Source organism: Cochleicola gelatinilyticus, assembly GCF_001637325.1.
Taxonomy (GTDB): Bacteria; Bacteroidota; Bacteroidia; order Flavobacteriales; family Flavobacteriaceae; genus Cochleicola; species Cochleicola gelatinilyticus.
Genome location: NZ_LRXL01000001.1, coordinates 1 through 115,343 on the forward strand (window position 1 = coordinate 1; position 115,343 = coordinate 115,343).

A 115,343-nucleotide genomic window follows, 5' to 3' on the forward strand; every position below is an offset into this window, starting at 1 on the left:
TCACAACAACAGTTCCGTTAACAGGATCCGTATTGTCCGTTACAGTAATCTCATCTCCATCTGGATCAAAGTCATTTGAAAGTACTGTACCACTCACAGGAATATCAACCAAAGTCGTATTGGTATCCGCATTGGCAATCGGAGCCTGATTATCTGGTCCGTTCAATGGCAATACTTCAATATAAACCGTTGTAGTATCGCATGCTTCTGGAGTACCATCGTCACATATTGTATACTCGAAAGTATCTTCTCCTATATAGCCTGGGTTTGGCGTATAAGTATAATCACCATTTGGCTGAATCGTAACAGTACCATTAGAAGGATTGGTATTACTTGTTACTAATTGGTTATCACCTTCAGCATCCTCATCATTAGTTAATACATTTCCATTTACAGGAGTATCAACATATGTGTTGTTTATATCACTAATTGCATCTGTACAGTTGCTAAGAATTGTAATATCTATTTCTATAGTACAACCCGCAGCATCGGTAGCGATTATTGTATAATCACCTTCAGCCAATCCGGTAAACGTGCCATTTGCTTGAGGTGTACCACCGTCTAAAGCGTATAAATAAGGTTGCGTTCCTCCAGCAGCTTCAACCGTAACAGAACCATCAACATTACAAATATTTTCAGTTTGTTCAATAATACTTATAGAAAGCTCATTATCTGGCTGAATAACTTCAGCAGAATTAGTAGTAGTACAACCATTAGCATCTGTAATTACAACACTATAAGTTCCCGCTGTAAGATTTATAAGATCTTCGGTAGTTTCGCCATTTGGCGACCAAACAAAAGTATAAGGCTGAGTTCCACCTGTAACTGTAAGGTCAAGAGACCCTGTGCTATCTCCAAAACAATTAACGTTCGAAATTGCGATTCCTGAACTTAACACCCCAGGTTCATTAACTGTAGTAGTTGCTTGCGCTGTACATTGTGTAAAAGTATCTGTTACTGTAACTGTATAGGTTCCTCCAGAAAGACCCGTAATACTTTGCGTTGTTTCTCCACCAGGTGCCCAAGAATAAGTAAAAGGTCCTACTCCGCCAGAAATTGTAGCATTAGCAGTACCATCGCTATCCCCATTACAAGTAACAGGAGTAGCAGTTGCTGAAACCGCAAGGTCTCTACAAGTACCTGAGTTCACTGTAGTACTCGCTGTAGCCATACAACCATTTGCATCGGTCACGGTCACTGTGTATGTTCCAGCGCTTAAATTTTCAATTGTTTGTGTTGTTTCACCGTTAGGAGCCCAAACGTATGTATAAGGTGGTGTTCCTCCAGAAACATTTGCGGTTGCGGTACCATCACCTGTTGCTGGCCCACTTTCATCTGTTGAAGAAACACTAACATTTAAGGCATTAGAAGGTTCAGTAATAGTAACACTTTGCTCAACAGGCTGACAAACAGTTCCATCTATAGTAACACTTACTGTGTAAATGCCTGCTGTTAAACCACTAACTGTACTAGATGTAACTCCACTATCAACTTGTTGTGGCGTTGTATTCCACGTAAAGGTAAACGTTGCATTAGGATTTGAAACAGAGCTTGCGCTTGCTGTAGCAGTTCCAGTATCGTCCCCCGTACAAAGTACAGGTATAATTTCATCTATAGCAATAATAGCATCGCATGTATTTGAACAATCTATCACCACGCTCTGTTCAGAAACACAACCATTTTTGTCGGTTACCGTTATAGTATGCGTTCCTGCTGGTAAGTCTGTTGCTGTTGCAGTGGTCTGCCCACCTGCACTTGCACTCCAAACATAGGTATATGGAGGCGTTCCTCCAGTTACAGTAGCTGTTGCTTCTCCATCTGTACAACCTTGCGCTGTAGTAGCATTTTCTTTTGTAATCTGAATACTTAAAGGGTTAGAAGGTTCTCCAACCGTAATAGAAGCTTCTGTAACTGAACATCCGTTAGAATCTGTAACCATTACAGTATATGACCCTGCTGCAATATCAGTTAAATCTTCTGTGGTTTCACCGTTGTTCCAAGAATATGAATAAGACGGCGTTCCACCTGTAACAGTAATATCTATAGCACCCGTTAATTCTCCGTTACACAAGACATCGGTTACAGTATAATCAATTTCTAAACCACTAGAAGGCTGTAACACTTCTGCACTTGCAGTTGTTGTACAACCATTTGCATCTGTAATTAATACACTATATGTACCCGCAACTAAATTAGTAAGGTCTTCTGTGGTTTCGCCATTTGGTGACCAAGCAAAACTATAAGGTTGTGTTCCACCTGTAACTGTTAGATCAAGGGACCCAGTATTTTCTCCGAAACAATTAATATTTGTAACTGCAATTCCAGAACTAAGAACTCCCGGCTCGTTAACCGTTGTTGTAGATTGTGATGTACATTGTGTAAATGTATCTGTAACAGTTACTGTATAAGTTCCGCCAGTAAGACCACTTATAGTTTGAGTTGTTTCTCCTCCTGGTGCCCAAAAATAGGTAAAAGGTCCTACTCCACCATTAACTCCAGCTGTTGCCGTACCATCACTATCACCATTACAAGTCACTGGGGTTGAAGAAGCGATTACATCAAGACCTTGACATGTACCAGCATTTACAGTAGTAGTTGCCATATCTGTACAACCGTTTGCGTCTGTTACAGTAACTGTATAATTACCAGGGGACAACCCAGAAATAGTTTGTGTCGTTGCTCCTCCTGGGCTCCAAGAATATGTATAAGGAGGTGTTCCTCCTGTTGGATTTGCTGTAGCAGTACCATCGTTTGTTGACGGTCCACTTAAATCTGTGGAAGCTGCAGTTACATTCAATGCATTGGTAGGTTCCGAAATTGTTACACTTTGCTCTACCGGAAGACATACAGTTCCATCGATCGTAACACTTACCGTGTAAACTCCAGCTGCTAACCCAGTAATTGTACTAGAGGTAGCACCCACAGTTGTCTGAGGAGGAGTCGTATTCCATACAAATGTAAAAGCTGCACCAGGATTCGCTATTGAAGTTGCACTTACAGTAGCACCCCCTGTTAACTCTCCAGCACACAACACATTAGTTACGTTATCTACACCAATAACTGCATCACAATTATTAATACAGTCTATAACAACCCCTTGTTCAACTTCACAGCCATTAGCATCAGTAACGGTAACCGTATGTGTTCCTGAAGGTAAGTTTGTAGCGGTAGGAGTAGTTTGACTACCCGCACTTGCACTCCACAAATACTCAAAAGGAGGTGTCCCGCCTGTAGCAGCAACAGTAGCTTCTCCATTTTGACATCCTTGAGCCTGAGTTGCATTCACCTTTGTAATTTGAAGGACAATTGCTTCAGGCTCCGTTAGTGTTACTGAAATTGACTCATTGTTACCAACTGAATCTGTTATCGTAACATTATACACTCCAGCAACAAGACCATTGAAAGTTGGGCTATCTTGGGGTGTTCCTCCATTTATAGCATATTGAAACGGCGGAACCCCACCCTCTGCAGAAACAGTAATTGAACCTGTAGCGGCTCCATTACATAAAATGTCATCTTTATTTTCTACAGTAATTTCTATATCTGTAAAACAATCGGCATCAACATTAACTCCTCCAGCAATAATCCATGACTGTCCATTAACTGTTTGACCGTTCTGACCATTTCTAGTATCTACAGTTATAGTCACTTGTGTAACATTTCCTGGCACGTTTTCTAATGTCAACATTGGAATTGCTAAACAACACGTTCCTCCAGGTAAATTTGGATCTGATCCATAAAGAAATTCTTGATCTGTAACTCCACCAGCTTCCGCTTTAAGTAATAAATATCTTCCATCGTTGGTTAATTCTGAAATAGGTGTTTCAATAACAAGATCTCTAGGCCCTGAAAACGCAGGAATATCGATAGTAAAACTTTGAATATCATTTAACCCACTAATATCAGTAAACACACCTGAATTAGAAGAAGCGTCAGGAACATTTCTAAAAGCATACACTACTACAGACTGAAGATTGTTTGTCTGTGAATTATTAGAGTAAGTAACTGTCGAAGTTGAACCAACGATAAGCCCTCTATATACCCAAATATTTGTACTCGTACCAGAAGGTTGTGTTCTTACTAAAGTATGAGGAACACCAGCGTCATCAACTATCTGAATGGTAGGCCCAGGATTTCCTCCTTTATATACCGTTTCTACAACGTATTGATAAATATTCCCTGAATCTGGCAGATTTACAGTTGTTGTTGTATTACCATTTGCATTGTATCCATATTCATCAACAGTTTTGTTATCACCACACTCGAATTCCCATCCAGTAATATCTGGCGGACCATCAACAAAATCATTACCACAAGTAGACGCCAAATTAATTACACGTGTAATTAAATTATCATTATCCCCATCAACATCAGAAACAGAAACATATCCATCAGGATCGTTTTCACGAATCTCATAGGTTACATCTACCAATGCTTCCGGTATAAAGGCAGTAGCCATATAGTGACCTTGATTATCTGTTTGAACTGTTACAGAACTACCGTCAGAGCCCGTAACATCGATTTCTACATTAGCTAAAGGATTTCCGTCATCATCACTCACATTTCCACAAATAACAGGATATGTAATTAGAACAGACTCTGGGTTAGTGTAATTTGCATTATTCATATTTAACGAATAATACCTATCACTATTCCCATCAATCTTACCTACACGATAATTTAAAGAAGATTTATTCTCCCAGTAGTTACTATATGTAAACCTTGGATCGGTAGAGATATCACCACCGGGTGCGGTAAGAATATTTCGTGCCTGTCCCCGAACTGAACTCGCATTTTGCGTAATATCAATTAAAGTATTTGCAGAAAGGAAATAAGCATCCGGCAAGCTTAATTCTGCGTATTCTCGTGTACTTTGGCTATCTCCATCGATATCGAAAGGAGTTCCAAAGAAAGAAATTAAAACCTCATCACCATAGTTTCCTCCTTCTTCAACAAATGTGATGTTAAAAAGAACACTTTGATTGTTATTATTAGTACTATTTATTCTTGGCTGAAACGCTTCAGGGATACCCGTTGAAGTAACGTCCATTTCTAAAAGTGAAGCTCCTCCTGAAAATTCTACAATTTTCACCAAAGCATCTATGTCAGGAAACACATTGGAAAAGCGATAGACCGAATTAACAGCTAAATTTGACCCGGAAATACGTTGTGGATTTCTAAAATTACCATTTTCATAAAATGGAGAACAGGTACAATCACGCGGGGGCGGTGTTGTTAACACATTGATTGTAAGCTTAGCAGTCCCACAAGCAGATGGAGTTCCATCATCACATACCTCATAAACAATTAAATCCTCACCAATAAATCCTGGGTTTGGTGTATAAGTATACGATCCATTTTCGTTAAATACGATACTTCCATTCGAAGGACCTGAAACCGGAGATAAATTAAGCGTTAATTCATCATCTTCTGGATCTATATCATTAAGTAAAACATTTCCTGAAACCGATACTCCTTCAAAAGTACTGTTAATATCATCAGTAGCTCCTGTTCCATTATTTGGACACGTAACATTTTCAGACAACATTAAGTTAAAATCCCCATGTGTATAGTAGCCATTTCCGCTTGTTACATTAAACCAACCTGAACCACCAAAATCTAAACTATTGCTAGTTATATTTGCCCCATGTCCAATTTGAAAGGCTTCCCCTGTTCTCTCAATTGTAAAATTACCTTTAGTGCTAGATTTAAAGGTACCACACATTTCAGTATAATAAACCCAACCTGAAGTGTTAGCGTTAAGACACGTATGGTTCTTAGGACTTCCATTAGGAGGAGTCGTTGTTGCACCAGAAAAATAAATATCAAAAATAAAATTCTCACTACCTCTTCTGGCAGTAGCTTGATAACGAGCAGTTCCCGTAGAAGTACATTCTGTCCAAACTGAAGTTCCCGTAGTTTCTAAATGAATATTGCTTGAACCGTTGTTTAAATAAATCTGATAAACTTCATCACTACTACAGTGATCGGTATCTGACACCTCTCGTGTACAATCACATGGAACATCAATATCACAACCAGTAAGAAAAGAGGCTGTGGTATCAAAATTTTCAGAATAGAATGATTGTTCAGATGAACTAAAATTTCTCTTATCTTCTCCCGAGGTTAACCAATAACTGGAATCGGGTAATTTTGGCCCGATAAACGTGTCGGCTTCTGATAAAAGCTCAAAGTAGAACGTAACATTTTCATTATTATCTGGATAATAATAATTTGAATTGTTAAATCCAAATACGTTTATCAAAGAGAAAAACAACGTAAAAACGCTGAATAAGGTTAATGTTCTCTTGTACAGGGGGGAAAAAGTAATTTTATGCATACCCACTTATTTATGATGATTTTCAAAATTTTAAAACGCACACTTGCGCCTACTTCTCAAAGTATATCCAAATATACGTAGGAAAAAGTGTTAACGATTTACAAAAAAACAACTATTAGTTCAACTGTGAGTTTTACTCGTTGAATTACAACATTATCCCGATTTACAGATTTTTTTTTGTAGGAATTTCCGTAAGTGTTTACACGTATGACCCTGTAAACAGGAATATTATAGCCTTTTTATTTTGTGGGAATTAATTTTGCGAAATATTCAATAGAAACGTTTTTTTTACGAGTAATACAAGGCGTATATTTGCCAAAATTCTCACAAAATGTCATTAAAAAAGGAAATTCAGCGACGACGGACTTTCGGAATAATTTCGCATCCGGATGCTGGTAAAACTACATTAACCGAAAAATTACTTTTATTTGGGGGTGCGATTCAGGAAGCAGGTGCCGTTAAAAGTAATAAAATAAAAAAAGGAGCTACTAGTGATTTCATGGAAATTGAAAGACAACGAGGAATATCTGTCGCAACTTCCGTTTTGGCTTTCGAGTACGAAGGAATTAAAATAAATATTCTCGATACACCAGGACATAAGGATTTTGCCGAAGACACCTTTAGAACTTTAACTGCTGTAGATAGTGTTATTGTTGTAATTGATGTCGCTAAAGGGGTTGAAGAACAAACTGAAAAATTGGTAGAAGTTTGTCGCATGCGGAATATTCCAATGATTGTATTTATAAATAAATTAGATAGGGAAGGAAAAGACGCTTTCGAATTATTAGATGAAATTGAACAGAAATTACAATTAAGAGTAACACCATTAAGTTTTCCAATAGGCATGGGATACGACTTTAAAGGAATTTATAATGTATGGGAAAAAAATGTAAATCTATTTAGTGGAGATAGTAGAAAAAATATAGAAGAAACCATTGAAATTGAAAATCTTGAAAGTCCAGATTTAGATAAACTAATCGGCGATAAAGCGGCTGAAACCCTCCGCGAAGAATTAGAATTAGTATATGAAGTCTACCCTAGTTTTAACAATCAAGAATATTTAGAAGGTACATTACAGCCTGTCTTTTTCGGTTCAGCTTTAAATAATTTTGGAGTACGAGAATTGTTAGATTGCTTTGTTGAAATTGCTCCAAAACCACGACCCAAAAAGAGTGACACACGTCTAGTGGAGCCAAATGAAACTGAATTTTCAGGATTTGTTTTTAAAATACATGCTAACATGGATCCAAAGCATCGTGATCGGCTTGCATTTGTTAAAATTGTATCGGGAACATTTGAAAGAAATACTTCATATCTACATGTACGACAAAATAAAAAACTAAAATTTTCTAGTCCGAATGCATTCTTTGCTGAAAAAAAACAAATTGTAGATATCTCATACCCAGGAGATATCGTGGGATTACACGACACTGGTAACTTTAAGATAGGAGATACCCTAACAGAAGGTGAAGTTATGAATTATAAAGGTATCCCAAGTTTTTCGCCAGAGCATTTTAAATACATTAATAATGCTGACCCTATGAAAAGTAAACAGCTTGAGAAAGGAATCGATCAACTTATGGATGAAGGGGTTGCACAATTATTTACACTAGAATTAAATGGAAGGAAAGTAATTGGAACCGTGGGTGCATTACAATTTGAAGTAATTCAGTATAGATTAGAACATGAATATGGGGCCCAATGTCGTTATGAAAATCTTAATGTACACAAGGCTTGTTGGGTAGAAGCCAAAGATCCCAAAAGTGACGAATTTAAAGATTTCAAAAGAGTAAAAGCAAAATTTTTAGCTAAGGATAAAAGAGATCAATTAGTTTTCTTTGCTGATTCTGCTTTCACCTTACAAATGACACAATCTAAATATCCCAATATAACATTTCATGTAGTTAGTGAATTCGAAAAAACAAAAAAATAAAATGACGTTTTCGCAAAAAGAGAAAAATTTAAAAAATAAATGCATTTTAAAGGCATAATAAGATATAAAAAACAAAAGCCACACCAATGTGTAGCTTTTGTTTTTTTGTTTCTATAAAACCTTTATTTGAAGCCGTAATCTTTGTTTGAATAGTTTTTTATTATCAATACAAACATTACGATTATTATCTTCTATGCTTCTCCCGTCGGCCCGAAATTTATTGGCAGCGTTGGTTGTTTATAATCTTTTATCTCTCCATTCGCTTTTTCGAAGCGACTTACATTATCGTGAAGTGCTTTTAAAAAGCGTTTTGCATGTTGAGGAGTTAGCACAATTCTAGATTTCACTTTACTTTTAGGAACTCCTGGCATTACCGAAACAAAATCTACTACAAATTCAGATTGTGAATGATTAATTATAGCCAAGTTACTATAAATTCCTTGCGCTGTATTTTCATCTAATTCAATATTTATTTGTCCTTGTTGCTTGCCTTTATTATTCTGATCTGCCATTTTACTAGGTATTAAATGTTTCTAAAAAATTATTTATAATCACTAAAATAAAAATCCCGTGAAATTGTGTCACGGGATTTTATATAGCTATGTACTTCTGAAATTAATATCTCATTAGTTATAGTTTACTTCTTGCTTTTCGCGTGTCATTTCTTCCAACTCTTGCTTAGAACCTACAATAATAGTATCGTACGCTCTCATACCTGTTCCAGCCGGAATCTTATGACCTACAATTACATTTTCCTTCAACCCTTCAAGCGTATCTACTTTACCGCTAACAGCCGCTTCGTTTAATACCTTCGTAGTTTCCTGGAAGGAAGCCGCCGAAATAAACGATTTGGTTTGTAACGATGCTCTTGTAATACCTTGTAAGATTGGTGTTGCTGTTGCATTAACTGCATCACGCGCTTCCACCAATGTTTTATCAGCTCTTCTTAATATAGAATTCTCATCACGTAACTCTCTAGGTGTTACGATCTGACCTTCTTTTAAAGTATCACTGTCACCTGCATTTTCAACAACTTTCATTCCGAAAAGCTTATCATTTTCTTCAATAAAGTCATCTTTATGTGCCAATTGGTTTTCTAGGAAGGTAGTGTCTCCACTGTCAACGATTCGAACTTTACGCATCATTTGTCGCACTACTACTTCAAAGTGCTTATCGTTAATCTTCACACCTTGTAAACGATATACTTCTTGAACTTCATTCACTAAGTATTGTTGTACAGCAGAAGGTCCTTCAATACGTAAAATATCTTCAGGAGTAATAGATCCATCAGACAATGGCATACCTGCACGAACATAATCGTTTTCTTGAACAAGAATCTGGTTGCTTAATTTAACCAAATACTTTTTCACTTCGCCTAGCTTAGACTCAACGATAATTTCACGATTACCACGTTTAATTTTTCCGAAGGAAACAACACCATCAATCTCACTAACAACAGCTGGATTTGAAGGATTACGTGCTTCAAATAATTCAGTAACTCTCGGAAGACCCCCTGTAATATCACCTGCTTTTGCAGACTTACGTGGTATCTTCACTAAGACTTTACCGATCTTAATTTTGTCACCATCATCAACCATTAAGTGAGCTCCTACTGGAAGGTTATACGAACGAATTACTTCGTCTTTCTTACCAATAATCTGTAATGTTGGAATTTTCTTTTTATCTCTAGATTCTGAAATTACTTTTTCTTGGAAACCAGTTTGTTCATCGATTTCTACTTGATACGTAACTCCCTGCTCGATATTTTCATATTTGATCTTACCGGCAAATTCAGAAATAATTACACCATTATATGGATCCCATTGACATACCACATCTCCAGCCTTGAGTTTATCTCCATCTTTAATAAATAAAGTAGAACCGTAAGGAATGTTATTAGTACTTAACGTAATCCCTGTTTTCTCATCGATCAGTTTTAACTCAGAAGTACGTGAAATAACAATCTCTTCTTTAGCACCATCGGAGCTTTCACCTTTTACAGTTTTAAGATCTTCAATTTCAGCTCTACCGTTAAATTTAACTGTTAATTTATTTTCTTCGGAAATGTTTCCTGCAATACCACCTACGTGGAAGGTACGAAGCGTTAACTGTGTACCAGGTTCCCCAATAGATTGTGCTGCTACAACTCCTACTGCTTCACCTCGCTGTACCATTTTATTGGTCGCTAAGTTTCTTCCGTAGCATTGTGAACAAATTCCTTTTTTCGCTTCACAAGTTAGTGCTGAACGTACCTCCACACTTTCGATAGGAGAATTCGCAATTACAGTAGCAATATCTTCAAAAATATGCTCTCCTGCTTTTACAATAACTTCTTTTGTTAATGGGTTAATTACGTCATTTAACGAGGTTCGCCCAACGATTCTTGCAAATAATGTTTCAACAACCTCTTCATTCTTTTTAAGTGCAGAAACTTCGATTCCTCGTAATGTTCCACAGTCTTCAGAATTAACAATCACATCTTGAGAAACATCTACCAAACGACGTGTTAAGTAACCCGCATCGGCAGTTTTTAATGCTGTATCTGCAAGTCCTTTACGTGCACCGTGCGTAGAGATAAAGTATTCTAAAATTGAAAGTCCTTCTTTAAAGTTAGAAAGAATTGGGTTTTCAATAATTTCACCTCCACCACTGTTCGATTTTTTAGGTTTTGCCATTAATCCACGCATTCCGGTTAACTGACGGATCTGCTCTTTAGATCCACGTGCTCCAGAATCAAGCATCATATACACAGAGTTAAATCCTTGCTGATCTTCACGAATACGTTTCATAGAAAGTTCCGTAAGCTCTGCGTTGGTCGCTGTCCATATATCAATTACTTGATTATAACGCTCATTGTTGGTTATAAGTCCCATGTTATAGTTTCCTATAATACCATCAACTTGTGTATTTGCTTCGTCGATCATGGTGTATTTTTCTGAAGGGATAATAATATCTCCTAAACTAAAAGACAATCCACCTTCGAAGGCAAATTTATATCCTAACGTTTTAATTTCATCTAAGAAAGCCGCAGTAGCAGGAACACTTGTTTTCGCTAAAATACCACCAATAATATCACGTAATGATTTTTTGGTTAATACTTCATTAATATATCCTGCTGCTTCTGGTACTTGTTGATTAAAGATTACTCTACCTAAAGTAGTAGTAATAATCTGCATCTTCAGTTCTCCATTTTCGTCAAAATCTTTCGTACGAATCTTAATCTCTGCGTTAAGGTCTACTTGCTTCTCATTGTAAGCAATTACAGCCTCTTCAGCAGAATAAAATGTTAACCCTTCTCCTTTTACTTTTACTTCCTCTGTAGACTTTCTTAATTTGGTCATATAATACAGACCCAATACCATATCCTGAGAAGGTACCGCTACTGGAGAACCATTAGCAGGGTTCAAAATATTATGTGAGGCCAACATTAATAACTGGCATTCTAAAATTGCCTCCGGCCCTAAAGGAAGGTGTACCGCCATCTGGTCACCATCAAAATCCGCATTAAATGCAGTACATACCAATGGGTGTAACTGGATTGCTTTTCCTTCAATTAATTTTGGCTGAAAAGCTTGTATTCCCAGTCTGTGTAAGGTAGGAGCACGGTTAAGCATTACAGGATGTCCTTTCAAAACATTTTCAAGGATGTCCCAAACTACTGGCTCTTTTTTATCTATAATTTTCTTAGCAGACTTTACTGTTTTTACAATTCCTCTTTCGATTAGTTTTCTAATCACGAAAGGTTTGTACAGTTCGGCTGCCATGTCCTTAGGAATACCACATTCGAACAATTTCAATTCTGGTCCTACAACAATTACCGAACGTGCAGAATAATCAACACGCTTACCAAGTAAGTTTTGACGGAATCGACCTTGCTTTCCTTTTAGGGAATCTGAAAGTGATTTTAACGGACGGTTACTGTCTGTTTTTACTGCTGAAGATTTACGTGTGTTATCGAATAAAGAATCCACAGACTCCTGAAGCATCCGTTTTTCATTACGTAAAATTACTTCTGGTGCTTTAATCTCCATTAATCGCTTTAGACGATTGTTTCGAATAATAACACGACGGTATAAATCGTTTAAATCTGAGGTTGCAAAACGACCTCCATCTAAAGGCACCAATGGCCTTAGTTCTGGTGGAATTACAGGAACCACTTTCATAATCATCCAAGCCGCTTTATTCTCACGGTTCTTGTTTGAATCACGAAGTGCTTCCACAACTTGAAGACGTTTTAACGCTTCAGTTTTACGTTGTTTTGATGTTTCGTTATTTGCCTTGTGACGTAACTCGAAAGAAAGTTCGTTTAAATCGATTCTGTTTAATAAGTCGATTAAACATTCAGCACCCATTTTGGCGATGAATTTATTTGGATCACTTTCTTCTAGGTATAAATTTTCTTGTGGAAGTGTATCTAAAATTGCAAGATATTCTTCTTCCGTTAGGAAATCTAATTTTTTAACCGGCTCTCCATCTTCGTGCTTTGCAATACCCGGCTGAATTACTACGTAACGCTCGTAGTAAATAATCATGTCTAATTTCTTAGAAGGAAGACCAAGAAGGTATCCTATTTTATTAGGTAAACTACGGAAGTACCAGATATGCGCAACTGGAACCACTAAGTTAATGTGTCCAACACGGTCACGACGTACTTTCTTTTCGGTCACCTCTACACCACAACGGTCACAAACGATCCCTTTGTAGCGAATTCTTTTATATTTACCACAGGCACATTCATAGTCCTTAACAGGACCAAAAATACGCTCACAGAAAAGTCCGTCACGCTCTGGTTTGTGCGTACGGTAGTTGATCGTTTCAGGTTTTAACACCTCTCCACGGGATTCCGCTAAAATGGATTCCGGAGAAGCTAAACCAATAGAAATCTTGTCGAATTTCTGTACTGTGTTTTCTTTATTTCTTGCCATAATGCTGTAAAATAATCTTTGTTGTTTTTGAAAAGAGGTCGATCTAAACAGACCTCGTGAGGGTTATATGAAACCCGCAACCACTCCTATGAAGCAGTTGCGGAAATTTCATTATTCCTCTAATCTAATGTCTAATCCTAATCCCTTTAATTCGTGCATCAACACGTTGAAAGATTCAGGAAGACCTGGTTCTGGCATTGCTTCTCCTTTTACGATACTCTCGTAGGTTTTAGCTCTACCAATAACATCATCAGATTTTACTGTCAGTATTTCACGTAAGGTACTTGACGCTCCGTAGGCCTCTAGTGCCCAAACTTCCATCTCACCAAAACGTTGACCTCCAAACTGAGCTTTACCACCCAATGGTTGCTGTGTAATTAATGAATATGGTCCTATAGAACGTGCGTGCATCTTATCATCTACCATGTGTCCAAGTTTCAACATATAAATCACACCAACTGTTGCTGGTTGATCGAAACGTTGTCCGGTTCCACCATCATACAAATAAGTATGACCAAACCTTGGAATACCAGCCTCATCTGTAAGTTCATTGATTTGATCTAAAGTAGCTCCATCAAAAATTGGTGTCGCATATTTGCGTCCTAATTTCTGACCTGCCCAACCTAATACGGTTTCATAGATCTGACCAATGTTCATACGAGACGGTACACCTAATGGATTCAATACGATGTCTACTGGAGTTCCATCTTCTAGGAAAGGCATATCCTCTTCACGAACGATACGAGCAACAATACCTTTGTTACCGTGACGTCCCGCCATTTTATCTCCTACCTTTAATTTACGTTTCTTAGCGATATAAACTTTTGCAAGCTTTAAGATTCCTGAAGGCAATTCATCTCCTACAGAGATCGTAAATTTCTCGCGACGCAATCCTCCTTGAAGATCGTTCTCTTTAATTTTATAATTGTGCATTAGATCGGCAACCAAGGCGTTTGTCTCGTCATCGGTTGTCCAAGTACCCCCTGTTAAGTGTGTATAATCATCAACAGCATTCAGCATTTTAAGTGTGAATTTCTTTCCTTTAGGGAATACTACTTCCCCAAGATCGTTAGAAACTCCTTGTGCTGTTTTACCACCAACTATAACAAATAACTTCTCTACAAGCACTTCCTGCAAACTATCAAATTTTGCATCGTATTGTGCTTCTAAAGCTGCGATATCTTCTTTATCTTTTGCTCTTTTACGTTTATCTTTAATTGCACGAGCGAATAATTTTTTATCGATAACAACCCCTCGTAATGAAGGAGACGCTTTTAAAGAAGCATCTTTTACATCACCAGCTTTATCACCAAAAATCGCACGAAGTAATTTTTCTTCTGGAGTTGGATCACTTTCCCCTTTTGGAGTGATTTTTCCAATAAGAATATCACCTGGTTTTACTTCTGCACCAATGCGAATCATTCCATGTTCATCAAGATCTTTTGTAGCTTCTTCAGAAACGTTAGGAATATCGTTCGTCAATTCCTCGTTTCCAAGCTTTGTATCTCTAACTTCTAAAGAATATTCATCGATATGAATAGAAGTAAATATATCTTGACGTACTACGTTTTCAGAAATAACGATCGCATCCTCAAAGTTATACCCTTTCCAAGGCATAAAGGCTACTTTCATATTTCGTCCTAGTGCTAATTCACCTTTTTCAGTAGCATAACCTTGACATAATACTTGTCCTCTTTTTACTCTGTCCCCTTTTCGTACGATCGGCTTTAAGTTGATACAACTACTCTGGTTCGTTTTTCTGAATTTTACTAACTGATAGGTTTTTGCATCACCATCGAAGCTAACCATACGTTCTTCATCGGTACGGTCGTATTTAATGGTGATCTCATTCGCATCAACCTGCTCTACGGTACCATCACCTTCTGCATTGATCAATACTCTTGAATCTGAAGCTACCTGCTGTTCTAAACCAGTTCCTACAATTGGAGAATCGGCAATTAATAAAGGTACAGCCTGACGCATCATGTTCGATCCCATCAAGGCACGGTTTGCATCATCATGTTCCAAGAATGGAATTAACGAAGCAGAAATAGAAGCAATTTGGTTTGGCGCTACATCGGCATAGTTCACAGTCGTAGGATCTACCACTGGGAAATCACCTTCCATACGTGCAATTACTTTATCGCTGTCGATAGTTCCGTCTTTTGTAAGAGGAATGTTTGCTTGAGCGATTAACTTCTCTTCTTCTTCTTCAGCAGAAAGATAAATAGGTTCGTTTTTAAAATCTATTTTTCCATCTTCAACCTTACGGTATGGCGTTTCAATAAAACCAAGGTTGTTTACTTTCGCATATACTGAAAGTGAAGAAATTAATCCAATATTCGGTCCTTCAGGAGTTTCAATAGGACATAATCTTCCGTAGTGTGTATAGTGAACATCACGTACTTCAAAACCTGCTCTTTCACGAGAGAGACCTCCTGGCCCTAATGCAGATAAACGACGCTTGTGCGTAATTTCAGCAAGTGGGTTGGTTTGATCCATAAACTGCGATAACTGATTCGTTCCGAAGAAAGAATTAATTACTGAAGATAAGGTCTTCGCATTAATAAGGTCAATTGGTGTAAACACCTCATTGTCGCGAACATTCATACGCTCACGGATGGTTCTCGCCATACGAGCTAAACCAACTCCGAACTGAGAAGACAACTGCTCCCCTACCGTACGAACACGACGGTTCGAAAGGTGATCGATATCATCAATCTCTGCTTTAGAGTTAATTAATTCGATCAAGTATTTTACGATTGTAATGATATCTTCTTTGGTAAGCACTTGCTTATCCATAGCGATATCTAATCCTAATTTTTTATTCATTCGGTAACGACCAACTTCACCTAAGTTATATCTCTGATCTGAGAAAAACAACTTATTGATGATTCCACGAGCGGTTTCCTCATCTGGCGGTTCAGCGTTACGTAGCTGTCTGTAAATATGCTCTACCGCTTCCTTTTCTGAATTGGTAGGGTCTTTTTGCAACGTATTATGGATAATAGCATAATCTGCTTGTAAATTATCCTCTTTATGCAATAAGATCGCTTTTGAACCTGAATCGATAATTTCATCGATGTGTTCTTTTTCAAGAACAGTATCACGGTCTAAAATGATTTCATTCCGTTCGATTGAAACTACTTCACCAGTATCTTCATCAACGAAATCCTCATGCCATGTTTTCAAAACACGGGCAGCCAACTTACGACCTAAATGTTTTTTTAATCCAGTTTTAGACGCCTTTACTTCTTCGGCTAGATCGAAGATTTCAAGAATATCTTTATCTCTTTCAAATCCGATAGCGCGGAAAAGAGTTGTCACTGGTAATTTTTTCTTTCTATCGATATAGGCGTACATTACGCTATTAATATCGGTAGCAAATTCAATCCAAGAACCTTTAAAAGGAATTACTCGGGCAGAATATAGTTTAGTTCCATTCGCATGGAAGGATTGTCCAAAGAATACACCTGGAGATCTATGCAACTGAGATACCACTACACGTTCAGCACCGTTGATACAAAATGTACCCGATGGAGTCATGTAGGGAATAGTTCCCAAATATACATCCTGCACGATCGTTTCGAAATCTTCGTGCTCGGGATCTGTACAATATAATTTTAAACGCGCCTTTAACGGTACGCTGTGTGTAAGACCACGCTCAATACATTCCTGAATGGAATATCTTGGTGGATCCACAAAGTAATCTAAAAATTCTAAAACGAATTGGTTACGTGTATCGGTGATTGGGAAATTCTCTAAAAAGGTCTTGTAAAGTCCTTCTTGGCCTCTTTCTTCTGACTTTGTTTCCAACTGGAAAAAATCCTGAAAGGATTTAATTTGTATATCCAGAAAATCCGGGTAATCCGGTCTGTTTTGTACAGAGGAAAAATTCAATCTTTCAGTTTGCGTTGCTGACATCTATGGACGGAATTTTAATTAAAATTATTGTGAGGTGCGCAGGGATAAAAGTGTTCACCTTTATATACGCAAAATGGTTTAGGCCTTTTCGCGCGATGCGAAAGACCTAAACCTTAAGGTTTGGAACGTGGGGAGCTTACTTAAGCTCAACCTCTGCTCCAGCTTCTTCTAACTGAGCTTTAAGTGCTTCAGCTTCATCTTTAGATACTCCTTCTTTAATTGGAGAAGGTGCATTATCTACTAATGCTTTTGCATCTTTAAGACCAGCTCCTGTTAATTCTTTTACCAGTTTTACAACTGCTAATTTAGAACCACCAGCTGCCGTAAGGATCACGTCAAATTCTGACTTTTCCTCAGCGGCATCAGCACCAGCACCACCACCAGCAGCAACAGCTACAGCTGCAGCAGCAGGCTCAATACCGTACTCATCTTTTAATATAGTAGCTAATTCATTAACTTCTTTTACTGTTAAGTTAACTAATTGTTCTGCGAATTCTTTTAAATCTGCCATTTTCTATCGTTTTAAGTAATTTGAAATATATATAATTTAATTAGTGCTAAATTTTAACCTTCTCTTTCAGAAAGGGTTTTAACAAGTCCTGCAATAGTACTTCCACCAGATTTAAGTGCTGAAATAACATTTTTAGCAGGCGATTGTAACAATCCGATGATGTCTCCAACCAATTCTTCTTTCGATTTGATTTCGACTAAACTGTCTAATTGATCATCACCAATATAGATTGCTTCTTCAATAAACGCTCCTTTTAATAAAGGCTTATCAGATTTTTTTCTGAATTCCTTAATTACTTTTGCAGGCGCATTACCTGTTTCAGAAAGCATTAGTGACGTGTTTCCTTTAAGAACTCCACTTAATTCACCAAAATCTTTATCTGAACTCTCCATTGCCTTAGAAAGCAATGTATTTTTAACTACCGAAAGTTGAACTCCTGCCTTAAAACAAGCACGACGTAAATTTGTAGTCGCTCCAGCATCAAGACCTGAAATATCTGCCAAATAAATAATCGGGCTATCTCCCAACTGCGCAGTTAAATTTTCAATTACTTGTGATTTTTCTTCTCTTGTCATAATTTCTAAATTTTACTGCTCGGTAAATCTTTTCGTATCGATTTGAACACTAGGACTCATCGTACTAGACATATAGATACTCTTGATGTAAACACCTTTTGCCGCTTGTGGCTTAAGTTTTACCAGGGTAGTTAATAATTCTCTTGCGTTTCCAGCAATTTTTTCAGCATCAAAAGATGCTTTTCCAACTGCAGCATGTACAATACCATTCTTTTCAACTTTAAAGTCGATCTTTCCGGCTTTTACATCTGAAACAGCTTTAGCAACGTCCATTGTTACCGTACCCGTCTTTGGGTTAGGCATTAAACCACGTGGTCCTAAAACCCGTCCTAATGGTCCTAATTTCCCCATAACACTCGGCATGGTCACAATTACATCAACATCGGTCCAACCTCCTTTAATTTTATCGAGGTACTCGTCTAATCCAACGTAATCTGCACCGGCTTCTTTAGCTTCAGCTTCCTTATCTGGAGTCACTAATGCTAATACCTTTACATCTTTCCCTGTACCATGTGGTAGGGTTACAACACCTCTAACCATTTGATTTGCTTTACGTGGGTCTACATTAAGACGCACCGCCAAATCGATTGAAGGATCGAAGTTTACATTGGAGATTTCTTTTATTAAAGCAGAAGCTTCAGCTACCGTATAGGTTTTATCCTCTACTTTTAGTACAGCTTCTTTTTGCTTTTTAGTTAATCTTGCCATTTTATAGATTCTTTTTCTTGATTAAAAAGGTGCAGCACCTTTTACTTTCACTCCCATTGATCGTGCCGTACCAGCTACCATTTTCATAGCAGACTCTACGGTAAAAGCATTCAAATCGGGCATTTTGTCTTCTGCAATCGCTCTAACCTGATCCCAGGAAATAGTCGCTACCTTCTTGATGTGCGGCTCACCAGAACCTTTTTTGGTCTTGGCTGCTTCAAGGATTTGTACTGCTGCAGGAGGTGTTTTAATAACAAAGTCGAAAGACTTGTCTTTGTACACCGTAATCTGCACAGGCAATACTTTACCTTGCTTATCTTGGGTTCTAGCGTTAAACTGCTTACAGAACTCCATGATGTTCACACCGGCAGCACCTAAAGCGGGTCCAACTGGTGGCGACGGGTTAGCGGCACCTCCACGAACTTGCAACTTTACTACTTTACCTACTTCTTTTGCCATTTTCTAAATTTTAATTATTCGATCTTTCTAAAGTGGAAGCCTGAGAAAAACCTATTATATAGCGTGTAACAATTAAACTTTTTCAACTTGCATATAACTGAGCTCTAACGGTGTCTTTCTTCCGAAAATCTTAACCATTACTTCCAGCTTACGCTTTTCTTCATTAATTTTTTCAACAGTACCATTAAATCCATTAAATGGCCCATCGATCACTTTGACAGTTTCTCCAATTACGTAAGGAATATTCACTGCATCGTCTTTAACAGACAACTCATCTACTTTTCCTAACATTCTGTTCACTTCAGCCTGTCGTAACGGTACTGGGTCTCCTCCTTTAGTTTCCCCAAGAAAACCGATTACACCGTTGATTGATTTTATAATATGAGGCACTTCACCCGCAAGACTTGCTTGAACCATAATATAACCAGGAAAATAAACACGCTCTTTGTTCACCTTTTTTCCATTACGGATCTGAATTACTTTTTCAGTAGGAACTAAAACTTGCTCAATATAATCTTCAAGATTTAAACGCGTAATCTCAGATTCGATATACGATTTAATCTTGTTTTCCTGTCCACTTACAGAACGGACAACATACCACTTTTTTGTACTTTTTGTTTCAGTCATGTTTGTTAGGCCTTGATCCATTCAAAATATTGACTAATTACCTTACTGAACACAGAATCTACTCCCCAAACCGCTAAAGCAAGGACCACAGAAAATACCGCTACAATAACGGTAAGACGTTGCGCCTCTGCCCAAGTTGGCCAGGTTACATGATTTGTTAACTCGTTGTAAGATTCTTTTATATAATTCAGCATGATTATATGGTATTAATTTCTTCTGAAGAATTCTTATTAGTAATTCATCATTTTGCACGGGTTGAGAGACTCGAACTCACGACACCTGGTTTTGGAGACCAGTGCTCTACCAACTGAGCTAAACCCGTTTATTTGGTTTCTTGCTCATTATTTCAAAAACGTTTGAAACAAGCTAAACCCGTTATAAAAGTCAAGGCGTTCCGCAAAAACGGAACACCTTTACTTTTATTTATTGACTTTTATTAGTCTAAAATTTCAGTCACCTGACCTGCTCCTACTGTTCTACCACCTTCACGGATTGCAAAACGAAGACCAACATTCATCGCGATTGGCTGAATAAGCTCTACGTGAATTGTCAAGTTATCTCCTGGCATTACCATCTCAACTCCATCAGGAAGAGAAATTGTTCCAGTCACATCAGTTGTACGTACGTAGAACTGTGGACGGTAGTTGTTATGGAATGGTGTGTGACGTCCACCTTCTTCTTTTTTAAGAACGTAAACCTCAGCCTTAAATTTAGCGTGTGGTGTTACAGATCCTGGCTTAGTAATTACCATACCTCTAGAGATCTGAGTTTTCTCAATACCTCTTAAAAGAATACCAGCATTATCTCCTGCCTCACCTCTATCAAGGATTTGACGGAACATTTCAATACCAGTAATAGTTGAAGTAAGCTTCTGAGCTCCCATTCCGATAATCTCTACAGGATCTCCAGTATTAGCTACACCAGTCTCAATACGACCTGTTGCTACTGTACCACGACCTGTAATAGAGAATACATCCTCGATAGGCATTAAGAAAGGCTTGTCTATTTCACGAGTTGGCTCCTCGATCCAATTATCAACCGCTTCCATTAATTCTAAAACCGTGTCAACCCATTTTTGCTCACCGTTTAATGCACCAAGTGCAGAACCAGCGATTACAGGTCCATTATCACCATCATATTCGTAGAAAGAAAGAAGATCTCTAATTTCCATTTCTACTAATTCTAGTAATTCCTCATCATCAACCATATCCACTTTATTCATGAATACAACGATACGTGGAATACCAACCTGACGTCCTAATAAGATGTGCTCACGTGTTTGTGGCATAGGCCCATCTGTTGCAGCTACAACAAGAATAGCACCATCCATTTGAGCAGCACCAGTTACCATGTTCTTTACGTAATCGGCGTGACCAGGACAGTCAACGTGTGCGTAGTGACGATTTGCAGTTTGATACTCTACGTGTGAAGAGTTAATTGTAATACCTCTTTCTTTTTCTTCAGGTGCGTTATCGATCTGATCGAATGAGCGTGCTTCAGAAAATCCAGCATCAGCCATACATTTAGTAATAGCCGCTGTTAAAGTTGTTTTACCGTGATCTACGTGTCCAATAGTACCTACATTTAAGTGAGGCTTCGACCGATCGTATGTTGCTTTTGCCATGTTGTATTAATTTAATCTTAGTTTATATATTAGTGTTCAATCGTTTCTGTTAATGAGCCAATGATGAGATTTGAACTCATGACCTCTTCCTTACCAAGGAAACGCTCTACCCCTGAGCTACACCGGCGTAAAGTACTTAATCTTCTCCTTTAAAGAAAAAGAAGAGATCCCTGTCTTCACAGGAATTTTAGAGCAAAGGATATAACTCCCTAACTCTATTTTCATTCTAATCAAAACAGGCTTCTCACCTAAGCATATCTCAAATACAAAAACCGAAATAAGCTTTTTAAACTCAAGAGTCTTGAAAGAACTTAGAGCGGGAGACCGGGTTCGAACCGGCGACATTCAGCTTGGAAGGCTGACGCTCTACCAACTGAGCTACTCCCGCATTTATAATTCTACATAAGGTATTTTCCGAATGCAAAACTAATGGTATTTTCAATATTTCAATCTACTTTCAACCTCTTTTTTTGAGATTTTTTTAAAACATTTTTCACTTCTGTAAAAAATATTGGTGGGGAGAGCAGGATTCGAACCTGCGAAGACGTAGTCAGCAGATTTACAGTCTGCCCTCGTTGGCCGCTTGAGTATCTCCCCGAGCCAATTCTGAATCCCGTTTGAGGTATTCAGAATTTTTAAATTTCACCTTTTCAAAGAGCCGATGGAGGGACTCGAACCCACGACCTGCTGATTACAAATCAGCTGCTCTAGCCAGCTGAGCTACATCGGCTTTTAAACGACTTTAACAGTCATAAAAAAGTCCGCTATTTCTAACGGACTGCAAATGTAGAAGAAATTATTTCTCCTGCAAAACTTTTTGCAAAAAAAAGTACTATAAAAATACTCTTTGTTTTTGTTTTCTTTTTTTCAATTGTCTTTCTAAAGACCGAACACACTCATCTGTAGCCTCTTCGAAAGTTCTCGCCTCTTTTTTAACAATTAAATCTCCTTTCGGAATACTTATTAAAATTTCTACATTTTTATTTTGTTTCTCACTTGTTTTTTGAACTTTAAGAAACACATCTGCAAAAATTATTCGATCATAAAACTGTTCAAGTTTGGCGAGTTTTTTTTCAATAAAATCTACCAATTTCACATCTGCCGCAAAATTTGGAGCTTGCACATTTACTTTCATACGCATAAGTTTTATAAGTTAGAAATTCATTTTTGGTTTCGAGGGTGTGAAGTTTTATATACTTCTTTCAACTTTGTTATACTATTATGTGTATACACTTGCGTAGAAGCTAAACTTGAATGCCCCAACAACTCTTTTACCGCACTTAAATCAGCACCTTGATTTAAAAGGTGGGTAGCAAATGAGTGCCGCAATATATGCGGACTTTTCTTCACCTTCTCGGATGCCTTACTAAAATAAGAATTAATAACCCTATAAACAAGCGTTTCGTAGATTTTAACCCCTTTCGAAGTCACAAACAAGAAATCTTTATCTTTTATATTTTCTAACTTATTGCGTAATGTTAAATAGCTCTCGAGTGTCTCTAATACAGATGGAAGCACAGGAATGATTCGCTCTTTATTTCGTTTCCCTAAAACTTTTATGATTTTTTGAGAGAGTAAGACGTCAGAAATTTTTAACTGCACTAATTCTGCCCTTCGAATTCCAGTTGCGTAAAATAATTCGACCATTAATCTATTTCGAACACTTTCAAAATCACCAGACTGACCTAAGAGCTCTAAAACATCTAAAATTTCATTTTCTGAAAAAGGCACTTGAACTTTCTTAGCTGTTTTTAAAGCTTTGTGTTTTGTTAACGGGTTAATTTCGATCTGTTTTGTTTTCAGAAGAAATTTAAAATACGCTTTTAAGGAAGAAACTTTTCTGTTCACACTTCGGTTCGATATACCTGCATTCACTAACGAAACAATCCAGCTTCGAATCACAGTATAACTAACTTCTTTAGCATTTGTTATTTCAAACTCTTCGGAAACAAAATCAAGAAAAGACTCAATATCCTTTTTATACGCAGCTACAGTATGCACTGAATACTTTTTTTCGTATTCTAAATAATCGATAAATTTTACAAAGGACATACGCTAGGGAAATAAGACAAATTAGTATAACTACTAAACCAAGAATAACTGCCGTGCCTAAAAATACAAATTGTAATTTGCACATGCTACACTATATAAACAAAAAAATCCGTTGGAAAATTCCAACGGATTTAATATATATCTCCACTTTCGTGGTCAATTCACTAAATTTCTTCCTGATCTCTTAAGTTCTGGATGTATTGAGCTTTTTGAATTTCTTTTCTTCTCACAACCGATGGCTTTGAGAATGCTTGACGTGCACGTAACTGACGCATTGTTCCTGTACGATCAAACTTACGCTTAAAACGCTTTAGTGCTCTGTCGATATTTTCTCCGTCTTTAATTGGTATAATTAACATAGTTCTTAACCTCCTCTCTTTAGGTCGGCAAAAATAAGTATTACTTTTAAATAATCGCTAAATGAAAGTGAAATTTTTAAAAAATTTATTGTTTGAATAAAGACGCTCGTTTACTAAGGTCCTGAATAAGCTTCTCTTCTTCTTCACTTTCAAGCAATACATTATAATTTTCCCAAAAAGTCTCGTTATAGGGCTGGGTCACAAAGATATCTTCAGACCAATTTTGCTGTAATGATTCAGAAACGATTTCGGGATCTTGAACAACTTCAGTAAAAACAATTTCCTGAACCGTATTATAGTAAAAATCATTTTTATCTTGGGTAGGCCTTCCTTTTTTATCTAACTGATCTGAAGAACGATCTCCTGCATTTACCAGCTTAGGCGTTTCATAATATATATATTTCGGATACATTTTGTCTTCAAAAGAAATATACGTCATAACAACTTTATGATTTAACAAGGTACCAAACAAACTCTTACTTCTGTTCTTCTGATTTTGAGAAGCAGCAACTAGTTCATACTCCATCTTTTTTATCGCATAGGTATCCCAATCAATATAAAGCCATCCTCTGGGTTCGAAACCTTCATTATATATTCCTGGAGTATTTAAACCTACGAAGTCAGCTCCTTTTTTAATTTCAATCTTATATAGTTTTTTGCCATTTTCCACCAATACGGTATCTAGACGAAATTGATGATGCTCTAAAACATCGTCTCCAAAAAGAGCTTTTGAGGCGTTGGCATTTCTAAAAATATTTAATTTCCCTCTAAAAAGTTTGTCCAAACCATTAACGCGTTCATCGTTCCACTTAATTGCTTCGACTAAAGTTTCAGTTTTTATCGTGTCTCTTCGTAAGTTTTTTGATCGCAATGCCTTATCAGCATTAGTTTTGTTTTTTAGGTACGCCGTATACGCATACAGACTATCAACATCTCGCAAATCGTAACTCTTTCGTGTCTCGTCTACATTTATTTTTAAATTCTTTTTAGCTCCTGAAGCATAGCTGGAATCGTATAAAGTAATCGCACTTTCAATAAGCCATTTATATTCTGTTGTATTCCGTTCTTTGTGCCGTAGAAACCCTTTCTGAAGATACGGTTGTTCGGGAAGATTATCGGGCAATTCCTCGATTGCTCTTAATACGATATCGTTTCCTGTTTTCGGACGAGTTTCAGCAATAAGGATTACTTCGTCTAGCGAAGCCATATCTTCCTCTAAAAATACATCCATAGACACATCAAAATCGGCGACAGCACTTCGGAAACTTTTATACCCGATAGAAGAGATCACCAACGTATCGCTCACGTATCTTTGCGGAACCACTAGCACAAATTTTCCATCAGAATTACTTACCGTTCCAATGGTAGAATTCTCAATGTAAATACTTGCATTTTCGATCGGAGCATACGTTGCAAAATCTACAATCTTACTTTTTAATTCAGTTTGAGCCGTTAGTTGAAGGCTTAAGAACAAAGTCACTAAGACTAGGAATTGCTTAAAGAAATAATTCATTTATGTAGGTTTTAATGAATTTAAATATAGGGCTTTTGTTATTTCTGAAGGCTATGTAGCAGGTTTGTACTCTTTTCCTTCTATTACCATCTTTGAAATAATTTCACGTAAAATCTCTGAGGTTCCTCCACCTATTGGTCCTAATCTACTATCACGCAGAAGTCGCGCCATTGGATAGTCTTCCATATAACCATACCCTCCTAAGAACTGTACACATTCGTACATTACCTCATCTGCAACTTTCGTAGAAATTAACTTAGACATTGTAGCTTCTTTTACCACATATTCACCGTCATTTAATCGTTTTGCAGTTACATAATTAAAGGTTTTACACACCTCTACTTCACTTGTTAATTGCGCTACTTTATGTCGAAGTGCTTGAAATTTAGAAATACTTTTTCCGAAGGCAAACCGATCTTTCATATATTGAATGGCATACTCTAGTGCAAATTCACTTCTCGCATGTGCATTAATACCCATGATTAGACGCTCTAATGCAAAGTGCTGCATTATGTAAGGAAACCCTTTGTTCTCTTCTCCCATTAAATTTGCTGCAGGAATCTCAACATTATCGAAAGCAATCTCTCCAGTGTCACTCGCCCTCCATCCTAGTTTATCTAATTTAGTTGCAGATATACCGGGCGTATTACGATCCATCACAAAAATACTAATCCCTTTATTTCCTAATTCTGGAGCAGTCTTCGCAGCAACCACCAAATAGTCGCTGTATACTCCATTGGTTATAAATGTTTTAGAACCATTAATAATATACGTATCACCCTTTTTAACTGCGGTGCTTCTCATGCCCGAAACATCGCTTCCTCCAAAAGGCTCTGTGATACATAAACATCCAATCATTTTACCTTCGGCGCTTGGAGTTAAATATTTTTCTTTCTGCTCATGATTACCTTCTTTATTTAAATGTGTCATTGCCAAATAGGCATGTGCCCACATTGCTGCTGCAAAACCACCAGAATTTACTTTTTGTAATTCCTCTAAAAAGATCACAGTATAGAACAGGTCTAGATCTAGTCCACCATAGGCCTCTGGCGTTGCTAAACCAAAATAGCCCATTTCTCCAAATTTTTCCCAGACACTGCGATCTATAGTTCCTGTTTTTTCCCATTCATCTATATGCGGAACAACTTCCTTTTGTAAAAAATCTTGTAAACTTTTTCTAAAAAAATTATGCTCTTCTGTGAAATATAAATGCTCCATATAGTTTTCAGTTTTACTAAAATTAAGGCTTTTAATTGCGGTTTTATAAATGAAATGACCTTTTCATTCTTCAATGAACAAATATAATTGAATTAAAATGAACTTCGATTGCGTTAATCCTTCAATTTTCTGAAGCTCAGAAATTGAAGAAATTCCTTCTCTAAGTTTACAAAACTCCCAGATCTCTTTTGCCAATTCGAAACTAATCCCAGGAATGGTTGCAATATCTGAAGCGGATGCAGTATTTACATTAATACGGGACAATTTCTTTGGTGTTTTTACAGTAAACTCCTTTTCTATTCTACCAATAACTTCTGGCGATAGCCCGTATACACTATGCAATTGCGCATCACTGGAAAAACCCCCTAATTTAGCTCTATAGTTAATTATACGAGCACTTAATGCTTCTCCAATTCCATATATTTTTTTTAGCTCTTGAGAAGTCGCTACGTTTAAATCTTGTTTTTTTGAGAATGGTTTTTCTTCGGAAATAAACGCTTTCGCCGTATAGGCGCGTTTTGGTTTTGGATGGGTTATCCAATCAGGAAATTTAAAAAATGGACTAATCTTATTTGAAAGAGAATCTGAAATTTGAGTTACTCGCTTAAAATCTTCGATAGAATTTACCCATTTATCTTCGGCACGAAACGCCTTTAATCGATCGTATTCTCTTGGAGACATTCCTAATGTATAGGCTTTGTAATCTGAAATAAAATTAGGGTTAAATGGATAAATCTTTGGTTGTTTCTCTTCGGAAGCGACCTTTGCCAAAGAATCGTGTTGTTTCTGAAGCTGCATAATTTCCGAGGAAGTACTATCGAAAATCACTTCGGTAGAACTGGTGAAGAAATAATACCAGCCTAATAACAAAAAGTTAATTGTAACCAAAAGTAAGATCCCATTTCGTTGACTTCGATTGAAGACAAAATGGGATCTTGTAGTTTTGCTTAATTTCATACCACCTGTGTTTAGTCACAGGGGAGTCACTATTGCAATAATCTGTTTAATTACGATTACATTTCCTTACGAAGGTCATCTGCACCGTCTTCAAGAGCTTCATGTTTGGTTTTAATCGCCTTCATATATTTATTTAATTCTTTGCGTACTACTGGTGTAAGCATAAGTACACCGATTATATTTGGTACTACCATTGCAAAGATCATCGCATCAGAGAAATCAATTACAGCTCCTAAACTTATAGATGCTCCAATAATTACAAATAATAAGAATAAAAACTTGTAAACTAAATCTGTTACGCGTCCTCTTCCGAAGAGATATTTCCACCCTTGCATACCATAATACGACCAAGAGATCATAGTTGAGAAAGCAAATAAAATTACTGCAATCGTTAAAACAATCGAGAAGTGAGGAATTACACTATCGAAAGCGACAGCTGTTAACTCAACTCCTTCTTTTATTTCGGTTCCATATTCCATAAAGTGACCGTCAAAATTTGTAATAATAATTACTAACGCAGTCATAGTACAAATTACTACCGTATCTACAAAAGGCTCTAATAAGGCAACAATTCCTTCACTCGCAGGATACTTGGTTCGTACCGCCGAGTGGGCAATAGCCGCAGACCCGACACCAGCTTCATTAGAGAACGCTCCTCGTCGAATTCCTTGAATCATTACTCCAATAAGTCCCCCTGCAATTCCAAGTCCAGAAAAAGCTCCGTGATAAATTAAGGCAAAAGCATCATCGATCAATGAGAAATTAGCAAACAAAATAATTACTGCCGCTAATACATATATTCCTGCCATGAACGGTACAATCTTTTCGGTAACAGAAGCGATTCTTTTAATTCCCCCGATAATTACAATAGCAACCAATACTGCCATTCCCATTCCGAAGTACATTCCTGCATTTGCATCTTGAAGATCAAAAAGCTTTACAAATTGCGCCGCTGCTTGATTCGCTTGAAACATATTTCCTCCTCCGAAAGATCCTCCAATTACAAAAATTGCAAAAACTACAGCTAAAATTTTACCAATAAATCCGAAACCCTTTTCTTTTAATCCTTTCGACAGATAATACATAGGACCTCCATACACGGTTCCATCTTCTCCAACATCACGATATTTTACACCTAAAGTACATTCTGCAAACTTAGATGCCATACCTAACAGACCGGCAAGGATCATCCAAAAGGTTGCTCCTGGCCCACCAATAGATAATGCCACTGCTACTCCAGCAATATTTCCTAAACCTACTGTAGCAGATAATGCTGCTGTTAATGCTTGAAAGTGAGAAACCTCTCCGTCGGCACTATCGTCACGCAAAGTTTCAATAATATTCTCTCCTTCATTAGGAGTTTGGTCTCCGTACAATGTATCGGCACCATGCTTTTCGATATCTTCATATTTACCTTGAACTACTTTTATCGCTGTCCAAAACCCAGTAAAGTTTATCAGTTTAAAATAAACTGTAAAATATAATGCTCCACCTATTAACACAATAAGCACCCATGGAATTTGGAATGTTTCAGAAAATGGAATTTCATAAAAGATAGCTTCAACAAACCATCCTGTATAATCACGAAATGTAGCATCGATCTTTTCAGAAGTTGTTGGATCTTGCGCAAAAGCTAATAATGGGGTTAATACTGCAAATAGAGAAAGAAGAAATTTCTTCATATTATAATTTTAAATTATACTTGTTTTTTCAGCAAAGCAAGATGCCTAAAAAAATTGGCGAATTCAAATTTTTACACATTAAATTGTTAACGATTTCTTAAACGTGGTATAATTTTTTCAAACTTTCAATTTGATTTGGGCGACCAATTAATATAATTTTTGAATCTTTCTTAATAATAAGCGATGGTTCGGGGTTCACGATATACTCTCCGTTAGGTGCTTTATATCCTATAATCGAACACCCTGTTTTTTTTCGTACATCGAGATCCTGTATGGCCTTTTCCACCCCATCTGAACATACTTTTTCGAACGGAATCTGTTCTACATTAATACTATCTTCTTCTCCCGAGACCGAAAGATTATCTAAAAACTCTACAAGATCGGGAACTACTACTAAAGATGCCATGTGCTCTCCTCCTATCTTGTCTGGCATGATTACATTATCGGCACCAGCAAGTTTCAGTTTTTTATAACTGGTTTCTTCTGAAGCACGGCTAATAATCTTTAACTCTTTATTAATCTGACGCGCAGATAAAACAATAAATAAGTTATCAGCGTCGCTAGGTAATGCACAAATAAGTGTTGAAGCACGTTCTATTCCAGCTTCTATAAGAATTTCGTCTTCGTTTGCATTTCCATGTATAAAAGGAATTTTTTCTTCCTCGAAACGATCTACCACATGTTCGTCCATTTCAACAACCACAAAATCTTGATTATATGCTTGTAATTTTTGAACTGCTTGTTTTCCATTTCTACCATAGCCACAAACAATTACGTGATGTTTCATCTCGTGTATCATTTTCTCGATTTTTTTTTGACGAAGATTTCCAATATTATTTTTACTTAAAATATGTTCTGTAATGGTCGAAATGGCATACCCCACAATAAAGATACTGCAAACAATAAATACGGAAGTGAATATTTTTTCTGTCGGACTTAAAGGTTGTACTTCTCCAAAACCTACCGTGGTAATAGTTATAACTGTCATGTACAGCGCATCTACCCAAGAATAGGAAGATATAAACTTAAACCCAATAACACCTCCCAAAAAAACTACGAGTAAAAGAAATAATGATCCATATAATTTAGATTGAAAAATACGTCTCATAAGTCGAAAACTGAACTTCTTTTTGTAAACACTAAATCTTTTAATTTTAATAAAAATGCTAAGGTAAGATAGATAGCGAACCATAATCCGAGGGTTGCGAAAGACACGTAAATAAAAAACAACCGAACACTTTTCGCTCGCATTCCCAACCGATCGGCCAAACGAGAACTTACGTAAAAGCCACGTTTTTCGAAGTAATGCCGAATCTTGTATACAAACTGTAACATAGATGCAAAGTACTATATTTTTTAAAAAGACTTTTTATTTACAATCGAAATAGCAATTTAAATTTTCTGTTTTAAAAGTGAATTCCCTACCGCACACTCCAAGCAACGGTTTACGTCACAATACTGTTTTTTAAGCTGTAGCAGCGATTGCGACTCGAAGGCACTATTGGCTTTCACCCCAAGGTCCCCAAATTTTTTTAGAACTGCATTTACCTCTGGTTTTATTTCGGCAGCCAGTGTCATCATTTCTTCAGAAACATCTTTTCCATGAGTTCTATAATAATAAAATTTTAGTGGAATTACAGTATTTAATAGCAGCAAATCGACGGTGTTTTCCGTCAGCTTCTTTTTACGAGGGGAGGATACGGTGCCAAAATTAAAATGTGTGTCCCAATATTCTCCCGCAGATACAGCGAAAATCTCGTAATACTCCGAACGTGTTGTTGCTGAAAGTATTTCAGAAAAAAGTCCTTTTGTTTTTGAATACAGTACCCCAAGTTGAGACAACCGAATCGTAGGAAAATTTGAAGGTCGTAATCGAAAAAACTTTGGAGTTATAACCGTGTTATTCTCAAGTTGAAACTTTTGCTTTAAATACCTATACTCCTTCTGAAGCGATCTATAATATCCATCTTCTTTTAAATCATGAAGCAGCCCCGCCTGCCCAAAAAGTAACGCTTCTAATACGAAAACCTCTCCCCTACATTTTTGCACGGTTTTAAAATGGGTTGCCTGTGCCATACTCAAAAAAGCTTCCCCATTAACTTTTTGCCCAAAATTTTTGCAAAGAAGCCGAAACAATACTTCCTCCCAATGATTCGAACAGCGTTCTGCTTCCTTTTTAATACGTTCGGTCTTCTGTTCTAAACGCTCGATAAACATTCGGTCCTGCCAATTCTTTAATATAAAACCATCAACCTGTTGTATATCATGTTCGCAATTAATCCAAGTATGTGGTTTTAAGAACAAATTTGAATAATAGTTTTTTGCTTCGGAAGAAATTAAAGAACCTATTTCTAAGGTAGGAATAAAGGTTCCATCATTTCGTATTATTTCGGCATCATGTTCGTAGACCACATGAAGAATCACCGTATCGTACTGCGCATCTTGTTCATGATTATGAACGTACCAATCTGAAGCTTTTACATGAATTTCAACAGTTCCCGCCCAATGTTGATCACCAATTCGAATCTGAGCATTAAAAAAATCGGGGCCAGAATTAAAGTTATGTATCCCGGCTTGAATTATTTGAAGGGATGTTCCAGAAGTAGTTTGTAACGCCCGTGCATCGAATTTCTGAAACTTCCACACATAGTGCAAGAAATCTTCTTTCATAAAACTATCGTATCACGGGGAGTGATGCTGATTTTTAAAAATATGAAAAACTGTTGAAAACAAATACCTTAAGGCAAAGAAAGAAAAACTAAGTCAGCTTTATAGAAGCCGAAGGGTATTACCAATTCGCTACTCACTGGTCTCCTTTTCTTTTGAAACATCTGAATCCTGTTCCACTTTCTCAGAAATGGTGTCTGCGAATAGGATTCGATTCCATTTTCGGAGTCTTCGGTTTAACAAAATAAATCGAGCGATGCCTACGGTAAGAAATACAACACAAACCACCAAAGCCACGTACCCTAACCACTGGATGGTTTTAAAATCTTTTAATTGAAGTAATGCCAACCCTCCTAATAGCAAATACAATGAAGCACGAATGTACGCCAGTAACGTACGTTCATTTGCTAGTTTGGTTCGCTCTAGTGCAAGAATTTCTCTTGTATTTACTGGAACTGGCTTCGTACGTAAAAATCGAAATAATTTTTGAGCTCTTGTTTTCATCAGGTATAAAAATAAAAAAAATCCCGCGTAATAGCGGGATTTTAATGTTCTTATTAAAAAATAGATTTAGTCGATATATCCCATTTTTCGCATCCAATCATCGTTGTACATTTTACCTACATAACGACTTCCGTGATCGTGGAATAATACTACTACAACATCGTCTTTCTTAAAATGTTCTTTTAATTGATGAACTCCCTTCATGGCTGCGCCTGCTGAATTTCCTAAAAAGAATCCTTCTTCTTTCGATAGTTTCTGTGTCCAAACGGCAGCATCTTTATCGGTTACTTTTGTAAAGCCATCAATGATATCGAAATCTACATTTTTAGGCAGAATGTCTTCTCCAATTCCTTCCGTTACATACGAATAGATCTCATTTTCGTCAAAGATCCCAGTTTCATGATACTTTTTAAAAACACTTCCGTAGGTGTCTATTCCCCAAATTTTAATGTCTGGATTTTTCTCTTTTAAATATTTCCCCACACCACTAATAGTTCCTCCAGTACCAACTCCTACTACAAAATGAGTGACTTTACCATCGGTTTGTTTCCAAATTTCAGGACCTGTACTTTCGTAATGCGCTTTTCGGTTGCTTAAATTGTCATACTGATTTACATACCAACTATTTGGTGTTTCTTCTGCTAGACGTTTTGAAGTAGAATAATACGAGCGTGGATCGTCCGGTTCAACGTCGGTTGGGCAAACAATTACTTCGCTTCCAACGGCACGAAGAATATCCATTTTCTCCTTACTTTGTTTGTCGCTGATCACACAGATCATTTTATATCCTTTTACAATAGCGACTAATGCGAGCCCCATTCCAGTATTTCCACTAGTTCCTTCGATGATTGTACCCCCGGGTTTCAATCTTCCATCTGCTTCTGCATCTTCAATCATTTTCACCGCCATGCGATCTTTTACCGAGTTTCCTGGATTAAAAGTTTCGTATTTAGCAAGTACTAGCGCAGGAATGTCTTCTGCTAGTTTATTAATTTTAACTAGAGGTGTATTTCCTATAGTTCCTAAAATATTTTCTGCGTATTCCATAGTATTTTTTAAATATTTAACCTTCATAGTACCATGAAAGTTTGCGGCTGCAAAGATACTGTTTAGGAACGATTTCTAAAAACATCCTGCTTGCTGTATAAAGATCTCTATTGGTTTTAGAAGCGATACCCTATTCCCACTTCAAAAAGGTATACATTGGTGAGTTCAAACTCTTGCTTGTCATCTTTGTAACTCTGAAATTGGTCTCCTTGAGTTTTTAATCCGACTGAAATACTTAAATGTTCTGTAAAATATTTTTTTATTCCAATATCTGCAACTAGTCCGAAGTTAAAACCAAGGCCTTTTATTTTATCATCCTGTCCACTTATTTCATTTTCAACAGTAGCACTATAAAGGTATGAGCCGTATCCTCCAAACGAAACAAAGTAAGAGAACCCACTTTCAAAATCTCCAGAATAACGTGCTGTGACGGGAAGTTGTAATGAGTTATTCGTTATAAATGACTGTAAACCTTGAGTATCGTTATAACTTGCTCGTACGTGTTGGTTTGTAATTCCAGTAATGAGCGAAAAACTGTTGCTTACGACAAACTCTTTGCCAATAAAACCTCCTGCTACATTGGCATTAACTTTAAAAGATTTTTTAGCTGTCAATGTTGCGTTTCCGAAGTAAGCCGTAAAGATCCATTCTCCTTTTTTTTCTTTAAGAGCAGCTTCTGGTTGTTGCGAAAAAGCTTCAGTAATGCATAATAACAAAAAGACGAGAATGAAATATTTCATATGAAAACAGTATAATTAAGGTGTATTCCGAAGCCAACAAAATCATTCAAATCGAATGGCTTTTACTGGAGAAATTTTAGAAATGATGAACGAAGGAATCAACAACATGATCAAGCACAATAAAAAAGTTCCTGCATTAAGAATTAGAATATAGCCAATTTCTAAATGCACGGGTGCTTCTGTCACGTAATAGGTATTAGGATCTAATGGAAATAGCTTGGCGTATTTCTGAATGAGTAAACCTCCAATTCCTATCACATTTCCCCAAAATATTCCCACTCCAATAAGATACATTGCGTTGTACAAGAACACCTTTCGGATGCTCCAATCGCTTGTTCCTAAAGCTTTCAGAATTCCAATCATCTGTGTGCGCTCTAAAATAAGAACGAGCAATGCTGTAATCATGTTTATTCCCGCAACGAGAATCATAATCCCAATGATCAACGCAACATTAAAATCGAAAAGATCCAGCCATTCGAAAATATTAAGGTATTTATCGCGAATGGTTTGCGAATCGAGCGTACTCCCAATTTCGGTATACACTTTATTTCCAACTTCGTTGATCTTATCGAAATCGGTAACAAATACCTCAAAAGCACCAATTTGGTCCTTCTCCCATTTATTTAGTCGCTGCACATGACGAATATCTGCAATAATAAACTGTTCGTCAAATTGTTGAAAACCGCTGTTGTAAATCCCGATAATTGTAAACCCTCTGCTACGCGGTTCTTTATTTGTGTCGTCGTTAAGAAAGAAAGTAACAACTTTATCTCCCAACTGAAATCCAAGTCGATTGGCGAGAAATGTAGACATCAAGATTTCGTCGTTGAGACCGCTGTTGTAATTGGGGAGCCTACCTTCTATTAAAAAATCTTCGAAAGAGGACCAGTCATAATCGGTGCCTACTCCCTTAACTACAACGCCTTCAAAATCGGTAGGAGTTCGAATTACGCCTCCCTTTGCTGCCGTGATCTGAATATGTTTAATCCCCTCCACATTTTTAAATTCGGGATAAAAATCCTGTTCTATCGAAATAGGAATTTGCGAATCGTCGGAATAATTAGTGTCGAAATTGGTAATTACAATGTCACCATTAAAAGCAGAAACCTTTTCACGAATCTTTTTTTGCAACCCCATGCTAGTTGCTATGGTTACCAACATCATAATAATCCCCAATGCAATAGCGGTAATTGCTATTTTTATTATTGGAGCCGAAATACTACTTTTATAATCTTTAGCGGCGATAATGCGGCGAGCGACAAAAAATTCGAAATTCACAGACGTTGGTATGAGATTAACAAGCATCAAAAATACAATAATCGTAACGCTTTTCATTTGTTTTTCTTGCGGAAGCACCGTTACCGAAAAAGAAGCAATGCAAAAAGCTCCTTTAGAGCAACTCATCGAGACCGGAAAAGCAGTCACCGAAGACAATGCGCGTGATCTAGATCGTGAAAAAGACAAGATCTTAATGCTTGGCATGCAGCGAACCGATATTTATTTACCCATGCTTAAAGGGAAATCGGTTGGAGTTGTCGCTAACCAGACATCACGCGCCGTGGTAAAACAATTGGTATATCCACCCGATGGTAAAGCATATGTTAAAGATCGTAATCTACATTTGGTCGATTACTTGGTTAGCGAAGAAGTTTCTGTACAAACCGTATTTGCACCCGAACATGGTTTTAGGGGTACCGCAGATGCTGGTGAAATGGTTAAAGACGGCATCGATTCGAAAACAGGAATCCCTATTGTTTCACTTTATGGAAAAAACAAAAAACCCAATGCCGAACAGTTAAAAGGTATCGATGTGCTATTATTCGATATACAGGATGTGGGCGCTCGTTTTTACACCTATATTTCGACGTTGCATTATGTCATGGAAGCCGCCGCAGAAGCTAGCATACCAGTGATTGTTTTAGATCGTCCTAATCCTAACGGACATTACATCGATGGCCCCATCATGGAACCGCAACACACAAGCTTTGTTGGCATGCACCCCATCCCTGTAGTGCATGGAATGACGATAGGAGAATATGCAAAAATGATTCAAGGTGAAGACTGGTTAAAAACTGCAAAAAAATGCGATCTTACGGTGATTAAAATGGAGAATTACAACCATGAACTTTCCTATTCATTACCTATAAAACCTTCTCCAAACTTGCCTAACGATACAGCGATTACCCTCTACCCAAGCCTTTGTTTTTTTGAAGGAACCTTTGTAAGTGCTGGTCGTGGTACCGAAATGCAATTTCAAATCTTTGGAGCCCCTTCTTTTTCTTCGGAAAAGTATTCATTCACGTTTACACCTCAAGCCAACGAAGGAGCTAAGCACCCTAAATTTAAGGGAGAACAATGCTTCGGAAAAGACCTTCGGAAGGAATCTCGCCAGTCTCAAATTAATCTAGATTGGTTGATTGAAGCCTATAAGAACAGCACGAAAAAATCTGAATTTTTCAATAACTTCTTCGTTAAATTAGCAGGAACAGAAAAACTTCAGCAACAAATTGAAGCTGGAAATACTTCCGAAGAAATAATACAAAGCTGGAAGGCGGGATTGGCAACATATAATACGATGCGAAAGCCATATTTGTTATATGAGTAACTCGCATCTAACTACATATTATGGAAGTAATTAAAATACTTTTCTTTGTATTAGGCACTTTTTTTGGCGTCGAAAATAGTGAGTTTGCAGCAGAGAAAACAACGGTTACTCATGCTGCAGAAGATAAAACCATTCGCATTGTTCAAGAAGGTCTATTTGCAATTATGAAAAACGAAAAGGATAGCATACGAATATACCAAGAAGTAATTGCTATTTCAAAAGGTGAAAAACATTGGGACTCAGAATTAAAAAATCTTAGAGCGAAATCTTTAACTTTCTTTACCACTCCAGAAAGTTTGTTAAATGTAGAAATCGTATTCACATATAAAAACAAAGAGGACATGAGTGGTCTTTCTTTAGATATTGATAGAGAAGGAAACTTTTCAATTATTAATATACCCGATTGGAACTTGAAATCTGAAGACGGATATAAAGATGGAAATTATTGGAATTTTAAATCCAATAAAGATTTCACATTTACCCTCGAACCCTTTAAAGAAATGCCTGATAACTACAAACCTTACGTAAAAAAATTACAATTAGTTAAACAAATGCTACATTGAATTGGATCTTATTAATTATTGCGGGACTATTTGAGGTTGCTTTCGCTGCATGCCTTGGAAAAGCAAAACAGGCTTCGGGAATACAGAAGATCTATTGGTATATCGCATTTGCGGTTTGTTTGTTCGTAAGTATGTATTTGCTTATAAAAGCAACTCAAGAAATCCCTATTGGGACCGCCTATGCAGTATGGACAGGAATTGGCGCCGTAGGAACTGTCCTTGTCGGAATTCTGGTATTTAAAGAGCCTCCAACATTTTGGAGAATGTTTTTCATTAGTACATTAATTGCCTCTATCGTTGGATTAAAAATCGTTTCTAATTAACAGTAAAAATTTTTATAAATTCACTCTACGCTTCATCTCCTCCACAATATTAAAAGCAGCAGGGCAAATAGCTACATTTTTTAGGGTAAGATTAGAAATCTGTTGAAATTTCCTGCGATCGGTATGGGGAAATTCTCTACATGCTTTTGGGCGTACTTCATAGATACTACAGTAATTATCTGCACCCAGAAATGTACACGGAACCTCTTGCAGCACATAATCGTTCTCTTCATCCACTTGCAAATACGTTTTAATAAACTGTTGGGGTTTCATTCTAAAATGTTTTGAAATACGCTCCACATCCTTATCGGTAAAAAGTGGCCCTGTAGTTTTGCAACAATTAGCACAAGTTAGACAATCGGTTCTTTCAAATTCGGCATCGTGCAATTCGACCATTAAAACATCCAGATTTTTAGGAGGTTTTTTCTTTAGTTTTGTAAAGAACTTTTTGTTTTCAGTATGTGTATCTTTGGCGCGTCGCGGAAGATCTTTTAACACTTCATCCATGATTCAAAAATACACTTTTTTTGATTTGCAGAATAGAGTACTACTAAAGGAATACAGGTTCCTGTTTAACTTTTTAATTTTATCATGAAAGACCTCCTCGGGAAAGCGATGCTAGATTTTTATCACGGGAAAGACACCGAAAAACTCATCACCGAAACCAACATAAGTGACGCAGACGAGTTGCCGTTACCCTATTTATTTCGAAGCTATTCTGAAATGCCCTTAATTGAGCAGAAAGCACTTGAGTTGTGCAAAGGTCATGTGTTGGATGTGGGCTGTGGAGCTGGAAGCCATTCGTTATACCTTCAGAAAAAAAACCACGATGTAACTGCGATAGACATTTCAGAAGGAGCGTGTGAGGTTGCCCGTTTACGAGGCGTTCAAAACGTAATAAAAACTTCAATATTAGCATTGAAAGAACCTAAATTCGACACCATCTTAATATTAATGAATGGTACTGGGATTTTTGGAACCCTATCTGAAACCGCAACCTATCTGAAACATTTAAGGTCATTATTAAAACCTAATGGACAGATCTTAATAGATAGTAGTGATCTTCAATATATGTATGACACATCGAAGGAAGGTGGTATTTGGGTTCCGCAGGATCGGTATTACGGAGAACTTGAATTTACATTATCTTATAAAGGCGAAACAAGTGAATCTTTTCCATGGCTTTATCTCGATGAGAGAATTTTTGAAACAGCCGCAATAGCTTCAGGATTTATATTTGAAGTTATCGTACAAGGTGAAAATTTTGACTATCTCACTAAACTTAGTGCCCCGGCGTAAAACCTTTGGCTGCTAGAGCGTCGATGGTATTGGTAAAAAGATCTCGGCTCCAATATTCCGATATTTGCGAAATATCTGTAGCCAGTGCTTGTCGGGATTGTTTGATTTTTTTCCCTACTTCACTATTATAAAAAGAATTAATAAAAACCTGTTCTGCTTCAGATAAGGAAGCTTGATCAAATAGCATTTTTTGCGCAGCATCAGATTCATAAAAAGCGATCATTTCGGCGATGTCATTTTCAGAAAAATGTTTCCGATAGGCAGAGGCTAACAAGGTTAATACTTCTCCTACAGCTTCAGCTTTATTGTTTTTTAAAGTTTGCCATTCGGTAGGTGGCACTTTACTGTCTGCAAATTGCTGCTGTAACATTGTAAGCATCTGGTCGTACGCATTATCGTATTGAGAAGTTGTTCCGTTTATAGACAGATACTTAACGATGTCTTGTTGGAAAGCATCTTCTTGCCCTGAAACTGTAAAAGAAAGTGCACAGAAAAGCGTTAAAAAGAAAGACCGGATTTTCATAATGGGTATTTATCAGTTATGTTTGTCAAAAATACAAAAATTACGCCATGAAGCTTAAATGTTATAATTTCTTCCTAATTTTATTTTCAGCACTTACTATAGTAGCCTGTAAAAGTGACGACAGCGATGATGGTATTGCCGATTTTAAGGCGGAAAATAGAAAGGGGTTAGGAACTTCTGCGGAAGACCTTTTGTCTAATGATTTATATTCTAAAGTAACAGTAGAATTAGTGTACAGTACTAATTTTGCTCCGTTACAACAAACGATCGATGGTCTACAAGACTATCTTTCTACTCGATTAAATAAAAGTACTATTAATATTGTTCGCACTGTGATCGACCAACCTACAGGTGCACCTTTCGATCCAGATGAAATTAAAGAAATTGAAGAAGAAAATCGAACCTTATATACTACCGAAGATGAGATCGTAGTTTATGTGTTCTTTGCCAATGGCAATAAAGATACCGACACCGAAACTAATTTTACACTTGGAACTTCTTACTTTAATACCTCCATAGTTATTTACGAAAAAACACTACAAGATCTTGAAGCTTCTGGAAATGGGGATCTTGCAGTTTTAGAAGGAACAACAATTCAACATGAATTTGGACACCTTTTTGGACTTGTAAATATTCAAAATGATGATATTCATCCTTCGGATCATGAGGATCCCAATGCAAGTAGACATTGCGTAGTAGAAGATTGCCTCATGTATTTTGAAAGTAGTACCCCTGGTCGTTTAGCAAGATTAGAAACTATGGTTAATATCCCAACCCTTGACGCTTTATGTATTGCCGACCTGCAAGCTAAAGGAGGAAAATAGAATAAGGAAAATTATAAATATGCTTAGTAAAATCCTATATTTAACTCTTCTTTTTCTCTAAATTCTACCACCTTGTTTTGCGTATTAGTGTGCTGATGATTTCTTATTTTCTTCCTGTATTGTATTAGAAGCCGCTTCAAAAACTTTCTTACCATCGATAAAAGTCGCTAGTACTTTCACAGTTGGAATGCTGTCTTCAATAATGCTCATAATGTCTTTATCGAGTACTGTGAAATCTGCAAATTTTCCAGTTTCAATACTCCCCTTTTCGTTTTCTTCAAAATTAGAATATGCAGCCCATGTAGTCATTCCTTGTAAAGTTTCTTTGCGAGACAGCGCTTCTTTTTTTCGAAAACCTTCTTCTGGATAAAACTCTAAATCTTTTCTGGCTACTGCTGCGTAAAAGGTGTGCATAGGATTCACTTTTTCTACAGGAAAGTCTGTTCCTAGAACAACAATTCCAGCCTTTTTTAATAAAGTATTGTACGAGTATGCTCCATTTAAACGTTTTGTTCCAATTCGTTCTTCTGCCCAATACATATCACTGGTAGCATGAGTTGGTTGCACTGAGGGAATAATATTTTTTGAAAAATATTCAAAATCGGAAGGCGTCACAATCTGTGCATGCTCTACTTTCCAACGCGCATCAGTCCTATCTTTTAATACCGCATCGTAAACGCGTAATACAGAAATATTGGCCGAATCTCCTATTGCATGAGTATTCATTTGAAATCCAGCAGAATCGATTCTACGAGCCAATGCTTGCAATTCTGAGGTTTCTGTAATCATTGCTCCATAATGGTTAGCCTGATCGCTATACGGAGCTCTCATTGCTGCGCCTCTAGACCCTAAAGCGCCATCACCATAAACCTTAACCGAACGAACATTGAGGCGATCGGTCTTAATTTTTCCTTTTTCATTTAAATAATACTCTAAATTCTCTGGAGTATTAGAAACCATGGCATACACCCGAAGTGACATTTTACCTGCTTGTTGTAAACTGTCTATTAATTCGATTGCCATTCTATCTAATCCTGCATCGTTTACAGTTGTTAAGCCTAACTCAAGGCAGCGTTGTTCAGCATCAAGTATGGCCTCTGTCATGTACTTGGTGTCTTTTTCGGGGATAAGACTCCAAATATTTTCTCTAGCAGTATCAATTAACACGCCTGTCGGTTTTCCATCTTTTACAATTACTTCTCCACCCTTCATTTTAGAGTCGGCTGTAATACCTGCCATTTGTAGTACGATCGAGTTTACAATCGAGGCATGACCATCGATTCGAGTTAATATAACAGGAGTAATGGGAAATAAGGAATCAAGCATTTCGTTCGTTGGAAATTCTTTGTTCTCCCAATCGTTTTGATCCCACCCTCTTCCTAATATAAAATCTGTTTTTTTCTCCTTTTGGAATGCCACCACACGTTCTACAATTTCATCGAAACTTTTAGTGTCTTTTAAATCTACATCTTGAAGTGTCATTCCCAGATTTACTAGATGGGCGTGTGCATCGATCAATCCTGGCACAATTGTTTTACCTTTTGCATCGTATGTTTCAGCGATTCGATATTTTAGTTCTAACTCAGGCTTTATTCCAATTTCTACGATTTTTCCATCTTTAACTACGAAAGAATTTGCCTTATCGAAGGTTTCATTTACCGTATAAATGTTTGCATTTTTCACCAACAAATCTGCCGATTTCTTTTCGGGTGCACACGATTGAAATATGACAAAAACAATTGAAAAATAAAAAAATCTCATAATTAAAAAGTTTGTGTAAAAATAAAAAAAGCATCTCTAACAAAAGGATGCTTTTTATAATAAAGATATTAAGTTATTACCAATCGAATTTGTAAGTAGCACCAAGCAATCCTTGAATTCCTTGTACTGGATAATTTAACCATTTCTCATAATTATCACTTAGCAAGTTGCTTCCTTTTGCGAAAAAAGAGAGTCGGTCGTTTACTTTATATCCTAGATGCACATTGAGATCGGCATATCCATCTAGCGCCACTTCTTCTGGAAAAGGAGTTACCAAGGGTCCCACTACTAAATTTCTATCCATTCGTTCTCCAACATAAAATACCGAAGCACCTCCGTACCATTGTTCGTTAAATTTAAAGTCTGAAAACAACGAAGCTTTTATTTCTGGAAGGTTCCAAGGTTGCATTTCATTGGTAGTATCGTAACTGAAATATTCTGCATTTAATCCTACTGAAACTACATCAGAAACCGCAACTTTCAGCTCCCCGAAAACAGACAAAGTATTCATATCGTCGTACACTATCTGAAACGAATTTCCATACTCATAGCCTTCAAAATCTATGGTGTTATCTACTGCCGGATTAGTTAAAAACAATGCTTTGTTTTCTTCCTTACCATATGACCCTCTTACATTATACCCTACCGAATTAGATAATTTTCCTTTTAACCCAGCAAATCCGTCGTACAATCTACTCGTTGGAGCAATAAAAAGGGTGGGTGACACATACGGATTGGTTTCCTTAAAATTATAATAGGTATTCTGGTCCAGACCTCCATCCACACCTCCATACGCGATAAGCAATTCGTCTACCAGCTTGTATGAAGCATTGATCTGAGGATAAATATTAAATTCTGTTTCACTATTCTCGGCGTCTAATGTTACATACGCAGCTACCCCCAAAGAAACAGAAAGATCATTATTTACAAACTGTATCGCCGGAGTGATGCCTGCATTTAAAAAACTATAAGCTATTGAAAATCCTTGATCCACATACCCCTTTTCGAAACTTCCACTTACGTAATCTACATCTCCGGTAATTTTTAAATCGAAATCTGTTAACGGAAATGAGAATTCGGGTTGCAAGGTTGCATTTATTTCTGAAGAACTGTACGAGTCTCCAGTATAACGAACCCGTGCCGATAATTTTTCGAATATCGATTCATCGAATGCCATGGTACCTCCAACATAACCTCCAAAATAATTTTGTTGTACATCCGCATTATTAATAAATTCTTCTGAAGCTCCTTCATAAAAATCGGGCAATCCATACCAATTAAATAGCTGATGGGTCCCTCCTGCTTCTAAACGATAATACGCATCGCGTTGTCTGCTCGTATAATTTGCATCCAATTGCGTGTCGTAATATTTGTTTTCTAATCGAACCCCTTCGATGTCGCCTTGAGCCGAATTGTGCCTAAAAAAGAATCCAGCATTATCGGTACGACTAATCTCGAAGTTACTATACAATTCACCCAAAATACTGGTGTAGTTTCCAAATCCAAGTGTAGCATAATTGTCATACAGTTTTATTGGTTTTGCTTTTTCAACTGTCGCAGCTTTTCCTTTAGCAGGGGTAAACGTAGAAGCAACAGGAACCGAAAAAATAGAATACTCCACTGGTTTTTTTGCTTCGGAAACAGAATCGTTTAGAACGGGCGTTTCTTTCACTTTAAAAGCATCTGAAATAGTAGGTGTGTATGGTTTCACAATATTTACTACTTCGGTGTCAAGTTCATCTTCTTCTTGAGCATTTACGATACATGTCGCTATACTAAAAAGCATGAAAAAAAGGCAATACTTATTTTTAAAATTCATTACAATGGGATTGTACATAAATTGCAAGGTTTCTTTGTTATTATATGGTGTTTGGGTTCTGTTAGTTCTCGTTAGTTTCTACAGAAGCATTGGTTTTAGATTCGGCAGCTTTAATTTTAGCTAGCTCGGTTTTGGCTTCTGCTACTAACTCCGTATACTCGCTAAAATTAGCTATTACACTATCTAAAATATAGGTTGCTTGATACGCATCTTTTAAAGCATAAAAGTTTTTCGCCATAAGTAACAGACCTTTTGCTCCATATAACTTATATCCCGAATACTCTTTAGCTAGTTTTTGCACGGTACTATTGGATGCTTCAAAATTTCCTGCCTTATGTTTAAAATACGCATCGTAGTATAAGGCTTCGGCAGCAAGTTGTCCCGTTGCAATTTTACTCACTTCAGCATATGCGGTCTTTGCTTTGCCTTCATCTCCAGTTTTCATGGCAGATCGAGCAATTATAACTTGTGCATCACTTTTTATACTATTATCGATCTTCGTGTTTTGCAATACTTTATCGGCATAGGTTACTGCTTCTGCATATTTTTTTAGCTCGTAACTAGCTTTCATACTATTGGTCTGAGCGAAAATAATATTCTGTGGAAAATCTGCTTCTACTTCTAAACGCTTCAGATAGCCGAGGGCCTTATTATAGTTTTTCTCTGCGAGATATACTTCAGAAATACGGGCGAGCGCCTGTTCACTAAATTCACTTCGCTCTTTCGAAACTACATATTCATAATGCGGTGTCGCTTTGCTATTATCACTTTTAGCAAAATACAATTGTCCTAAATAAAAATGAGCTTGTAACGCATGCTGACCATTTGGAAATTCATTCAGATACTTCTCAAAACGGGTGATGGCCTGCCCACTTTTGTTTTCAAGATAAGGCTGTTCGGCTGCCTGATAAGTGGCATCATCGAGTTCGCTGTCTTCCACAGAAACAAAATCGAGTCCTTTTACCCAACTTGCATACGCATCTACCTGTCCCTGGTCGATATAGATAATCTTAGCTGAAGCTACTGCCTGCATAGCTTCTGGAGTAGAAGGAAATTCGCTTGCAACCCTCTTAAAGAGTGCCAATGCTTCTGCGCTTCGCCCGGTGTTATCGTACAGCAATGCTTTTTTCATGAGGGCTTTAGAAGTAAAGCTACTGTTCGCATGTTCCCGAAAGAGTCTGTCATAAGTTTTAAGTGCTTCATTAGTGTTGTTTTGCGCGACGTAGGTATTTCCTAATTCGTACAATGCATCATCCCGGTATACCGATTTGGTATATTTTGATATAAATGCATTTAGTTCTTTAATTTTTGTTTCGGTTCTGTCTACAAATCCGTAACTAATGGCTTTCTGAAATTGCGCATAATCGTTCTGCCCGCTTCCACTCTCGATCGCTGCATTGTAATTTTCCATCGCAGGCCAGTACTGACTCGTCACAAAATAACTATCGCCTAAACGCAATAAAGCATCTTTTTTACGAGCTCCTTCTGCATTACTAGAGGAGACATATTGCTTAAAATAGGTGATCGCTTCTGGATAGTTTTTTTGCTTAAAATAATTGTAACCCACATTGTAACTGCTATTATTATATTCAGGGGTAGCCTTAGCACCTGGGAGTTGTAAAAATTGTTTGTAACCGATTCCAGCTTCATCAAAATTATTCAGAAGAAAATCACTTTCAGCTTTCCAATAGGTAGCTCTTGCTGTGAAAGCAGGGTCTCTCGGTTCTTTTAATGATTTATTAAAATGATCAATGGCATCTTGATAGACTCCTTCATTATATAGTTCAAGTCCATAGAAAAATGTCACTTTTTGATACGCTAATTTGTTTTCAAACGATTTATTATTTTCCAATAATTCTATAGCGCCTTTGTAATTTTTGGAGGAAATATAGCTGTCGATTAACAAGTCACGAAGCAAATCGTTGTTCTTATTATCGGGGTATTGTTCTATAAAAGAAACAAGTACTTGTGGTGCACCTTCGTAACTGTTTCCAATTTCGTAACTTAACTTAGCGTAATTAAGAAATGAATCTTCTTTAATTTCAGCGCTAAAATCCATTTCAGAAGCATTTTTAAACGCATTTAAAGCTTGTTGTTTCTGGTCGAGTTTTAAATACGATTCTGCTAAATGATAGTATGCATTTTGTGCCACCGAATTGTTCCCATCAATAATCTTATTAAACTCATTAATGGCATTTTGATACTGCCCTTGTTTGTAATATGCATATCCTAACTGATAATAATCGGTGTTGTTCCATTTGCCGCGTTTCCCCTGATACTCCTTTAAATATGGAATGGCAGCAGCATATTCTTCAAGGTTAAAATAACTTTCTCCAATAATTTTGGAGAGCTCACTTTTCTCTTGAGGATTCGAACTATCGTATTGTTCTTTCCCCATATTTATTGCCTCTTGAAACTTTCCCAATTTAAAGTTCATATCTGCTTGGTAATAAGACAATCCCTCTGCGTAGCGGTCTTCTTCCTTTACCTCTTCAAACAACTCGTTTGCCTCTTCGTATTCATCTCCTTCATAGGCGATAAATCCAAGGTAGTATTTTGCTTGCGATCCGTATTTTTCTGAAGTAGAAACTTTATTAAAATATTTTTTAGCTTCGTTGAATCGCTTGTTTTTGAAATAGGCATAGCCATTATTAAAATTGAATCGGTCTCGTTCACTTCTTGGCAAACTTTGTTCGTCTACTTTATCATACCATTTTCGGGCATACGAATATTTACCATTTTCAAAATAATAATTCGCGACGTCTATAAAAGCTGCATTTCGCTTAATATTTGTTGGATAATTAGTCACAAAATCTTCCATTAACTGGTCGGCATTTTGCTGATTTAAACGTACGGCACAATTTGCGATGTAGTATGCACAATCCCCCTCAAGGGTGTCGTCGTTAAGCTCTGCCTTCACGCTAGTAAACAAACTTTGCGCAGCGAGAAATTGATCGTTCTTATACAATTGCAACGCTTTATTGTACTCAACAAGGTCGTTGGTATAGGTAGCAGATTGTTGTGAAAATGCAGGAAAAGAGATAAGCAGGAAAAGGGAAGCGATTATGAGGTTTCTAAGCATTAGTTTCAGTTTTGTTTTAATTGTCAAAAATAAGTCAATTTGTTAAATTGATAACGTAATAAAACAGGGATAAGTATGTTTTCTTCGGAAGAGATTTCAGTAGTAAAAGAATGCTTTCAGAAATTCATGTATATTTATAAAAATCAAGTGATATAATTTAAACAGTATGAAGCCACTACTTCTCCTCGCACTATTTTTGTGTTCTGTTACGGCAACGGCACAACAATTTAAAAATCTTATAGAATCCAACGGAAAAATTGGAATTGGGACCGAAAAACCCGATGCCTTACTTACCGTAAAAGGAAACATACATACCCAAGAAGTTTTAGTAGATTTAAATGGAGCAGTTGCCCCCGATTATGTTTTTGAAACCTATTACGATGGAAACTCTATTCTGAAACCAAGCTATCGTTTTATAACACTTTCTGAAACTGAAGCATTTATAACTAAACACCACCATTTACCGGGCATTCCTTCGGCTGAAGTTCTTTCTGAAGAAGGACTAGAACTAAAAAAAATGAATCTATTACTATTGGAAAAAATTGAAGAATTAACGCTACACACCCTAGCACAGCAACACGCTATTGAAACCTTACAAAAAGAGTTAAAAGCCTTACAAGCTCAGCATCATGAGTAAACGCCTGTTTCTTTTCTTTTTTATTAGTGTTCATCTCCAGCTTTTAAGTCAGCAGGCAGACGAAGAACGCTATTATTTCCACACCAATATCGCTGATGCAGCTTCGTTAACAATCAAAGACAACAACGACGGAACGCTTAAAATAAAAAATAGGAGAAACACTATAGAAACAAAAATCTATGAGAAATTCACCGTATTTTCTTTTGAAAAAGCATTTCCAACAACCCGTAACAAAATGTTACAAAGCGTCTATTCGATAGTAACGAATGATGTAGGATTGTTGAGTCAACTAAAGCATAATTTCCCTGAAAAATACACTCGCATCGATCAATTCTACCCCAATGAAAATTCGTATTACCCTAACGATTACGGAGAAACCAGTCCGAATAAAAATCTCGGAGTAGCACTAAAATTACACGACCTTGATCTCATCGATGCCCCAGGAGCGTGGGGTATTACGAAAGGATCGAAAAAAGTAGTCATCGGAATTTCCGACGGAAAGGTAGACAGCACCTCAGCCGACATTAAAGGAAGAGTGAGCAATTATTTAAAATATTTTAATAATACAAAAGGGAATGTGTGTGCTCATGGCACGAATGTTACTGCCATAGCTGCTGGTAATTCAGATAATGCTCATGGGCGTCCTGGCTTATGCTCAGGATGCGACGTAATTACCAATGGGTATGGCTCATTTAAATATGTAGAAGAACTTGTTGCTGCTGGAGCTAAGGTGATTAATACAAGTTGGGTGACCTGTGGTATGGGGCCCTATCATGAAAATATTGAAGCGCGAATCGATGAATTCTATGAGGACGGAATTATAATAGTTGCTAGTGCGGGGAATGGAAAAGACTGTAATAAAGAGGATGATTATGGATCTGACGACTATGGGTATCCCGCGTCTTTTGAAAAAGTACTATCGGTCACGGGGGTGTATGCCGCTAATGAAAATCCATCGGACAGCCTTTTTATCGGCAAAGAAGGAAAACGGGCGACCACTCACTTAAAAGACAGACACATTCGTGAATTAGCCGTTGGAGATGACGGAAAGTTACATGCAAAGTACTGGAAATGGGCCATGCAATTCAACGAGTCGGTCGATATTTGCGCTCCTATTGAGACGTACCTTGCTGGCGATGCTGTTTGTGGCGAAAAGAAACCAACCAGTTATGGAGGCGCAACTTCTACAGCTGCCCCGTATATCACAGGGGTTATCGGATTAATGTGGTCTGCTAATTACTGTTTAAGTTCGTACGAAATAGAAAGCATTTTAAAACTAACATCAGCTCCGATAGATCATTTACAAGGAAACGAACGCTTTGCAGGAAAGTTAGGTTCTGGACGGGTTAATGCACACGAGGCAGTAAAAATGGCAAGAGACCTTACCCTTCCAGAAGGTAGGGTTTTAATCAGCGGACGCGACTTTTCACGCTTTCATTTTGAACTGAAGCAGGCTCCTAACAACATTAGAATTCAAAATCAGGTGTTTCGTGATTCAGCAACGGTAGCATTTAATGCTAAACGAGCCATTCAATTAAAACCGGGTACCCATCTAAAACCCGATCGAAGTGGATATGTTTCACTAAAAATTGATCCTGAAATCGTGTATACAGAATGCTTTCCAAAGCCCGTAAAAAAGTATCCCAGTGTTTACCCCGAACGGAAATCGGCACCCCGAACATCCACAAAAACACCAGCTTCCAAACAAAAAATCAGTTCAACCCTACGTGTTGCTAAAGAAAAAAAATTATTTCGAACTACTATAGATCGTTCTTTAAAATCTATTGTTATAAGCCCTTCAGAAACCGTTACACAAGCATTTGTAGTGAAAATTTTCACTAAAGACAATACGTTATATTATTCTCAAGAATTCGATTCAAAACGTATTGCGACAATTCCGTACCAATCGTTTACTGAAACATCGGTGGTAGTAAGAATTACTTCCGAAGGAATTTCAGAAACACATACACTAAATATTACCCCGTAGCCGTTGTTGTAAAACCATCTCTTTTCTTACTTTTACAACAAATCTAAAACTATGTCGCAACCTGTTCTGTCTTTAAGTAATGCATCTATTTTTCAGAGGGAAAATTTAATTCTTTCTGAAGTAACGGTTTCCGTAGAAAAAGGCGAATTTGTATACCTCATCGGAAAGACCGGAACAGGAAAAAGTAGTTTTATGAAAACGCTGTACGGCGATCTACCACTTCAGAAAGGAGAAGGAACAATCGTCGGTTATGATCTACCTACGCTGAAGGAAAAAGACATCCCTTTTTTACGTAGAAAATTGGGGGTCGTATTTCAGGATTTTAAACTTCTCAACGATCGTACAGTAAAAGACAACCTTGCCTTTGTGCTTACAGCTACCGGCTGGAAAGACAAAAAAGAAATGGATGCCCGCATCGATGCAGTACTTGATAAGGTTGCTATGAAAACCAAGAGTTTTAAATATCCTTATCAACTTTCTGGAGGAGAACAACAACGTGTTGCTATTGCCAGAGCTCTCTTAAACGATCCCGAATTAATACTTGCCGATGAACCTACAGGAAACCTCGATCCACAAACTAGCGTTGAAGTCATGGAGGTATTGCAAGAAATTAATAAGAACGGAAACACCATTTTAATGGCCACGCACGATTACGCATTGCTTTTAAAATACCCTTCTAAAACACTAAAATGTGATGAAAATCAGATTTTTGAAGTGGTTCAGAAAACGGTATAATCACATTAGAAAAAAGGAAAATATTCTATTCGTCAATATTACTTATACATTATTCCTTTTTTTCTCCCTTTTTATACACATGTGGATTCTCTTTAATTCCTTTCTTAAAAACCTTTCGAATACCCATTCGAATAGAAGCATCCAGTTTTAATACGGTATCTTTTAATGTATCACCGGGTCTGGCCCTAAAAGAGGTTACATGGAACCGATCTTCTTTTCGTAACGGACTTTCAGCAAAATAATAATTAGAAATACAGCAGCGTTCTCCATTGATTACTACGGGGCTTACGCTATGCCAAGACTTCTGGTGCGTGGCCATGACTGCCAATCGATTAAAACGACTGTGTATGGTCACTGGGTCATTTTCTAGTCCGTTGGGCCATACCTCCAAATGTCCACCGCCATCATCAGGCCAATTGGGTGTTACGTAATACAACAGATTAAAAACGCGCCATTTATTTCGGTCTTTATCGTGGGAGTTATCAAGGTGCGGATTTAAAAAATTATCTTTTGCCATGAGTGAAAGACCTCCCGCGTATAAGTTTTCATCAGGCTCTAGTTGGTCTGTTCCACAGATCTCACCAATAAGCTGAACGATTCGCTCGTCTTGAAATGCATAGATCACTTTTTCGAGCAACGGATTGTATTGATCCATCTGTGCAGCAACATGTTTGTATTCCCGTAAGCTCTTCTTTAAATTCATATCCTCTTTCTTGGGAAACACACGGCTTATCTCAAGCGCAAGCTCTTCTGGCAATACTTCATCGATATAAAAATTCCCAATTCCATCGACCGTATTTTTATACCGCATCGACAAGGCTTCTTTCTCTTCAAGAATACGATTAAATATAAGTGTAGAAATATCTTTTGTGTCCATAAGAAAGCATTGTTTCAAAGGATGAAATTACTATTTAAAAATTGAAACCGGAATTTAAATACCTAAAAAATGTATTTTTACACTTAACAATTTCAACCATGCTCTCGATTTTAATACCCACATATAATTACGCTATCGATCAATTGGTGCAAACCATTTGGAAACAAGCCGAATCCCTATCAGAACCTTTCGAGATCATTGTTTTGGAGGATAATTCGAACGATGAGGAAACTCTTCAGAAAAATAAATCGATTACCAAATTAAGCAATTGTCATTACTACTTAAATAAAGAAAATTTGGGGCGAACTGCTTCTCGAAACATGCTTGCGAAACGCGCGAAGTACGATTGGTTGCTTTTTTTAGATGCCGATGTACTGCCCGTAAGCGACACCTTCATTCAAAAGTATATGGCAAACGATCTTTCTAAGATCAAAGTCGCTTACGGTGGAGTTGCTTATTACAACACGCCTCCCGAAAAAGATAAAATGCTTCGATATCGCTACGGAATGCAACGAGAAGCAAAGTCTGTTGATGAACGATTAAAGGATCCGTATTCAATAATATCACAGAATTTACTAATCGATAAACGAACTTTTGAAGCAGTAAATATAGAAGAAAAAAATGCCTACGGATTAGACATTTTGTTTTCATACAATTTGAAAAAAAGAGAAATTCCGGTACTTCATATCGATAATCCAGTCTATCATTTAGGATTAGAAACAGCTCAGGTGTTTTTAGAAAAATCATTAAAATCCATTGAGACAACTTTTTATTTAGAACAGCAACACCTTATTTCAGAGGACACCCGGCCTGTACAAAAAGCATTTTTAAAGCTAAAGAAATACCATGCGATCTCTATTTTTAAAAATATGGTGAGGCGTTTAGAAAAGAGCATGGTTAAAAACCTTACTTCAAAAAAACCCTCTTTGGTACAATTCGATATGTATCGCTTATATCATTATATAAAACTGAAAGCCAATGCCTGAGTTTTCAGTCGTTATATCGGTTTATAATAAGGAAGCACATATTGCAAAAACGCTTCAAAGTGTTTTGGCGCAGACCATTCAGGATTTTGAGATCGTAATTTTAAACGATGGCTCCACCGATACGAGCGAAGCAGCCATAAGGCCTTTTTTAACAGATTCCCGCATTCGATATTATTCCGAAGAAAACAAAGGTGCCGGTGCTGGAAGAAATTACGTGATTAAAAAAGCAAAAGGCAACTACATAGCACTACTCGATGCCGATGATATTTGGTATCCTTTTTATCTCGAGGAACAACAACGAGCGATTAAAAAGTTTCCGAAGGAATCTGTATTCGCTACTGCTAGTGAAATTCAGAAAAAAACCCGGCGCTTTCCAAGAACGTATTCTATCACACCAATCGAGGATAAAATCCTGAAAGTTGATTATTTCAACGCAAGTTTTTTAGATTCGATCCTACAAAGTTCTACTACGGTAGTAAAAAAACAGGTTTTTGAAACTGTAGGATATTACGATCCTACCATTAAAAGCGGACAAGACACCGACCTGTATGTTCGTATTGGATTGCAGTACAACATTATTTTTAATCCAAAGGTTTGTGTCTTGTACATCGTGCACGCTGATAGTTTATTCCGGTCGGTTACAAAGGTGAGTGAACGCCCCGATTTTAAAGCATACGAGATACAAGAAAAAACCAACTCCGCACTTAAAAAGTTTCTTGATCTTAATCGGTATTCCTTGTGTTTACTCGCCCGATTGGAAGGAAATAGCAAAGCTTTTTACGAGTTCTATAAAAAGATCGATTTAGAAAATCTTACAAAAAGACAGCGTTTCTTATTACGGCAGCGCAGACCTGTTTTAAAAGCGTTGTTAAAAACAAAAGAACGTCTTTCTTATTATGGTTTACGATTAAGCGCCTACAAATGATTTAAAGTCGGAATACTGTCGTATGTAATCTTCTTCAAGAAACTCTCCCGAAGACAATACCAAACAGATCGCTCCCGATGAGAAATCGGATAGTTCGCGCCAAATTCCAGTAGGAATAAGCAGTCCTTTGTAGGGCTTGTTCAATGTAACCGTTTTGGTTTCTTTTCCATTATCTAAGACCACATTAAAGCTTCCGCTTAAGGCAATAAGAAATTCGCTTTGTTCTTTGTGCGCATGTCCTCCACGAAACGCATCGGTAGGAACATCGTACAGGTAATATACCCGCTTGATTGCATAAGGCAATAATTCCTTTTCAATAACCGAAAGATTCCCTCTGGGGTCACTAATTTTCGGAATGTCTAACAAATCGATACTATTCAGGTCGGTGTACTTCATCTTGTAATAATTGGTTCCATTGTTCGGCGATCGCTTTCATCGAAAACTGTGATACCGAAGCAGCTGCTTCATGTTTGCATTGCACATAAAGTCGTTCATTTTTAAACAACAGTCGCATGGCTTCAGAAAATAAAGGTACTTCTCTTTTTTCAACCAGCAAACCATTTTTACGATGGGTAATCACTTCTGAAGGTCCCGACGGAATATCTAACGAAACAACAGGAGTTCCTAAAGATAACGATTCGACAAGCACCATTGGAAAACCTTCATAATGACTGGTCAATGTTACAAAACGCGCATTCGCAATATACCCGAACGGCTCACTTGTAAATGGATGAAACTGTACCAACTTATTACAAGGAAGCGATTGGACTAATCTTTTAAGCTTGGCTTCATCTTTTCCTTCCCCTAAAATCACCAGTACAATACCTTTTTTCCAAAGTCCAGAGTGGTTAAATGAATGTATCAAAAATTGAAAATCTTTAATATCATCGTTTAACCGACCGTAAGAAAGTATGTATTGTTTGTCATTTAATTCTGAAGGTAATACATGCGCATGTTCAGCCCATGAAGGATTATACGCATTATGAATAACGTGCGAATTTGTAATTTTTCTATTTTCTAGAATATGTTTCTGAATGTATTCTGAAACTGCCACCGTCGCCACATTTCTGTTATAAATTCGCGCCATGGCTGAAGGTTTTTCAGTAAGATAATTAGTTAATTTCGAACTGTGCACCACATAGATTTTGGGGATTCCGGCATACACCCAACGTTTGTAGTAGCGTTCTCTTGGCAACGAATTTTTTACCCGATGATCTATAATAACATCAAAGTCTTGAGCCGATAAATATTTTCTAAGTTTTCTAAAACGACGAATGCGTCCAAACTGCGATTCTCTTTCCTTTTTAAATTTTCCGAGATTAAAAAGCGTTCCCTCAAATGGGTAATCAACGGCATCTGTAAGCACAACCACATGAACCTCATGACCTTTTGCAGTTAACATTTGCGACAGCATCGCTACCGAACGTTCGGCTCCTCCTTTTGCCAAAGAAATAGCAACCAGACAAATTTTAAATTTTCGATTCGTCACTCCCTGCGTCATCAATAAATGGTATTTTTGAAATGATCTCTCCAAAGATACTATAAATATGAAGATACTCTTAGTAGGCGAATACAGTAGGTTACACAATTCTTTACAGGAAGGGTTGCGACAATTGGGACATGAGGTAACGCTCATCGCTACTGGAGATTTCTTTAAGAATTATCCGGCAGATATCAAGTTAGAACGAACATTCGATCAAGGCATTTCAAAAAAATTGAAAGTAGGTTTGTATACGTTCTTCGGAATAGATCTTACAGCACTTTCCATCAAACGGCAATTTTTTCAACATCAGGAAAAACTGAAAGATTTCGATGTCGTACAGCTTATTAATGAAAGTCCGTTTGCCACCACTCCCAACGTGGAACAAACGATTATTTCATTTCTGAAGCAACACAACCGTAAACTATTTTTACTTTCCTGCGGGACCGATCACCTAAGCGTTTCGTACGCATTAAGCGATGCCTTACCCTACTCCATCTTACAAGGGTATAAAAACGGAACAGTCTCTAAAGAACGGTACAAATACATTTTAAAATACACCTGGCCAGAATATAAAAAACTTCATGAATTTGTGTTTACTAATGTGGAGGGCATCATTGCTTCCGATATGGATTACCACCTTCCGTTAGCAGGGCATCCTAAATATTACGGACTTATTCCAAATCCTGTGAATCTTACAAAGCTTCCGTATCTCGAGATGCCTTCAGAAGGACCCATTGTTATTTTTCTGGGCATCAACCGGAATAATTATCATTTTAAAGGCATTCGTTACTTTGAAGAGGCTTTAGAACTTCTTCAGAAAAAACATTCCGAAGCCATAGAAATAAAGGTCGTTGAAAATGTTCCGTATGCTGAATATATTGAAACGTACAACCGTGCGCATATTGTGTTAGATCAAGTATACTCGTACGATCAAGGGTACAATGCGTTGGAAGCTATGGCGAAAGGAAAGGTGGTTTTTACCGGAGCTGAAACTGAATTTTACGACTTTTACAACCTACAAGATCAGGTGGCTGTAAATGCAGTTCCGGACGCTTTAAAAATTGCCGAAGCTCTTTCGGATCTTATTGAGAATCGGAGTAAAATTAAGACTATTTCAAAAAATGCCCGTGCTTTTGTAGAAAAGCATCACGATTATATTGAAGTTGCGAAACAGTACCTTCGCGTTTGGAATGGAGAAGAGCACTAAATATTAAAATTACCTACGCAAGTTTTTCTTCTTTCTTTTTCTTCTTCCGAAAATACCGCATCACTAACAATAGTACAACCAAAAAGTACAGCACGTATCTTATAAAATGCGCTATGACAACCCCTTCCACTCCGTAAACAGGCAGTAGAAAGTAGGATAATACATAGAAAAGAGCAAGTGAGAATAATTCTGTAAAAATGAAATTTAGCACCATTTTCTTCGCTAAGAATTGATGTGCCAATACCAAGGAAGCCAACCGTACAAAATCCCCCAGCAATTGCCATTTAAACAACGGATTCATTTCATCAAAATCGATAAAAACATAGTCAATAAAAAGTTGTCTGGCAAAATAGATCACGAGCATCCCTACTCCAAATAAAGGCAATAAGGTTTTGTAAATATTAAGTACTTCTTTGGTGAAATCTGATTTTGTATAAATTCCGGCAAACTTCGGAATCACATATAGATTAAACAATGCCGCAGCAAACACCATGTAGTTTTTAGACAAGGTCGTCATACCCGTCCAAATACCTGCTTCGGTTTCACTTACTTTATTGGTAATAAAATTCCGAATCTCGATCTCTACCTGATTAAGTAATAAGGTTGACACAAAAGACATCGCAGTAAACGCTAATAATTGTTTTGCGAATGGAATTTTAAAATTTAGTTTCGAGAACTGAACATACTCTCGCAACACTCGTACAAAAATATACAACAATACAACCACCTGAATAACCGGCGCAAGTGCGATCGCAATCAAGGCACCGTCCAACTCATTTTTATACAACAAGAAAAGCGTAAGTCCTGCGGAAAGCAAATACGCGAACAATTCAATTTTAGCAAAACTCTTGTACTTCGAGAGTCCGTTGACCACCCCATTAAATACCCGCTGAATGCTGATAAACGGAACGATAACCGCCAATAACTTTAACACATAGGCATATTCGGTATCGTAGAAATAATACGTGCTTAACTGCTCAGCACCAAAAAATAACACCACAAAGGCGATAACACTTCCTACAATGGTAAATACAAACGTTGTTGAAAATAATTTCTGAAGTTGTTCCTTATCTTCTTTATATTCTGACACGTATTTTACAATGCCCGTAAAAACTCCTAAAGAAGTAAATGATGATAATTGCGACAATAAATTACGCAGCGAACCAATTTTAGCATATCCCGCTTTTCCAACGATCTCGGTTAATTCCCGTTGTAAAAAAAACGCCACAAACAAACGTACTACGATGACGCCCGCGTTAAGCGAGGTCATTTTTAAAAGCAGGTTTCCACGTATGGCCTTTGGGATTTTCAACAGCTGTTATTTACTTTTGGTTTGGTATTTATCTTTTTTAGGAGTCAACTCTGCAATACTACTGTCCGTCTGAGCATGTCGTTGACTTCTTAATTTATTGCCCACTTCGACAGGCTCAGTGTGACGTTATCGTTCCTTATTGACCTCATCAATCGTACACTATTCTTTCTTCTTATTATTCTCACAACTATGAAATTCTACTGTCAGTCTGAGCGGGTCGAAGACTTTCAATTATCATCTTCACACAACACACTTCGACAGGCTCAGTGTGACGTTATCGTTTCATATTGTCCACTTCACTACTATTATGTTCGTTCATCATTTTATTCTCACAACTCTGCAATACTACTGTCCGTCTGAGCATGTCGAAGACTTTCCATTTATCATCTTCCCACAACACACTTCGACAGGCTCAGTGTGACGTTATCGTTCCTTATTGACCTCATCAATTGTACACTATTCTTTCCTCTTATTATTCTCACAACTATGAAATGCTACTATCTTGTCTGAGCGTGTCGAAGATTTTCAATTTATCATCTTCACACAACACACTTCGACTGGCTCAGTGTGACATTTTGCCTACAAATTGGCTTTTTTCGTGAATTTCATTTTAGTTCGTTTTATATCCATTCAACACCGAAATCACCTTTGTGACGGCTTTATCATCCATTACCGGACTTATAGGGATGCTCACGATCTCCCGATGAATTTTCTCTGTCGTTGGGAATTTCAGCTCCTTATATGCTGAAAAAGCTTCCTGCTGGTGCGGTGGAATTGGATAATGAATGAGTGTCCCTATTTTATTTTCTTTTAAATATTCCACAAAATGTTCCCTGTTAGCGACCATTACAACAAACAGATGAAACACATGATTTAATTTTCCTTTATACTTCGGAAGCCTGATACTTATATTATTTACTTCTGAAAGATACCGTTTAGCGATGGTTCTTCGTTTTTCATTATCAGCATCAAGTTCGGGTAGTTTGCAATTTAGGAAGGTGGCTTGTAGTTCATCCAGACGTGAATTAAATCCCGGCAACTCATTGACGTATTTTGAAGACGTTCCATAATTACGAAGCTTTCGCACTACTGAAGCTAATTCACTATCGTTCGTGGTAACAGCACCTCCATCTCCTAAAGCTCCTAAATTCTTTGTGGGATAAAAACTATGTCCTGCGGCATCTCCCAAATTCCCCGAACGGTTTCCGTCGGCTTGTGTGGCACCATGACTTTGTGCGGCATCTTCAATAACGAGCAGATTGTGTTTTTGGGCGATTTTAAAAATGGAGTTCATAGGAGCCAGTTCTCCGTATAAATGTACGGGCATGATCCCCTTTGTTCGTGGGGTTATTGATGAAATTAATTGCGAGATATTAAAGTTGAAATCTTTTAGATCTGCTTCTACTAAAACAGGAACTAACCCTGCTTGTCTAATGGCTAATAAGGTTGCGATGTAGGTGTTTGAAGCGACTAAAACCTCATCTCCATTGTTCAGCTTACCAAGCACTTTGTATCCTTCCAGAATAAGTCGCAAGGCATCGAGTCCGTTCCCTACTCCAATGCAATATTTAGTACCGCAATACATGGCATACGCTTGTTCGAATGCTTTTACTTCGTTCCCTAGAATATAATATCCCGAATCTAGAAACTGCTGGAATCGTTCCTGAAACTGTGCTTCAAAACGGTGATTGATCGCTTTCAGGTCTAAGAATGGGATCATATAAAAATATCTTCGAGGTTCGTATAATTTGCGGTATCTACTACATATGTTTCATGCACCACACTACGAGCACCAAAACATTCTTTCCAGTACAACAATCCTTCATTTACTTTTGTTCCCGCTGCTTCATTAGAAGTTCCGAAATCGAAATACGGTTTACTTCGAAAACGGTCATTCAGAAGATAGTCAAACAGAAAATCGAGACTTCCTAGGGTTTGTTTATCGGCATTGGCAGAAATATACTGTGCGTGTGCGACGTGTTTTGTTTCAAAAATAGTTGCTCCCGCTACAATCTTGTCATCTTTCATTACATTAAACTGCCATATATGCTCGGGGAAATTCCCTGCAAGCATCGTAATCTCTTTGGCTGAATGAACCGGCGCTGCATCGTGTCGTTGTGCTAGATTAGGAATTAATATTTCGTTCCAAAATGGGGTGAAATTAGTTCCTTCAGAAATAGTTAATCCGTGGCGTTCTGCTTTTCGAACTCCTTCCGTACGGTTCGATTGAATTTTAAACGGCATTCGGAGATCGATGGTGCTCGAAACATCAACCCGAGTTCGAACTGCTTCCGTTAGTTGTAAAAGATAAGGTAATTCACCTCCCGGAATAGAATGATATATGTTTGGTAGAAGTTTTAAATGTAATTTTTTAATTCCTTCCGAAGCCAGATACTGCAATACAGCTTTAAACACTTCCGAAGTATCTTTCATTTTTAGTTTTGCTGAAAATACCAGTCCGCCGTAAGTAAGTCCTTGATGGGAATGCAGCTCCCCATTGTTCAAATTGGCTGGCAATACCGCCACTAATTTACCTCCTTTAAACACGAGCAGTGAATGGTCTGTAAACCGATCGCTGTGGTATTCCATAAAATTCCTGTGAAACAAAAAAGTGGCATTCTTTGCCGACGCAATGCATTGATTCCACGGACCTTCATACTGTGCGGTGTACCTAGCGACAGCAAATACAGAAGGAGTGGTATGTTTCTTTTCGGTTTTCAACTAAATGGATGGTTCTAAAAGTGCTGTAAAACTAAAATTATTTTTACTTTTATCGGGTGCAATTGCATATTTAATCTACTAATATTTGGGGACCTCGTTTTTAAAAAGTACTGGCATAACTACCAAAGAAACGTATGGAGTCGTTGCTTTATTTTTTGTACTAACGATTTACTTTATACTACAACCTCCCATTTATTCTCCAGACACCTACAGCTATTTTAATGCGATCATTTTTAGGTATCCTGGTTATGTGATCTTTTTACGTGGACTCGAAGTTGTTTTTAAAGGATACTTCGATGTGGTTGCGGTTGCGTGTCAATTGGTTTTAGGATGGATTGCAGTATTTACACTTTATCGAAACTGTAGCTCGATTTTTTCTTTGATATTATGGCAACGATTGTTTTTGGTTGCACTGCTTATCGTTCCCTATTTCCCCCCGCTTTCTATAGGGAATAACTTGGCAAGTGAAGGGATTTCGTATCCGTTATATTTATTACTTATGTCTTTTTCGTTCGACATGTTGTTTATCGGAAAATATAAAAGAATACTCCATTTTTCGATCGTCTTTTTAACGCTCACATTGACCCGCGGACAATTTATCGTGGTATCGCTTATTCTCGCATTTGCACTTATTTTAAAAGAACGCAATCAAGGTTTTAAAAAGAAGCACGTTGTTTATCTATTCATTTTATTGGCACTTCCCGTGATCTCAAAAATAGCAGACAGTACTTACAGGAAGGCGGTGCATGGATTTTTTGTAGCTACACCTTTCAGCTATTCGAATGCGTTGACGCTTCCGTTGTATGTTTCTAAAGCTTCCGATAGCAGTAAAATTGAAAATAAAGATTACCGAAATTTGTTTGTAGCATCTTATAAAACATTGGATAGTTTGGGATTAACCAGCAGACATGTGGACGGAAGTGCTTCAGAAAAATACAAACCATTTCATGAAAATGTTCCCATCATTTTTAATCAGAATTACCATAAAAAAGGAGGGGCTTATTTTCTGAAAAAAGACAGCATTCCCGACGGAAACATTCTTTCGGTTGAAGCTGCCAGCAAAACTTTATTACCCATTCTCATAAAAAACAACCCTACCGAATATCGCAACTTATATTTCGCCGGAATGATCCACGGGTTTAAATCGGTTGTGATTTTAATCTTTGTTGTATTGCTCGTATTCTACAGCTTGTGGGAAACTTTCAGAAATTTTACGCGCTCTAACGGATTATTGTTATTTTCGTCGCTGTTACTGCTTTCGAATAGTATGCTTGTGGCATTTGCCTCACACTCGATCGCACGGTACTTATTTTACAATTACTTTTTTGCGCTATTAATAGGAATTGTATTGTTCCGAAAAATCACTAAAAAAATATGAAACCCGAACTTTCTGTTGTTATGCCGTGTTTAAATGAAGCTGAAACGCTCGCTGTCTGCATTCAAAAAGCACAGGGATTCTTTGAACGTGAACAGGTAAAAGGAGAAGTTGTAATTGCCGATAATGGCAGCACCGATGGCTCGCAGAAGATCGCAAGAGATTTGGGTGCACGCGTAGTGAATGTACCGGAAAAAGGCTACGGAAATGCCCTTATTGGAGGTATAAAAGCTGCCGAAGGAACCTATTGCATGATGGGCGATGCCGATGATAGTTACGATTTTAGCAACATGATGCCGTATCTTGAAAAACTACGCGAAGGGTACGATCTGGTAATGGGAAACCGATTTAAAGGCGGAATTAAAAAAGGAGCGATGCCGTTTTTACACCGCTATCTAGGAAATCCGGTCTTGTCATTTATCGGAAGACTTTTCTTTAACAGTCCGATCGGGGATTTTCATTGCGGGCTCCGTGGTTTCAGTAAAGAAGCCTTTTATAAAATGGACCTGAAGACCACTGGAATGGAATTTGCTTCCGAAATGATTGTAAGTTCTAGTCTTAAAAACTTGAAGATCGCCGAAGTTCCTACCATACTTTCACCCGACGGTCGATCGCGCCCTCCTCACTTAAATACGTGGCGCGACGGCTGGAGACATCTTCGGTTTTTATTGTTGTACAGTCCGCAGTGGTTGTTCTTAATTCCAGGGCTGTTTTTAATGATCCTTGGGGGTGTTGTAAGTATAGCTTTATTAACCGGTCCCATAACTATTGGAAACACTACCTTCGATGTGCATACTCTGCTATTTGCCGCAGGATTTTTACTCATCGGATTTCAATTTGTGCTGTTCTACGGTCTCACAAAAGTCTTTACGGTAGAAAACGGACTGCTGCCTAAATCGAATAAATACGATCGGTTGTTTAAAAGTATTACAATGGAAAAAGGCCTTATCGTTGGGGCGATTTTAGTGTTCATAGGAGTGGGCCTCAGTCTCTATGCCTATAGCAACTGGCAGGAATTAAATTACGGAGATATAACCAACAACAGTATATTACGGAAAGTTGTACCTGCAATTACCTCGGGTTTACTTGGAGTTCAGATCATTTTATTCAGCTTATTCTTTAGTATCTTAGGACTGAAAAAATAACCATGATCGGTTCGATACTGCTTTTTACAGAACGTTATTTTAACTATCTCCTTATCGGGATGCTGGTTTTAACGGTGGGATATGTGCTCACTGGCGGACTGGAATTATACAATGATTCGGATGGGTACATCGACCAGTCGATTATTCGGTTGCCTGCGTATGCGCTAGTGCTACAATTGTTTTATTCTGAAAGTACCTCGATCCCGTTGCTGCTTTTTCAATCGTTGAGCGTTTGCGGAGCGGTGTATTTGCTGAGCATGAATGTAAAGAAGCACCTTCAGTTGCCTGCAATTGTCTGTTTGGCACTTGCTGCGGTTTTATTGTTACCTGCTGTATTTGGAAGTCGGTATGCTAATAGTGTATTGTCTGAAGCGCTGGCGTATCCCTTGTATTTGCTTGTAGTTCATTTTTTCAGTCTGGGTTTTTTCAGAAATCAATCAAAATATATAGGCTACGGAAGCGGTGTCGTTTTTGTGTTATTGCTTACCCGCGGACAGTTTTTATATTTAATTCCTGTAGCGTTATTGTTATTAGGATGGATTAGTTTCCAACTGAAAACTTTCCGAAGCAATAGTTGGCTTTTTATCATGATTATTGCGGTTCCGTTTCTCACTTCGTTAACCGACAAAACCTATCATAAGATCACCAACGGACATTTTGTTACAACGCCTTGGACCGGACTTCATTTACTTTCGCCTGCGGTATATGTTGCAAATAGAAACGACGGAGCCTTGTTTTTAGATACCGAAGCGCAACACTTCTTCGACGCGATCTATGCAAAATTAGACGAACGCGCGTTGAACATTCATCATCCCGATGTAGTGCATATCGATCAAACAGAATACTACCGTTTTAAATATTCCCGAATTGCAAACTGGACCTTGTACGATTACGGAAAGAATGTTTTGCTTCCAAACGGCACCGAAGATGAGAAATTTATAAAGCTTGACACAGTAACTAAACAAATGGCATTTCCGTTAATAGTTAAGAACTGGAAAGCATGGCTTAGCTTGAATCTGAAAAATTTTAATAGCGGCTTTGGAAGTAGTTTCGTACTGCTTTTCTACGGAATTTTCTTTGTATTTAGTAGTTGGATGCTTTTTAGAAAACCTTCCAACACCGTTAAGATCATTTGGCTTGCGACCACGCTTACACTACTAAATATGGCATTGGTTTCCATTGGGATGCACACGATTAAGCGGTTCAGTTTTTATAACGACTGGGTGTTTTTTCTGGTGCTGTTCTTAATGTTGCATTTATTTTGGGAAACTGCAAAGGGTTCAGAAAAGGTGTAGTTTTTTTGAAGACGACTTCGAAACTTGAAAAGAAGGGGCTTTCAATTTTTTTTGTCTTTATTTGTAATTATAGTTCATATAAAAAGAGATATAATTACACCGCCGAACTAAATTTTATGATAGATAACCAAAAGATCGTGGTGGTCTTACCCGCCTACAACGCTTCAAAAACGCTAGAAAAAACCTATAACGAAATCCCATTCGATATAGTGGATGAAGTAATTTTAGTGGACGATTCGAGTACCGACAACACAGCCGATCTCGCTGCTAACATCGGAATTAAACACGTAATTAAGCATCCTAAAAACAGAGGTTACGGTGGCAATCAGAAGTCGTGTTACAACAAGGCATTGGAGTTGGGTGGCGACATTGTAATCATGTTGCATCCCGATTATCAGTACACGCCAAAATTAATTCATTCCATGAGTTATGTAATTGCCAATGGGGTGTATGAAGTGGTATTAGGATCCCGTATTTTAGGAAAAGGAGCATTGCGCGGTGGCATGCCTATCTATAAATATATTGCAAACCGTTGCCTTACGTTGTTTCAGAATATCCTCATGCGACAGAAATTGTCTGAATACCATACGGGCTATCGTGCTTTTTCAGCTAAAGTATTAAACTCCATTTCGTATGAAAATAACTCAGATGATTTTATTTTCGACAATCAGATGTTGGCGCAAATTTGTTATCAAGGCTATCAAATAGCAGAGATTACCTGTCCTACGAAATATTTCGAAGAAGCCTCCTCTATTAATTTAAAACGAAGTAGCATTTACGGGTTGGGAGTTTTAAAAACCTCTGTGATCTATTTTCTGGCAAAAACCTTGGGTGTTAAAAACAATCTTTTTAAAACAAAATAAACCTGATCCCTTCCTGTATGACCTTACAGAATAAAAATACTGTGTTGCGGGGAATTATTTATGGGGCAGTGTTCCTACTATTTGCCGTAACAGCTCACAATTCTTTCTTTTGGGACACGGTTCAACTGGGATCTAAGCACGCACATTTCTTTTTAGGCTCCAATTTCTCGGAACTTCTCTTGCCCGATTCATTAGACAGCGGACACATCCCTGTTTTTGGATTCTATCTGGCAGTGCTATGGTCCCTTTTCGGTAAAACGCTTCTCATAAGTCATTTGGCGATGCTTCCGTTTATTTTCGGACTTCTATGGCAGTTGGAACTCGTGTGCCGCTACTTTTTTCCGAAGAAATATTCGGTATTGGTTGTTCTGCTCCTGTTGTTGGACCCAACGCTGTTAAGTCAGTTGACGCTCATCTCTCCCGATGTTCCGTTAATTTTCTTTTTTCTTTTAGGCGTTAATTCCGTTTTAAAGAACAATAAAAAACTCCTCACGTTAAGCATTTTGTTGTTGTTTTTAATAAGCCTTCGCGGTATGATGGTATCGTTGTGCCTGTTGTCTCTAGACTTGTATTGTACAATAAATTTTAGAGCACCTTTAAAAGAAATCGCACGGAATCTATTAAAACGAAGTGTGCTCTACCTCCCAGCTTTAGGAGTGTTTCTTGCTTTTAGTACGTACCACTTTTATGTGAAAGGTTGGATTGGGTATCATGAGGAATCTCCTTGGGCGAAAAGTTTTGCACGGGTTCCGTTTTCAGGGTTTCTATACAATATTGGAATATTGTTTTGGCGCCTCTTCGACTTTGGAAGGATCATTATCTGGATCCTTCTTTTTACGCTGTTTGCACTAAAAGGACGTGCTTATATAAAAGATGAAAAAATTAAACTGGTCGTCTATTTTCTTTTGTCAACGCTACTGATCTTACCCATTAATATGCTTTGGGCAAAAGATCTGCTGGCACATCGGTATTTACTGCCTATTTATTTAATTGCCGGGCTATTGGCTGCGTTACTGCTTTTTTCACCACACACAAAAAAAGCATTTAGAAACATCTTTTTGGTTGGTTGGGTTGTAATACTTATTAGTGGTAACCTTTGGATCTATCCTGAAAAAATTTCTCAGGGATGGGATTCAACACTGGCACATCTTCCGTATTATTCACTTCGGAAACAATCGCTTTCTTATTTAGCGCAAAACGAGATCGATCTTGCCGAAGTCGCTTCATTTTTTCCGAATACTTCCCGCATGGAGATGATCGACCTAAATGAAGACCTGCGATTTTTAAATGGTTTCGACGGGCATGAGAAGTATGTAGTGTATTCGAATGTATTCAATATTTCCGATGTACATCATGCGCTCCTGCAAACGGACTATCAACCACTGCAACGGTTTGAAAATTGCGGGGTCTATTTTGTGATCTTTCAGAAAAAATAATTGTTAGAGACCTTCAACAGTTGATGTTCTAAAAGGTCTTGTTGTTGGTAAGTTTAAGAATATTTGTAAACGAATATTCTGGAGTTAACACTTCGATTTCAGTTTCGCCCAGTGCTTCAAAAGCAGTTAGTGTTTTTGTTTTAAAGGCAGTCAACACATACACTTCTTTATGCGTTTTTATAAATTCTGAAAGGTCTTCGATCGCATCGATCTTTTGAAACGAAATGTCGTACTTCCGTAGGTACATCGCCGTAGATTCCCGGTCTTCCTGATCGTAAAAAACCACTGGAGCGTCCTTGTAAACTCCTTTAAGATATTGTATCGTTTTATCTTGCTCAAAGAAATCGGCGAGATAGAAGTTTCGGTACAATCCCTGATTTAATTGTACGGCATCGTGCTGTTCTTCGGCGATTATAGCATCGTTTCTATTCATTTCAAAAACTAGCATAAAAATACAATACACCGAAGTTGCCACCCAAAGTATATTTGCTACAATAGGCTTCTTCAATCGTTCTGTATAATATAAAATAAAAATCGTTACGAGTAGTGCAAAGATCGGTGCCTGCGTAATAAACACTCGTGCGAAGGGCGCTTTCTGATGTATAAATGATAAGAAAAAAGGCAGGACAAAAAAAGTGATGAGTCCGTAAGTAGTTTGTTTTTCTTCCGAAGTACTTCTAGTAAAAAAATAAAATACTCCAGGAACGATGAGCAATACCAAGAGGTATCGGTTTGAGGTAAAGGCGGGAATACTTTTCAGTAATAAAAAGAATGAATGAAACCATCCATAAGCCTCCCTGCTTGAATATTTATTAAAAATAACATCTTCCAAAATGGGAAAATACAGCATAAACGCAATGAGTATTCCAATAGCTATTGAAACCAACGCATAGATGGAATGTTTTATATCTGGCTGCTCTTTTCTTCGGAAGCGATACCATCCTTCAACCAGTACCAACAACCCTACTGAAGCGACTACATATAAATTTGAAGGAATGGTATATAACAACAACAATACGGACAGCCCGATGAACATTAATTGATACCGTTTTTGCTCTTTAAGATACCTCCATGCATAATACAGCAACATGATCGTAAATAAGGAACTCATATTATACCCACGGAGTTGCAGGGAAAAATTCATAAATGGAATGGTTGTGAACAAGATCACCAACAACAAATAATTATTTCTGAAGTTAAAAAAACGCTTTAGAAACAACACGCCATAATATCCAGTTGCCATTGTGACCAGCACTTGCAATGCTCTGAAGATATATACATGGTCGCTTGCTACAAAGATATCTCTGTACTGAAAGATCCTCGAAATAAGCTGACTCGTAAGATTGAAAAAAATATGATTGTTAGGTGCCGGATAGTAATACATCGTCGTATCAAACTCTGTGAGCGCAAAATGTTCCAGCGAATATACTTCGTCGTACCACAGGTCGTAGTTAATATACCGGAATCCCCAGATAACAAGAGGAATTAATCCAAGCAAGGCAATACTCCAACGAATAGCTTTTGTGCTCATACGGTTTCAAAAATAGTCCTTTTTAGAAAACTATTATTCAAAATATAAAAGTAGGAGTTGGTGCTTTAGAAGAATAAAAAAATGCGAAGTAGGTTCAAAGTTATCTCTTATATTTGCGCACAAACTATTCGGATGAACCAGACGCTTTCCATTGTTATTCCTGCCTATAACGAAGAAAATACGATCGTATCGATTCTTACTATACTCAATGAACTTCAATTACCTGGCGGACTTAAAAAAGAGCTGTTAATCGTTGATGATTGCTCGAAAGACAATACATTACCACTGGTGCAAAATTTTAAAACCACGCATCCGCATCTGGATATTAAAACCTTTTCACAACCTGAAAATCAAGGAAAAGGAGCGGCCTTACACAAAGGCATCGAATTGGCTACTGGGGATTTTATAATTATTCAAGATGCCGATCTGGAATACGATCCCACCGAATACGCACGATTGTTAAAACCTATTTTAGAAGGACATGCCGATGTGGTATATGGTTCCCGTTTTATGGGAGGCAATCCGCACCGGATCCTATTTTTCTGGCATACCATTGGAAATAAGTTTTTAACCTTCCTAAGTAACATGTTCACCAATTTGAACCTTACCGATATGGAAACGTGTTATAAATTATTCCGTGCCGACATTATAAAGGGATTGGATTTAAAGGAAAAACGCTTCGGATTTGAACCTGAAGTGACCGCTAAGATTTCGAGAATTCCGAAGATCCGAATTTACGAAGTGGGAATTTCTTACTACGGAAGAACCTACGAAGAGGGCAAAAAGATAAACTGGAAAGATGGAGTTTGGGCTCTTTGGTGTATTACGCGGTATAATTTGCTTCGGTTTATTTCGTAATCAAATGCAACTAATTTTCTGACATTACCTGCTATATTAGCTACCCTTAGCACTTATTCATTACCATGATTCTATTTCTTTAAAAACACCTCCCTAGCCCTTCTCAAGGAGGGGATTCCTTTTAAATAGATTACCTTTTTTTTCTACTTTGTTAGTAGTCCATTTCATATAGTTATGTGTGCGGTTTGAATTTGGATATCGCTTCTTGAAAATTTCACCAACACATCTCCCTTTGGCTCAATAATCTTTGAATTAATTAGCTGCAAAACACTTCCCTAGACTTTCTAAATGAATAGATTTTATTTGTTCTTTGGCTCTTGTTTTTCGAACACAATTTCACGAGCGTCATTAATGTATTTGTAGATTCCTTTGGGTGCTCCCTCTTGGATTGCAACAAAACTTTCATCGGGTTGCAAGTGCTCAAGGTAAGTTTCGTTTTCTGATAAATACGAAAGTAAAATACGGAACACATTCACGGGTGATTGTAATTCTGTATCGTACGACGGAATTTCATTATTCGGCCAGTGAATGGTAAGGATCGCACTAAATACCGAATTTATTATTTGCGGATCTTGTGTTTTTATATTGGCTTGTCGGGTGTATTCTAACCCCACAAAACCGCCGTGATCTGCCATGATCATGATAAGCGCTCCCGGATCTTTTTTTAATATGTTTTGAATCATTTCGGTCATCATGGCATTCGATTCACGAAGGCGGTCAATATATTTCTGCCGTTCCGATGCGACCACTTCTGGGCCAGACTCATTGCCTTTTCCTGTTCTAATATGCCAAGGTTTTAAGATCTCTACGAAGAAGAATTTGGGTTTATCGATTCCATCGTTTAGGTAATCGGAAAACGGTTCAACAATAAGTTCATCGGGACCCATGTCGTTGTGTAGGTACTGAATATCGTCGTAATCGATATTAGAATGATGGTAGCCTAGTTCGGGACGATTGAGCAGCAAGTATTTTTTTTCTGAAAGGAAATAGGTTTCATATCCGTTATTTTTAAACGCATTCAGCACCGGATTGTCTGAAATAATAATCTGCCGGGCATTTTCTACTTCTTCGAAATCCGCGTCAAAATTATGGTAATGGTGTTTCATTGAGAACGCCGCACTGTTTGAAGCCAATGTCGATTTATAGTTGGTTCTAAAATCGGGATATGTTTTAAAATTGTTTTGCTTCAGAAACCCTTCAAATTCGCTGTTTTCCACGTTGTAAAAATCACTTTTTAATTCAGAAAAACTAACATATCCATCAGGTTCAATAAAGTAGACATTCGGTTTCTTTTTAAACACGACCTCTTCAATAGCATCAGGTTGTTCCAGCCACGAGTCGTCGTAGGTGATTTTTTCATAGATCAATTGTAGCACATTAAATAAGCCAATGGCCGCAAGAATAAACTGAAATGCCAGAAGTTTTTTAAAATGTTTATTAAGAAAATAAGAGAACAACACCGCTACCACGAGAATCCCCACCATGATCTTTCGTTCGGGATGTACAAACGTGAATGTTTTCAGAAAATAAAGAAAGACTGTGATATTTAAAAAAGGAAGTGCAAATTTGCTGTAGCGGACAAGTGATTTAATTTTAAAAATCCGATAGACAATTGTAAAAGCTATAACAGAAAATATGATATAAAACAGCACAAAATGAAAGACATGGTCCCAGGATTTGGCACGTTCAAAATTACGGGAGTAATAAAATAACACGGGATATAATCCTGCTGCGAGACCTGCAAGTATGGGAAGTGTTTTTTTCGCTGTGAAGTACTCTTTCATAAAGCGAACGCTATCGTGTTTTATTTTTCAGTAAATAAAGAATGCGTTTTGTTCCAGGCAAGGTTACTTTCTTTTCGATTGTGAAATACGATTGGTATCCTTCTTCGAACGAGACTTCATTATAAAAATCGAAATGATTGATAAATTCCCGCTTGCGCACCAATAACGACTCCACCCATGAATCTTCTCGGGTAGGAAATTCGAGTATTAAATGCGTTGAAAATTTCGCAAAAAATTCGGCTGACTTTTCAAAAGGAACATTTCCCGATAAGGTAATGTGGTGAATTAATGCCAAAGCCATCGTTACATCGGGCGCATAATTATGTAGGCGCTCGATCAACGAGTTGCGCTCGGTATTGTTAAATCCTATTCCGGGAGCTGGTTGTAGAACGTCGCACACAAAGGCGAGCATATTGCTCTCTTTTTGCTTCCGTGCCATCTCATAGTTCTGCCCTACGGCATTCGCATCGATATCGGTTACAATGACATCGGGAACATTTTTAAGCACCGTACGGGCAAACGTACCATCATTTCCACCGATGTCGATGAGTCGTTGTGGCTTCAGAAGTGAGACCCATTCTTGTATTTGTGTCTTTTTCCCTTCAAATGCCTGTTGCTCGTAGTTGGTTTTTGTGTAGTAATTCCCCCATTCCGAAGCTTCCTTTAACTCCAGATCTTTAATGTAATTATATAAGCTATCGATTACATTCTCCTGCCCTTTTCGCGATAATTTTGCAACTTTCGTTTCTGCTTTGTAATCTTCGCTGTGTTTGCTTTCCATCTTCGCCAACAAATGAATGTTGGTATACAGTGTTGTGCTCAATTTGGTTTTTCCCGGAAGCATGGAAGCGATGAGTTTCACTGGAAGTCCATCAATATGGGTTTGCATCATTTTAAAGATCTCGCTGCCGTGGTACTTTGCCAACACCAACGGACCAAAAAAGTGTGTAATAAATTGTTTGTAAGCGCGCCACGGAGTTCCTTCTTCGTAGAAATCGAAGGATAAGGTGTCGATAAAAATAGGTGCGCCTTTATGAAATGTCACATTATACGCAGAAGCATCTTTTAAAATAAAACCTTTCGACAAGGCGTATTTCTGAAGCTTAAGCGTGTGTAATGCTGCGTGTTTGTATTGTTCGAAACTCCATTCGTAGGGATTGGTAATAAACGGAATGGGTTCTGGCGTAATGATAATTTCTGCTTCGGAAACTGCTGTCTCTTCATGAGAAATTAGTAAACTGTTATCGTGTAAGGTCTTAAAAAAACCACTTTCCTTTAGTTTAGTGTACTGCGGAAAATAAATAGGATTAATTCGGCGACGAAGCACCTTTTCATCGTAAAACATGGCACCGGAAGGATCCCGGAACGAAGCTTCATGAAAATCAGTTGTCTTTTTTGGCATCGGTTTCGCTCTCTTTTTCTTCCACGTCGATCGAATCGTATGGATCTTCTTCCTCTTTATTCAATCCGAAGAAACCCTTTACCTTGTACATCACCCCTTTCGAAAATAGCAATATCCCTGCAGCAGCAGCAACCACTGCTTGAACGATCATCGCTCCTAATCCCGGATCAAAATATAAGAAATTCATAATCTTAATTTAACTGAAGTCTTTCACTTCTTTAGTAACGTGCAAAGAAAAGGATAATTATTTTATGACAAAAACAATAAGGTTAAAAGACGAAATTTGAAAGTCAGATACTTTCAGCTTACAACTATAAAATAGTATCGTATCCCTTTTTTATCATAATATTGAAACACCCTATCCCGGCCTTTCTCTCAAGGAAAGGAGCTAAAAACAATCTTCTCTTGTAAAGGGTTAGAACGGTTTCTTAAGGAGCGATATTTTATAAAAAAAACGCCTTACTTTCTATTTGAAAATAAGGCGTTATACATTTTAAAGTTCTACTGTTTAGAACTTATAACGTTTACGGTCTACTTCTTTTAAGTATATCTTACGAAGTCGTAAGAAATTTGGAGTTACCTCAACGTATTCATCTTTCTGAATGTATTCTAATGCTTCTTCTAAAGAGAATTTAATTGCTGGAACAATCTTCGCTTTATCATCTGCTCCCGAAGAACGTACATTCGATAGTTTTTTAGTTTTCGTGATGTTCACCGTCATATCATCTTGACGCGTGTTCTCACCAATCACCTGACCTTCATAGATATCCTCACCCGGATCCACGAAGAAACGTCCTCTGTCTTGTAATTTATCGATAGAATACGGAATTGCAGTTCCTTTTTCCATAGAAACTAAACTTCCGTTCTGACGCTCAGGAATACCACCCTTTAACGGTTGGTATTCTAAGAAACGGTGTGTCATGATCGCCTCACCTGCCGTAGCAGTAAGTAACTGATTACGCATACCGATGATTCCCCGTGATGGAATAATAAATTTACAGATCATACGGTCACCTTTCGCTTCCATACTTGTCATTTCTCCTTTACGTATAGTCACCATATTCACGGCAGTACCACTTACGTTCTCTGGAAGATCGATCGTCATTTCTTCAACCGGCTCACATTTAACACCATCAATTTCTTTGATAATTACCTGTGGTTGTCCAATTTGTAATTCGTATCCTTCACGACGCATGGTTTCAATTAAAACCGATAAGTGCAATACACCACGACCAAAGACCATGAATTTATCAGCACTATCTGTAGATTCCATACGCAACGCAAGGTTCTTTTCAAGCTCGCGCTCTAATCTTTCTTTAATGTGACGTGAGGTTACAAACTTACCGTCTTTTCCGAAGAAAGGAGAATCGTTAATCGTGAACAACATACTCATGGTTGGCTCATCGATCGCAATACTTTTTAACGCTTCTGGATTTTCAATATCACAAACCGTATCACCGATTTCGAAATTATCTAAACCAACCAATGCGCAAATATCCCCTGCTTCTACCTGTGGTACTTTTAAACGTCCTAGGCCTTCGAAAGTATGAATCTCTTTAATTTTTGTTTTTGTTACCGTTCCATCACGTTTCATTAACGCTACCTGCATGTTCTCTTTCAACGTTCCACGCTGTAAACGACCAATTGCAATACGACCCGTAAATGAAGAATAATCTAGAGAAGTGATTAACATTTGTGGCGTTCCTTCCTCGATCTTTGGCGCAGGAATGTGCTCCAATACCATATCTAATAAAGGTTCGATAGAATCGGTTTCATCTTTCCAGTCATCACTCATCCAGTTGTTCTTCGCAGAACCGTATACGGTTGGGAAGTCTAACTGCCATTCTTCAGCACCTAATTCGAACATTAAATCGAAAACTGCTTCATGTACCTCATCGGGCGTACAATTTTCCTTATCTACTTTGTTTACTACAACACACGGTTTTAAACCAAGATCGATTGCTTTCTGAAGTACAAAGCGCGTCTGTGGCATAGGTCCTTCAAAAGCATCCACCAATAGCAACACACCATCGGCCATATTCAATACCCGTTCTACTTCTCCACCAAAATCGGCGTGACCAGGGGTATCGATAATATTGATTTTTGTGTCTTTATACACAACCGAAACATTCTTGGAAGTAATCGTGATTCCACGTTCGCGTTCCAAGTCGTTGTTATCAAGAATTAACTCACCCGTTTTTTCATTTTCACGAAACAAACTACAGTGGTGCATGATCTTATCCACGAGTGTTGTCTTACCGTGGTCAACGTGTGCAATAATTGCGATGTTTTTTACATTCATAACAAAGCCCTTTTTTAGGCGGTGCAAAAGTAGTGTTTATTAATGGATTGCACGTCATATTACGATTTTATTTAACATGTTGTTAATTTGGGCAATCCCCATCGATGGCGCTCGTGCCTCACTGCTTCGATGCGTCGGGCTTTCGGCTGTATCTTTTTTGAGTTTAACAACATCGATACCTGTAGCTTTTTACCACGTAAAAAAGGATGCCGCCTCAATCCCTATTGCGGGATTATAGAAATTTAAAATAATCTCTGGCCCCTCTTAAAGCAATATCATTAAACAATAGTTTTCCCTAGGAACGAATTAAGAAGGTGTTCTTACATGAAGCACGAACAGCAATTCAAAACCATAAAATATCAAACCACACCTCTCAAAAAATCCCTTACGAAACCTTTAAACACATTAACCAATAAGTTTACATTTCTGTATCTTTGCAGTCTAAATCGCAACTATGGATCTTACTCTTATTCCTAATATAAAACACACGTCAGCTAACAACTTCTTTCTACTCGCAGGACCCTGTGCTATTGAAAGTGAAGAAATGGCACTTCGCATTGCCGAAAAAGTTGTAAGTATCACTGATGCGCTTCAAATCCCCTACGTATTTAAAGGAAGTTTTAAAAAAGCGAATCGTAGTCGAATAGACAGTTTTACAGGAATTGGCGACGAGAAGGCTTTAAAAATTCTAAAGAAAGTTTCAAAAACATTTCAGGTTCCAACGGTAACCGATATTCATGAAGTGAGCGATGCTGCTATGGCTGCCGAATATGTTGACATCCTTCAAATCCCTGCTTTTCTGGTGCGCCAAACCGACCTGGTGGTTGCAGCGGCTAACACAGGCAAAGTAGTCAATCTTAAAAAAGGACAATTTATGAGTCCGGAGAGCATGCAACACGCTGTTAAAAAAGTAACCGATAGTGGGAATGATCAAGTAATGATCACCGATCGAGGTACCATGTTCGGGTATCAGGATATGATTGTGGATTTCCGTGGCATACCTACCATGAAGCAGTACGCGCCTACTGTGCTTGACGTAACGCACAGTTTACAGCAGCCCAATCAAAGTGTCGGGGTGACAGGTGGACGTCCGGAAATGATCGGCACAATAGCTCGGGCAGGAATCGCCACTGGAGTTGATGGATTGTTTATAGAAACACATTTCGATCCAGCAAATGCTAAAAGCGACGGCGCTAATATGCTCGACCTTAACCGACTTGAAAAACTGCTAACCGATCTGGTTGCAATTCGAAAAACCATCAATCAACTATAAAATTTTTTGTCTTTTACAGAATACGCTTCAGTAAGCACTTCTCTTAAAATAGTTTCATCAATCTCTTGAAGTGTTTTGTAGCGGAGTGATTTTATACGCTTACGGTTTTCAGAAACTAAATGCTTGGTGTGTTTGGTGAAGTGTGCTGCATTCCAGAATCCCAGATCTACATAATCTTTCGATTGGTGCAGATAACAGAACATTTGTTTTCCGTGGAGGTAAAAACAAGGCATGCGCCATTTGTACACCAATTGTGCTTCTGGAATGGTGTCTTCGATTACTGCTTTAATATGGAGTAAGATAGAACGAAAAGGTTCTGGTTTTTCAAGAATGGAGTTTTCAGCGGGGTTCATAGCTTCTTAATTAAACCTATCCTTTTAAAGATTTTCTAAAAAGATATAATTAAAAAACCCTCTCGAAGAATATAAGACAGGGTTCTTATGGCTAATCAAATATACGCTATTAAGGAGAGTTTATAAAAATCAGTAAAAACTTATTATATGTAAAAAGCTATCCTCAAAGAGAATAGCTTTTACATAGTGCTTTCATTAACTCCCCAATTAATTAAGCTATACAAAGATGCATAATAGTTAAGGGTGTTTCAAGAGGTTATTCCCTAAGTTTTAATAGGTTTTTCCCCTATTAAAACTCGGATAATGTCTTTAATGAAAATTTAGAAAAGAATTAAAAGCAACGAAACTTACCCCCTAAAACATGTAAAAGGCTACCCTACGATGAGTGCAACCTTTATACACTGCTTATATTAACTCCCCAGTCAATTAAGCACTAATAATATACGAAATTACAAGGAGTAAATCAACAGGGAAAAACCCCTGTTTTAAATAGGGTTTTTCCTGTACACTCCAGTTGAACATTTTATTGTGCAATTTTAAGATGTCATTTAAAACGATAAAAAAAAGACCATTCATTTCTGAACAGTCTTTTCATATTTGCTTTTATTAACTCCCCAATTAATTAAGCTATACAAAGATGCAATGAAAGTGGTTTGGAATCAAGGGGGTTTTGCCTATTTCTAAAAAGGGGTTTTTCCTATTTACGTGTTTCAATAACACTATCTTATTTAGTATAAGAAACATACCCCAAAAAAAAGCGCTATAGTGTATTAACTCTTTTTAAACGTACGTACAAAATAACTCCCTAATAACTAATTTAAAAAAACGCTTTGCAGTTTCAGAAAAAAGATTTTACTTTGTAATTCAAAGTACTTTATTTATGAGCGAGCAAGATTATCTAAAAGACATTAGCGAGATTAAAAATTTGATGAATCGGTCATCTCGCTTTATTTCCCTTAGTGGACTTTCGGGAATTTTTGCAGGTTTATACGCTATTATTGGTGCAGCTATCGCCTATTTTTTTCTGTTCCCAGATCCCGATGAATATCTTATGGTACATAGTGTGAACTTTAAAGCGCTCCTCGCCTTACTTGCTGCGATCGCCATTCTAAGTATTGTAACAGCATATATCATTACCACACAAAGAGCTAAAAAAAATAACGAACCCATTTGGGATGCTACCACCAAACGACTGCTTCTAAATTTTCTTATTCCGTTAGTGACCGGAGGAATCTACATTATTATCAAACTAAACAGTCAACATTATGGTCTATCGGCATCGCTCATGCTTATATTTTACGGGCTAGCACTGGTAAATGCATCAAAATATACTATTGGAAATGTAAAATATCTCGGCTATGGAGAAATTGTTGCCGGGTTAATTTGTGCTGCTTTGCCTGGATACGGATTTTATTTTTGGATCTTTGGTTTCGGATTGCTACATATTATCTATGGTAGTGTAATGTATTTGCAAGAGAAAAGAAGTGTCTAGTGGGAATTATAGATAACATTAATAAAGTATTCGATCACCGAATTCGGTTGGGCATTATGTCTATTCTGGTGGTGAATGAAGATGCCGATTTTAACCGCCTTAAAGAATTGCTGGATGTTACCGATGGAAATCTTGCTAGTCATCTTAAAGCATTAGAGAAGGAAGCATATATTTTGGTTGAAAAACAATTTATTGGTCGAAAGCCCAATACACGATACAGCACTACGAAATTAGGAAAAGCCGAATTTACTAAACACATTAACGCCCTTGAAAAATTAATTAAAAAATAAAACAGCATTTTTTTTATTCATTCACTTTGAAATTCAAAGTACTTTAAAACTATAATTATGGAAAGCAAAAGAGGAAAATTTGGAACCTGGTTACGAAACTCCATTACAGCACGCATGCTTATTGTAGGATTTTTATTAATCGTATTACTCATACCGTTAGAATTTGTAAAAAGTCTTATTGCTGAGCGATCGTTCCGACAGGCAGAAGTGGTTCGTGAGATAAATAGCAAGTGGGGAAATGAAGTAATAGTATCAGGTCCGATTATTAAAGTTCCGTATAAAACCTTCAAAAGTGTGAGGGTCTATGAAGAAGACACCAAAACGTATAAAACCACAAATGAAGAAACCATTAAATATGCTTATTTTTTTCCCGATGTACTCGACATCACTTCAGAAGTAACTACTCAAGAACGCAATAGAAGCATTTACGAATCGGTCGTGTACACAGCATCAATGGAAGTAAAAGGAAATTTTCCTGCCATCGATTTCGCTACCACCGATATTGCTTCAGAACATATTATCTGGGATAAAATCACCGTGCTCATTAAAACCTCAAACCTTAAAGGAATTCGCAATACACCCGTGGTTTATATGCAAGAACAAGCGCTATCAATGACGCCACAATATGCAACCGATTACCTCAACACGATACAAAGTGGTTACATCGAGGGGCTTTCCGAAGCAACGAAATCGATTCCTTTCTCTTTTCATTTAGAAATAAATGGTAGTGAACGCCTGCAATTTATTCCCATCGGAAAAGAAACCACTGCCCAGATGAACTCCAATTGGCATTCTCCGAGTTTCGATGGAAATTTCCTTCCTGATTCCGATTCAAAAACAATTTCTTCGGAAGGATTTAGTGCTGCCTGGAAAGTACTACAGATTAATCGACAGTTTGAACAAGCATTTTTTGGACACCTTCCCGATCTGAAAGAATACGCCTTTGGAACTACCCTAGTAATTCCCGTGGATGAATATCAAAAAAGTGAACGTACAGCCAAATACGGTTTTATGGTTATTGGGATTACCCTTCTTGTTTTTCTGCTCATTCAACTTGTGAGCAAGATCTATATTCATCCGTTTCAATATGTAATGATTGGTATTGCTTTAGTAATGTTTTATACTTTACTCCTATCGATTAGTGAACACAGTACTTTTTTTAAAGCGTATCTCATTGCAGCACTTTCTGTACTAGCATTAATCACAGTGTATTCCCGTGCGATTTTAAAAGGATTTAAATTCCCTTTACTTATTGGTACCTCATTAGCATCGCTGTATAGTTTTATTTATGTGATCATTCAATTAGAAAACTATGCCTTACTAGCTGGAAGTATTGGTCTGTTCGTCATACTCGCTATTATCATGTTCGCTTCAAGAAAAATAGATTGGGGAAATGAATAAGCTTCTTTATAAACTTTAAAAAGAAAATCATGAAAACACTTCTTATTAAAAGACTTAGAACTAAAATAAGCCACTCCCTACAAATAGCATTACTGATTATAGAATGGATGGCAGTACAAATACAGTTGTATTGGAGAACGCACTATACCTCGAAACAAAAACACCGATTAGGATATTTCGCCCTTGCCGTAATTTGGTTGTCTAAAATGGGATTGTATGTGTTGTTAATTTCAAAACTTGTCATTACTCAAACTGCCGTGCATGAGACATTTAATGATATTGATAGTATCCCAGAAAATAAGGTAGGCGTGCTGCTGGGCACGGGAAAATACCTAAAATCGGGCACCATTAGCAAATATTACACACATCGTATCGAAGCTGCGGTAGCTTTATTTAAAGCGGGGAAGATAAAAGTAATTTTAGTAAGTGGGGATCATGGAGTGGCAGGCTATAATGAACCTCAATATTTTAAAGAAGATCTTATGCGCCTTGGCATTCCCGAAAATAAGATTGTGTTAGATTATGCGGGTTTCCGCACCTTAGACTCGGTGGTTCGCGCTAAAAAAGTTTTTGGATTAAAAAAATATACCATTATCTCTCAAAAATGGCACAACCAACGCGCTATCTATTTGGCTAAGAATTACGGATTGGAGGTAATTGGTTATAATTCTAAAGATGTAAATGGTGTATTCCCCTTAACTATTAATTCCAGAGAATATGCTGCCAGAACCAAAGCCATATTAGACATACTTTTTCATAAAAAACCAAAATTCTTAGGTTCTAAAATCGAAATATTATGATGTTACGACAGCTTTATGCGAATAGACTCACTACCCCTTTACTTCTAAATATAATGTTTAGCCTTGTATTACTTTTTGCAAGGGTTATTATTACACAATCGGGGTTTTATTTATTTTTAATTTGGAATTTATTTCTGGCAATCATTCCTTTTCTCCTTAGTCGATGGCTAAAATTAAATCCCACTATTCACCTTTATAAAACTATAATAATAGGTAGTATTTGGTTATTATTTTTACCTAACGCCCCCTATATCATGACCGATTTTATACATCTACAAACTGGAACAAAAATTCCTTTTTGGTACGATTTGCTCTTAGTGAGTTCTTTTGCAGTTAACGGCATGCTACTTTTCTATCTGTCTTTAAAAGATATATCGTTGGTAATAAATCCTTTCCTTGGAAAAAAATTCACAACGTTTGTAATCATTTTAATCGGTTTTTTATCTGGATTTGGAATATATCTGGGTCGCTTTCAACGTTTTAATTCTTGGGATCTTTTTCTGGAGCCACTTCTTATTTTTAGAGCGATTAAAGTACTAATAATTCAACCAATGGACTATTGGGAAGTTTGGACTTTCACCACAATCTTTGGTGTTTTCTTAACCCTTGGTTTTTACCTATTACAATCTTTATTTGCAGTTCCGAAAAAATGATTCACTTTCAGAAAAAATACGTCTGGGGGACCTTGTTGCTACTTCTTTTAGAAATTGCAATTGCTGTATGGAAATTTCATCCCTTTGTAAGAGGTTTCGTTGGGGATGTACTGGTCGTACTCTTACTGTTCTGTTTTCTAAAAATATTTTTAAAAATTGCTTCGGAAAAGATTGCGCTAGGAGTTCTGTTTATAGCTTTTACAATAGAAGTATTACAAGCATTTAAAATTTCTGAAAAGCTTCAGATCACTTCTGAAGCCGTAAAAATTAGTATGGGAAGTACGTTCGATGTATGGGATTTAGTAGCGTATAGTTTAGGGTATTTACTTATTTATTTAGAAATCAAATGTTTCCGAAGAAATATCTTTTAACCTCCTTTTAAATAAAATTAAAAGTGATATTTTGCGCACTAGTTAGTATCCATAACGTCTTACTCTATGTATTCCTATAAATTTTCTTTTTTTTTAATTTTTCTTAGCATACACCTCAACAGCTTTGCACAAACCCCTCCCCCATTATCTTTTGGTACAACTACACCTAAACAACAAATCGAATTGGCTAAAATAGCCGACCGAGATGCCCCTGCTGCTATTATATACGAACGTGGTTACAATTACTATGAGCTCATGGAAGATCAAAATTATATTGCTCTTAGGAAAGAAGTTCATCGAAAAATAGTCGTATTAGATGCTGCAAAGTTTAATGGATCTTCTATCGAGATATTACTTTATAAGGCAGACAGAGCAAAGGAAACAATAGAATCTATAGAGGCTGTGACGCATAACCAAAACATAAAAAACTATGTAAAAGCAAGCGCTATTTACACTCAGAATTATAATGAAAATTTTGATTTGGTTCGTTTTGCATTTCCCGATGTTAAAGATGGAAGTGTGATCGAATACAAATATTCAATTCGTTCGCCCTTTACGCGACGGTTTGACAACTGGAAATTTCAGCATGAATTACCAACATTATACAGTGAATTTACATCTAAAATTCCCGGAAATTTTGAGTTTAGAAAAATTCTTAGAGCAAATCGCCCCTTAGACATTCATGAGACTAAGGTAGAAAAGAAATCTTTTCACATTAGAGGGTATACCTCGGCTAGTCAGGGTATCGAAACCTTCGCAATGAAAAATGTTCCGGCCTTTAAGGAAGAAAAATATATGCTTTCTAAAGAAAACTATCTTATGGGCATCGAATTTGAGCTCAAAGAAATGATGGGTTTCGACGGGGTTAAATCTAATTATCTTCGCTCTTGGGAGGATGTAGATGCTGAGTTTAAAAAAGAACGTGATAGTGGCAAACAATTACGCAAGAGCGGGTATTTTGAAAAAAATATTCCCACAGAAATTTTGAGTATCCATGATGATTTAGAGCGTGCCAAAGCTATATATACATTTATACAAAACACTATAAAATGGAATGGAGAATGGCATGTCTTTGATGATGTTAGAGTAAAAGATGCTTTTAAAGATAAAACGGGAAATAATTCTGAAATTAATCTAGCGTTAATCAATGCGTTAAATGCAGCCAATCTAGATGCTAAACTGGTATTAATTGCTAGTCGTGATTATGGGATCCCTACGGAAGACTATCCAGTGCTAAGCGATTTTAATCATTCTATAGCTCAAGTTACCATTGCTACTAAAACCTATTTGCTTGATGCGATCGACCCATTAACACCTTTTGGAGTGTTACCTTTTAACGATTTAAACATGCGAGGACGTGTCATGGATTTTAAAAAAGGAAGTTATTGGACTCCTTTAACGCCTCATAAAAAAAATGTGCTGTATGTTAATGCGAAATTAAAAGCAAATAATGATGGCTCGTTTCAAGGCGCACTAAATGAAAGTTACCTGGGCTATCTAGGTACAGAAAAAAGAAGAGAGATTTCTAATTCGTCCACAACACAAAATATAAAGAACATTGAGATGGTAAACTCCAATTGGGAACTGTCCGAATTTAACATCGATAATGTAAAACAACTAGATCTGCCTTTAAAATTGGATTATTCAGTTACCTTAGAGACAGACATTGTAGGCGAAAAGGTATACCTCTCCCCCTATTTTTTTGATTTATATATTAAAGAGAACCCCTTTAAATTAAAAGAGAGAACCTATCCAGTAGATTTGGGATATCCTATAATCAATACCTATCTTATCTCTCTTGATTTGGGTACTACCTATAAACTAGAAAAATTACCGGAGAACAAAGCGATTCAACTTTCAGATGGTGCTGGAGTCGCTACGGTAGTTTACAACCAAATGGGTTCTGTCGTTAACATACGTTTCAATTTTAAATTGAAGGAGTACCAGTTCGACCCTTCTGACTATGAATCTTTAAAAAAGTTGTTTCAGAATGTGATCGACATTCAAAATAAAGATATTATCGTCTTGAAAAAGGTGTAAAACCACCTTAACTGAAGCAACATTTTATTTTCGTTTAGTAGCATAACAATTTTTCAATCTATTCATTCTATAAAAGTTATTTTATAGCTCTACACAGTAATATACTTTACATTGTCACCCGTTTGCATGTAGTCTAAAGACTAAAGTTTTACCAAAATACCTTATTCAAAACCAACAAATTACATACAAGCTATACGATTTTAAGTTTTATTTAACTATATTTATACCCCCTAAAATAACCTACTTGAAATTAATTGCCCCTCTTATCCTAGCGATGCTATTTTTTGGCACGTCCTATTGTCAGACCTCATCGGATGGTCAAAAAGATATTCCACACGCTACAGCACTAAAAATTAAAATAGATCTCGTCGACTCTTTAGTGCGATATACAAGAAATCAGTTTTATAAAAACAATTTTGATATTGTTATAGAAACTGGAAACAAAACCCGAAAATTAGCTCGAGAGATAAAAGATACGGCGTCTATTTCTGCGCTTTCTAGTCTTATTGGAAACTCCTATTTGCAAATTAAAGACACTATTGAAGCAAAAAAGGTGTTTTCTGATGCTATTTTAGAAGCTGAGCAACTTAAAGACTCTTCTAGTATGTTAACAGCTCGTATCGATCTAGGAAATTTTTATGGTTCTCAAGAAAAAGGTGATTATGCTATCCGCTTGTATAAAGAAGCTATACCCTTAGCAAAGAAAATTGGTTCTAACACGCGATTATTTATTTTAAATTATAATATAGCTGAAATCAGTCTTGGACAAAAAGATATATCAAAGGCAGAATATTATGTAAATGAAACTAATAAATTCCTCAATGATTCTATGAACAACGTCTATAAAGCCGTTGCTAAAATTAATAATGGAAAACTACACTTTTTAAAAAAAAATCCAGCTATTGCCATTATAGATCTAAAAGAAGGTATTGAGCTAGCAGAATTAACCGGCTACACAGATCCACTTATCGATGGGTATGAATTCTATGCACAATCGTTATCCATGTTAGGTGATTATAAAGCTGCCTATTTGCTTTCTCAAAAAATAGATACCTTAAAAATTGAAAAATATAAAACAGATAAAATTGAAGCAATTGAGTCTGTTACTGCACAATATAAGCTCAATCAATACAAACAAGAATTAAAAGCAAAAACACTTCAAAATATATATAATAAGCAAACGGCTAAAAAAGAAACTACCATTCAATGGATAAAAATTGCTAGCGGAATTCTTCTTATGTTTTCTATCATTATTTATATATCCTACCTAAAGAGAAAAAAATTAGTGGTAAGCCTTATCGATAAAAACAAACAATATCTTAAGGCAAAAGAAAAGAGTGAAGAGTATGCTAAAGCAAAAAACATATTGTTCTCAAACATTACACACGAACTTCGCACCCCTATGTATGGTATTATTGGGATTTCTTCACTTTTATTGAATGATAAGAAGTTGGAACACCACCAAGATAGTATTCGCTCATTAAAGTTTTCCGCAAATTATCTCCTTTCATTAGTCAATAACGTATTACAGTTAACTAAAATTGATGCAACAAAAAAAAATGAATTGTTTAAGCATGAATTTAATTTAAGACTACTTGTCGAGAATGTAGTTAAGTCATCTCAATTTATTAATAAGGAGCATCCAAATAAATACATTATCACAATTGACGATGCTGTACCAACGAATCTCTTAGGAGATGACCTAAAACTCTCTCAAATTCTCATTAACTTAATTGGAAACGCTTCCAAATTTACAAATAATGGAACAGTCTCCATTACAGTAAAAAATGTTTCTAGTATTCCTTTAGAAACTTGTTTAGCATTTACCATTACCGATACCGGTATTGGAATTTCTAAAGAGAAACAGGAACATATTTTTAATGAATTTTCACAATCTTATACTAACAGCAATTATCAAGGTAGTGGCCTAGGACTTCCTATTGTTAAAAAATTATTAGAGTTACACAATACCGATATTCATTTAAAAAGTGAGGTGAATAAGGGGACTACGGTTTCCTTTAAAATTAATTATGAAGCTGCAACTCCCATCCGCACCATTAAAAAGGAAAATAAAATAGATATCTCTAAAAAATTTCAAGGACTTACTATTCTAGTGGTTGATGACAACAAAATTAATCAGATTGTTACGAAAAGAACCCTTGAATTGTATGGTACTAATGTTATTGTAGCTGGTAGCGGTAAAGAGGGGATTGAAGTTGCTAAAAAAGAAAAGCTTGATTTAATTCTCATGGATATTAATATGCCAGAAATGAATGGCTTTGAAGCCACCGCTCATATTAAAGCGTTTCAGCCAGCATTACCCATTATTGCACTTACTGCAGTCGAACTAGAAAAAATGACAGAAGATGATGCGTTCAACTTATTAGACGACACTATTATAAAACCATATGATAATCAAGAATTCATTACTACAATCTCTAGTCATGTTTTCAAGGAACAGGAAATTGTTGTTACTATATAATTAAAAAAGTGTTTTTAAGATCTTTTTTTAGTTCACACAACTACTCTAAAATTTTGATCTTTGCGTTAAGTTCTAGAATTCTGGTTTCTAAATAAAGATAATGTGTAACGTTCTTACTTATAACGTGAAATTATTTCAAATACCTGGCATTAAGACACCATTTTCTTACTACTAACTTTCCTTACTTCATCTAAATTACAGCGCTGTATTTTCCTTTACATTAGATTTTACAGAACCATTCAAGGAACTTGCTATCCGATCGATTGGGATTGTTTAAGAAGTGCAAAACACTATTTAATAGCTGTTACGGTTAAGAGTAATAAGTTTTGTTCTAAAAATCTCATAGAATATTAATTAGGTGCTGAAGATTTAAGCACTTGTCAGGCAATATAACAATCTTAAAAGTTACAATTGTAATACAAAGAACGGCTACATAAAAAAGCACTGTAAATAATTACAGTGCTTTTTTTATAACCATTACAGATATTATTGGCTATGCTTTAATATTTCATAGGGATCCACTTACCGCGAGCAGCATCGTACATTAACTGAATCATTTCGAATTGTTTTACAATAATGGTTCCATTTCCTTCGATTCTGTTACCAAATAAAGATAATAAGCTATTAGGTACAATAGTAAGATCACCACTATTAGGATATAACCATATTTTTTGTCCATCTTGTCCTGGCATAATTCCGGTTAAGAACATGTTTCCAAAAATGCTGTTCATTCGCATCACGTTCTTGGTATTATTAGGCTCTCCTGGTAATAGCACAAGGTTAAGATCACTAAGGATTGGCAAATTTAATCCTGGGGCATTACCTATTTCCATTACTTTATCAACTGCGCGTAATCTGTTATTTTCTAATATTACATTTTCATCAATTTCCACTTCTACAAAATTACCAAGTTCATCCATTCCCACAATTTTTGTGGCTTGAACTGGATTTAATAGAGCATCAGACTTTACTCCACGTACCCGAATGGTTCCTGCTACATCTAACGTGCTAGTTGGTCTTGTGGTGTTAATTCCAACTTGAGAATAGCTGGAGTATCCAATTAATAGAAGAAATGTGAGAGAGGCTAAGTTTTTCATAAGTGACTATTTGGCTTTACAATTTTAACACTTAATACAATATGTTCACAATTAATATGAGAAAAATCTTAAAAAATTCGTTAAAAAGCAATAATAATCTGTATAAGACACAAAATTGTAAAGAAAACACCTACAACAAATCACTCCCTAAACGTTTTTAGACTTAAAAAATCGATTAAATACATATTCCTTCAATCAATTATTGTGTGAAAGATCTACAAGAAACTTTATCACTTTTCAGGAAACGCTGCACTACAGACTTATCATATTTAATTTTCCCCATCCACATAGTCTTGTAAATAACTAAACCGTTCGGTAAGAGCACCGTCATGAGTGGTCATTCTAGCGCGTTCTAAAATACCATCGGCATCGTTATTAAAAAATGCAGGGATTACGTGTTTCATAAACATATCACCAAATCCTTCGCTAGCATCTTTAGGAAGCTCACACGGCAGGTTATCTACCGCCATAACCGTAATTGCACCTTGGGTATTATAGGCAACCACACTCTCATTTTGGGGGTCGTAACCATAAAACGGATTTGCAATTGTTGACGCTTCTAACGTACTTGCTACTGGTCCGTCGATGTCGCAGGAAATGTCTGCTACCAAATTAATAGAAAAGTCTGGATGCCTTGCATCTTCTCTGGTAAATAAATACGGAGCACCGTTCCCGTAAAAATGTCCGGCGATGAACATGGTGCTTACTTTGGCGTACTTCATAAAATCACTTTCGTACCCGGAAGGATCGTTATAAAAAGCATACTTATCGCCCGGTTTTCCATCGCTTCGCTTGTTGTATTCCATTACATCGATACAGCAATACACCGCTTCTTGAAACGATTTTGTAAGATAGTCGGCATCGCTCACCTCTCTAATTTTTAAATAATCGAGAATTTCTTTAGCACCTTTTGCTACTTTTCCGGTTCCAGACAAAATGATTCGAAGTTGCTTAGGTAGTGTAATTTTATCTAACTCTTCTTTTACAGCATTGAGATCGGCAAGGGATTCTACCTTGGGAAGTTGAAATAAACCATCTCGCATTCCTAAGGCTCTAAAACCGTTATAAGCACCCACTAATCCTGCATAGCGTCCAAATCCGATAAGGCGGCCATTGTTTTCATTTACAATGGTTTCGTGATCGTATAATTCGATCTTTTTGTCGAGAATGGCTTTTAAAAGTTTTCTGTTGTAGGGTTGTTCTTTAATAGTATGACTGAAAAAGAAATATTTTTTCTTCGGAAGCAACGCATCTACAGGAACTTCTTTTACACCTAAGATCACATCTGCTTCTGAAACATTATCTTGCACCTGCACTCCAGCCTTTGTATACGCGGCATCGGGAAAAATGCGTATTTCTGAAGCTTCTGCAATTATTGTAGCTTCGGGGAAGGTTGTCATGACTTCTTTGCATTTTTCGGGTGAAAAAACGACACGTCTGTCAGGTGGATTTTTACGTTCTTTACTCAATGCGAAGGTGATAGCCATATGGAATACTTATTGTAGTGTTAATAGTGTAACAAAGATATGTATTTAATGTATCTTTGTGCTCCTTATTTATTGAGGAATTCTGCGTGAGGGATTGCGTACGCTACCGTGTAGCGACAAAAGCCCGACCCGATTTAGGGACACGCCCAACGTAGTTTTAGTACACCTCGTATTTTACTATTTTGGAATTTGTTATTTGAAATGTTGGAATTTATTTCCAGATGGGGCCGACTGGTTTTGACAGCGGGTCTAATGGTATTGTAAGCATGTCGAGCGCTGGGAAACAGCTCGTAAATCTCATTTTTCACACTTTTTAAACGGCGAGAATAACTACGCCCTAGCAGCATAATCTGAATTATAGTAAGATATGCCTCGGCCCGTAAGACGGGCATGCAGGAAGTCACTCAAACACCTTGGTTTACGGTTTTTGATCTAGTGGCTTCGTAAAAGTAAACCTAGCTTGTGTAGGACTTTGATACACTTGCGAAACTCAAATTGAAGTTAAGGAATGCGTTGGTAGTTTTCGACCGGCAAGTTCACGAAAATCTAAATGAAAACTACACATGTAGAAAGCAGTAACATTGCTTGTTTGGACGAGGGTTCGAATCCCTCCGGCTCCACGATCACTCACAACTACGTTGTGGATGAAAACTATAAAATCTCAACAAGCTCGCTTGATTGAGATTTTTTGTTTTTAGACACTTGGCTTGCAAAGACAGGCAGTTGTAATTGCAGGACTAGAACAGTAGGGGTTACTTTTTTGTAATCCCTCCTGCTCCACTTTTGCCCTCTGAAGCTCAGTTTTTTTTGCTGAGCGATGGAGGGCTTTTTTATTATACCATTGTTTAGGAGTTACTGGATAGGCCTTGAGTAAACGCAGTATATTCATACTTTTTTAAGATATTATAGCGGTCTTTAAAATTAATGCTATTTTTATCGACTAAAACCATACTACTATGTATCTAAAATGCCCTATTTTTTTACTTTTATTATTGAGCACACTCACTATACATGCTCAAGTTTTTAAAGACAATGGATTTATTATAGATGAAGCTACCGGTGAGGAATACAAATTGACAACCCAACAATCATATAACGATGCTGAAGGTGTAGTTTTAAAAGCCAGTAATTACTGGTTAGGTGTAGAAGAATGCCCTTATGACGAAGGCACTTTTTATATGAGACCCTTTATTGCAGAATGGGTTAAGGGAAATAAAAAATATAACATTAAAGGTGAAAAACAAATTTGGGATCTTTTTGATTCTGATAAGTATTATTATGGCAAGTTTATGTACTTCGCCTCTTTGGTAAAGGTTGCCATAGAACACCAATTTACGGAAGAAGTGCTTATTAATGAAAAAGCAAGGGCTTTTTTTATAGATTATGCTCTTGATAAAAGGAATAAGTTAAAGCTTTCGCGTTCACAAAAAAAAGCCCTCCAAAAGATGAAGGAGGAGTTATAACTGCGATGGTCATTGCTTGCTTTTTTTTTTAATGCTATTTGGTCTTCATTCAGTTTGTTTCTTATATTTTTAGGTGGATTATTTTATAGGGTTTTACCATCAACCATAACAGGGTGTAATTTTTCTGACATATGGTTATGTGCTGTAAGGGTGTTGACCGCAAGTTGACCCTCCGTAAACCGCAAGTAGATCGTGAGTATCCGGCTGTGAGATGCTTTGTTGTGTTTTTTAGCGTGTTGAATCTTATCTTCAACCCTTACACATCCTTAATATGCTCCCTGATGGTGCCATCTGCTTGATGGATGATTACTTCTTTCATTTGACGATATATTGTATTTTAAAGAAGCATTACCTTTATTTATAGGCGATTAAAAGAAATTAAGTAACGTACAATTTTATGTACCTCAACTCTTCAGCAAAGGCTTTAACGTCTCCCACACCGTGTTGGCTACAATGCTATGTCCTTCTATAGTGGGATGAATGCCATCGGCTTGATTTAATGCCGCAACACCACCCACATCTTTTAGAATGAATGGAATTAAAGCTATGTTGTTTTTTTCTGCCAGATCTACATACAGTTGTTTGAATTCGTTGGTGTACTCCTGCCCCATGTTTGGGGGCAATTGCATTCCTGCCAAAATGATCTTAGTTTCTGGACTTTTCTCTTTTACAACGTCGATAATCTCTTGAAGATTTGCACGTGTTTCAGATAATGCTACGCCTCGAAGTCCGTCGTTGGCACCAAGTTCTAATACAAAAATATCTACCTTTTGTTTTATTACCCAATCGATACGACTACTACCACCGGCCGATGTTTCTCCGCTCACGCCAGAATTAATCACCGTATAGTCCATGTCTAACGAATCTATCTTTTGTTGCACAACTCCCGGATAAGCATCGTTACTATCGTCTAATCCATAGCCGGCAGTGATACTATCACCAAAGAACAAAATTGTATTGGTTGCTGTATTAGTGGCTGAAGAAGTTTCAGTGTGTTCTGGTAGTTCTTCCGTTTCAATCGCCTTTTCATTTTTAGTCTCGCCACAAGAGAGCAGAAACAACGCTATAAAAAAATAACTAAACTTTATGAGTTTCAGTCCGAATGACAGTGGTAAATTAGGTTGAAAATGGTTATTATACGCTTTGAACATACAGAGGTATTTTAAATTAAGATCATGTCAAAGATATTAAAGATTACCGGTTTGGAAAAGACATATTCCAGCGGTAACAAGCAATTAACGGTTTTACGCGACATCTCTTTCGAGGTTGAAAAAGGACAGACCTTTTCTATTGTAGGACCTTCAGGAAGTGGAAAGACCACCCTGCTTGGCTTATGCGCCGGATTAGATGCGCCAAGTGCCGGATCGGTAGTATTATGTGGACAGGATCTAAAAACCTTAAATGAAGACCAACGAGCACAATTAAGAAATGAAGAGGTAGGTTTTATTTTTCAGAATTTTCAGTTATTACCTACCCTTACCGCGCTTGAAAATGTAAGCGTGCCTTTAGAATTGCAAGGTGCAAAAGACGCTATTCAAAAAAGTAAAAATTTATTAGAGAAAGTTGGCCTTGCAGACCGTGTTCATCATTATCCGTCGCAATTATCTGGTGGAGAGCAGCAACGCGTAGCCTTGGCTAGAGCTTTTGCAAACGCACCTTCGATCTTATTCGCAGATGAGCCCACGGGAAATCTCGACGCTGAAACAGGTGAGAAAGTGATTCAGTTATTATTAGATCTGAATAAAGAAAACGGAACTACTTTGGTAATCATTACCCACGATCTAGAATTAGCTAATCGCACCCAGCAAATATTGAAACTCAAGGGCGGAAAAATAGTAACCAATCAACCTACTGCTGCATTTTGAATAACTTAAAATCTAATAATAACCTGCGAATCCTTTGGCTTTTCAAAATGGCATGGCGTGATGCTAAAGCCAGTAAAGTACGTTTGTTGCTATTTATGGCTTCGATTATTCTAGGTATTGCAGCTGTTGTTTCTATCCAACTCTTTAGTACGAACTTAAAAGATAATATACAAAGCCAGTCGAAAACACTGATGGGCGCAGATTTTATTATCGATTCGAAACAAATACCTACGGAACGTGCGCAGGGAATCATCGATTCGTTACAACCGGCTGCCTACGAGGTTAATTTTGTCTCGATGGTTGCCTTTCCCAAAAATGGCGGCACCAAGCTAGTAAAAGTACGCGGACTTGAAGGTGATTTTCCTTTCTACGGAAGCATTGAAACCCAACCCGCTGCAGTAGCTACAACCTATCAAAAAGCAGGTGGTGCTTTGGTCGATGCCACGCTTATGCTTCAGTTCGATGTAACGCCGGGCGATTCTATAAAAATTGGCGAACTAACCATTCCAATTGCGGGAGCATTGCAATCGATACCGGGAAGCTCTGCCATTTCAACTTCTGTGGCGCCTCCAGTGATCATCCCCTATCGGTTTATTGCCGCGACAGATTTGTTGCAATTTGGAAGCCGGAAAGAATACCAATACTTTTATAAAGTTCAGGATACGGTAAATCTGAAACAATTACAAGACCAGCTCGAACCCAAACTGGATCTTGAAAATGCAGACTTAGACACACATACCAGCACCACCGAACGTTTAGGAAGACGTTACGATAACGTAGGCAAATTTCTAAACCTTGCGGCGTTTATTGCGTTGCTATTAGGATGTATTGGTATCGCCAGTTCGGTACATATTTACATCAAAGAAAAACTAAAAGCAATTGCTATTTTAAAGTGTATGGGTGCATCGAGACGCCAGAGCTTTTTAATTTTCCTCATTCAAATAGCCGGAATCGGAATCGCCGGGGGGCTCGTAGGATCACTTATAGGAATCGGAATTCAAGAGTTATTTCCGTATTTGCTAAAAGAATTTCTTCCTTTTACTCTAGAGATTACGATTACAGCACAACCCCTTATTATCGGAGTTCTACTAGGGCTGTTTATGTCTGTTTTATTTGCGCTACTGCCTTTATTGAGAACTTGGTATGTATCGCCTTTAGATGTACTGCGGGTGGATGAAAATTCGTCTCAGGAACCGAGGAAAATTCGGTTGATGGTATTTGGTGCTATTTTAGTGTTCCTGTTTTTGTTCTCCTTCTGGCTTATTAAAGATGCCTTGTTTGCGCTGGCATTTGTGGGCGGAACTGTACTCACTTTTGCTGTATTAGCAGCGGTAGCATTATTTTTTATTAGAACCGTAAAACGCTTTTTCCCTAAACAATGGAGTTTTACCGCTCGCCAAAGTCTGCTGAATCTTTTCAGACCAAATAATCAAACTGTTGTGTTAGTAGTGGCCATAGGGCTGGGAACATTTTTAATTAGCACACTATACTTTACCAAAGACATTCTGCTGGCAAAAACAGAGATTGAAAATGCTACTGAAAATGCCAATATCATTATTCTCGATATTCAACCCAAACAGCGGGATTCGGTAACCGAAAGCATTACCGCAAAAGGCTTGCCGGTACTTAGTCGCACTCCTTTGGTAACCATGCGAATGCACAGTATTAACGGAATGCCGGTAAATGAATTGCGCCAAGATACCACCCGCCAAATACGTGGTTGGATTTTAAACCATGAATTTAGAACCACCTATCGCGATACGTTGATGCCTTCAGAAAAATTACTAGAAGGCAACTGGACTCCAAAAATAAAAGAAGGCGATCCTGTAATTATTTCTATTTCAGATAACCTTGCCGAAGATGCTAATTTAGGAGTGGGTGATCCTGTTGTTTTTAATGTACAAGGGGTTTTAATGGAAACTATTGTCGGGAGTATTCGTCAGGTAGACTGGGCACAAATGCAACTAAATTTCAGCGTTGTATTTCCTGAAGGCGTTTTGGAGCAAGCGCCACAGTTTAATGTGTTTACAACCTATGTCCCCAATGAGGAAAGTTCTGCTTCTTTACAACGGGATCTGGTTGCTCAATTTCCGAATGTAACAATCATCGATCTGCAACAAGTCTATACGCTGGTTGAAGATATTCTCGATCAGGTTTCCTGGGTAATTAATTTCATGGCTTTCTTTAGTATTCTTACCGGAATTATTGTACTTATTGGTTCGGTTAGAACTAGCAAATATCAACGAATAAAAGAAAGTGTTTTATTACGAACTCTCGGAGCCCAAAATAAACAGATTTTACGCATAGCTGCATTAGAATATGTCTTTTTAGGTTTGCTAGGCAGTTTAGTTGGAATTGTACTTGCTTTAGTAAGTAGCCTATGCTTAGCGTTATTTGTGTTTAAGGAGCCCTTTGTTCCCTCATTAATTCCGTTTATCGTTTTTTTACTTGGAATTACACTGTTGGTGGTCGCTATTGGTTTGAGTAATATTCAATCGGTTTTGCGGAGTTCGCCTTTAGAGGTTTTAAGGAGAGAAGGTTAGACTTAATATTTTGGAAATTATTTCCACTATTCTAAACCATTTTCAGAAGAAAAAATTTTACTGTTTCTCATTAGAAACAAGCCGGGTCGTTATTGCCTTGGCACAATTCCGCACTCTTACACCAAAACATTCTAAAATTGCATCCACCCCAATAACGCTTCCAATACAGTTTCTGCCGAGGTGCGTGCTCACACCATGTTCAGACGTGACCAACTGCAACAGATCATCTTCTTTGAGATGAATTAACAATCCACTATCAATTTCTCTTATTTCTGAAAGGGTAACATCCCCGGTTGTATCTGGATGCTTCTGACAAATTTCCGAAGTAATTTCTGAAAATACATCCCGTAAAAATCTAGATCAGTTTGATTCTCCGCTTCAGAAAGTGCCGCCTTTATCTCTTGAATAACATGTTCTTTTTGCACTTCGGAAGGGTTCAAAATACCGGTCCACTTCTTTCCCTAAAGATTTGGGTACTATAGGAAGTCCGTCTAAAGTGGGTCTTCCATCTAACGTTTGAAGTGTCCTGCGGAAATATTCAACCAATTTGTATCTACCTGATCTCAATTCAACACCTGTCCTGCCCCTGGGCAAGTTTCCGACTCGATCACGAGAAGCTTGCAATCTGGTATTATTCGCTTTGCTGTTAACGACTCCATTAAAAACTCAATTCTTACCAGCCCTCTGAAGCTACAACCTACGATCGCAACCGTGTTCATTGATATTTATTAAATTTATCAAGCCAAAGGTCCTGCACCCATTTACGTTTTAAGATAAAACTTTCTGTTTTTGATAAAAGAAATCCACACTGCTACTTTTTAAATTTTTTAGAAAAACACAACTTACGGGCCTCCACTAAAACATTTCCATTATTTTTAGTATTTCAACCACACACGTTTGTAAGAAGGCGCTTTTATATGCAAGCATTCGAGTTAAAACAAAACATTCAATTTTTTCAATCCTCACGGGATCGTGGGCTCAAAATAGTGATGGCCTCTTTGGTGGGGCTTGAAGGATCTTCGTATAGGAAGCCCGGTGTACGCATGCTCATTGCCGAAGATCATTCAATGTGTGGCGCACTAAGTGGCGGTTGTGTCGAAAAAGACATCGTTGAAAGTGCTCAAACTGTTTTTAAAACCGGAGTTTCTAAAGTGATCTCATACGACGGACGTTACAGACTGGGCTGCGAAGGATTTTTATACATTCTTATTGAACCTTTTATGCCTTCAGAAAAAGACGCAACCAGCATACTTGCTCAAATAGATCAAAGAAATCCCATTGTAGTAAAATCGGTTTATAAAGAAGGTACTTCCATAACAGGAAACTATCATTCTACTTTTTTTCTAAAATCCGAACAAACTCCAATAGCGATCAATACATTAAAGCATTCAGAAACCTCAACATTCACTTACTTTAAACAAACAATCTCTCCAGCACACCAATTGGTTATCATTGGCGCAGAACACGATACTGGACCCGTGTGTACCAATGCCGCATTGCTTGGTTGGGATGTCTCGATCATCTCTTCCCTTAAAAATCCTAAGTCGGCACAGCATTTTCCAACTGCCAAGAACGTTTTGGCCGAAACTCCAGAAACAGTCAATTTCGACTTTATCGATCCCTATACTTCGGTTTTAATTATGACCCACAATTATGCACAGGATCTAAAGTATCTATTAAAACTGAAAGCGTACAGTCTTTCTTATGTGGGTGTATTAGGTTCAAAAAAACGAAAAGCACGGTTAGAAAGTGACCTTTTAGAGCATGATTCGGAATGGGATGCGTCCTTTTTTGAACGTTTGTATAGCCCCGCCGGAATTCACATTGGTGCGGTAACGCCACAAGAAATTGCAGTTTCTATTATTTCTGAAATTTTACAAGTAACACGTACCCAAAAAACAACCAAAACTTCTTCTTTCTCTAAACCCTTTATTTCTTGAAATCGCTCGCCATCGTTATACTTGCAGCTGGAGCCTCAGCGCGAATGGGAATCCCAAAACAACTCCTTCCTTTTCAGAACGACACGTTATTGGGAACGGTACTAAAAAATGCTACTCACACCAAAATTGAAACGATTTATTGTGTCGTAGGTGCAAATGCTTCAGAAGTTAAAAAAACACACCAACACTACAAAGTAACATTTATCACCAATCCCAATCATGCTACAGGGCTCAGCAGCAGCATTCAAAAAGCAGTCTCTTTTATTTCTGAAAATCATCTGGGAATTGAAGCGATTTTATTTCTGTTGGGAGATCAACCGTTTATTACTTCAGAATACATTCAAAACTATATCGACCTCCATCTGAAACATCCCCGAAATATTATAGCAACTTCCTACGCAAACAATGTTGGTGTACCCGCATTATTTCCAAAGCATTACTTCGGAAACTTACAAACCATGACTGGAGATCAAGGCGCAAAACACCTTCTGAATGGCACTGAAACTAAAAAATTAATTTCCCTTCCTTCTGAAGCTTTAATCGATATTGACACTCTCGAAACCTATGAGAGCATCATCCGAAGCCTTCAATAAGAGGCAACTTTCGGTCTCGTAAAAATTTTACCAAATCACTTATTCTTGTGGAATCACGGCACCATTGGCAAACCATATTTTTACGGCGGCAATAAAATCATCTTCCGACACTGGAGGTTTCTCTCGTGGCGTTCCGTCGGGGTGCAATCCAGGTTCGAAAGCCCATAAAACCAGTTCGTCTTCGGTGAGGTGTTTTAAGATATCCTCATGACTTCGGTTACCGTTATTTTTAGGGTTCAGCATCGAAGCGGCTATTTCAGCTTTGCTTAATCCTTCCCACGCCATGGATCTTGGAGCGAGATCCCAATGGGGCGCTCCCGGTTGTCCAGCGAAATCGTCATTCTCTTCTTTATGGCACGAAGCACATAGCAAAACATCGAAAGACAAGTCACTGGTTTCTCCGTCCCTTCCAAAAGGATGCGGCGTACCTTCCATCCCTCTTTTGGGAATATTATCGTTGGGGTGACAGTTAACACAGCGTGGATGCGAAATAACGCTCATCATGGTGTGATACGCATCGGTGTCCTGTGTGTTCATTTCGGTAACTGGAACATATTCGCCAGCATTGCCATTAAAACTCATCCATGCAGTAGCGACCAACAAAACAGGAATAAAGAATACTAAATAAGATCGATCCATAATTATGTTTTTTTTGTCTAGGAGAAATTATCCTCTCACTTCCCTTGTATCCGTATTAAAATGTTCAATAAATGGTTGTGTTAGCATTCGTTTGCCCGTAGCTGCGGTAATGGCATTTGCAAGGGCACCTCCTGCTGGGGGTAATCCCGGTTCACCCAACCCTGTAGGAGACAGATTGTTTTCTACAAAATAGGTTTCCACCTTCGGAGTTTCATTCATTCGTATCAATCGGTAGGCATCAAAGTTGGTAGCTTTTGGCTTTCCGTTATCGAAAGCAAAATTTCCGTACATCGCATGACCAATGCCATCGATCACACCACCTTCCACCTGATTGATAGCTCCCGTAGGATTCACGACAATTCCGCAGTCGACCGCAACGGTTACTTTTTCGACCTTCGGAAATCCATTTTGTAACGTGATGTCTACCACCTCAGCGACATGCGTATTATGACTGTAGTAAGCCGCAAAACCTTGATATACGTTTTCGGCTGCTTTTCCCCAATTTCCTTTTTCGGCAGCGAGTTTAATGGTTTCTTTCATGCGTGCCGCAGAATATTCGATGCGCTCGTCTTCACCGTCGTTTACATTATCGAGCAGATCCATTCGTAGTTTTACAGGGTCTATGGCAAGTTCTTTGGCAATTTCATCGAAGAAACTCTGTTCTGCAAACGCTAAGAAATTAGTGTACGGCGCACGCCAAGCTCCCGTGGTAATGTTGCTCTGGTAATTTCCAGTTTCTACCTTGTAATTTTTAATCGCCCCCGCCGGAAAAAAATGGGGGATTAATCCGTACATATTGCTATTAATTGCTGCTTCCTTTAAATGATATGCGGTAACTTTTCCATCTTTTAAAGCCGCTTTAATACGGTATTTAATAGCGGGACGGTAGGTGCCTGCTGCCATATCATCTTCTCTGGAAAAAACCACTTTTATGGGGAGCTTCGCACCATTAGATATGAGCGCTGCTTCTTCTGCAAAATCTCCGTAGAGTCTTCTTCCGAAACCACCACCCATGCGGGTCATTTCTAGGTCGATCTCTTTTTCATCCCGTTCTAGAACATGAGCAATTCTTTTTGCGGTTCCTGCCGGGGTTTGTATAGGACCTACTAAATGAATTCTTTCTGCCGTTACGTTGGCATAAAAATTCATGGGTTCCATGCAATTGTGGGGTAAAAAAGGAGATTCGTAGGTTCGCTCAATCACCGAATCTGCTTCAGAAAAGGCGCTGTTCACATTACCATCTTCCCGTCGCACCTCAAACTTAGATCCATTGAGAATGGCATTTAGTTTCGCATCATGGTCTTCCGTACTTTCTAAAGTCGTATCGTTCCATTGGGCAGTGAGTTTGTGTTTTCCTTTCATTGCTGCCCAGGTATTGTTGGCAATTACTGCTACTTTATCGCCGAACTTCAACACGTCGATTACGCCTCCTACTTTTTTTGCTTCCGAAGCATCAAAACTTTTTAATGTTTGTCCGAACGCAGGAGGTCGCAATACCGAAGCATATTTCATTCCGGGTGCCGTGTAGTCGAGTCCGTACAAAGGTTGCCCAGTCACAATCTTATGAACGTCCACATTAATAGCATCTTTCCCGATGATCTTAAAATCTTTTGGGTCTTTTAGCACAGCATTCTCTGGAACGGGCAGTAATGCAGCATCATTTACCACGTCCCCATACCCCAGTTGTTTGCCTGCCTGATTGGTAATAACACCATTAGACGCAGTGCACGTATAGGGTTCTACTTCCCATCGTGCGGCGGCGGCTTGAATAAGCATTTGTTTTGCAATGGCACCAGTTTGTCGTAATGGTTCCCAGCCGTGACGAATCGACTGACTCCCACCTGCTACTTGACGGGTAAAATTTTCGGTATCTAAGCCAGCTTGTTCTACAGTGACATGCTCCCACGGTACGTCTAATTCTTCAGCAATAAGCATGGGCATGGACGTTTTTACACCTTGACCGATCTCTGGATTAGGAGAGAAAATTGTAACATATCCGTTTTCGGCTATTTTTATAAAAGCATTGAACTCTTTAAAATTAAGGTTGGCGATATTTACTGGGGGTTGTGCAGATTCTTTGCATGCATTTAGAAAATTAACTCCTAACAGGATGCCTCCTCCTGCAAGTGCCGAGGTGCGAATAAAACCACGACGACTAAACGTAAACTTTTTTCTTTCTTCTATCATCTTATCCGTTTTTTGCTGCGGTTGCGACTGCTTTCTCAATTCGGTTATAGGCGGCACAACGGCAAATATTACCGTGCATTGCCTGTCGTATTTCATCTCCCGAAGGTGCCGGGTTTTCGGCTAGAAACGAAGCGGCGGTCATGATTTGTCCTGCTTGACAATAGCCACATTGCGGCACGTCGTGTTCTTTCCAAGCTTCTTGAACAGGGTGTAAGGTGTCGTCGGTTGCTAATCCTTCAATCGTGGTGATCTCCATTCCTTCGAGGGCTGCTGCTTTAAGAAGGCAACTTCTATTGGCTTGTCCGTTTATGTGTACCGTACAAGCACCGCACTGCCCAATTCCGCAGCCAAATTTAGTCCCTACCAAATTAAGTTCATCCCTTAATATCCACAACAACGGCGTATCTTCATCGGCCGAGATCTGCCGTTCTTTTCCGTTCACTTTCAGAGTATAACTAACCATATTCTACTTTTTTAGTCTTTTAAAAATACGTAATTTATAGAGGTTTTAATACAATTAAGTAAAGGATTATTGTTTCTGAAACTATTTAGCGCGTTTGTCTATTCTAAGGTTTCAGAAAAACTTTAAAGCTTCACGATTGTTATGTCCCTTCAGATGTATCTATTTTACATTTTCTTTACTACGAATTCTTTCATTTTATATCTTTATTGAAAATGAGCCGCCATGAAATTCAGAAAAAAATAAAACTTAAATTATGGACTGTAAAAATGTGTACGCAGGAATAATGACGGCAGACATCGAAAAAGCACTAAACTGGTATGAAATGCTTTTTGATCGAAAATCCGATTATCACCCAATGGACATTCTTCACGAGTGGGATTTTAAAGAAGGTGGTGTTTTGCAATTGGTGGAAGACAAGACACGGGCGGGAAGTTCTTCTGTAACCATACTGGTGGAAGCGATTGAAACAATTAAAAAACACCTCGATTCTAAAAACATTCCTACTGAAAAACAAACAGAATCTGAGATCGCAAAAACAATCACTATCTACGATCCCGAAAATAACCGGATCACTTTTTCTGAAAATAGCCAAGGACGGTAATAGAAAGAAAGTCTTTTATTAGGGTAGTGTGAAAACTAACGGAAGCTTTTCTTGGTATGCTTTGGTTACACTTTTACATTTTTTACAAACGCACTGTATTTTAATAACGCCACGAAAACCGTACCTCCTACGGCATTTCCCAGCAGCGCGATTCCCTGAAAAGACAGATACATACCCCAAGTGATTTTTGAAGAACTAAGCAGTCCAGCAAATACTTCGACATTCCCCACGATACTGTGGTGCAAGCCAACAAACGCGAGCACACCAGTGATGAGATACACTAGAAAAATTCGACTTATCGATTCTTTTGCTGCGGTTAACAACCATGATAAAATTCCCATTAACCACCCTGCTAGAATGGCACTTACAAAAATGGTCCATCCATCGTTTGCGGTGACGTGATGGGCAATTGCTTCAAAAGTGCTCCCTTCGATAATGCCAAGTCGCGGTCCCAGCCACACGATCACTGCTGCCATGATCCAACCACCTACTAGGTTTCCGAAGATCACAAGAGCCCACGTTTTTAATAATTTGTCAATGCGCCTCTTTTTATTAAGGACGGGTAATAACAGTAAAGAAGTTTTTTCAGTAAATAAAATCGATTTCCCCCCAATGATCATGATAAATCCTACTGGATACAGAAATGCCATGAGTTTAAAAATAGTGTCTTCGGAAAGTTTATCTTGTAGAAAGGTGTGCAATACAGCGATGAGTAAGAAGGAAAAGCCTATCTCGAGCCCTGCCGAAAACGAACTGAGCCATAAACTAATAGACGTTTTTTTGAAAGTTAGTTCCCCGTCTGAAATTTGATCGCCGAGTATTTCGTCATGCGACTTCGCACTGTCTTCTTCGGAAGTGGCTAGTTTGATGTTCGTATCGAGTTGTTGCTGTTCTTTGTCTTGCATATAGGTTTCAGAAAAAATGGATGTTAAATTAAAAGCTGTAATTCAGTTTGCATACATTCTTCCGAATTATCCCATTTAAAAAAATTAAAGATACCGCAAAAAATTAATGAAGGTGCATTCCTAATAAATTGACCTTACTTTTTCAGAAAAAAAATCCGATTCATGTATTTGTGCGTTTATTATTTTTTAGATTAAAATAGGTCTAGGTACGATTAACTCCCCTATCTTGTACTGCAAACACCACTCATGAAACCAACTACCATCTCGAAAGGATTTCTATTTGCCGGACTAAGCAATATTCTTGGGGTTCTTATTTTTTCGAAATTTTTCACCAATGAAATAATGATGAATGCCCAACCCGACGTGATGGGATATTTTGGTTTAATCTCTATTGTACTGTGGGGGTTGGCTTACATTGCAGTACGAAAAAACTATGAAGCGGTACCGTGGCTTATCGCCGTTTTTATGATCGAAAAATTACTTTACGTCATTGTTTATATACGCTGGTTTTCTACAGACGCGCTTCGTGCCGTTTATGATCAAGATCTCTTTGCTGGTATATTTTACACTATTTACGGCGTGAATGATTTTATATTCGGACTGTTCTTTGCCTGGGTGTTTTTTACCATTTCGAAGGTTAAGAACGTCTAAGATTGTTAACTACGCCCCTCGCCCAGTCATGCGTTTCGGGACTAAAACATTCTAATACGGCATCTACGCCCAATACACTTCCTTTAGCGATTCTACCTACCACCGCGATTGGTATTCTCGTGGCATTCTCTTTTTTTGAAATCAACGTACCATCGGGTCGTGTTTTAATGCCAAGATCTTTATATACTTCTTGAACAAGCTGTTGTTCTTGTAAACTGGTAATAAGTGTACTGTCTAGCTTCCTTAAAATGGGTGCTTCCATTACAGAATTACATAGCATTTTAGCTGCAACCTCATTATCGTCTTTTGTGAATTTCCATCCTTCTTTAATCATTTCTACTTCCGGATCTTTTGCAAAACGCAGCTCTAAAATACCTGCATCTACTAACGCTACCAATTGCAGCATACTTTCAACAGGCGGTCCGTACGAATACCGTTTAGTGCGTTCGTCGATGTCAACGATCTCTTTAATAATAGCTCCTGGCAACCCACTAAACGCAAAAACTCTATACATCGCGGGTTGCAAGTGACGCCATACTTGACCTATTGTAAAATCGAGGGAACTAGCGACGGTTCCGTACGCCATGTGAATGCTTTGCAACAAATACTCCTTGAGTGGTAATTTGATGTCTAAGATAAGTGCATGCGAGGTTTCAGGATCCTTTAACCATTGTATAATAAGCGAAGGAACCTCAGCTTTGGAAATAGCCCCTGTATGGTTTCTACTAAAAATTTGTGCTGCTATTTCAGAAAAGGCATTGAGTAAAAAATCTGCATTTTCTAGACAATCTGGTTCCGCTAGGGCATTTCTAAGAGCGAGTGTAAAATTGTTTTCCTGTTCTATCGAGGGTTCAAATTGCTGATCTACTTTTCTTCCGTAGGGTTTAGGCATGCATGGAAGTCCGTCGAGACTATAGGGCACAATTTTTTGTACGCATCCTTTTTCAGAAATAAATTGTAAGAGCGGTTCTTCTTCACTTTCTACAAACGTACCAAACTTATAATTGGTTAATTGTCTTGTAATATCGATCATTGAGAGTCCGAAACCTTTAATGGCGACGGTTGTTTCTGAAAGATCATCTCGAGCGATCACTGCATCGTACGGATCGTGAATATAGATTGCTTCGGTGTTTTTTGAATGTGCTATAAATTTTTTAGTTTCATCACTATGGGTATTAGGAAGATGCCCCAAGGTAAGCAAGCATTCGTTCACCGTGTGCGTAGTATTTAATGTGGTAAGCACAACAGATCTATTCGCATACAATAGATGTGTAACGCGCTCTTTATATACCTGAAGCAATTGTTTTTTCTGAAGCACTTCGCAGATGCTTTTGGCTCGTTGGTTTAAATAAGTTCCCATTTGTGAACGTTCGGGATAGAGGTCTTTATCGCCATCGCTTTGTGTAGCCTCATCTTTATCTCTGCACCATTTTGCATACGATGGAAACGACGGAAGGGTAAGTTCTCGCCATACTATTTTCTCTCGCCCTTGTAGGTTTTGCAGCGCGTGATCTGAAATATTAATGTAATTGGTAAAGGGTTGGTCGAGTTCCCATGCTTTTCCGGTTCCTAGTTCGGAGGCCGGTTCAAAAATCTTTATAGTGACCTCTGCTGTAATTTCTTTTAATGAAAGCTCCAGTAAAAAATTTTCAAGGCAGGCTAATCCTCTAGGTCCAAATCCGACAACGGCAAGGGTCATAGATATTTTTGAGTAAAGTTCGTTTTTTTCGTCTAAAACGAACCATTCCTTATTTATTATTAACGGTATTTTATGGTTTGCTTCTAAGTGCGACTAAAGAGAAGGTACACCCATGTCATTTTTTTAATCGTAGTTAATTCGCTCGCGTATGGTTCCGTCGGCGCGATGAATAATCACATCGGACTTGTATTTTCTTGCGATGGTCTTAGCTTTATTAATGGCAGTAGCTTGTTTTCTGTGTTTCGAAGTGATTCGTTTGTTCCCTTCCCGGCGTACTGCCCAATCGTCTTTATACGGTACCACATGTTGGTGCCAAGTTCTTGGACGTTTGTTTAGGTTTTTTAGAATGACCTCGATGATGTCTCGGATTGCGTTGAACCAGTTGGGGGTTTTGTTCGCCATGTAACGTTTTTAGCTTTGTTGAAATTAAATTGCGATCGTATTGTATTTCTCCTGTATAAAATCTATTCCGTATTTCCGTTCGAGCATACGAATCGTGAAATGCGCTTCAGCCATTTTCTGAAAGTGAGTTATAAAGGTATAGTTGATAGCACCTCCCGTGAGTCCTCCCACGACAGGTATTAATTGTGCTGCCACTTTTTCTGAAACTTTACCACTGAAACGAGCAACAATCACAGAGAAGGATTGATACAGCGGATTAGAACTGGAAGATAACGTTTTTACCAACCCTTGAAGCCCTATCTCACTTGCTTTATTAACACCCGACTGAATGGCAATTCTGGAAGCGTAATAAGACGTATCTGCACCATCATCATCTTTTCCGCTCCCTCCTAACGCCAGTACTTGCAGGCATTGAAACTGAGCCTCCAGCGTATGTAGCTCTTCTCCTTTGCCTCTGGCAATGTCCATAATAGAACGCATAATAAATTTTGTAGTTAAAGCCAAATCTGCTGCAAATGCTGTCTGCCCGACGATAGGAGTGCCTACCCCTAGAAATCCACTGGCAGCTCCTGTGGTAGTTACCAGCGTTTTATACACCACTTTGGAAGGTTTTTTATACGGCTTTCCGCTTTTCATGGTTTTTAGATTTACTTTGACCACTTGTTCCAATATGGAGGTGGTTTGCTTGAAAATAAAGGTCTGAATTTTCTCCGGAAGCAGTTCCACACCATCTTCTATTTTACCGCCTATAAAATTAAAACCCTTCATTATATAACTCACCGTATGCATGTCCTGTTTAGCTTTAATTAAAAGGATCTCATCTTCTAAAGAAATTGTTTTTGCTAGGTTGTTCATAGGTATTTAATTGCTTCAAACGTTCTTTTTACAACACCTTAAAATCTGGTTTACTTCAAAATTACAACTTTTGCCATTCTGGACTCACATAGGTAGTTCTTCCACCCACTTTTATCTTCTCCAATTCGTCGCCCGTATGATAGCAATAGTCTCTTCCCTTGCGATTATGAATTAGAAAATACTCGGGAAACTTTTTGTATTGCGCCTCCAGATCGATCGCGACTTCGATCACGTGCTGCAATTTGTCGTAAATGGTTTTGAGTTCCGTCCTGGTTAAGGTATTGGCTTTTTTCAGCGGATGGATTCTGGCTTGATACAGTACATCGTCTGCGATCCAGTTCCCAACTCCCGTGGTAACACTCTGATCCATGAGTACATTTTTGATCGCTGTTTTTCGGTGTGCGGCAACGTCTAGAAATTGCTCAAAGGTAAGCTCGCGGGCATCCCTATTAAGTTTATGTTCTTTGCGATACGTTTCTACGGAATCTGTGATGTCCCACCAACCAAATTTTCGTTTATTTTCGAAAGCAATTTTGTAGCCGTTATCGAAGGTGATTTCAATATGTCCGAATCTTGGGCGCTCTATAGACTCATGATAATAATTGGGTCTCCCCGTCATTCCAAAATGCACTACTACGATCTTTCCCGTACTCACGTGAATAAACAAGTATTTCCCGATGCGTTCAGTGCTTGTCCATTGTTCTCCTAACAGCACCTCTTTAAATTCTTTCAGCGGCTTTTTTATAAGTCGGTCATCCCGCACATCCATCTCAACAATGGTATGATGCAGGCAGGTTTTGTTAATGTATTGCTGGTATCCGTGTACTTCCGGGAGTTCTGGCATGGTGAATTTTGTGAACTTTTATTAATTTACACAAGTTATCCTAAAAAACCTAAATGTTAATCATAATTAATATCATCTCTAATTATACCATCTGCTTTGTGGTTTTGGGCGTTTGTTGAGGTCGGTTGGCAAAAACTCTATGAGTGCTTCAGCTGATAGTTTCTTCTCCATTTTTAGTAATAACAGGTAACTTTACACCCAACCTATAAGAGTGAATATAGTCCTTGATAGGATCCTCCTTTATTTTATCAATTTTAATTTCATCTTCCGCTTCTTGATTAGGATATATGATTAATACATCTATAATCTTGTCATAAACACCCTCTGTCTCTCCATGTAAATATTCATATACGTTTTTTAATCGTGCATAACCACTTACTTGACGCATATCTTTATTGTCTCTGCTATCCTTATATTTAGGTTTATACTTAGCATCTATAACCATATTCAAATCTGTAGACTTTAATATAAAATCAAGCTCATTCCCGAAGTATTTATACTGAAATTTTACATCCTGTTTAAAAGAATCTTTCAATTTACCTAACACGTAAAACTCAAAAAGTTTACTCATATCTATCCAAAAAGGTGGTGTTGAAATTGTTGTTTGAGAAGTGTTTGAAATATTATATGCGAAACGTTCTAAAATTAATTTTCCTAGCCTGACCGCCTCGTCATATTCCTTAAAAAAACTATTACTTTTAAATTGACGTAACTCGCGAGCGGTTGTATTACTAGAAACTTCGTCAAAAGCTGGATTTATGAAATGAAACAAATCTTGTAATCCTTTTGTATCGGTTAGCTTACCGTAAGTAGGCAGGAACTTTTTAGAAAACTCAAACACCTTTTTTAGAAAACGGTTTTCTTTTGTGTTTGCTCCAAATTCTTCATAACTACAAAACACTTTTAGATTTTCATTTTTGGATACATTGTGTTTTATAGTTTTTGAAACTAATATTTTTCCTTTTACTCTTCCATAAAGGTTACGCTCAACATTGTAATATGATTTTTTGAGTCCTTTTTTTACAATCTTTTTTAAAACTCCTAAAAACTCAATAATTAAAAATGGTGTTAATAAGTCTTGCTGCTGCGTAATTTCTATTTTGGGTTGATCCCACTTTATTTCAAAAAGGTCTGTAATGTGATCAACCACTTCTGGGTGCTCAATAGAAGAAAAGAGCATTTTCAAATAATCTATTTGCTCAATGTCATTTAATTTAGGAACTATGTGCGCCGCAACTTCATTTTTAACAACCCAATCTACGCCTATATAATATCCAGTTTCAACATAGTAATCATCCGTTTCTTCACCCTTTATTATCGTAAAACAAGACTCTTTTTTTGATTTTTTGCGATGCGTTTTCTTGAAGGATTTTCTATAATAATCCCGTTTAAAATATGGCGTGAAAATTTCGGGCACCTCCTCTTTCGAGTTATACCCTAAATGTTCTTGTAATGGAATAATTAAATTAGACAATCCGTAAATCTTCTATTATGGCACTAGCACTCTCTAACAAAATACCATCTTTTAAATACTCCCTTAAAATTGGCTTGATCTCATAATCTAAACGTAACTGTAATTCGTCTTTCCGATCCATTTCTGTAGAGTTATCACCATCGGCTTGTAACAAGAAATAACTATGCCCTAATTGCACATCTTTATAATCAAAATCTGGAGCTAAATGACCCGCATTTTTTAACTCACCATTATCATCAGTTTTAACGAACAATGCAGCAACGTCTTTAAATAACCTTATCGCTTGCTCATTTTTAATTACCGTTACTTTAGGCAATACATCTACAAAAGCAAAACGTCTTCTTATTGCATAATCAATATGCCCAACACTCCTATCAGCTGTGTTCATTGTGCCAATAATGAATAAATTTGGAGGTAACACAATAGATCGTGCTCCATCAAGTTCATACATACTTTCTACCCCTTCCCCTCTATATTCTAGTGCATACACTAACTCACCAAGAACAGAAGAAAGATTTGCTCTATTAATTTCGTCAATTATTAAAACGAAATTCTTTAATTCAACTTTTTGAGTGTTAATTTTCTTAGCATCTTTGTTAGATAGAAATTTTAAAAATCTATTTAGCACATAATAGTAATAAGTTGCATGTTGTCTTGCACTACCCGAAACTAATCGAGAGTTATTAATTGCTTTTCTAGAACCTAAGTCATTTAAATATGCAATTATTAAGTCTTCAAATTTCATACTATGACCATTGGTACTGCTGTTCCACGCAGATCCAGTATACCTAAAACTATCCTCACCAACTTCAAAAATAAATACATGCCTATTTAAATCATATTTACCATCCTTCTCGATTTTATCTTGAATCTCATCAACAAATTCTTGAAATTTTTCTCTAGTCCATTTTTCTTGCGATAATTCTTCTGTTCCTTTATTAAAATCTCTATAATTTCTTAAAGCTTTATTTGCAAATGCAACTAGTATTTTATTTTCTGTTATATATTCTATTTGTCCATCCCCATTTTTAACCGTTATGCCTCTTACAAAGTCCTCATAAGTATAGGAAGGATGAAATTGAATCAATTCCACTTGATTGTTAGTTGAATCTAAAACTATATTTGAATGACTTTTAAACAGGTATTGTGCTACAGCAATCTCATAAGGATTTTTACCATTTACATTAGCTGGCTTTTGACCTGCTCTTAGCTCATTATATTTTTTTATGATATTAACATAAGATGCATCCCACGCTCGGCTTGTATCAGATTGTAACCAAACCCCTTTTTCATCAATATCAACAACCGTATAAAAATCTTTTTTACCTGAAGCATTCGCTAATTTCATTCCTGCCTTAATGTGGCTTTTTATTTTGCTTTCGCTAAGATTATTAATTGATTTCTTTAATCCTGTTAATATCTCTGCAATTTTTTTAGCGCTAAACGTTTTACCTGTACCAGGTGGCCCCTGTAAAATTATTTGCTTTTTGTATTTGAGTATATTAATTAATTCCATTTCTTGAAATTTAGGTAAATATTTTCTAACGCTCTTCGCGAAGTCTTTGATAAATTTATAAGTGTGATCTAATTTCACACGTTCTCTTGGTTCTTTGTTCCCCCAATTAAAAACAAGGTTAATAAAAGCCTCTTTAGGTGGCATATTCCCACCATTTTTAATGATCTTTTGTAATAATAGAATGATATCATGCCAATGATTGTTATTTTCAAGGTTATAACCATACTGTTGTGTTTTTCCTTCTCTTGTAACAATTTGTAAGTGACCAGATTTATTGTTATTTGCTATAGAAAGGAGAAATTTTCTAAAATCATCCTCGTCTATTTCAATCATATCATCAATGACGGTTTGCTCAATTTCTGCTCCTGTTCCGTGAGGCCAATTGTGTTTTTCTATATCTAACCAAAACACAGGTTTGCCATAATGCCTCATTATTAGCACCGGATTGCTTACTGATTCCTGTTTAATAATATTACGGTAATAAAGTTTCTTTGTTGTGTATGATTTTCCTTTATAATCATAAGTTACAACAACTATCTTATAGCCACTTTGCGCTTCGGCCTCAGTTGTTACATCTTGAATAGACAAGGATATATCGTTTATGAAATTTAAACTCTCTAGATATTTATTCATTTTTTTTAAATATTTATTCCGTATTATATTGATGTACAGAACCAACATTTATTGCAATATCTTTTGTCAACTTAGCTAAAGGTCTTTTAGCAAAGTCTTTTTCAGCATAAAAGTTTCCATAAGCATATCTGTATGCTTCTTCTAAAGACAAGTTAGCTTCTGGAAAAGTATCTTGCAAAATTTGAATATAGTTGTCTTCAGAAAAATAACGTTTTCTTATAATTTCTTGAGCAACATCACGATGATGAATCGCTATGTCTTCATATTTAAAAACATCAATATTAGATTGGAGCTTTTTTGTTAATATAGTTTTAGAAGGATCATTAATTTCCAATTCAATAATAATTTCATCAGTTAGACCTACAGAGCCATCATAAGTTAAAGGCTTATAGTTATAATTTAAAAAACCGTGCTTTGGATTCTCGTCGTAAGGACTAAAATGTGTATTCGCCTCAAAAGGAATACTGCCCTTCAAATCCCTATTACATACAGTACAAGAAGGTATTAAATTATAAAACGACAAAGCAAAAAGAGGATTCTCTCCTTTATGCAAAAAGTGATCTAACTCAGGGCGAGTGGTATGACTATTTGAAGAACTCACGGTAAAAGTATACTGTCTGTTGCAATACGGACATATATTTATTCCCAATCTAGAAGTCAATTTATAGGCATTCCAAGGAGTATCAGGTCCTTGACTTATGAACCATTTATAATTAAATATTTTAGTAAATAGAAATGAAATATCGTCCAAAAGAATAAAATATATTTTTTTTAATCTAACTTTATAATAAGAGTCATCATAAACTTTCATTGCTAAAATATCTTTAAGATCTTCTTTTAAAATATTCAACGAATTTAAAATCCCGGGAATCATTCTTCTTTCAAATGTTAACTTATTGTCAAACTTTACATTCTTATAATCTGAGATAGTTTTGATGAAATCTTTCTTTTTAAAAAGTGGTTGCAATAACGATTTCTTTTTCCCAGCACTTAAATAACCAATATGCTTTACAGATTCTATAATTTTATTGTTTTTTGTTTTTAGAGTAAATACTTCAATTAATTGAAATAATTCTATGTAAAAATCAACAATTGGCTCAATTTGTAAGATTATAAAAGATGTGTGCTCTTTTTCTATTTCTTCAATATTACCACAGCATTCTCTAAGTGATATCATCTCTTTTCTTTTTTAAAAGTAAAATTTGTTTTTCAAGATTATTTATTTCATTATTTAATGCTTGAGTATCCGAAAAAACTTCAAAATACATTTCCAATAGTTTCTTTCTAACGATAGTATCGCCAACCATGTTGATTGTAATAAACAAAATCTCCTTCTCTTTATTTAATATATCTACTTTGTCAAACTTCTTCTTTTTTCCAATTAAACTATTTAATAAAGTAATAACCGTGTTAATTTTTTGTTTTGCAAAATCACCTATATGCCCTCCCTTCAGAAAGAAATTGTCAGATAATAAGTCATGAATATTTGCGCCAAATGATGAGTTGTCATTCTTGTGATATAATATTGTTTTTCCTAAGTCATCTTTATCTAAGTAAACAGAATTGTGACTCGGAATATCTGAAAGTGTCAATGGGTCATGAGTTGTAAGAATAATTTGTACAGTCTTATTTTGAAATATTTCAGGAATCACTGAAATTAAGGAATTTATATATGATTTTTTCCAAGTAGGATGAAACCCAAGATCTCCCTCATCAATTAAAATAAAATAATTTTGATGTACAGGATATTCGCTAATTTCATCATAGTGTCCTGCGTCTAGTCTATTTTCTATAATATTATTTGCGTCATCTAGTGAAGAAAACAACTCATAAAAAGACATCTCTCCAGAGCTTAAAGTAATGTCTGGTTGAAAAGTTAAAAATAATGTTTCATCATATGTAAAAACATCTCTAAAAGATAACAAAAGTCTCTGATATGAATCAATTATCGATATTACATTATTAAAATCTACTGTTAATTCATTGGTATAGTTAATATGATTATCCTCATCAACCATATCCAATAGAAGTTGAGTAAAACTCTTGATTTCTTTCTTTGGAAGGTAATATTTATTTTCTCCTTTTTCTATATAGGCATTATCTAAAAACCAAAATAATGCTTCTTTAGTAGAGGTGATTTGAAGAAATTCTGGATCATCCTCACTAATGTTATTCTTTATGAAACCTTCCTCCAAGTAGTCGTTCCCTGTTCTTTCTAAAATAGAATGTATTTTATGAATAACACTATCAAGAATGTATAGTTTTAATCTTAAATTCTTACTGAAATCATTATACTCATCACTTTCATTAATTTTATTTTTTGTGTCTAATTTCAAGGATTCCAATACCTCCTGTTCTTTTGTCTCTCTTTCTGTATTTATTAATTTACTGAATCTATCAAAAAATGGACGAAAATTTCTTGAAGTATTTGAGTTGTCTTTGTTGATTATTAAAAATCTTAGTTTAATCTTAGTGAAAGAAGTTATATTCATTTCATTAAGTATTTCAACGTATTTTTCTTTTTTAAGAAAAGATATAATTCTCTTTAAACGTTCAGAATTATGATATTCCCATAAAACATTAAACTCATCTCTTACCCATCTTGTGTCTTTCTTAAATTGAGATAATTTTGATAAATTGTGAACATTAGAAACATCACCATCCTCGTTGTTTGCACCCAAATAAGGACTATAGTAAAAGAAAAGTCCTCCAGCACTTGTCCACATAATATAAGGCTCCTTGGTATCTTCTTCAATAATTAATTGACAACTCTCTTTTATTAAATTGAGTATAGTTGTTTTTCCTGTACCATTAGCACCTACAATTGCCGAGACTAATTCTATATTAATCCCCCAAAAGTCTTTAATAAAATTTTTGTTGATTTTTTTTTCAGTTATGATCTCATTTCCTAGTATCGTAGAAACATCATAAAAATATTTCCCACCAAGATTAATTGTAATACCTAAATGATCGTCACCAAAAAGATGTGGTTTACTATTAGGGTAGATATAAATTGCTGCTATTCTCATCTCTTCTTATAACTTAAATCCCCATCAGCAACTCGCCCCAAAACAACATCACCACCAGCAGCATATTTCTTAGACTTTGTTTTAGGTTTCTTCTTGGTTTTCGATTTCGATTTCAACATCTCAATCTCACTCAACAACTCCCTAGCATCCCCATCACTAGCTAACTGCTCCACAAGCTCCCCTTTAAAGGCTTTGTGCAATATAGCTTGCGGCAAGGTGTCTATTTTTTGTTTGAGCGATAGGTATTGCTGCTCAATAGCATCTGCCTTAGAAAACAGGCTTTCTACTTGGCGAACAATTTCTTGTTGTTCGACTTCTGAAGGAATAGGTATTACGAACTCTCTACATTGAGTCAGTGAAATATTGACTTGCCCAACTACACCGCGCGTCTCATTAACAAGCATATTTACAGGACTTCCTTCTCGCAAAAAGTAGTAAAGAAACTTATTGCTTAAATAATCTTTTGGACGAAAAACTGTTATAGCTTGATTTATATTACACTCTTTAAACCTTTTCGGAATTATAGCCACCTTATTTAATGGTGGTCCTACAATGTTCATAAGTACATCTCCAGAAAAACATATTGATTTTTTACATTGCGAATTTTGAATTTCCTCTGTAACAAATTGTGGTTTGTAATCGAATGAAATTTTTTGATTTACTATGTTGTATACTTTAAAAAAAGGTATCCCCTTGTTTGAGAAATTTCCACCTCTTGGAGTACCTCCACTCTGAACTTTCTTGCAGCATTGTGTAGCTACTTCATAATTCCATTCTCCTAACTCCTTCCCCTCACGCCACTCCTCCGTCAACTTCCCAGTAACAGCCTGCGTCAACACCTGCTGACTAAAATCTTTTAATAAATGCGGGATGCGCTTCAGACTTTCCTGCATCACAGTAACCTGAGCTATCAAAGCATCTACTTTTGCTACAATACGGTCTTGCTCTGAGCGGGGAGGAAGAGGTATTTTTGTTGCTTTTAAAATGGTTTGGTTTATATTCTTTTGAGCCACACCTTTTCCGTGACCCATTATTTCATCTGCTAATTTTTGCAGAGAATAAATCAAATACATCTTATTTATCAGAGTAGTTGGGCTTAATCCAGCGATTGCCTGGTTTGTAGTTGCTTCAATATTTAAAATCCCAATTCTACCAATTGTAGCAAAAATTGTGAATAATATCGTTCCTTTTGGAAATATTCTGGCAGCAGAATTATTTAAACCTTCCTCTGTAATAAACTCAGTAGCTTCATCAACATATAAACTTTTAATATCGGAAATTTTTATCCACGGGATACTTCCTTGCCAATATGATTTATTACTTCTAGATGGTGTTCCTCCACTTTTGATAGAAGTTAAATTTTCAAGTTCCGTTTCAACCCACCCCTTTGGTAATGTATCTTCTCCCATTACCCTAACTCTTTTATCATCGCCTGCAACTGCTTCGTGATGGTTTGTAATTCGGTCATTGCTTCTTTTGCAATATCAATGGGTTCCCCTAGATCTGCGGCATCGCTTATACTATCGTCTGCAATTAATCCTAAATCTAACGAGTCGTTCTTTTTTGTAATGGTTTCTCTGGTGATAAACTGCCAGCGTTCGTCTTTTACTTTTTTACGTTTGGTGTCTTCTATTTCTCCGTGGTATTTTTTGTCCACTTTGTCTATACCAATCCCACCTGTGTAGGCTTTTACAAAATCTGTAAATGCATTGGCGGTAAATGGGGTACGTTTTCCGTAGTTAGGCGTATTGGTTCGCATATCATAAAACCAAACCCCTTTTGTGTTTTCTACTTCGGTCTTTTCTCTCGTAAAAAAGAGTACGTTAGTCTTTACACCTGCGGCATAAAAAATACCTGTAGGCAATCTTAAAATAGTATGCAGGTTACATTTATCCATTAAGTCACGGCGTATTTTTTGTCCGTCGCCATCTTCAAAAAGCACATTATCTGGCAGTACTACAGCGGCACGCGCTTTACCATCTTTCTTTAAACTTCTATAAATGTGTTGTAAAAAATTAAGTTGTTTGTTACTGGTAGGAAAAGTAAAATCATCTCTTGTAGGTCGCTCCCCTCCTTTTTTAGTCCCAAAAGGTGGGTTTGCCAGTACGCCATCTAGGTTTTTTATATTCTTGCCCATTTCTGTCAAGGTATCTCCCAGAATAATATCGCTTTCCATGCCATGCAGACGTGCGTTCATTAAGGCCAGGCGATGTGCATCGGTAACCAACTCAACGCCGCTAAAGGCTTTTTCTTTCTGAAAAGTGCGTTCTTTATCATTGAGCTCAAAATAGTGATCGGTTTTGTTTTTTAAATATTCATCTGCCGCAATCATAAAACCAAAAGTACCTGCTGCAGGGTCGTTCCATCGTTCGCCTAATTTTGGCGCCATTAATTGCACCATCACATTGATTAGTGGACGAGGTGTAAAATATTGCCCTGCACCACTCTTTTTCTCTCCTGCATTTTTTTCTAAAAGGCTTTCATAAATATCGCCCATCGTATCGCGATCATCTTCCTCGTACCAATCCAATAGATCTATCGCTTGCACCAGTGTATTAAAATTCACAGGTTTGCGTAAACTTGTGCTCGCATTGGCATAAATTTCTTTTATACTAGCACTAGTAGTTTTATTTGATATTTCTGCTAAAAAAGTACGGTAACGATTAAAGGCTTCCGTATTGTCTTTTTCATCTACAAAACCACGCCATCTGTAATTTTCAGGAACGTGCTCTTCAAATCCTTTTACCTCGCTTAGCTTTAAGAAGAGGATAAAAGTAAGTTCGTTTAAGTATTGGTGATATGTTACTCCATCGTCCCGTAATACGTTACAAAGGTTCCATAGTTTATTAGCAATTTCGTCTGCGCTCATATTTTTTGCCCGCGTAAGCGGGTATCTTTTTTAGATGTTATTTAATATTTTATCCCAGTTTTGGGCTTCGACTGTGCTCAGCCTGACAATCTACTTGCACACTTAGCGCAGTCGAAGAGCTTTATGCTCCTTCGGAATATAAATGCGTATTCAGCACTTTTAAAATAGCATCTACATCGTCATCAAAAATTTTATTGAGACGTTTATACCCTCCACCCTCTTTAAAAGGATCTTTATCGAGATCTTCTTTGGTCAAGACGGTTTCAGCTAATAACTGTGCCTGAAAACGAGTAAGCCATTTTTCTTGTACTTTATTCCAATTTCTTAATTTCTTTACTTTTTCGAACGCATTGTTGATTCGTTCTTCATGTGGCACTAATGCCACGTCCAACGCAAGAGTCCTTATAA

95 protein-coding genes, 5 tRNA genes and 1 other RNA gene (1 of these 101 running past the window's edge) are annotated in these 115,343 nt (G+C 37.3%); 35 read left to right on the forward strand and 66 right to left on the reverse strand.

The annotated features are described in order from the left end of the window. Nucleotides 1-6,265: Ig-like domain-containing protein (locus ULVI_RS00005; protein ID WP_197463454.1), on the reverse strand; the 6,265-nt coding region annotated here is incomplete at its 3' end. 406 nt (nt 6,266-6,671) lie between these two features. Between ULVI_RS00005 and ULVI_RS00010 the strand changes: the two genes are divergently transcribed. After that, on the forward strand, nt 6,672-8,273 hold the full coding sequence (locus tag ULVI_RS00010; protein ID WP_068588019.1) for a peptide chain release factor 3: 1,602 nt from the start codon (nt 6,672-6,674) through the stop codon (nt 8,271-8,273). A gap of 191 nt (nt 8,274-8,464) precedes the next feature. Here ULVI_RS00010 and ULVI_RS00015 read toward each other — a convergent pair whose 3' ends face one another. The 29 genes from ULVI_RS00015 to ULVI_RS00155 form a co-directional block, all read right to left on the reverse strand. Continuing rightward, entirely contained in the window at nt 8,465-8,785 is a 321-nt protein-coding gene (locus tag ULVI_RS00015; RefSeq protein ID WP_068588022.1) for a DUF3467 domain-containing protein, read from the reverse strand. A 114-nt stretch (nt 8,786-8,899) separates the two neighbouring features. Continuing rightward, complete coding sequence (rpoC, locus tag ULVI_RS00020) at nt 8,900-13,198, reverse strand: DNA-directed RNA polymerase subunit beta' (RefSeq protein WP_068588025.1); 4,299 nt, start codon at nt 13,196-13,198, stop codon at nt 8,900-8,902. A 111-nt stretch (nt 13,199-13,309) separates the two neighbouring features. Continuing rightward, entirely contained in the window at nt 13,310-17,122 is a 3,813-nt protein-coding gene (gene rpoB / locus ULVI_RS00025) for a DNA-directed RNA polymerase subunit beta (protein ID WP_068588028.1), read from the reverse strand. Between the two features lie 136 nt (nt 17,123-17,258). After that, nucleotides 17,259-17,633, reverse strand: coding sequence for a 50S ribosomal protein L7/L12 (gene rplL, locus ULVI_RS00030; RefSeq protein ID WP_068588031.1), 375 nt, complete (start codon nt 17,631-17,633; stop codon nt 17,259-17,261). A 53-nt stretch (nt 17,634-17,686) separates the two neighbouring features. Then, nucleotides 17,687-18,208 (reverse strand): 50S ribosomal protein L10, encoded by a 522-nt coding sequence (rplJ, locus tag ULVI_RS00035; protein ID WP_068588033.1) that lies wholly within the window; start codon nt 18,206-18,208, stop codon nt 17,687-17,689. Between the two features lie 12 nt (nt 18,209-18,220). Then, entirely contained in the window at nt 18,221-18,916 is a 696-nt protein-coding gene (gene rplA / locus ULVI_RS00040) for a 50S ribosomal protein L1 (protein ID WP_068588035.1), read from the reverse strand. A gap of 21 nt (nt 18,917-18,937) precedes the next feature. After that, nucleotides 18,938-19,375, reverse strand: a complete 438-nt coding sequence (gene rplK, locus ULVI_RS00045; protein WP_068588038.1) for a 50S ribosomal protein L11 — start codon at nt 19,373-19,375, stop codon at nt 18,938-18,940. A 72-nt stretch (nt 19,376-19,447) separates the two neighbouring features. Further along, entirely contained in the window at nt 19,448-20,002 is a 555-nt protein-coding gene (gene nusG, locus ULVI_RS00050; RefSeq protein WP_068588044.1) for a transcription termination/antitermination protein NusG, read from the reverse strand. A 5-nt stretch (nt 20,003-20,007) separates the two neighbouring features. After that, nucleotides 20,008-20,196: a preprotein translocase subunit SecE gene (secE, locus tag ULVI_RS00055; protein ID WP_068588047.1), complete on the reverse strand. Its 189-nt coding sequence runs from the start codon at nt 20,194-20,196 to the stop codon at nt 20,008-20,010. Nucleotides 20,197-20,251: 55 nt separating this feature from the next. Continuing rightward, nucleotides 20,252-20,324 (reverse strand) — tRNA-Trp (locus ULVI_RS00060). A gap of 114 nt (nt 20,325-20,438) precedes the next feature. Then, a complete protein-coding gene (gene tuf / locus ULVI_RS00065; protein ID WP_068588050.1) occupies nt 20,439-21,626 on the reverse strand; it encodes an elongation factor Tu in 1,188 nt (395 codons plus the stop codon). 55 nt (nt 21,627-21,681) lie between these two features. Next, a tRNA-Thr gene (locus ULVI_RS00070) sits at nt 21,682-21,753 on the reverse strand. Between the two features lie 188 nt (nt 21,754-21,941). Then, nucleotides 21,942-22,014 (reverse strand) — tRNA-Gly (locus ULVI_RS00075). Nucleotides 22,015-22,138: 124 nt separating this feature from the next. Next, a tRNA-Tyr gene (locus ULVI_RS00080) sits at nt 22,139-22,223 on the reverse strand. A 59-nt stretch (nt 22,224-22,282) separates the two neighbouring features. After that, nucleotides 22,283-22,356 (reverse strand) — tRNA-Thr (locus ULVI_RS00085). 102 nt (nt 22,357-22,458) lie between these two features. Beyond that, entirely contained in the window at nt 22,459-22,761 is a 303-nt protein-coding gene (hpf, locus tag ULVI_RS00090) for a ribosome hibernation-promoting factor, HPF/YfiA family (protein ID WP_068588053.1), read from the reverse strand. 26 nt (nt 22,762-22,787) lie between these two features. After that, complete coding sequence (locus tag ULVI_RS00095; RefSeq protein WP_068588056.1) at nt 22,788-23,678, reverse strand: tyrosine-type recombinase/integrase; 891 nt, start codon at nt 23,676-23,678, stop codon at nt 22,788-22,790. A 164-nt stretch (nt 23,679-23,842) separates the two neighbouring features. Beyond that, nucleotides 23,843-24,037 carry a 30S ribosomal protein S21 gene (gene rpsU, locus ULVI_RS00100; protein WP_068588058.1) on the reverse strand — a complete coding sequence of 65 codons (195 nt, stop codon included), beginning with the start codon at nt 24,035-24,037 and terminating at the stop codon, nt 23,843-23,845. Nucleotides 24,038-24,122: 85 nt separating this feature from the next. Further along, complete coding sequence (locus ULVI_RS00105; protein WP_068588061.1) at nt 24,123-25,550, reverse strand: carboxypeptidase-like regulatory domain-containing protein; 1,428 nt, start codon at nt 25,548-25,550, stop codon at nt 24,123-24,125. Nucleotides 25,551-25,601: 51 nt separating this feature from the next. Beyond that, entirely contained in the window at nt 25,602-26,768 is a 1,167-nt protein-coding gene (locus ULVI_RS00110; RefSeq protein ID WP_068588063.1) for an acyl-CoA dehydrogenase family protein, read from the reverse strand. Nucleotides 26,769-26,831: 63 nt separating this feature from the next. After that, the gene (locus ULVI_RS00115; RefSeq protein WP_068588066.1) at nt 26,832-27,725 is read right to left on the reverse strand and encodes a ComEA family DNA-binding protein; all 894 of its coding nucleotides are present in this window, start codon (nt 27,723-27,725) and stop codon (nt 26,832-26,834) included. Between the two features lie 56 nt (nt 27,726-27,781). Then, the gene (locus tag ULVI_RS00120) at nt 27,782-29,407 is read right to left on the reverse strand and encodes an alanine/glycine:cation symporter family protein (protein WP_068588069.1); all 1,626 of its coding nucleotides are present in this window, start codon (nt 29,405-29,407) and stop codon (nt 27,782-27,784) included. Nucleotides 29,408-29,504: 97 nt separating this feature from the next. Then, nucleotides 29,505-30,515 carry a potassium channel family protein gene (locus tag ULVI_RS00125; protein ID WP_068588072.1) on the reverse strand — a complete coding sequence of 337 codons (1,011 nt, stop codon included), beginning with the start codon at nt 30,513-30,515 and terminating at the stop codon, nt 29,505-29,507. Beyond that, nucleotides 30,512-30,742, reverse strand: coding sequence for a PspC family transcriptional regulator (locus ULVI_RS15615; RefSeq protein ID WP_068588075.1), 231 nt, complete (start codon nt 30,740-30,742; stop codon nt 30,512-30,514). Before ULVI_RS15615 ends, ULVI_RS00125 begins: the two co-directional genes overlap by 4 nt. Before the next feature lie 57 nt (nt 30,743-30,799). After that, a complete protein-coding gene (locus ULVI_RS00135) occupies nt 30,800-32,077 on the reverse strand; it encodes a DUF2851 family protein (protein ID WP_068588078.1) in 1,278 nt (425 codons plus the stop codon). A gap of 129 nt (nt 32,078-32,206) precedes the next feature. Then, a complete protein-coding gene (locus tag ULVI_RS00140; protein ID WP_068588081.1) occupies nt 32,207-32,578 on the reverse strand; it encodes a DUF202 domain-containing protein in 372 nt (123 codons plus the stop codon). 66 nt (nt 32,579-32,644) lie between these two features. Then, entirely contained in the window at nt 32,645-33,625 is a 981-nt protein-coding gene (locus tag ULVI_RS00145) for a PLP-dependent cysteine synthase family protein (protein ID WP_068588302.1), read from the reverse strand. 116 nt (nt 33,626-33,741) lie between these two features. Further along, nucleotides 33,742-34,365 (reverse strand): outer membrane beta-barrel protein, encoded by a 624-nt coding sequence (locus ULVI_RS00150; protein WP_082830737.1) that lies wholly within the window; start codon nt 34,363-34,365, stop codon nt 33,742-33,744. Nucleotides 34,366-34,407: 42 nt separating this feature from the next. Further along, entirely contained in the window at nt 34,408-35,643 is a 1,236-nt protein-coding gene (locus ULVI_RS00155) for an ABC transporter permease (RefSeq protein WP_068588307.1), read from the reverse strand. 10 nt (nt 35,644-35,653) lie between these two features. On the opposite strand from ULVI_RS00155, the gene ULVI_RS00160 reads away from it, so the two are divergent. Genes ULVI_RS00160 through ULVI_RS00170 form a run of 3 tightly spaced genes read left to right on the forward strand, consistent with a single transcriptional unit; the run spans nt 35,654 to nt 37,856 of the window. Then, the gene (locus ULVI_RS00160) at nt 35,654-36,970 is read left to right on the forward strand and encodes an exo-beta-N-acetylmuramidase NamZ family protein (RefSeq protein ID WP_068588087.1); all 1,317 of its coding nucleotides are present in this window, start codon (nt 35,654-35,656) and stop codon (nt 36,968-36,970) included. A 20-nt stretch (nt 36,971-36,990) separates the two neighbouring features. Then, on the forward strand, nt 36,991-37,533 hold the full coding sequence (locus tag ULVI_RS00165) for a hypothetical protein (RefSeq protein ID WP_068588090.1): 543 nt from the start codon (nt 36,991-36,993) through the stop codon (nt 37,531-37,533). Then, nucleotides 37,530-37,856, forward strand: a complete 327-nt coding sequence (locus ULVI_RS00170; protein WP_068588093.1) for a DMT family transporter — start codon at nt 37,530-37,532, stop codon at nt 37,854-37,856. Before ULVI_RS00165 ends, ULVI_RS00170 begins: the two co-directional genes overlap by 4 nt. 12 nt (nt 37,857-37,868) lie before the next feature. Here the strand turns inward: ULVI_RS00170 and ULVI_RS00175 are convergent, their stop codons facing one another. After that, nucleotides 37,869-38,363: a YkgJ family cysteine cluster protein gene (locus ULVI_RS00175; RefSeq protein ID WP_068588096.1), complete on the reverse strand. Its 495-nt coding sequence runs from the start codon at nt 38,361-38,363 to the stop codon at nt 37,869-37,871. 84 nt (nt 38,364-38,447) lie between these two features. Between ULVI_RS00175 and ULVI_RS00180 the strand changes: the two genes are divergently transcribed. Beyond that, nucleotides 38,448-39,155: a class I SAM-dependent methyltransferase gene (locus tag ULVI_RS00180; RefSeq protein WP_068588099.1), complete on the forward strand. Its 708-nt coding sequence runs from the start codon at nt 38,448-38,450 to the stop codon at nt 39,153-39,155. Here the strand turns inward: ULVI_RS00180 and ULVI_RS00185 are convergent. Beyond that, the gene (locus ULVI_RS00185; RefSeq protein WP_068588101.1) at nt 39,139-39,678 is read right to left on the reverse strand and encodes a DUF2059 domain-containing protein; all 540 of its coding nucleotides are present in this window, start codon (nt 39,676-39,678) and stop codon (nt 39,139-39,141) included. The genes ULVI_RS00180 and ULVI_RS00185 overlap by 17 nt on opposite strands. 47 nt (nt 39,679-39,725) lie before the next feature. Here ULVI_RS00185 and ULVI_RS00190 point away from each other — a divergent pair, with 47 nt between their 5' ends. Further along, the gene (locus tag ULVI_RS00190; RefSeq protein ID WP_068588104.1) at nt 39,726-40,502 is read left to right on the forward strand and encodes a hypothetical protein; all 777 of its coding nucleotides are present in this window, start codon (nt 39,726-39,728) and stop codon (nt 40,500-40,502) included. A gap of 84 nt (nt 40,503-40,586) precedes the next feature. On the opposite strand, the gene ULVI_RS00195 is transcribed toward ULVI_RS00190, so the two are convergent. From ULVI_RS00195 to ULVI_RS00205, 3 genes are all read right to left on the reverse strand, one after another. After that, on the reverse strand, nt 40,587-42,263 hold the full coding sequence (locus ULVI_RS00195; RefSeq protein ID WP_068588108.1) for an amidohydrolase: 1,677 nt from the start codon (nt 42,261-42,263) through the stop codon (nt 40,587-40,589). 76 nt (nt 42,264-42,339) lie between these two features. Further along, a complete protein-coding gene (locus tag ULVI_RS00200) occupies nt 42,340-44,100 on the reverse strand; it encodes a porin family protein (RefSeq protein ID WP_241780933.1) in 1,761 nt (586 codons plus the stop codon). Nucleotides 44,101-44,143: 43 nt separating this feature from the next. Next, nucleotides 44,144-47,164: a tetratricopeptide repeat protein gene (locus ULVI_RS00205; protein ID WP_068588111.1), complete on the reverse strand. Its 3,021-nt coding sequence runs from the start codon at nt 47,162-47,164 to the stop codon at nt 44,144-44,146. 166 nt (nt 47,165-47,330) lie between these two features. Between ULVI_RS00205 and ULVI_RS00210 the strand changes: the two genes are divergently transcribed. Genes ULVI_RS00210 through ULVI_RS00220 form a run of 3 tightly spaced genes read left to right on the forward strand, consistent with a single transcriptional unit; the run spans nt 47,331 to nt 50,523 of the window. Further along, nucleotides 47,331-47,801 (forward strand): tail fiber protein, encoded by a 471-nt coding sequence (locus ULVI_RS00210; RefSeq protein WP_068588114.1) that lies wholly within the window; start codon nt 47,331-47,333, stop codon nt 47,799-47,801. Beyond that, nucleotides 47,794-49,788 (forward strand): S8 family peptidase, encoded by a 1,995-nt coding sequence (locus ULVI_RS00215; protein ID WP_068588117.1) that lies wholly within the window; start codon nt 47,794-47,796, stop codon nt 49,786-49,788. Before ULVI_RS00210 ends, ULVI_RS00215 begins: the two co-directional genes overlap by 8 nt. A 51-nt stretch (nt 49,789-49,839) precedes the next feature. Next, a complete protein-coding gene (locus tag ULVI_RS00220; RefSeq protein WP_068588120.1) occupies nt 49,840-50,523 on the forward strand; it encodes a cell division ATP-binding protein FtsE in 684 nt (227 codons plus the stop codon). A 49-nt stretch (nt 50,524-50,572) separates the two neighbouring features. Here ULVI_RS00220 and ULVI_RS00225 read toward each other — a convergent pair whose 3' ends face one another. Next, a complete protein-coding gene (locus tag ULVI_RS00225) occupies nt 50,573-51,400 on the reverse strand; it encodes a 2OG-Fe(II) oxygenase (protein WP_068588123.1) in 828 nt (275 codons plus the stop codon). 98 nt (nt 51,401-51,498) lie between these two features. Between ULVI_RS00225 and ULVI_RS00230 the strand changes: the two genes are divergently transcribed. Further along, the gene (locus ULVI_RS00230) at nt 51,499-52,386 is read left to right on the forward strand and encodes a glycosyltransferase family 2 protein (RefSeq protein ID WP_068588312.1); all 888 of its coding nucleotides are present in this window, start codon (nt 51,499-51,501) and stop codon (nt 52,384-52,386) included. Next, entirely contained in the window at nt 52,379-53,311 is a 933-nt protein-coding gene (locus ULVI_RS00235; protein WP_068588127.1) for a glycosyltransferase family 2 protein, read from the forward strand. The genes ULVI_RS00230 and ULVI_RS00235 overlap by 8 nt, the downstream gene beginning before the upstream one ends. Here the strand turns inward: ULVI_RS00235 and ULVI_RS00240 are convergent. Both ULVI_RS00240 and ULVI_RS00245 read right to left on the reverse strand, forming a co-directional pair. Continuing rightward, complete coding sequence (locus tag ULVI_RS00240) at nt 53,294-53,707, reverse strand: sugar 3,4-ketoisomerase (RefSeq protein WP_068588130.1); 414 nt, start codon at nt 53,705-53,707, stop codon at nt 53,294-53,296. The genes ULVI_RS00235 and ULVI_RS00240 overlap by 18 nt on opposite strands. Beyond that, nucleotides 53,685-54,812, reverse strand: coding sequence for a glycosyltransferase (locus ULVI_RS00245; RefSeq protein ID WP_068588132.1), 1,128 nt, complete (start codon nt 54,810-54,812; stop codon nt 53,685-53,687). Before ULVI_RS00245 ends, ULVI_RS00240 begins: the two co-directional genes overlap by 23 nt. 46 nt (nt 54,813-54,858) lie before the next feature. Here ULVI_RS00245 and ULVI_RS00250 point away from each other — a divergent pair, with 46 nt between their 5' ends. After that, entirely contained in the window at nt 54,859-56,001 is a 1,143-nt protein-coding gene (locus tag ULVI_RS00250) for a glycosyltransferase family protein (protein ID WP_068588134.1), read from the forward strand. Nucleotides 56,002-56,014: 13 nt separating this feature from the next. Here ULVI_RS00250 and ULVI_RS00255 read toward each other — a convergent pair whose 3' ends face one another. The 3 genes from ULVI_RS00255 to ULVI_RS00265 all read right to left on the reverse strand — a co-directional run bounded on the left by ULVI_RS00255 (nt 56,015) and on the right by ULVI_RS00265 (nt 60,034). Next, on the reverse strand, nt 56,015-57,271 hold the full coding sequence (locus tag ULVI_RS00255; protein WP_241780934.1) for an O-antigen translocase: 1,257 nt from the start codon (nt 57,269-57,271) through the stop codon (nt 56,015-56,017). 652 nt (nt 57,272-57,923) lie between these two features. Further along, nucleotides 57,924-59,033 (reverse strand): DegT/DnrJ/EryC1/StrS family aminotransferase, encoded by a 1,110-nt coding sequence (locus ULVI_RS00260; protein ID WP_068588140.1) that lies wholly within the window; start codon nt 59,031-59,033, stop codon nt 57,924-57,926. Next, nucleotides 59,030-60,034: a GNAT family N-acetyltransferase gene (locus tag ULVI_RS00265; RefSeq protein WP_241780935.1), complete on the reverse strand. Its 1,005-nt coding sequence runs from the start codon at nt 60,032-60,034 to the stop codon at nt 59,030-59,032. The genes ULVI_RS00260 and ULVI_RS00265 overlap by 4 nt, the downstream gene beginning before the upstream one ends. An 85-nt stretch (nt 60,035-60,119) precedes the next feature. Here ULVI_RS00265 and ULVI_RS00270 point away from each other — a divergent pair, with 85 nt between their 5' ends. The 5 genes from ULVI_RS00270 to ULVI_RS00290 all read left to right on the forward strand — a co-directional run bounded on the left by ULVI_RS00270 (nt 60,120) and on the right by ULVI_RS00290 (nt 66,148). Continuing rightward, a complete protein-coding gene (locus ULVI_RS00270; protein WP_068588143.1) occupies nt 60,120-61,412 on the forward strand; it encodes a hypothetical protein in 1,293 nt (430 codons plus the stop codon). Beyond that, entirely contained in the window at nt 61,409-62,554 is a 1,146-nt protein-coding gene (locus ULVI_RS00275; RefSeq protein ID WP_068588146.1) for a glycosyltransferase family 2 protein, read from the forward strand. Before ULVI_RS00270 ends, ULVI_RS00275 begins: the two co-directional genes overlap by 4 nt. A 2-nt stretch (nt 62,555-62,556) precedes the next feature. After that, nucleotides 62,557-63,849, forward strand: coding sequence for a hypothetical protein (locus ULVI_RS00280; RefSeq protein WP_068588148.1), 1,293 nt, complete (start codon nt 62,557-62,559; stop codon nt 63,847-63,849). 116 nt (nt 63,850-63,965) lie between these two features. Continuing rightward, nucleotides 63,966-64,712, forward strand: a complete 747-nt coding sequence (locus tag ULVI_RS00285) for a glycosyltransferase family 2 protein (protein WP_068588150.1) — start codon at nt 63,966-63,968, stop codon at nt 64,710-64,712. A gap of 17 nt (nt 64,713-64,729) precedes the next feature. Next, nucleotides 64,730-66,148 carry a hypothetical protein gene (locus ULVI_RS00290; RefSeq protein WP_068588152.1) on the forward strand — a complete coding sequence of 473 codons (1,419 nt, stop codon included), beginning with the start codon at nt 64,730-64,732 and terminating at the stop codon, nt 66,146-66,148. A 28-nt stretch (nt 66,149-66,176) separates the two neighbouring features. On the opposite strand, the gene ULVI_RS00295 is transcribed toward ULVI_RS00290, so the two are convergent. Continuing rightward, nucleotides 66,177-67,679, reverse strand: coding sequence for a glycosyltransferase family protein (locus tag ULVI_RS00295; protein WP_068588155.1), 1,503 nt, complete (start codon nt 67,677-67,679; stop codon nt 66,177-66,179). A 132-nt stretch (nt 67,680-67,811) separates the two neighbouring features. Between ULVI_RS00295 and ULVI_RS00300 the strand changes: the two genes are divergently transcribed. Then, nucleotides 67,812-68,537 (forward strand): glycosyltransferase family 2 protein, encoded by a 726-nt coding sequence (locus ULVI_RS00300; protein WP_068588157.1) that lies wholly within the window; start codon nt 67,812-67,814, stop codon nt 68,535-68,537. A gap of 299 nt (nt 68,538-68,836) precedes the next feature. On the opposite strand, the gene ULVI_RS00305 is transcribed toward ULVI_RS00300, so the two are convergent. From ULVI_RS00305 to typA, 4 genes are all read right to left on the reverse strand, one after another. Further along, entirely contained in the window at nt 68,837-70,321 is a 1,485-nt protein-coding gene (locus ULVI_RS00305; RefSeq protein ID WP_068588160.1) for a sulfatase-like hydrolase/transferase, read from the reverse strand. 10 nt (nt 70,322-70,331) lie between these two features. Further along, entirely contained in the window at nt 70,332-71,723 is a 1,392-nt protein-coding gene (locus ULVI_RS00310) for a nodulation protein NoeA (protein ID WP_068588163.1), read from the reverse strand. Further along, nucleotides 71,704-71,910 (reverse strand): hypothetical protein, encoded by a 207-nt coding sequence (locus ULVI_RS00315; RefSeq protein WP_068588166.1) that lies wholly within the window; start codon nt 71,908-71,910, stop codon nt 71,704-71,706. Before ULVI_RS00315 ends, ULVI_RS00310 begins: the two co-directional genes overlap by 20 nt. A 321-nt stretch (nt 71,911-72,231) precedes the next feature. Next, the gene (gene typA, locus ULVI_RS00320) at nt 72,232-74,025 is read right to left on the reverse strand and encodes a translational GTPase TypA (protein WP_068588168.1); all 1,794 of its coding nucleotides are present in this window, start codon (nt 74,023-74,025) and stop codon (nt 72,232-72,234) included. A 454-nt stretch (nt 74,026-74,479) separates the two neighbouring features. On the opposite strand from typA, the gene kdsA reads away from it, so the two are divergent. Beyond that, on the forward strand, nt 74,480-75,298 hold the full coding sequence (gene kdsA / locus ULVI_RS00325; protein ID WP_068588171.1) for a 3-deoxy-8-phosphooctulonate synthase: 819 nt from the start codon (nt 74,480-74,482) through the stop codon (nt 75,296-75,298). Here the strand turns inward: kdsA and ULVI_RS00330 are convergent. Continuing rightward, on the reverse strand, nt 75,289-75,651 hold the full coding sequence (locus ULVI_RS00330) for a DUF1801 domain-containing protein (protein WP_068588173.1): 363 nt from the start codon (nt 75,649-75,651) through the stop codon (nt 75,289-75,291). The genes kdsA and ULVI_RS00330 overlap by 10 nt on opposite strands. Before the next feature lie 880 nt (nt 75,652-76,531). Here ULVI_RS00330 and ULVI_RS00335 point away from each other — a divergent pair. From ULVI_RS00335 to ULVI_RS00370, 8 genes are all read left to right on the forward strand, one after another. Beyond that, nucleotides 76,532-77,143: a hypothetical protein gene (locus ULVI_RS00335; protein WP_068588176.1), complete on the forward strand. Its 612-nt coding sequence runs from the start codon at nt 76,532-76,534 to the stop codon at nt 77,141-77,143. Then, nucleotides 77,143-77,433, forward strand: a complete 291-nt coding sequence (locus tag ULVI_RS00340; protein WP_068588179.1) for a winged helix-turn-helix domain-containing protein — start codon at nt 77,143-77,145, stop codon at nt 77,431-77,433. The genes ULVI_RS00335 and ULVI_RS00340 overlap by 1 nt, the downstream gene beginning before the upstream one ends. A 57-nt stretch (nt 77,434-77,490) precedes the next feature. Beyond that, nucleotides 77,491-78,834, forward strand: a complete 1,344-nt coding sequence (creD, locus tag ULVI_RS00345; protein ID WP_068588182.1) for a cell envelope integrity protein CreD — start codon at nt 77,491-77,493, stop codon at nt 78,832-78,834. Between the two features lie 29 nt (nt 78,835-78,863). Then, nucleotides 78,864-79,634 (forward strand): SanA/YdcF family protein, encoded by a 771-nt coding sequence (locus ULVI_RS00350; RefSeq protein WP_241780936.1) that lies wholly within the window; start codon nt 78,864-78,866, stop codon nt 79,632-79,634. Between the two features lie 53 nt (nt 79,635-79,687). Then, nucleotides 79,688-80,287 (forward strand): DUF1361 domain-containing protein, encoded by a 600-nt coding sequence (locus ULVI_RS00355; protein WP_241780937.1) that lies wholly within the window; start codon nt 79,688-79,690, stop codon nt 80,285-80,287. Continuing rightward, entirely contained in the window at nt 80,284-80,658 is a 375-nt protein-coding gene (locus ULVI_RS00360; protein ID WP_068588187.1) for a ribosomal maturation YjgA family protein, read from the forward strand. The genes ULVI_RS00355 and ULVI_RS00360 overlap by 4 nt, the downstream gene beginning before the upstream one ends. A 66-nt stretch (nt 80,659-80,724) precedes the next feature. After that, nucleotides 80,725-82,698, forward strand: coding sequence for a DUF3857 domain-containing protein (locus tag ULVI_RS00365; protein WP_068588189.1), 1,974 nt, complete (start codon nt 80,725-80,727; stop codon nt 82,696-82,698). A gap of 244 nt (nt 82,699-82,942) precedes the next feature. Beyond that, on the forward strand, nt 82,943-85,180 hold the full coding sequence (locus tag ULVI_RS00370) for an ATP-binding protein (protein ID WP_068588192.1): 2,238 nt from the start codon (nt 82,943-82,945) through the stop codon (nt 85,178-85,180). Between the two features lie 500 nt (nt 85,181-85,680). Here ULVI_RS00370 and ULVI_RS00375 read toward each other — a convergent pair whose 3' ends face one another. Together ULVI_RS00375 and ULVI_RS00380 are read right to left on the reverse strand one after the other, a co-directional pair. Further along, complete coding sequence (locus ULVI_RS00375; protein WP_068588195.1) at nt 85,681-86,277, reverse strand: hypothetical protein; 597 nt, start codon at nt 86,275-86,277, stop codon at nt 85,681-85,683. A gap of 269 nt (nt 86,278-86,546) precedes the next feature. Continuing rightward, complete coding sequence (locus ULVI_RS00380) at nt 86,547-87,758, reverse strand: NAD(P)-dependent oxidoreductase (protein ID WP_068588320.1); 1,212 nt, start codon at nt 87,756-87,758, stop codon at nt 86,547-86,549. Between the two features lie 229 nt (nt 87,759-87,987). Between ULVI_RS00380 and ssrA the strand changes: the two genes are divergently transcribed. Together ssrA and ULVI_RS00395 are read left to right on the forward strand one after the other, a co-directional pair. After that, nucleotides 87,988-88,387: a transfer-messenger RNA gene (gene ssrA, locus ULVI_RS00385) on the forward strand. Nucleotides 88,388-88,756: 369 nt separating this feature from the next. Then, nucleotides 88,757-89,227 carry a hypothetical protein gene (locus ULVI_RS00395; protein ID WP_157632531.1) on the forward strand — a complete coding sequence of 157 codons (471 nt, stop codon included), beginning with the start codon at nt 88,757-88,759 and terminating at the stop codon, nt 89,225-89,227. A gap of 404 nt (nt 89,228-89,631) precedes the next feature. On the opposite strand, the gene ULVI_RS00400 is transcribed toward ULVI_RS00395, so the two are convergent. Continuing rightward, the gene (locus tag ULVI_RS00400) at nt 89,632-90,378 is read right to left on the reverse strand and encodes an arylesterase (RefSeq protein WP_068588205.1); all 747 of its coding nucleotides are present in this window, start codon (nt 90,376-90,378) and stop codon (nt 89,632-89,634) included. Nucleotides 90,379-90,402: 24 nt separating this feature from the next. Between ULVI_RS00400 and ULVI_RS00405 the strand changes: the two genes are divergently transcribed. Beyond that, complete coding sequence (locus ULVI_RS00405) at nt 90,403-91,092, forward strand: ABC transporter ATP-binding protein (RefSeq protein ID WP_068588208.1); 690 nt, start codon at nt 90,403-90,405, stop codon at nt 91,090-91,092. Between the two features lie 47 nt (nt 91,093-91,139). Beyond that, nucleotides 91,140-93,635, forward strand: coding sequence for an ABC transporter permease (locus ULVI_RS00410; protein WP_068588323.1), 2,496 nt, complete (start codon nt 91,140-91,142; stop codon nt 93,633-93,635). A 266-nt stretch (nt 93,636-93,901) separates the two neighbouring features. On the opposite strand, the gene ULVI_RS15360 is transcribed toward ULVI_RS00410, so the two are convergent. Continuing rightward, on the reverse strand, nt 93,902-94,060 hold the full coding sequence (locus ULVI_RS15360) for a hypothetical protein (protein ID WP_157632532.1): 159 nt from the start codon (nt 94,058-94,060) through the stop codon (nt 93,902-93,904). Between the two features lie 492 nt (nt 94,061-94,552). Between ULVI_RS15360 and ULVI_RS00415 the strand changes: the two genes are divergently transcribed. Further along, entirely contained in the window at nt 94,553-95,575 is a 1,023-nt protein-coding gene (locus ULVI_RS00415) for an XdhC family protein (protein WP_068588211.1), read from the forward strand. Continuing rightward, complete coding sequence (locus tag ULVI_RS00420) at nt 95,572-96,168, forward strand: nucleotidyltransferase family protein (protein ID WP_082830740.1); 597 nt, start codon at nt 95,572-95,574, stop codon at nt 96,166-96,168. The genes ULVI_RS00415 and ULVI_RS00420 overlap by 4 nt, the downstream gene beginning before the upstream one ends. Before the next feature lie 39 nt (nt 96,169-96,207). On the opposite strand, the gene ULVI_RS00425 is transcribed toward ULVI_RS00420, so the two are convergent. The 3 genes from ULVI_RS00425 to ULVI_RS00435 are packed head-to-tail and all read right to left on the reverse strand — an operon-like array spanning nt 96,208 to nt 99,457. Further along, the gene (locus ULVI_RS00425) at nt 96,208-96,807 is read right to left on the reverse strand and encodes a hypothetical protein (RefSeq protein ID WP_068588213.1); all 600 of its coding nucleotides are present in this window, start codon (nt 96,805-96,807) and stop codon (nt 96,208-96,210) included. Nucleotides 96,808-96,834: 27 nt separating this feature from the next. Further along, nucleotides 96,835-98,994 (reverse strand): xanthine dehydrogenase family protein molybdopterin-binding subunit, encoded by a 2,160-nt coding sequence (locus ULVI_RS00430; protein WP_197463456.1) that lies wholly within the window; start codon nt 98,992-98,994, stop codon nt 96,835-96,837. Between the two features lies 1 nt (nt 98,995). Beyond that, nucleotides 98,996-99,457 carry a (2Fe-2S)-binding protein gene (locus ULVI_RS00435; protein WP_068588216.1) on the reverse strand — a complete coding sequence of 154 codons (462 nt, stop codon included), beginning with the start codon at nt 99,455-99,457 and terminating at the stop codon, nt 98,996-98,998. Between the two features lie 253 nt (nt 99,458-99,710). Between ULVI_RS00435 and ULVI_RS00440 the strand changes: the two genes are divergently transcribed. After that, entirely contained in the window at nt 99,711-100,058 is a 348-nt protein-coding gene (locus ULVI_RS00440) for a VOC family protein (protein WP_068588219.1), read from the forward strand. Nucleotides 100,059-100,123: 65 nt separating this feature from the next. On the opposite strand, the gene ULVI_RS00445 is transcribed toward ULVI_RS00440, so the two are convergent. After that, entirely contained in the window at nt 100,124-100,963 is an 840-nt protein-coding gene (locus ULVI_RS00445; protein WP_068588222.1) for a formate/nitrite transporter family protein, read from the reverse strand. A gap of 246 nt (nt 100,964-101,209) precedes the next feature. On the opposite strand from ULVI_RS00445, the gene ULVI_RS00450 reads away from it, so the two are divergent. Then, the gene (locus tag ULVI_RS00450) at nt 101,210-101,614 is read left to right on the forward strand and encodes a hypothetical protein (RefSeq protein ID WP_068588225.1); all 405 of its coding nucleotides are present in this window, start codon (nt 101,210-101,212) and stop codon (nt 101,612-101,614) included. On the opposite strand, the gene ULVI_RS00455 is transcribed toward ULVI_RS00450, so the two are convergent. The 11 genes from ULVI_RS00455 to hsdR all read right to left on the reverse strand — a co-directional run. Next, nucleotides 101,601-103,313: an FAD/NAD(P)-binding protein gene (locus tag ULVI_RS00455; protein WP_068588228.1), complete on the reverse strand. Its 1,713-nt coding sequence runs from the start codon at nt 103,311-103,313 to the stop codon at nt 101,601-101,603. The two genes, ULVI_RS00450 and ULVI_RS00455, sit on opposite strands and share 14 nt — an antisense overlap. A 123-nt stretch (nt 103,314-103,436) precedes the next feature. Further along, the gene (locus ULVI_RS00460) at nt 103,437-103,715 is read right to left on the reverse strand and encodes a DUF2188 domain-containing protein (RefSeq protein WP_082830741.1); all 279 of its coding nucleotides are present in this window, start codon (nt 103,713-103,715) and stop codon (nt 103,437-103,439) included. Nucleotides 103,716-103,739: 24 nt separating this feature from the next. After that, complete coding sequence (locus ULVI_RS00465) at nt 103,740-104,570, reverse strand: EcsC family protein (RefSeq protein WP_068588232.1); 831 nt, start codon at nt 104,568-104,570, stop codon at nt 103,740-103,742. Between the two features lie 61 nt (nt 104,571-104,631). Further along, nucleotides 104,632-105,414: an Fpg/Nei family DNA glycosylase gene (locus tag ULVI_RS00470; protein WP_068588234.1), complete on the reverse strand. Its 783-nt coding sequence runs from the start codon at nt 105,412-105,414 to the stop codon at nt 104,632-104,634. 148 nt (nt 105,415-105,562) lie between these two features. After that, the gene (locus tag ULVI_RS00475) at nt 105,563-106,888 is read right to left on the reverse strand and encodes a 5-methylcytosine restriction system specificity protein McrC (protein WP_068588238.1); all 1,326 of its coding nucleotides are present in this window, start codon (nt 106,886-106,888) and stop codon (nt 105,563-105,565) included. Continuing rightward, nucleotides 106,881-109,037, reverse strand: coding sequence for an AAA family ATPase (locus ULVI_RS15750; RefSeq protein ID WP_197463457.1), 2,157 nt, complete (start codon nt 109,035-109,037; stop codon nt 106,881-106,883). The genes ULVI_RS00475 and ULVI_RS15750 overlap by 8 nt, the downstream gene beginning before the upstream one ends. Before the next feature lie 13 nt (nt 109,038-109,050). Then, entirely contained in the window at nt 109,051-110,214 is a 1,164-nt protein-coding gene (locus tag ULVI_RS00485; RefSeq protein WP_068588244.1) for a hypothetical protein, read from the reverse strand. Then, entirely contained in the window at nt 110,201-112,066 is a 1,866-nt protein-coding gene (locus ULVI_RS00490; RefSeq protein ID WP_068588247.1) for a hypothetical protein, read from the reverse strand. Before ULVI_RS00490 ends, ULVI_RS00485 begins: the two co-directional genes overlap by 14 nt. Further along, complete coding sequence (locus ULVI_RS00495) at nt 112,063-113,475, reverse strand: restriction endonuclease subunit S (protein WP_068588249.1); 1,413 nt, start codon at nt 113,473-113,475, stop codon at nt 112,063-112,065. The genes ULVI_RS00490 and ULVI_RS00495 overlap by 4 nt, the downstream gene beginning before the upstream one ends. Then, nucleotides 113,475-114,935: a class I SAM-dependent DNA methyltransferase gene (locus ULVI_RS00500; protein ID WP_068588252.1), complete on the reverse strand. Its 1,461-nt coding sequence runs from the start codon at nt 114,933-114,935 to the stop codon at nt 113,475-113,477. The genes ULVI_RS00495 and ULVI_RS00500 overlap by 1 nt, the downstream gene beginning before the upstream one ends. Before the next feature lie 121 nt (nt 114,936-115,056). Then, a protein-coding gene (hsdR, locus tag ULVI_RS00505; RefSeq protein WP_068588256.1) for a type I restriction-modification system endonuclease crosses the window boundary here: on the reverse strand, nt 115,057-115,343 show its 3' end. It continues 2,935 nt past the right edge of the window; only the last 287 of its 3,222 coding nucleotides appear in the window; its start codon lies beyond the right edge, outside the window — the gene reads right to left on this strand; the stop codon is at nt 115,057-115,059.

What these genes read in the sequence shown, in the direction of transcription:
- ULVI_RS00190 (WP_068588104.1), top strand. Translation starts at nt 39,726, where the DNA reads ATGAAGCTTAAATGTTATAATTTCTTCCTAATTTTATTTTCAGCACTT.
- ULVI_RS00280 (WP_068588148.1), top strand. Translation starts at nt 62,557, where the DNA reads ATGATCGGTTCGATACTGCTTTTTACAGAACGTTATTTTAACTATCTC.
- ULVI_RS00375 (WP_068588195.1), bottom strand. Translation starts at nt 86,277, where the DNA reads ATGAAAAACTTAGCCTCTCTCACATTTCTTCTATTAATTGGATACTCC.
- rpoC (WP_068588025.1), bottom strand. Translation starts at nt 13,198, where the DNA reads ATGGCAAGAAATAAAGAAAACACAGTACAGAAATTCGACAAGATTTCT.
- ULVI_RS00440 (WP_068588219.1), top strand. Translation starts at nt 99,711, where the DNA reads ATGGACTGTAAAAATGTGTACGCAGGAATAATGACGGCAGACATCGAA.
- ULVI_RS00115 (WP_068588066.1), bottom strand. Translation starts at nt 27,725, where the DNA reads ATGAAATTAAGCAAAACTACAAGATCCCATTTTGTCTTCAATCGAAGT.
- ULVI_RS00215 (WP_068588117.1), top strand. Translation starts at nt 47,794, where the DNA reads ATGAGTAAACGCCTGTTTCTTTTCTTTTTTATTAGTGTTCATCTCCAG.
- ULVI_RS00210 (WP_068588114.1), top strand. Translation starts at nt 47,331, where the DNA reads ATGAAGCCACTACTTCTCCTCGCACTATTTTTGTGTTCTGTTACGGCA.
- ULVI_RS00485 (WP_068588244.1), bottom strand. Translation starts at nt 110,214, where the DNA reads ATGATATCACTTAGAGAATGCTGTGGTAATATTGAAGAAATAGAAAAA.
- ULVI_RS00305 (WP_068588160.1), bottom strand. Translation starts at nt 70,321, where the DNA reads ATGAAAGAGTACTTCACAGCGAAAAAAACACTTCCCATACTTGCAGGT.
- ULVI_RS00180 (WP_068588099.1), top strand. Translation starts at nt 38,448, where the DNA reads ATGAAAGACCTCCTCGGGAAAGCGATGCTAGATTTTTATCACGGGAAA.
- ULVI_RS00220 (WP_068588120.1), top strand. Translation starts at nt 49,840, where the DNA reads ATGTCGCAACCTGTTCTGTCTTTAAGTAATGCATCTATTTTTCAGAGG.
- ULVI_RS00360 (WP_068588187.1), top strand. Translation starts at nt 80,284, where the DNA reads ATGATTCACTTTCAGAAAAAATACGTCTGGGGGACCTTGTTGCTACTT.
- ULVI_RS00415 (WP_068588211.1), top strand. Translation starts at nt 94,553, where the DNA reads ATGCAAGCATTCGAGTTAAAACAAAACATTCAATTTTTTCAATCCTCA.
- ULVI_RS00495 (WP_068588249.1), bottom strand. Translation starts at nt 113,475, where the DNA reads ATGGGAGAAGATACATTACCAAAGGGGTGGGTTGAAACGGAACTTGAA.
- ULVI_RS00450 (WP_068588225.1), top strand. Translation starts at nt 101,210, where the DNA reads ATGAAACCAACTACCATCTCGAAAGGATTTCTATTTGCCGGACTAAGC.
- ULVI_RS15750 (WP_197463457.1), bottom strand. Translation starts at nt 109,037, where the DNA reads ATGAATAAATATCTAGAGAGTTTAAATTTCATAAACGATATATCCTTG.
- ULVI_RS00455 (WP_068588228.1), bottom strand. Translation starts at nt 103,313, where the DNA reads ATGACCCTTGCCGTTGTCGGATTTGGACCTAGAGGATTAGCCTGCCTT.
- typA (WP_068588168.1), bottom strand. Translation starts at nt 74,025, where the DNA reads ATGAATGTAAAAAACATCGCAATTATTGCACACGTTGACCACGGTAAG.
- ULVI_RS00105 (WP_068588061.1), bottom strand. Translation starts at nt 25,550, where the DNA reads ATGAATTATTTCTTTAAGCAATTCCTAGTCTTAGTGACTTTGTTCTTA.
- ULVI_RS00330 (WP_068588173.1), bottom strand. Translation starts at nt 75,651, where the DNA reads ATGAACCCCGCTGAAAACTCCATTCTTGAAAAACCAGAACCTTTTCGT.
- ULVI_RS00120 (WP_068588069.1), bottom strand. Translation starts at nt 29,407, where the DNA reads ATGAAGAAATTTCTTCTTTCTCTATTTGCAGTATTAACCCCATTATTA.
- creD (WP_068588182.1), top strand. Translation starts at nt 77,491, where the DNA reads ATGGAAAGCAAAAGAGGAAAATTTGGAACCTGGTTACGAAACTCCATT.
- ULVI_RS00225 (WP_068588123.1), bottom strand. Translation starts at nt 51,400, where the DNA reads ATGGACACAAAAGATATTTCTACACTTATATTTAATCGTATTCTTGAA.
- ULVI_RS00245 (WP_068588132.1), bottom strand. Translation starts at nt 54,812, where the DNA reads ATGACGCAGGGAGTGACGAATCGAAAATTTAAAATTTGTCTGGTTGCT.
- ULVI_RS00470 (WP_068588234.1), bottom strand. Translation starts at nt 105,414, where the DNA reads ATGCCAGAACTCCCGGAAGTACACGGATACCAGCAATACATTAACAAA.
- ULVI_RS00250 (WP_068588134.1), top strand. Translation starts at nt 54,859, where the DNA reads ATGAAGATACTCTTAGTAGGCGAATACAGTAGGTTACACAATTCTTTA.
- ULVI_RS00135 (WP_068588078.1), bottom strand. Translation starts at nt 32,077, where the DNA reads ATGAAAGAAGATTTCTTGCACTATGTGTGGAAGTTTCAGAAATTCGAT.
- ULVI_RS00410 (WP_068588323.1), top strand. Translation starts at nt 91,140, where the DNA reads ATGGCATGGCGTGATGCTAAAGCCAGTAAAGTACGTTTGTTGCTATTT.
- ULVI_RS00290 (WP_068588152.1), top strand. Translation starts at nt 64,730, where the DNA reads ATGACCTTACAGAATAAAAATACTGTGTTGCGGGGAATTATTTATGGG.
- nusG (WP_068588044.1), bottom strand. Translation starts at nt 20,002, where the DNA reads ATGACTGAAACAAAAAGTACAAAAAAGTGGTATGTTGTCCGTTCTGTA.
- ULVI_RS00010 (WP_068588019.1), top strand. Translation starts at nt 6,672, where the DNA reads ATGTCATTAAAAAAGGAAATTCAGCGACGACGGACTTTCGGAATAATT.
- tuf (WP_068588050.1), bottom strand. Translation starts at nt 21,626, where the DNA reads ATGGCAAAAGCAACATACGATCGGTCGAAGCCTCACTTAAATGTAGGT.
- ULVI_RS00295 (WP_068588155.1), bottom strand. Translation starts at nt 67,679, where the DNA reads ATGAGCACAAAAGCTATTCGTTGGAGTATTGCCTTGCTTGGATTAATT.
- ULVI_RS00500 (WP_068588252.1), bottom strand. Translation starts at nt 114,935, where the DNA reads ATGAGCGCAGACGAAATTGCTAATAAACTATGGAACCTTTGTAACGTA.
- ULVI_RS00255 (WP_241780934.1), bottom strand. Translation starts at nt 57,271, where the DNA reads ATGACCTCGCTTAACGCGGGCGTCATCGTAGTACGTTTGTTTGTGGCG.
- ULVI_RS00195 (WP_068588108.1), bottom strand. Translation starts at nt 42,263, where the DNA reads ATGAGATTTTTTTATTTTTCAATTGTTTTTGTCATATTTCAATCGTGT.
- ULVI_RS00435 (WP_068588216.1), bottom strand. Translation starts at nt 99,457, where the DNA reads ATGGTTAGTTATACTCTGAAAGTGAACGGAAAAGAACGGCAGATCTCG.
- ULVI_RS00430 (WP_197463456.1), bottom strand. Translation starts at nt 98,994, where the DNA reads ATGATAGAAGAAAGAAAAAAGTTTACGTTTAGTCGTCGTGGTTTTATT.
- ULVI_RS00145 (WP_068588302.1), bottom strand. Translation starts at nt 33,625, where the DNA reads ATGGAATACGCAGAAAATATTTTAGGAACTATAGGAAATACACCTCTA.
- ULVI_RS00445 (WP_068588222.1), bottom strand. Translation starts at nt 100,963, where the DNA reads ATGCAAGACAAAGAACAGCAACAACTCGATACGAACATCAAACTAGCC.
- ULVI_RS00310 (WP_068588163.1), bottom strand. Translation starts at nt 71,723, where the DNA reads ATGCCAAAAAAGACAACTGATTTTCATGAAGCTTCGTTCCGGGATCCT.
- hpf (WP_068588053.1), bottom strand. Translation starts at nt 22,761, where the DNA reads ATGAAAGTAAATGTGCAAGCTCCAAATTTTGCGGCAGATGTGAAATTG.
- ULVI_RS00365 (WP_068588189.1), top strand. Translation starts at nt 80,725, where the DNA reads ATGTATTCCTATAAATTTTCTTTTTTTTTAATTTTTCTTAGCATACAC.
- ULVI_RS00405 (WP_068588208.1), top strand. Translation starts at nt 90,403, where the DNA reads ATGTCAAAGATATTAAAGATTACCGGTTTGGAAAAGACATATTCCAGC.
- ULVI_RS00355 (WP_241780937.1), top strand. Translation starts at nt 79,688, where the DNA reads ATGTTTAGCCTTGTATTACTTTTTGCAAGGGTTATTATTACACAATCG.
- ULVI_RS00015 (WP_068588022.1), bottom strand. Translation starts at nt 8,785, where the DNA reads ATGGCAGATCAGAATAATAAAGGCAAGCAACAAGGACAAATAAATATT.
- ULVI_RS00110 (WP_068588063.1), bottom strand. Translation starts at nt 26,768, where the DNA reads ATGGAGCATTTATATTTCACAGAAGAGCATAATTTTTTTAGAAAAAGT.
- ULVI_RS00425 (WP_068588213.1), bottom strand. Translation starts at nt 96,807, where the DNA reads ATGGATCGATCTTATTTAGTATTCTTTATTCCTGTTTTGTTGGTCGCT.
- ULVI_RS00230 (WP_068588312.1), top strand. Translation starts at nt 51,499, where the DNA reads ATGCTCTCGATTTTAATACCCACATATAATTACGCTATCGATCAATTG.
- ULVI_RS00240 (WP_068588130.1), bottom strand. Translation starts at nt 53,707, where the DNA reads ATGAAGTACACCGACCTGAATAGTATCGATTTGTTAGACATTCCGAAA.
- ULVI_RS00235 (WP_068588127.1), top strand. Translation starts at nt 52,379, where the DNA reads ATGCCTGAGTTTTCAGTCGTTATATCGGTTTATAATAAGGAAGCACAT.
- ULVI_RS00275 (WP_068588146.1), top strand. Translation starts at nt 61,409, where the DNA reads ATGAAACCCGAACTTTCTGTTGTTATGCCGTGTTTAAATGAAGCTGAA.
- secE (WP_068588047.1), bottom strand. Translation starts at nt 20,196, where the DNA reads ATGCTGAATTATATAAAAGAATCTTACAACGAGTTAACAAATCATGTA.
- ULVI_RS00095 (WP_068588056.1), bottom strand. Translation starts at nt 23,678, where the DNA reads ATGTCCTTTGTAAAATTTATCGATTATTTAGAATACGAAAAAAAGTAT.
- ULVI_RS00150 (WP_082830737.1), bottom strand. Translation starts at nt 34,365, where the DNA reads ATGAAATATTTCATTCTCGTCTTTTTGTTATTATGCATTACTGAAGCT.
- ULVI_RS00335 (WP_068588176.1), top strand. Translation starts at nt 76,532, where the DNA reads ATGAGCGAGCAAGATTATCTAAAAGACATTAGCGAGATTAAAAATTTG.
- ULVI_RS00300 (WP_068588157.1), top strand. Translation starts at nt 67,812, where the DNA reads ATGAACCAGACGCTTTCCATTGTTATTCCTGCCTATAACGAAGAAAAT.
- kdsA (WP_068588171.1), top strand. Translation starts at nt 74,480, where the DNA reads ATGGATCTTACTCTTATTCCTAATATAAAACACACGTCAGCTAACAAC.
- ULVI_RS00125 (WP_068588072.1), bottom strand. Translation starts at nt 30,515, where the DNA reads ATGAGACGTATTTTTCAATCTAAATTATATGGATCATTATTTCTTTTA.
- ULVI_RS00490 (WP_068588247.1), bottom strand. Translation starts at nt 112,066, where the DNA reads ATGAGAATAGCAGCAATTTATATCTACCCTAATAGTAAACCACATCTT.
- rpoB (WP_068588028.1), bottom strand. Translation starts at nt 17,122, where the DNA reads ATGTCAGCAACGCAAACTGAAAGATTGAATTTTTCCTCTGTACAAAAC.
- ULVI_RS00465 (WP_068588232.1), bottom strand. Translation starts at nt 104,570, where the DNA reads ATGAACAACCTAGCAAAAACAATTTCTTTAGAAGATGAGATCCTTTTA.
- ULVI_RS00200 (WP_241780933.1), bottom strand. Translation starts at nt 44,100, where the DNA reads ATGTACAATCCCATTGTAATGAATTTTAAAAATAAGTATTGCCTTTTT.
- ULVI_RS00460 (WP_082830741.1), bottom strand. Translation starts at nt 103,715, where the DNA reads ATGGCGAACAAAACCCCCAACTGGTTCAACGCAATCCGAGACATCATC.
- ULVI_RS00285 (WP_068588150.1), top strand. Translation starts at nt 63,966, where the DNA reads ATGATAGATAACCAAAAGATCGTGGTGGTCTTACCCGCCTACAACGCT.
- rpsU (WP_068588058.1), bottom strand. Translation starts at nt 24,037, where the DNA reads ATGTTAATTATACCAATTAAAGACGGAGAAAATATCGACAGAGCACTA.
- rplA (WP_068588035.1), bottom strand. Translation starts at nt 18,916, where the DNA reads ATGGCAAGATTAACTAAAAAGCAAAAAGAAGCTGTACTAAAAGTAGAG.
- rplK (WP_068588038.1), bottom strand. Translation starts at nt 19,375, where the DNA reads ATGGCAAAAGAAGTAGGTAAAGTAGTAAAGTTGCAAGTTCGTGGAGGT.
- ULVI_RS15615 (WP_068588075.1), bottom strand. Translation starts at nt 30,742, where the DNA reads ATGTTACAGTTTGTATACAAGATTCGGCATTACTTCGAAAAACGTGGC.
- rplJ (WP_068588033.1), bottom strand. Translation starts at nt 18,208, where the DNA reads ATGACAAGAGAAGAAAAATCACAAGTAATTGAAAATTTAACTGCGCAG.
- ULVI_RS00165 (WP_068588090.1), top strand. Translation starts at nt 36,991, where the DNA reads ATGGAAGTAATTAAAATACTTTTCTTTGTATTAGGCACTTTTTTTGGC.
- ULVI_RS00350 (WP_241780936.1), top strand. Translation starts at nt 78,864, where the DNA reads ATGAAAACACTTCTTATTAAAAGACTTAGAACTAAAATAAGCCACTCC.
- ULVI_RS00175 (WP_068588096.1), bottom strand. Translation starts at nt 38,363, where the DNA reads ATGGATGAAGTGTTAAAAGATCTTCCGCGACGCGCCAAAGATACACAT.
- ULVI_RS00205 (WP_068588111.1), bottom strand. Translation starts at nt 47,164, where the DNA reads ATGCTTAGAAACCTCATAATCGCTTCCCTTTTCCTGCTTATCTCTTTT.
- ULVI_RS00140 (WP_068588081.1), bottom strand. Translation starts at nt 32,578, where the DNA reads ATGAAAACAAGAGCTCAAAAATTATTTCGATTTTTACGTACGAAGCCA.
- ULVI_RS00160 (WP_068588087.1), top strand. Translation starts at nt 35,654, where the DNA reads ATGAGATTAACAAGCATCAAAAATACAATAATCGTAACGCTTTTCATT.
- ULVI_RS00185 (WP_068588101.1), bottom strand. Translation starts at nt 39,678, where the DNA reads ATGAAAATCCGGTCTTTCTTTTTAACGCTTTTCTGTGCACTTTCTTTT.
- ULVI_RS00315 (WP_068588166.1), bottom strand. Translation starts at nt 71,910, where the DNA reads ATGAATTTCTTATATTTTGATCCGGGATTAGGAGCGATGATCGTTCAA.
- rplL (WP_068588031.1), bottom strand. Translation starts at nt 17,633, where the DNA reads ATGGCAGATTTAAAAGAATTCGCAGAACAATTAGTTAACTTAACAGTA.
- ULVI_RS00400 (WP_068588205.1), bottom strand. Translation starts at nt 90,378, where the DNA reads ATGTTCAAAGCGTATAATAACCATTTTCAACCTAATTTACCACTGTCA.
- ULVI_RS00260 (WP_068588140.1), bottom strand. Translation starts at nt 59,033, where the DNA reads ATGATCCCATTCTTAGACCTGAAAGCGATCAATCACCGTTTTGAAGCA.